This window comes from Spirosoma flavum (assembly GCF_042686045.1).
GTDB lineage: Bacteria > Bacteroidota > Bacteroidia > Cytophagales > Spirosomataceae > Spirosoma > Spirosoma flavum.
The window spans coordinates 576,157-691,499 of sequence record NZ_JBHUOM010000023.1; the positions used below are offsets into that span (position 1 = coordinate 576,157).

Annotated in this window: 95 protein-coding genes (1 of these 95 running past the window's edge); 38 read left to right on the forward strand and 57 right to left on the reverse strand. The window is 45.7% G+C overall.

The annotated features are described in order from the left end of the window. Positions 1-478: the end of an amidohydrolase gene (locus tag ACFS25_RS23110; protein WP_381505721.1), read on the forward strand. Its footprint begins 875 nt before the window's first position; 478 of the gene's 1,353 nt are visible here — the last part of the coding sequence; the start codon falls outside the window, past its left edge; it ends in the stop codon at positions 476-478. A gap of 50 nt (positions 479-528) precedes the next feature. Further along, on the forward strand, positions 529-1,584 hold the full coding sequence (bla, locus tag ACFS25_RS23115) for a class A beta-lactamase (RefSeq protein ID WP_381505723.1): 1,056 nt from the start codon (positions 529-531) through the stop codon (positions 1,582-1,584). A 12-nt stretch (positions 1,585-1,596) separates the two neighbouring features. On the opposite strand, the gene ACFS25_RS23120 is transcribed toward bla, so the two are convergent. The 4 genes from ACFS25_RS23120 to ACFS25_RS23135 all read right to left on the reverse strand — a co-directional run bounded on the left by ACFS25_RS23120 (position 1,597) and on the right by ACFS25_RS23135 (position 5,015). Beyond that, positions 1,597-2,349: a hypothetical protein gene (locus tag ACFS25_RS23120; RefSeq protein WP_381505724.1), complete on the reverse strand. Its 753-nt coding sequence runs from the start codon at positions 2,347-2,349 to the stop codon at positions 1,597-1,599. Positions 2,350-2,480: 131 nt separating this feature from the next. Continuing rightward, on the reverse strand, positions 2,481-2,861 hold the full coding sequence (locus ACFS25_RS23125) for a tautomerase family protein (protein ID WP_381505725.1): 381 nt from the start codon (positions 2,859-2,861) through the stop codon (positions 2,481-2,483). 95 nt (positions 2,862-2,956) lie between these two features. Beyond that, entirely contained in the window at positions 2,957-4,378 is a 1,422-nt protein-coding gene (locus ACFS25_RS23130; RefSeq protein WP_381505727.1) for an MFS transporter, read from the reverse strand. 79 nt (positions 4,379-4,457) lie between these two features. After that, positions 4,458-5,015: a TetR/AcrR family transcriptional regulator gene (locus ACFS25_RS23135; protein WP_381505730.1), complete on the reverse strand. Its 558-nt coding sequence runs from the start codon at positions 5,013-5,015 to the stop codon at positions 4,458-4,460. A gap of 151 nt (positions 5,016-5,166) precedes the next feature. Here ACFS25_RS23135 and ACFS25_RS23140 point away from each other — a divergent pair, with 151 nt between their 5' ends. Beyond that, complete coding sequence (locus tag ACFS25_RS23140; RefSeq protein WP_381505733.1) at positions 5,167-5,931, forward strand: M15 family metallopeptidase; 765 nt, start codon at positions 5,167-5,169, stop codon at positions 5,929-5,931. A gap of 23 nt (positions 5,932-5,954) precedes the next feature. Here the strand turns inward: ACFS25_RS23140 and ACFS25_RS23145 are convergent, their stop codons facing one another. Further along, a complete protein-coding gene (locus tag ACFS25_RS23145) occupies positions 5,955-7,688 on the reverse strand; it encodes a hypothetical protein (RefSeq protein WP_381505735.1) in 1,734 nt (577 codons plus the stop codon). A gap of 264 nt (positions 7,689-7,952) precedes the next feature. Then, the gene (locus tag ACFS25_RS23150; RefSeq protein WP_381505737.1) at positions 7,953-8,816 is read right to left on the reverse strand and encodes a sugar phosphate isomerase/epimerase family protein; all 864 of its coding nucleotides are present in this window, start codon (positions 8,814-8,816) and stop codon (positions 7,953-7,955) included. A 221-nt stretch (positions 8,817-9,037) separates the two neighbouring features. On the opposite strand from ACFS25_RS23150, the gene ACFS25_RS23155 reads away from it, so the two are divergent. The 7 genes from ACFS25_RS23155 (at position 9,038) to ACFS25_RS23185 (ending at position 16,072) form a co-directional block, all read left to right on the forward strand. Continuing rightward, positions 9,038-10,186: a glycoside hydrolase family 5 protein gene (locus ACFS25_RS23155; RefSeq protein ID WP_381505739.1), complete on the forward strand. Its 1,149-nt coding sequence runs from the start codon at positions 9,038-9,040 to the stop codon at positions 10,184-10,186. A gap of 266 nt (positions 10,187-10,452) precedes the next feature. Continuing rightward, on the forward strand, positions 10,453-10,971 hold the full coding sequence (locus tag ACFS25_RS23160; RefSeq protein ID WP_381505741.1) for an RNA polymerase sigma factor: 519 nt from the start codon (positions 10,453-10,455) through the stop codon (positions 10,969-10,971). Further along, a complete protein-coding gene (locus ACFS25_RS23165; protein WP_381505743.1) occupies positions 10,955-11,746 on the forward strand; it encodes a HEAT repeat domain-containing protein in 792 nt (263 codons plus the stop codon). Before ACFS25_RS23160 ends, ACFS25_RS23165 begins: the two co-directional genes overlap by 17 nt. Before the next feature lie 30 nt (positions 11,747-11,776). Then, positions 11,777-12,556 carry a DUF4097 family beta strand repeat-containing protein gene (locus tag ACFS25_RS23170; protein ID WP_381505746.1) on the forward strand — a complete coding sequence of 260 codons (780 nt, stop codon included), beginning with the start codon at positions 11,777-11,779 and terminating at the stop codon, positions 12,554-12,556. Between the two features lie 24 nt (positions 12,557-12,580). Beyond that, entirely contained in the window at positions 12,581-13,279 is a 699-nt protein-coding gene (locus ACFS25_RS23175; RefSeq protein ID WP_381505748.1) for a DUF4097 family beta strand repeat-containing protein, read from the forward strand. A gap of 186 nt (positions 13,280-13,465) precedes the next feature. Further along, entirely contained in the window at positions 13,466-15,208 is a 1,743-nt protein-coding gene (gene ggt, locus ACFS25_RS23180; RefSeq protein ID WP_381505750.1) for a gamma-glutamyltransferase, read from the forward strand. Between the two features lie 231 nt (positions 15,209-15,439). Next, positions 15,440-16,072: a YciE/YciF ferroxidase family protein gene (locus ACFS25_RS23185; protein WP_381505752.1), complete on the forward strand. Its 633-nt coding sequence runs from the start codon at positions 15,440-15,442 to the stop codon at positions 16,070-16,072. Positions 16,073-16,195: 123 nt separating this feature from the next. On the opposite strand, the gene ACFS25_RS23190 is transcribed toward ACFS25_RS23185, so the two are convergent. Next, positions 16,196-17,779 (reverse strand): amidase, encoded by a 1,584-nt coding sequence (locus ACFS25_RS23190; RefSeq protein WP_381505755.1) that lies wholly within the window; start codon positions 17,777-17,779, stop codon positions 16,196-16,198. A gap of 144 nt (positions 17,780-17,923) precedes the next feature. On the opposite strand from ACFS25_RS23190, the gene ACFS25_RS23195 reads away from it, so the two are divergent. Next, positions 17,924-19,285 carry a M20/M25/M40 family metallo-hydrolase gene (locus ACFS25_RS23195; RefSeq protein WP_381505757.1) on the forward strand — a complete coding sequence of 454 codons (1,362 nt, stop codon included), beginning with the start codon at positions 17,924-17,926 and terminating at the stop codon, positions 19,283-19,285. 90 nt (positions 19,286-19,375) lie between these two features. Here ACFS25_RS23195 and ACFS25_RS23200 read toward each other — a convergent pair whose 3' ends face one another. The 8 genes from ACFS25_RS23200 to ACFS25_RS23235 all read right to left on the reverse strand — a co-directional run bounded on the left by ACFS25_RS23200 (position 19,376) and on the right by ACFS25_RS23235 (position 33,473). Beyond that, entirely contained in the window at positions 19,376-20,740 is a 1,365-nt protein-coding gene (locus ACFS25_RS23200; protein ID WP_381505759.1) for an enolase C-terminal domain-like protein, read from the reverse strand. Positions 20,741-20,789: 49 nt separating this feature from the next. After that, a complete protein-coding gene (locus tag ACFS25_RS23205) occupies positions 20,790-21,779 on the reverse strand; it encodes a hypothetical protein (protein WP_381505761.1) in 990 nt (329 codons plus the stop codon). A 2-nt stretch (positions 21,780-21,781) separates the two neighbouring features. Then, positions 21,782-23,974 carry an outer membrane protein assembly factor BamB family protein gene (locus ACFS25_RS23210; RefSeq protein WP_408020220.1) on the reverse strand — a complete coding sequence of 731 codons (2,193 nt, stop codon included), beginning with the start codon at positions 23,972-23,974 and terminating at the stop codon, positions 21,782-21,784. Positions 23,975-24,056: 82 nt separating this feature from the next. Further along, on the reverse strand, positions 24,057-25,961 hold the full coding sequence (locus ACFS25_RS23215; protein WP_381505763.1) for a hypothetical protein: 1,905 nt from the start codon (positions 25,959-25,961) through the stop codon (positions 24,057-24,059). Between the two features lie 270 nt (positions 25,962-26,231). Continuing rightward, complete coding sequence (locus ACFS25_RS23220) at positions 26,232-27,764, reverse strand: RagB/SusD family nutrient uptake outer membrane protein (RefSeq protein ID WP_381505766.1); 1,533 nt, start codon at positions 27,762-27,764, stop codon at positions 26,232-26,234. Positions 27,765-27,811: 47 nt separating this feature from the next. Beyond that, positions 27,812-31,309, reverse strand: coding sequence for a TonB-dependent receptor (locus tag ACFS25_RS23225; RefSeq protein ID WP_381505767.1), 3,498 nt, complete (start codon positions 31,307-31,309; stop codon positions 27,812-27,814). Positions 31,310-31,486: 177 nt separating this feature from the next. Next, on the reverse strand, positions 31,487-32,749 hold the full coding sequence (locus tag ACFS25_RS23230; RefSeq protein ID WP_381505769.1) for a FecR family protein: 1,263 nt from the start codon (positions 32,747-32,749) through the stop codon (positions 31,487-31,489). A gap of 133 nt (positions 32,750-32,882) precedes the next feature. After that, positions 32,883-33,473: an RNA polymerase sigma-70 factor gene (locus ACFS25_RS23235; RefSeq protein WP_381505772.1), complete on the reverse strand. Its 591-nt coding sequence runs from the start codon at positions 33,471-33,473 to the stop codon at positions 32,883-32,885. Positions 33,474-34,093: 620 nt separating this feature from the next. Here ACFS25_RS23235 and ACFS25_RS23240 point away from each other — a divergent pair. The 11 genes from ACFS25_RS23240 (at position 34,094) to ACFS25_RS23290 (ending at position 50,364) form a co-directional block, all read left to right on the forward strand. Next, positions 34,094-36,667, forward strand: a complete 2,574-nt coding sequence (locus tag ACFS25_RS23240; protein ID WP_381505774.1) for a PVC-type heme-binding CxxCH protein — start codon at positions 34,094-34,096, stop codon at positions 36,665-36,667. Positions 36,668-36,738: 71 nt separating this feature from the next. Next, positions 36,739-37,797 (forward strand): sugar phosphate isomerase/epimerase family protein, encoded by a 1,059-nt coding sequence (locus ACFS25_RS23245; protein WP_381505775.1) that lies wholly within the window; start codon positions 36,739-36,741, stop codon positions 37,795-37,797. Positions 37,798-37,886: 89 nt separating this feature from the next. Beyond that, a complete protein-coding gene (locus tag ACFS25_RS23250; RefSeq protein WP_381505777.1) occupies positions 37,887-38,672 on the forward strand; it encodes an SDR family NAD(P)-dependent oxidoreductase in 786 nt (261 codons plus the stop codon). A gap of 101 nt (positions 38,673-38,773) precedes the next feature. Next, the gene (locus ACFS25_RS23255) at positions 38,774-40,105 is read left to right on the forward strand and encodes an MFS transporter (protein WP_381505779.1); all 1,332 of its coding nucleotides are present in this window, start codon (positions 38,774-38,776) and stop codon (positions 40,103-40,105) included. A 129-nt stretch (positions 40,106-40,234) separates the two neighbouring features. Then, positions 40,235-41,803, forward strand: coding sequence for a glycoside hydrolase family 43 protein (locus ACFS25_RS23260; protein ID WP_381505781.1), 1,569 nt, complete (start codon positions 40,235-40,237; stop codon positions 41,801-41,803). A 219-nt stretch (positions 41,804-42,022) separates the two neighbouring features. After that, positions 42,023-43,288: an MFS transporter gene (locus ACFS25_RS23265; RefSeq protein ID WP_381505783.1), complete on the forward strand. Its 1,266-nt coding sequence runs from the start codon at positions 42,023-42,025 to the stop codon at positions 43,286-43,288. A 310-nt stretch (positions 43,289-43,598) separates the two neighbouring features. Beyond that, positions 43,599-44,510, forward strand: a complete 912-nt coding sequence (locus tag ACFS25_RS23270; RefSeq protein ID WP_381505784.1) for a ThuA domain-containing protein — start codon at positions 43,599-43,601, stop codon at positions 44,508-44,510. A 16-nt stretch (positions 44,511-44,526) separates the two neighbouring features. Further along, positions 44,527-47,709 carry a PVC-type heme-binding CxxCH protein gene (locus tag ACFS25_RS23275; protein ID WP_381505786.1) on the forward strand — a complete coding sequence of 1,061 codons (3,183 nt, stop codon included), beginning with the start codon at positions 44,527-44,529 and terminating at the stop codon, positions 47,707-47,709. A gap of 33 nt (positions 47,710-47,742) precedes the next feature. Next, the gene (locus tag ACFS25_RS23280) at positions 47,743-48,570 is read left to right on the forward strand and encodes a sugar phosphate isomerase/epimerase family protein (RefSeq protein WP_381505789.1); all 828 of its coding nucleotides are present in this window, start codon (positions 47,743-47,745) and stop codon (positions 48,568-48,570) included. A gap of 21 nt (positions 48,571-48,591) precedes the next feature. Then, positions 48,592-49,395 (forward strand): alpha/beta fold hydrolase, encoded by an 804-nt coding sequence (locus ACFS25_RS23285; protein WP_381505790.1) that lies wholly within the window; start codon positions 48,592-48,594, stop codon positions 49,393-49,395. 87 nt (positions 49,396-49,482) lie between these two features. After that, the gene (locus ACFS25_RS23290) at positions 49,483-50,364 is read left to right on the forward strand and encodes a sugar phosphate isomerase/epimerase family protein (RefSeq protein WP_381505792.1); all 882 of its coding nucleotides are present in this window, start codon (positions 49,483-49,485) and stop codon (positions 50,362-50,364) included. Between the two features lie 99 nt (positions 50,365-50,463). Here ACFS25_RS23290 and ACFS25_RS23295 read toward each other — a convergent pair whose 3' ends face one another. Next, the gene (locus ACFS25_RS23295; protein ID WP_381505794.1) at positions 50,464-52,014 is read right to left on the reverse strand and encodes a DHA2 family efflux MFS transporter permease subunit; all 1,551 of its coding nucleotides are present in this window, start codon (positions 52,012-52,014) and stop codon (positions 50,464-50,466) included. 146 nt (positions 52,015-52,160) lie between these two features. Beyond that, positions 52,161-52,763 carry a TetR/AcrR family transcriptional regulator gene (locus ACFS25_RS23300; protein WP_381505796.1) on the reverse strand — a complete coding sequence of 201 codons (603 nt, stop codon included), beginning with the start codon at positions 52,761-52,763 and terminating at the stop codon, positions 52,161-52,163. Between the two features lie 119 nt (positions 52,764-52,882). Here ACFS25_RS23300 and fabF point away from each other — a divergent pair, with 119 nt between their 5' ends. Both fabF and ACFS25_RS23310 read left to right on the forward strand, forming a co-directional pair. Further along, positions 52,883-54,127 carry a beta-ketoacyl-ACP synthase II gene (fabF, locus tag ACFS25_RS23305; protein WP_381505798.1) on the forward strand — a complete coding sequence of 415 codons (1,245 nt, stop codon included), beginning with the start codon at positions 52,883-52,885 and terminating at the stop codon, positions 54,125-54,127. Positions 54,128-54,581: 454 nt separating this feature from the next. Next, positions 54,582-55,352 carry a tyrosine-protein phosphatase gene (locus tag ACFS25_RS23310; RefSeq protein WP_381505800.1) on the forward strand — a complete coding sequence of 257 codons (771 nt, stop codon included), beginning with the start codon at positions 54,582-54,584 and terminating at the stop codon, positions 55,350-55,352. Positions 55,353-55,406: 54 nt separating this feature from the next. Here ACFS25_RS23310 and ACFS25_RS23315 read toward each other — a convergent pair whose 3' ends face one another. The 5 genes from ACFS25_RS23315 to ACFS25_RS23335 form a co-directional block, all read right to left on the reverse strand. Beyond that, the gene (locus ACFS25_RS23315; protein ID WP_381505802.1) at positions 55,407-56,399 is read right to left on the reverse strand and encodes a glycosyltransferase family 2 protein; all 993 of its coding nucleotides are present in this window, start codon (positions 56,397-56,399) and stop codon (positions 55,407-55,409) included. Next, positions 56,374-57,342, reverse strand: coding sequence for an SDR family NAD(P)-dependent oxidoreductase (locus ACFS25_RS23320; protein WP_381505804.1), 969 nt, complete (start codon positions 57,340-57,342; stop codon positions 56,374-56,376). The genes ACFS25_RS23315 and ACFS25_RS23320 overlap by 26 nt, the downstream gene beginning before the upstream one ends. Before the next feature lie 59 nt (positions 57,343-57,401). Further along, positions 57,402-59,012, reverse strand: coding sequence for an ArnT family glycosyltransferase (locus ACFS25_RS23325; RefSeq protein ID WP_381505806.1), 1,611 nt, complete (start codon positions 59,010-59,012; stop codon positions 57,402-57,404). Between the two features lie 13 nt (positions 59,013-59,025). Beyond that, complete coding sequence (locus tag ACFS25_RS23330) at positions 59,026-60,543, reverse strand: capsule assembly Wzi family protein (protein WP_381505808.1); 1,518 nt, start codon at positions 60,541-60,543, stop codon at positions 59,026-59,028. Between the two features lie 387 nt (positions 60,544-60,930). Continuing rightward, a complete protein-coding gene (locus tag ACFS25_RS23335) occupies positions 60,931-62,019 on the reverse strand; it encodes an acyloxyacyl hydrolase (protein WP_381505811.1) in 1,089 nt (362 codons plus the stop codon). 306 nt (positions 62,020-62,325) lie between these two features. Between ACFS25_RS23335 and ACFS25_RS23340 the strand changes: the two genes are divergently transcribed. The 3 genes from ACFS25_RS23340 (at position 62,326) to ACFS25_RS23350 (ending at position 65,689) form a co-directional block, all read left to right on the forward strand. Beyond that, positions 62,326-63,021: a hypothetical protein gene (locus ACFS25_RS23340; protein WP_381505813.1), complete on the forward strand. Its 696-nt coding sequence runs from the start codon at positions 62,326-62,328 to the stop codon at positions 63,019-63,021. Between the two features lie 62 nt (positions 63,022-63,083). Then, positions 63,084-64,703, forward strand: coding sequence for a hypothetical protein (locus ACFS25_RS23345; RefSeq protein ID WP_381505814.1), 1,620 nt, complete (start codon positions 63,084-63,086; stop codon positions 64,701-64,703). Then, the gene (locus ACFS25_RS23350) at positions 64,700-65,689 is read left to right on the forward strand and encodes a glycosyltransferase family 9 protein (protein WP_381505817.1); all 990 of its coding nucleotides are present in this window, start codon (positions 64,700-64,702) and stop codon (positions 65,687-65,689) included. Before ACFS25_RS23345 ends, ACFS25_RS23350 begins: the two co-directional genes overlap by 4 nt. 14 nt (positions 65,690-65,703) lie before the next feature. Here ACFS25_RS23350 and ACFS25_RS23355 read toward each other — a convergent pair whose 3' ends face one another. From ACFS25_RS23355 to ACFS25_RS23440, 18 genes are all read right to left on the reverse strand, one after another. Further along, complete coding sequence (locus tag ACFS25_RS23355; RefSeq protein ID WP_381505819.1) at positions 65,704-66,603, reverse strand: DUF4249 domain-containing protein; 900 nt, start codon at positions 66,601-66,603, stop codon at positions 65,704-65,706. A gap of 48 nt (positions 66,604-66,651) precedes the next feature. Further along, positions 66,652-69,075, reverse strand: a complete 2,424-nt coding sequence (locus ACFS25_RS23360; protein ID WP_381505821.1) for a TonB-dependent receptor — start codon at positions 69,073-69,075, stop codon at positions 66,652-66,654. A 387-nt stretch (positions 69,076-69,462) separates the two neighbouring features. Then, on the reverse strand, positions 69,463-70,593 hold the full coding sequence (locus ACFS25_RS23365) for a glycoside hydrolase family 99-like domain-containing protein (RefSeq protein WP_381505823.1): 1,131 nt from the start codon (positions 70,591-70,593) through the stop codon (positions 69,463-69,465). A 250-nt stretch (positions 70,594-70,843) separates the two neighbouring features. Next, a complete protein-coding gene (locus ACFS25_RS23370; protein WP_381505824.1) occupies positions 70,844-71,989 on the reverse strand; it encodes a DUF1972 domain-containing protein in 1,146 nt (381 codons plus the stop codon). Positions 71,990-72,054: 65 nt separating this feature from the next. After that, positions 72,055-73,038 (reverse strand): GDP-mannose 4,6-dehydratase, encoded by a 984-nt coding sequence (locus ACFS25_RS23375; protein WP_381505826.1) that lies wholly within the window; start codon positions 73,036-73,038, stop codon positions 72,055-72,057. Positions 73,039-73,078: 40 nt separating this feature from the next. After that, positions 73,079-74,215, reverse strand: a complete 1,137-nt coding sequence (locus ACFS25_RS23380) for a glycosyltransferase family 4 protein (protein ID WP_381505827.1) — start codon at positions 74,213-74,215, stop codon at positions 73,079-73,081. A 29-nt stretch (positions 74,216-74,244) separates the two neighbouring features. After that, positions 74,245-75,015, reverse strand: coding sequence for a glycosyltransferase family 2 protein (locus ACFS25_RS23385; protein WP_381505828.1), 771 nt, complete (start codon positions 75,013-75,015; stop codon positions 74,245-74,247). A 14-nt stretch (positions 75,016-75,029) separates the two neighbouring features. Further along, on the reverse strand, positions 75,030-76,433 hold the full coding sequence (locus ACFS25_RS23390; RefSeq protein WP_381505830.1) for an O-antigen ligase family protein: 1,404 nt from the start codon (positions 76,431-76,433) through the stop codon (positions 75,030-75,032). A 26-nt stretch (positions 76,434-76,459) separates the two neighbouring features. Continuing rightward, positions 76,460-77,290, reverse strand: a complete 831-nt coding sequence (locus tag ACFS25_RS23395) for a 6-hydroxymethylpterin diphosphokinase MptE-like protein (RefSeq protein ID WP_381505832.1) — start codon at positions 77,288-77,290, stop codon at positions 76,460-76,462. A gap of 6 nt (positions 77,291-77,296) precedes the next feature. Next, positions 77,297-78,760 carry a hypothetical protein gene (locus tag ACFS25_RS23400; protein ID WP_381505834.1) on the reverse strand — a complete coding sequence of 488 codons (1,464 nt, stop codon included), beginning with the start codon at positions 78,758-78,760 and terminating at the stop codon, positions 77,297-77,299. A gap of 32 nt (positions 78,761-78,792) precedes the next feature. Then, positions 78,793-79,983 (reverse strand): acyltransferase family protein, encoded by a 1,191-nt coding sequence (locus tag ACFS25_RS23405; RefSeq protein ID WP_381505835.1) that lies wholly within the window; start codon positions 79,981-79,983, stop codon positions 78,793-78,795. Between the two features lie 41 nt (positions 79,984-80,024). Beyond that, positions 80,025-80,753: an SDR family NAD(P)-dependent oxidoreductase gene (locus tag ACFS25_RS23410; protein ID WP_381505837.1), complete on the reverse strand. Its 729-nt coding sequence runs from the start codon at positions 80,751-80,753 to the stop codon at positions 80,025-80,027. Positions 80,754-80,757: 4 nt separating this feature from the next. Next, complete coding sequence (locus tag ACFS25_RS23415; RefSeq protein ID WP_381505839.1) at positions 80,758-81,702, reverse strand: phosphoglycerate dehydrogenase; 945 nt, start codon at positions 81,700-81,702, stop codon at positions 80,758-80,760. Further along, positions 81,699-82,382, reverse strand: a complete 684-nt coding sequence (locus ACFS25_RS23420; protein WP_381505841.1) for an acylneuraminate cytidylyltransferase family protein — start codon at positions 82,380-82,382, stop codon at positions 81,699-81,701. Before ACFS25_RS23420 ends, ACFS25_RS23415 begins: the two co-directional genes overlap by 4 nt. Before the next feature lie 82 nt (positions 82,383-82,464). Further along, on the reverse strand, positions 82,465-83,409 hold the full coding sequence (locus tag ACFS25_RS23425; RefSeq protein WP_381505842.1) for a glycosyltransferase: 945 nt from the start codon (positions 83,407-83,409) through the stop codon (positions 82,465-82,467). A gap of 182 nt (positions 83,410-83,591) precedes the next feature. Continuing rightward, positions 83,592-84,263: a sugar transferase gene (locus ACFS25_RS23430; protein WP_381505845.1), complete on the reverse strand. Its 672-nt coding sequence runs from the start codon at positions 84,261-84,263 to the stop codon at positions 83,592-83,594. Between the two features lie 41 nt (positions 84,264-84,304). After that, on the reverse strand, positions 84,305-86,635 hold the full coding sequence (locus ACFS25_RS23435) for a GumC family protein (RefSeq protein WP_381505846.1): 2,331 nt from the start codon (positions 86,633-86,635) through the stop codon (positions 84,305-84,307). Between the two features lie 12 nt (positions 86,636-86,647). Next, positions 86,648-87,445, reverse strand: coding sequence for a polysaccharide biosynthesis/export family protein (locus ACFS25_RS23440; RefSeq protein WP_408020219.1), 798 nt, complete (start codon positions 87,443-87,445; stop codon positions 86,648-86,650). Positions 87,446-87,975: 530 nt separating this feature from the next. Here ACFS25_RS23440 and ACFS25_RS23445 point away from each other — a divergent pair. Then, positions 87,976-88,599, forward strand: coding sequence for a hypothetical protein (locus ACFS25_RS23445; RefSeq protein ID WP_381505849.1), 624 nt, complete (start codon positions 87,976-87,978; stop codon positions 88,597-88,599). Positions 88,600-88,682: 83 nt separating this feature from the next. On the opposite strand, the gene ACFS25_RS23450 is transcribed toward ACFS25_RS23445, so the two are convergent. Further along, positions 88,683-89,351, reverse strand: a complete 669-nt coding sequence (locus ACFS25_RS23450) for a TetR/AcrR family transcriptional regulator (protein WP_381505852.1) — start codon at positions 89,349-89,351, stop codon at positions 88,683-88,685. Positions 89,352-89,717: 366 nt separating this feature from the next. On the opposite strand from ACFS25_RS23450, the gene tsaB reads away from it, so the two are divergent. After that, positions 89,718-90,425 (forward strand): tRNA (adenosine(37)-N6)-threonylcarbamoyltransferase complex dimerization subunit type 1 TsaB, encoded by a 708-nt coding sequence (gene tsaB / locus ACFS25_RS23455; protein WP_381505854.1) that lies wholly within the window; start codon positions 89,718-89,720, stop codon positions 90,423-90,425. Between the two features lie 105 nt (positions 90,426-90,530). Further along, complete coding sequence (locus ACFS25_RS23460) at positions 90,531-91,322, forward strand: type III pantothenate kinase (RefSeq protein ID WP_381505855.1); 792 nt, start codon at positions 90,531-90,533, stop codon at positions 91,320-91,322. Positions 91,323-91,343: 21 nt separating this feature from the next. Here ACFS25_RS23460 and ACFS25_RS23465 read toward each other — a convergent pair whose 3' ends face one another. The 3 genes from ACFS25_RS23465 to ACFS25_RS23475 form a co-directional block, all read right to left on the reverse strand. Further along, positions 91,344-91,538 (reverse strand): ribbon-helix-helix domain-containing protein, encoded by a 195-nt coding sequence (locus tag ACFS25_RS23465; protein ID WP_381505858.1) that lies wholly within the window; start codon positions 91,536-91,538, stop codon positions 91,344-91,346. Positions 91,539-91,627: 89 nt separating this feature from the next. After that, positions 91,628-92,491 (reverse strand): SPFH domain-containing protein, encoded by an 864-nt coding sequence (locus tag ACFS25_RS23470; protein WP_381505860.1) that lies wholly within the window; start codon positions 92,489-92,491, stop codon positions 91,628-91,630. A 65-nt stretch (positions 92,492-92,556) separates the two neighbouring features. After that, a complete protein-coding gene (locus ACFS25_RS23475; RefSeq protein WP_381505861.1) occupies positions 92,557-92,703 on the reverse strand; it encodes a hypothetical protein in 147 nt (48 codons plus the stop codon). Here ACFS25_RS23475 and lysS point away from each other — a divergent pair. Continuing rightward, a complete protein-coding gene (gene lysS / locus ACFS25_RS23480) occupies positions 92,702-94,474 on the forward strand; it encodes a lysine--tRNA ligase (protein WP_381505863.1) in 1,773 nt (590 codons plus the stop codon). The two genes, ACFS25_RS23475 and lysS, sit on opposite strands and share 2 nt — an antisense overlap. A 104-nt stretch (positions 94,475-94,578) precedes the next feature. On the opposite strand, the gene ACFS25_RS23485 is transcribed toward lysS, so the two are convergent. Continuing rightward, positions 94,579-94,785 carry a cold-shock protein gene (locus ACFS25_RS23485; RefSeq protein WP_381505866.1) on the reverse strand — a complete coding sequence of 69 codons (207 nt, stop codon included), beginning with the start codon at positions 94,783-94,785 and terminating at the stop codon, positions 94,579-94,581. Positions 94,786-95,125: 340 nt separating this feature from the next. On the opposite strand from ACFS25_RS23485, the gene ACFS25_RS23490 reads away from it, so the two are divergent. Further along, positions 95,126-95,347: a PspC domain-containing protein gene (locus ACFS25_RS23490; protein ID WP_381505868.1), complete on the forward strand. Its 222-nt coding sequence runs from the start codon at positions 95,126-95,128 to the stop codon at positions 95,345-95,347. Positions 95,348-95,398: 51 nt separating this feature from the next. Here ACFS25_RS23490 and ACFS25_RS23495 read toward each other — a convergent pair whose 3' ends face one another. The 3 genes from ACFS25_RS23495 to ACFS25_RS23505 form a co-directional block, all read right to left on the reverse strand. Continuing rightward, positions 95,399-96,430 (reverse strand): glycosyltransferase family 2 protein, encoded by a 1,032-nt coding sequence (locus ACFS25_RS23495; protein WP_381505870.1) that lies wholly within the window; start codon positions 96,428-96,430, stop codon positions 95,399-95,401. Between the two features lie 82 nt (positions 96,431-96,512). Further along, on the reverse strand, positions 96,513-96,845 hold the full coding sequence (locus ACFS25_RS23500) for a YbaB/EbfC family nucleoid-associated protein (RefSeq protein ID WP_381505873.1): 333 nt from the start codon (positions 96,843-96,845) through the stop codon (positions 96,513-96,515). A gap of 83 nt (positions 96,846-96,928) precedes the next feature. Further along, positions 96,929-98,809: a gliding motility-associated C-terminal domain-containing protein gene (locus ACFS25_RS23505; RefSeq protein WP_381505876.1), complete on the reverse strand. Its 1,881-nt coding sequence runs from the start codon at positions 98,807-98,809 to the stop codon at positions 96,929-96,931. Positions 98,810-99,111: 302 nt separating this feature from the next. Here ACFS25_RS23505 and ACFS25_RS23510 point away from each other — a divergent pair, with 302 nt between their 5' ends. Together ACFS25_RS23510 and trxA are read left to right on the forward strand one after the other, a co-directional pair. Beyond that, complete coding sequence (locus ACFS25_RS23510) at positions 99,112-100,404, forward strand: bifunctional 3,4-dihydroxy-2-butanone-4-phosphate synthase/GTP cyclohydrolase II (protein ID WP_381505879.1); 1,293 nt, start codon at positions 99,112-99,114, stop codon at positions 100,402-100,404. A gap of 22 nt (positions 100,405-100,426) precedes the next feature. Further along, positions 100,427-100,732 (forward strand): thioredoxin, encoded by a 306-nt coding sequence (trxA, locus tag ACFS25_RS23515; RefSeq protein WP_381505881.1) that lies wholly within the window; start codon positions 100,427-100,429, stop codon positions 100,730-100,732. 71 nt (positions 100,733-100,803) lie between these two features. On the opposite strand, the gene ACFS25_RS23520 is transcribed toward trxA, so the two are convergent. The 3 genes from ACFS25_RS23520 to ACFS25_RS23530 form a co-directional block, all read right to left on the reverse strand. Next, on the reverse strand, positions 100,804-101,286 hold the full coding sequence (locus ACFS25_RS23520) for a Cif family virulence factor (RefSeq protein ID WP_381505883.1): 483 nt from the start codon (positions 101,284-101,286) through the stop codon (positions 100,804-100,806). 141 nt (positions 101,287-101,427) lie between these two features. Further along, positions 101,428-102,699: an AGE family epimerase/isomerase gene (locus tag ACFS25_RS23525; protein WP_381505885.1), complete on the reverse strand. Its 1,272-nt coding sequence runs from the start codon at positions 102,697-102,699 to the stop codon at positions 101,428-101,430. Next, positions 102,692-103,705 carry a bifunctional heptose 7-phosphate kinase/heptose 1-phosphate adenyltransferase gene (locus ACFS25_RS23530; protein WP_381505887.1) on the reverse strand — a complete coding sequence of 338 codons (1,014 nt, stop codon included), beginning with the start codon at positions 103,703-103,705 and terminating at the stop codon, positions 102,692-102,694. The genes ACFS25_RS23525 and ACFS25_RS23530 overlap by 8 nt, the downstream gene beginning before the upstream one ends. A gap of 165 nt (positions 103,706-103,870) precedes the next feature. On the opposite strand from ACFS25_RS23530, the gene ACFS25_RS23535 reads away from it, so the two are divergent. The 3 genes from ACFS25_RS23535 to ACFS25_RS23545 all read left to right on the forward strand — a co-directional run bounded on the left by ACFS25_RS23535 (position 103,871) and on the right by ACFS25_RS23545 (position 107,474). Beyond that, complete coding sequence (locus ACFS25_RS23535) at positions 103,871-105,217, forward strand: D-arabinono-1,4-lactone oxidase (RefSeq protein ID WP_381505889.1); 1,347 nt, start codon at positions 103,871-103,873, stop codon at positions 105,215-105,217. A gap of 404 nt (positions 105,218-105,621) precedes the next feature. Next, positions 105,622-106,305, forward strand: a complete 684-nt coding sequence (locus ACFS25_RS23540; RefSeq protein WP_381505891.1) for a hypothetical protein — start codon at positions 105,622-105,624, stop codon at positions 106,303-106,305. A gap of 113 nt (positions 106,306-106,418) precedes the next feature. After that, positions 106,419-107,474 (forward strand): methyltransferase, encoded by a 1,056-nt coding sequence (locus ACFS25_RS23545; protein WP_381505893.1) that lies wholly within the window; start codon positions 106,419-106,421, stop codon positions 107,472-107,474. A 60-nt stretch (positions 107,475-107,534) separates the two neighbouring features. Here ACFS25_RS23545 and ACFS25_RS23550 read toward each other — a convergent pair whose 3' ends face one another. The 5 genes from ACFS25_RS23550 to ACFS25_RS23570 all read right to left on the reverse strand — a co-directional run bounded on the left by ACFS25_RS23550 (position 107,535) and on the right by ACFS25_RS23570 (position 111,870). After that, on the reverse strand, positions 107,535-108,140 hold the full coding sequence (locus tag ACFS25_RS23550) for a DUF1684 domain-containing protein (protein WP_381505894.1): 606 nt from the start codon (positions 108,138-108,140) through the stop codon (positions 107,535-107,537). Positions 108,141-108,265: 125 nt separating this feature from the next. After that, positions 108,266-108,934 carry a 3-keto-disaccharide hydrolase gene (locus tag ACFS25_RS23555; protein WP_381505897.1) on the reverse strand — a complete coding sequence of 223 codons (669 nt, stop codon included), beginning with the start codon at positions 108,932-108,934 and terminating at the stop codon, positions 108,266-108,268. 14 nt (positions 108,935-108,948) lie between these two features. Continuing rightward, entirely contained in the window at positions 108,949-109,746 is a 798-nt protein-coding gene (locus tag ACFS25_RS23560) for a M90 family metallopeptidase (protein ID WP_381505900.1), read from the reverse strand. Between the two features lie 34 nt (positions 109,747-109,780). Beyond that, positions 109,781-111,169, reverse strand: a complete 1,389-nt coding sequence (locus ACFS25_RS23565; RefSeq protein ID WP_381505901.1) for a DUF4403 family protein — start codon at positions 111,167-111,169, stop codon at positions 109,781-109,783. Between the two features lie 152 nt (positions 111,170-111,321). Next, entirely contained in the window at positions 111,322-111,870 is a 549-nt protein-coding gene (locus ACFS25_RS23570; protein WP_381505903.1) for a DinB family protein, read from the reverse strand. Positions 111,871-112,206: 336 nt separating this feature from the next. Here ACFS25_RS23570 and ACFS25_RS23575 point away from each other — a divergent pair, with 336 nt between their 5' ends. Further along, positions 112,207-112,443: a DUF3820 family protein gene (locus ACFS25_RS23575; RefSeq protein WP_381505905.1), complete on the forward strand. Its 237-nt coding sequence runs from the start codon at positions 112,207-112,209 to the stop codon at positions 112,441-112,443. Between the two features lie 8 nt (positions 112,444-112,451). Here the strand turns inward: ACFS25_RS23575 and ACFS25_RS23580 are convergent, their stop codons facing one another. After that, positions 112,452-115,202 (reverse strand): M14 family metallopeptidase, encoded by a 2,751-nt coding sequence (locus ACFS25_RS23580; protein WP_381505907.1) that lies wholly within the window; start codon positions 115,200-115,202, stop codon positions 112,452-112,454. Positions 115,203-115,343: the final 141 nt, after the last annotated feature.

The following is a 115,343-nucleotide window of genomic DNA, read 5'->3' on the forward strand; positions in this document are numbered from 1 at the left end:
TGCCTTTCATGCCGGTAATCGGGAAAACATTATTCCGGAAGAGGCAACGATGATCGGTACCATCCGAACACTCGATACGACCATGCGGAACACCATATACCGGCGCATAAAGGAGGTGGTGACGAGTATTGCAAAGAGCGCTGGTGCTACTGCCGAAGTCGCCATTAGTATGGAAGATGCGATGCTTGTCAATAACCGGGAGTTAACGGCAAAAATGGTTCCCACGCTACAGGCATTAGCCGGTATGCCAAACGTTCTGCTGGTTCCGTCGGGTATGGGCTCTGAAGATTTTGCGTACTTTGCGCAGAAGGTTCCTGGCTTCTTTTTCAGCACGGGTGCCCGACCGAAAGACAAAAAGCCGGGTCAGATACCGCATCACACCCCCGACTTCCAGATTGACGAAAGTAGCTTTGGCCTGGGTGTAAAAGCACTATGCCATCTGACGGTGAATTATATGGAGCAAAAAGCAGGGCAATAAGGCGACCACGCGAATTTGTACCCACGATACAATAAACACCTCTACAACCAATGAATCTAACTCTTACGAAACTCACCTCGCTACTACTTGGCGTTATGCTTCTGGGCAGTGTGCCGGGCATAGCACAAACTAGCTTATCCACGAAAAAAGCGCCGGACGTTGCCACGCAGCGGCTGGATCAGGAATTAGAGCGCATCGCGAAATTAGCCAAAGGCAAAGTTGGCATTTGTGCGATTCACCTCGAATCCGGCAAACAGGTGAGTCTAAATCTACAGGAGCGATTTCCGATGGCCAGTACGATTAAAGTAGCCATTGCTGTTCAGCTATTTACCCTAATTGAAAAAGGCGAATTATCCCTGATGACGATGGTCGATCTGCAACCCTCCGATCTGCATCCGGGCAGTGGCACGTTAGACGTTCTCTTTGCTAAACCCGGCGTTCAATTGTCCGTTCAAAATCTGCTGGAACTGATGATGGTCATTAGTGATAACTCGGCGACGGATATTCTGCTTCGCCTGGTAGGTGGCACAAAAGCCGTTCAGGATCGCCTGAAAACGCTGGGTGTTCAAGGTATGTCTGTCGATAGAAGCATCATTCAACTACTGGCTGACCTTGACGGTATCACGCTTCCCTCCTCCGATCAGTGGACGCTGGGCTTCTACGCCAAGCTAGACAGTGCGACTACACCAGAGATGAAACGGGCTGCGGCTATCAAACTAAAAACAGACCCCCGCGATACATCGACTCCCGAAGCAATGGTTAATTTACTGGCCCAAATCTACCGGGGTACGGCATTAAAACCTGAAAGCCGGGCACTCCTGCTGGGTGTGATGGAACGCTGCCGGGGCGGAGCCGCGCGACTCAAAGGCTATTTACCTCCATCGACTGTTATTGCCCACAAAACCGGCTCACTGGATGGCAGCGCCACCGACGATGTAGGCATTATCACCTTGCCGGGCGATGCAGGCCATATTGCCATTGCCGTTTTTGTTGGTGACTCGCCCATGCCGCTGGCTGAGCGCGAGCAAACAATTGCCCATTCTGCCCGATCAATTTACGATTACTTTTTATACCAGCCACCCGCTATGCCTACTTCTGCCCGTTGATTGGCTTGTGAATTACCATACCCTACTGGCGGTTAGATTAATGAGCGCGTTGACGATAAAGGCAAGACCGAACGAGAGGGCAACCGAAAACGAAGGCAGTAGAAAAGCTTGCAGAAAGAGAAAAGTGGTGAAACCCAGTAATCCCATAACAAGTCCCCGGAGTGTTGTGATGGCGGCATTACTACCCTGAAGGGTGTGCGAAAAAATAGCCAGAACAGATGTCATGATAGGAAATGGCGTTAGGATGCCACTCCAGTTGGGCCCCAAGACACTGGCTAATCCGGTAATGGCCAGCACAAACAGGGTAGCCACAGCCATGCGAATGAGAATATCGAAAGGCAAGCGCCGGGTTGTGGTTACCTGCTTAGTTGGGGCCGGGAAAAACCGTAGTGCTATTAAGGTAGAGGTTATTACAAGCGAATAACTTAGCCATAAATTCAGCTGCAAATAATTGAAAAATAGAGCGGTAGCGGTATAAACCCCATACGCCAGCAGAAGAGTGGGAAACCAGCTTAGTTTTCGGGAAAAGGTCGAGTAGCTAAAGCAAAAGCTGATTAAGGCCAGAATCCCCGTCATTGCTCCCTGAATCGACTGAATGCCAAATGTCTTTCCCTGTTCAAGAATAAAAAACAGTAAAGTTGGCCCGGCAGTCCACGGCATACTACCAATCAAGCCTCCTATTTTATTGCCCCACTTCCGAATCGCCAGTGTGACCAACGCAATGACGCCGGGAATGATTGTTAACTTAATGAGGAGAAGGTTCATCTGTATTCCTGACTATAACTGACGCCTAAATTAGCCTAAAAAGCATAATTATACACGTTGCTCGCGGAGACTGACAGGCGCGAGAAACGTACTGATACTACTTTTTGGACTAATTCACGACCTAACAAGAGTCAGGCATGAAGAATGACGCCATTAGCAAAAGCCCAATTCTCCCACGCGGTTTCCTGAAAGCTCACCATCACATCATTAAGATTTATATCGATGGCGTCGAGATCAAGCATCAAATCAGCGAGTATCTGACGCTTGACCTTTACACTTCGTCCGACCGAGAATAAGATTTCAATGATAATAAAATCGGCGCTTCTGGGATTGGTCAGGTCGGGATAGGTTGGATTATAAATGAAATTTTCTTCGTCTAATTCAATAATGCGCTGAAATCGGTCTTCTGATGAAACGCCACTTTTCACTAGAGATTGGTGAATGGCGTCGCCGATACTTCGTTTATGCGCAGCTGATTTTCCCTTTAGAAGTGTTACTGTGATTAGTGGCATGATTGAGTTTATTACAAGATTTCAGATATGTTCGCTTAGTTATAAATTCACTATTATAAGTAGTAGGCGAGTTGGGCTATTAGAGCAATTTGTTATTATTCGGCTGGTAAGATTATGGCGTTAGTCCGTTTTTCATCCGGCAGTCGGTAGAGCAGATAACTGACCAGGAAAAGACAGACAATTTCAGCCCAAAGACTTGACTGAAAAGCATATAAGTAGTGACAGTTGCCAGGACTTGCTTTTAGCGTCGAGAAAAACAAACCGCCAATCAGACTCACACCGAGTGCCGAAGCCGTTTGCTGAGAAGTGGAATACATGCCTGATGCTGCCCCGGCAAATTGGATAGGAATACTTTTGAGGGCCATGTTTAATAAAGATGGTAACACAAATCCACTCCCAAATCCGTAGGGAACCAACAGAAGAATAATGGTCCAACGGGGTGATTGCAAGGTGAATAAATTCAGTTGTAGCAAGAGCATAACTACCATTATGACCACCCCTATTTGTAAGACTATTTTTCCGTGACGCACCACCAGTCTGATCGAAAGCAGGGATGAAATCATAAAGCCCAATCCCCAAAGTACGAAGTTAAGCCCGGCTTGATAAGGCGGAATGCCCATTCCGTTTTGGAAGTACAACGTGCAGATTAATAGGTAAGACGTATGCACCATAAAAAAGAATAAGGTGGCTAAAAGGGCTATATTAAAATCGCGAAAGAGAAATAGATTCATGTTGACGAGTGGCGCATGTCCTCTTTTCAACTTGCCCTGTTGATGCCGGATGAAGTAATAAAAAACGCCGAAAGAAGTCATCAGCATACAGATTGTCCACCAGGGCCAACCCGTTTCTCGCCCCTGAATGAGGGGGTAAATCAAACACACTAATCCGATGGTTAAAATAACGGTGCCTGCGTAGTCGAAGGACTGTTTGCGATTACTGACGGTTTCGGGTAGATAGACGACCGCAGCCAGCAAAGCGAGTATACCAATGGGTAAGTTGATAAAAAAGATCAGTCGCCAACCGGCAATAGCAAAGTGACTTTCTGAGAAGTACCCTCCTAAAAATTGACCCGTAACTGACGCAATACCCAGTGTAATGCCGAAAAGACCAACGGCCTTTGTTCGTTCTGTTGGCTGAACAAACAGCACTTGGATGTAGGAAATCGTTTGTGGCACCATAAAGGCCGCACTGATACCCTGGAAAAAACGAGCCATGTTGAGCTGAAGGGGTGATTGGGCTAACCCGCACAAACAGGATGTTAGTGTAAATAGAGCCATACCCCATATAAATACCTTTTTACGGCCAAATACATCTCCCGCTCTACCACCCGTAATCAGGAAAGACGCATAGCCCAGGAGATAGCCAGCAATGACTAATTGCAGTTGCCCGTCGGTAGCGTGAACGCCGTTTTTGATAGCAGGAATGGCGACATTGATGATAAACACGTCTATTACGGAAAGCAGGGGAGCTAATAAAACCACCGCGAGCGCAACCCATTTTGAGTTATTTTCTTTCATATTGAATAGATCAGTCTGTCTATATTAGGAAAAAAATTAGACTATTATCATTGCAATTCTGTCTATACGGTAGAAAGAATTAAAGAAATTTTTCCACGATTGTTTTTCCGCTGTCCAAGGCTACCGAATTTTTAGCAATGGCTCCATTTATGGCCCCTCCTTCGAGCAGCAAAAAAATCATATCGGTAAGCTGTTCGTCAGAAAGTAGCGGAGAATGATCTACCTGCACCACAAGTTGACCAACTAAATTTTTCACCCGCTCTTTCTGAGCTTTTACTAAGTCCGCTACCCTGGTTTCCTCCCGGCTTACTTCGGCACTGATTTTAAGAAACTGACAGCCCCCATAGCTTGTCTTTTGCTGCCGCCAAACACGGTGATCGAATAAGCTCAACAGTTTCTCTCTTGGATCAGAAATAGGCGCCAAAAACGCGTCAAGCTGGACAAACCAATTGTTCTCTGCTTTCTCAAGATACGCCATCAGTAAATCCGTTTTGGAATCGAAATGATTATAGAGCGAGGCTCTGGCAATCTGTGCTTCGTCTATAATTTGATTAATCCCGGTTAGATTATAGCCTTGCTGGTAGAATAGTCTTGAGGCTACGTCAACAATCCGATCTTTTACAACTGACTCTTTCATGGTGGACAAACGTACAGCTATTTTCCATAGTAGACAAGTCTATCTACTTACATATATCTAACTTATGCCGTTCTCAATAAAGCTTCCTTCTCGGCAAGTGTTCCAGTTAGGTCTAAAATGCTTACTTTGAGGCACACAACCTGCTATTTATATGAAAATGCGCTTAAACAATCGTTTGTGTTTACATGGTCTATTGGTACTTTTCTGGTCACTCGGCCTGCTGGAATCGGCTTTAGGACAGCCAACTCCAACTACGTACGATCTTCCTAAAAGCAAGTATGGCCTTCCGGTAGTGGGTGATGTAACGATATACCAAAAAATTGTAGCGGCTGATTCTGATAATGAATTGGTGGACATGCGTCAACTCATTCCCGATGCTCACTTCGACGTTACGTACGCCACCAACAACAACATTGTGAAGCGGAAGCTCTACCCAACCGCCGATGTATTTATGCGTAAACCAGCCGCACTGGCGCTTCGTCAGGCTAGTGAAAATCTCAAAAAGCAGGGGTTCGGTTTAGTGCTCTTCGATGGGTATCGCCCGTATGCCGTAACCGTACTTTTCTACGAAGAAATTAAGGATACCACCTTTGTAGCCAACCCGCACAAAGGCTCACGGCACAACCGGGGCATGGCCATTGACTTGTCATTGTACGACCAAAAAACGGGTAAACGCTTATCCATGCCATCCGATTACGATGAGACAACTCCCCGTGCTTTTCATAATTACATGAAATCTGATAGTGCTTCATTGGCTCACCGCGCCGTTTTACGGTCGGCGATGGAGCAGGTTGGTTTTGCCATCTTTCCGTGGGAATGGTGGCATTATGATTTTCAGGGATGGGAAAGTTGCTTTACCTACGATTTGTCTCACAAAGCGATTCGGAAGGCCAATAAAACCTTGCACAAAAAATAAGGGGCAAAGTAATAGTATCGAATTCATTGGCCTAACTGAAGCCGGGCATTCTGACCGTACTGCAACGTGACACCCGCCGTAAAGATCATCCGAAATCCGTAGGCAACGCTGTTAGCTGGAATTATCACCAGGTGTTTCACTTGCAACACGTCGCTACTAGTGGGCACCCGATTGCCCGACCATACCGAAGGATCTGTCCAGTTGCCCGTTTTAAGCGTGTACATCAGTTGGGAACTGGTTTCTATGGTCACGACCACAGCCGTCATTGGGGCTACGGTAACACTGAAACTGGTCGGATTTGACAGCGAAAGGGCTGTGGGTGAACCTTTTGTAAAGCTACCGCTGGTGGCTACCTGGGCGTTGGCATAGTAAGTGTTGGCTACGTAGTCATAGCGACTGGTTTGTGGCCTGAGCGTTTGATAACTGGCTGTATTAATTACCACGCCGGGAATAGTCACGCTGGCGTTGATTGTGTTGGTAAAGTCTTTGTTGATAAGGGTAACTTTTATGATCTTACCATCATCCGAACTGGTAGCAAAATAACTGGTTCGCGGATTGGTGGTTGATGCAGATGGCGTAACCGTCAACAGTCGCTGATTTTTCGCTCCGTCCACAAAGGCCAGTAAACCGTAATAGATGGGTGCGATTCTATAGGAGGAAGTTGAAACATTTGGTCCCCAGTCGATGGCAGAATAAACACTGGAACCCGACGAATGGAAATTAACGCCACTCACGCCATTGGCGGCAAGGGTATACAGATATTGCAACGCCCACAGAGCCGATACATACGTGTGCGATACATTTGTGGTATCGGAGGTGCCAGTGGCGGCACTACTCGTTTCAGAAAATCGCAGAGGAACATTTTTTGCCTGAGCCAGTTGGACTACGTACGGAAACTGCGTAGCCATAAAGGTTTTCGGAGCGTTATTAAAGTTCATAAGCGTATCTGCCGCAGCATCACGCGATAACGTGTTAGAATTGTTGCCCAACCCATAATTGTGTACGTTCAGGGCAGCTAATGGCCGACTGCTGCCCGAGTTATTGACGTAGTCTGTAAAGACCTTATTCCATGTCTGATTTTGGGCACCATAGTATTTTTGAGCACCATTATCAAGTCCGCTGATGGGTATAGCCGGGTTAGCCGCTTTGATCGCATCATACATGGGCAGGTAATCTTTTATCATGCAACTGTCTGGCGTATAGGCAGTCGTTCTAAATACCCCCGCGTATAAATAAGACTCGTTTCCCAGACTCAGGCTGTGAAGTTGAGCACTATACTTGTTCATGATATAGGTTGCTTCAGATACCGCATTGGCGGGCGTATTAATCGGCAGATTGATGGTATAAATGCCTTTCCAACCTATCTCCGACAGAAACGTAAAGAATTTGTCGGTATCATCCGAATACGTTGCCCGAACGTTGGTGCTGCTTCCCCTTGTTGTGTTTTGCCAGACCATCCGATCGTCGGCGGTAAACCCACCAAGCCGGATAACAGAATGATTACTGATGTTGGCTAACAGGTTTTTAAAGCGGGCATTACCATTTGTCCCGCCTTTCCAAAAACTACCCAGCTTGCTCCAATAGCCGGTTGACAAAGTATACTGCTCCATGCTGAAACCGACAAAATCTTCGTTGACCCGATAGCCAGCAGTTGCCGCATCAACGCTTAAACTCACAGCTATTGTCTGGGCTGACACATCCAGACACGAAAGAAAAACAGCCATCCAGAAGCCACTAACAAGCCATTTAAATTTCATAGCGGACATAGATTGTCGTGAGCAAAACGAAAAAGCGCAGAGGCCCGTCTGAGTCGGCAAACGGTATAAAAAGGAAGCAAACGAAAGTAGAAAACAACTAACCAATATATGAACTACCCAATCAAGTTTCGCGGATAAATGCAGAATGGCAACCAGTCACTACAAAAAACGGCGGCTAATCAGATGAGATCAGCCGCCGTTTTCTACTTTATAAAGGTACTCTGTTTGGTAAAAAGTACCGAATTATCACGCTTGCAATTCGTACTATTCCTTCAAACTTTTCAAATACGCAATGCTTTTTGGCATTTGTTCGTATTCGTGATTGCTTTCGTCTTCAATGAAATAATGCTTGACACCAGCTTTTTTCGCTAAACGTAAAATTTCCGGAATATTCACTTGGCCGTCGCCGAGAGTTACGTCGTTTTCGGCAGGCGTACCACCCGTCAAATCGCCTTTGATACCTTTTTTGAGGTCTTTCAGGTGCATTAGTTTGTACCGGCTGCCATATTTTTTCAATAATCCAACGGGATCGGCACCGCCGTGCTGCGCCCACAAAATATCCATCTCGAACGATACGTATTCGGGATTGGTATTTTTGACGATATAGTCATACAAGGTTCCGTTCTCGTAAGGCTGAAATTCGTAGCCGTGGTTATGATAGCAGAATGTTATGCCTTTTTCCTTCAGGGCCTTTCCCACCCGATTGAAATCTTCAACAGCTTTCTTCGCATTGTCGAGCGTGAAATTACCTTTTTGATGAGGAATCCAGGCCACCATCACAAAGGTGGCTCCCAGTTCTTTCGCATTTTTGACAGCCTCTTCCGGGTCTTTCACAATCTGTTCGTAACCCGATCCTGTCGCCGGAATTTTAATCCCGCGCTCGTCGCATAATTTTTTAAATTCTTCACCGGTCATTCCCTTTGGCGCGCCCCCTTCCATTTCGGTAATGCCCAGCGCCTTGATGGTATCTAAAGTAGCAATGACGCTCTTGGGAAAGCTTGCTCGATACGTGTACGACTCAACGCCAAGTGGGAAGGTATAGAGCGGTTTGCCTTTTTGGGCAAAGCTGTTTGCTCCACCAAGTACTAATGTCGTTGCCAGACACAACGAGAAAAAGGTTTTTTTCATAGTTATAGGTTTTTCTTTTTTAATCGCTTACAGCATCATTAGCCGTTCCAGCGGTGAGTACCATGTAGGTCAACGACGGATTTTTCGTAGCCGTCGAGGTCATGCAGACGCCATCGGTGAAAAGGTAAAACTTCTCCTATAAGACAATAGACCCATTATTTTTACTGTAAGTTAACTTCTGACCAATAAGTAGATTGGCAATTTGCCCTGCTCTATCATTCATGCAACGAAGGACGTTTATTCAAAACACCGGCCTGCTTACAGCCGCCCTGAGCGCAACCGGACCGGGACTTTTAGCCACATCGCAACCAGAAACCGTGGCAAAAAATAAGCTGCCAAGATGGAAAGGCTTTAACCTACTGGATTTCTTCTCGCCCGATCCATCGAAAAGTCGACGGGCTACCGAAGAGGACCACCTCAAATGGATGCAGGACTGGGGCTTCGACTTTGTGCGGCTCCCCATGGCCTATCCGTATTACCTCAGCTTCGACCGGAGTCGCAACATTACGCCTGACGAGGTGTATAAAATTGATCAGCAGGCCGTTGACCGGATAGATCGGCTGGTTTCTCTGGCGCATAAACACAACCTGCACGTTAGTTTAAACTTGCATCGGGCACCGGGCTACTGCATCAACGCGGGATTTAACGAGCCTTATAATCTATGGACCGACCAGGCCGCACTTGATGCCTTTTGTTTTCACTGGGCTATGTGGGCCAAACGCTACAAGAATGTATCGTCGCAGAAAATAAGCTTCGACCTATTGAATGAACCCAGTATGCGGGCCGACATGAACGACCAGCTTTCGCACCGTAGTTCCGTACCGGGCGCAACCTACCGCAGGGTGGCGCAGGCGGCTTCTAACGCCATTCGAAAGGAAAACCCGAAGCATCTGATCATTGCCGATGGAAACGATACAGGCTCTTCAGTTATTCCCGAAATCACCGATCTAGATATTGCACAAAGTTGCCGGGGTTATACTCCGGGTATCATTTCGCATTACAAAGCTCCCTGGGCCAACAAAGACCCCGATCATCTACCCGAACCAAAATGGCCGGGGCAGGTCGGCGACAAATACTTGAGCAAGGCTATGCTTGAGACCTTCTACCAACCTTGGATTGAGTTAGTCAATAAAGGTGTTGGCGTTCACTGTGGCGAGTGCGGTTGCTGGAACAAAACTCCGCACGATGTATTTCTGGCCTGGTTTGGCGACGTGCTCGACATTTTGTCATCACACCAAATTGGCTTTGCTCTTTGGGAATTCATCGGCGATTTCGGCATTCTGGATTCTGGCCGCACTGATGTAGCCTACGAAGATTGGCACGGCCACAAACTGGACCGCAAACTGCTGGATTTGATCAGGAAGGCTTGACAGGTATCCTTAAGACTATTTGGATACGATAAATTACTTAAAAAGTAATTTTCAGTCAGTGTGATACGACCCCTTCGGGGTCAACTGTTTATAGCCAAAAGATCACATTAGAAAACCATGCGACCCTATCGGGCGCTCATCTAACATTTACGTCTTACTTTTCTACACGTATTATATCCCTTCGGGATGGATTGAATCTGCCCACTCACAAAATAAATCGCTCTAATCTGTAATGTTTCTCTGGCTCAGTCGTCTTTGTCATTGAAATGGATCTACAAGCCTTCAAACAACGGATACTACCTGTACAGGGACGCCTTTTTCGGCTGGCGCAGTTATTTCTGCGCAACCGCGAAGAAGCCGAAGATACCTTGCAGGATGTATTGCTACGGCTTTGGACCAACCGGCAACAGTTAGATGCCTACCACAGTGTAGAAGCACTGGCGGTACAGATGACCAAGAATATATGCCTGGATAAGCTCAAAGCACACAATAAGCAAAGAACAACCGACGGAGCCGACGTGCTTAGTGTGCAGGCCGAGGGGGTTTCTCCCTATCAGCAGGCCGAGTTAGTCGACAGTGCCAGTCTTATGTATCGGCTGATTGACGACTTGCCAGATCAGCAGAAACTCATTCTCCATCTTCGTGATGTTGAGGAATACTCCTTCGAGGAAATCGAACAGGTAACGGGTCTTAGTATCAACAACATTCGGGTGATTTTATCACGGGCACGTCAGCGTCTGCGGGACAATTACGCAAAAACCAACGATTATGAAGCAGGACATTGAAAAGCTGCTGGAACGCTATTACGAGGGAGAAACATCGCTGGCTGAAGAAAAGCAGTTACGACAGTTTTTCCAGCAAGAAACGATTCCAGCGCACTTACAGAAACATGCCGGGCAGTTCCGTTACTTCACCGACGCCCGAAATCAGCAGCCCTCACTGGCGTTCAGCAACCAGCTAGCCGCCAAACTGAATAGTCCAAAATCAGGACGAGTTATTAGTCTGACAAGCTGGAGTTTACGACTGGCTGCCAGTGTAGTTTTGCTGATTGTTGGATTCGCGGGAGGAATAGTTTATGATGATTGGCGATCAGGTAAACCCAGCGCGCTACTAACTAACTCGTCGGATGAGGGGACGCCAGTTAGGGAGATGAAGAAAGTGCTGGCATTCGAACAATCACCCAAAACGTCGGCAAGTGAACGTATTCAGGCGGTCAATCAAAGTTATGAACTCGCCCAGGCAGATCGGGACATTACGCAACTGCTCATTAATACGCTGAACTTCGACGCCAATGTGAATGTGCGGCTGGCGGCCTGTCAGGCGTTGGCGCGCTTCGAAAACGAGCCGGATGTGCGCGACGCGCTGGTTCAATCGCTCCAAATTCAAACAGATCCCAACATTCAGATAACGCTCATCGACATACTGGTGAGCATTAAAGAAAAGCGAGCCGTCCATGAAATGCAGCGGCTGGCCCAGAACCAGCAGATCCTCAACGTGGTACGGCTCAAAGCCGAAGAAGGCATCAGCCGCCTAAACCGAGTCACAAATTCACCCTCATAGATCAGTCCTACCAATTATATAAAACAACTCATGAACAAGATTCTTTTGATAAGTGCCAGCTTTTTGTGGAGCATAACCACGATCCAGGCCCAGGAATACAGAACCAAATTGGCGAATGCCAAAGACCGAAAAGTAACGATTGAGATGGATGCTGTCCATCTAAAAATTGAAGGTCATAACAGCGATGAGGTTATCATTCAGGCTTCCTCTGGGTATGAGGCTCCCCCCGAACGGGCCAAAGGGCTAAAACCTATTTACAATTCGGCAATCGATAATTCCGGCATTGGCTTGGCGGTGACATCAGAGAATGGGGGATTAAAAATTGAGAAAGCTACCCGCAAACAAATTAAGTACACCATTAAACTCCCCCGAAAAGTGGCCATCCTATATCAGGAACCCAGCTGGCAGGGTTCGAGCATCACCATCAGCAATATGGATGGTGATCTGGAAATCCGCACCAACAATGCGTCCATTGACCTCAACAACATAACGGGGCCTGTCGTGGCAAACACCATTAATGGAGAAGTTAAAGTCGTTTACTCAGCTCTGAGTCAGGACAAACCAACGGCTATTTCGACCATCAATGGCCCAGTCGATATTACGTTACCTGCCAGTACCAAGGCGAATATGAAGCTACGGTCAATTAATGGAGAAATGTATACCGACTTTGATCTGGGTGTAAAAACGACGAAAGAAGGCATGTCGAGAGTGGGTGGCGGTCATGAGATCGACGGTACGACAAATGGCGGTGGCGTTGATATGCAGCTTAAGACCATTACCAGCAATATCTACATCCGGAAACAAAAGTGATTTAAATCTACCCCCTTCAATCTCATGAAAAAATTTGTCTGTTTTTTACTGCTCGGCCTGCTCATCCGCCCAGCGTTTGCTCAGAAAATCATCGAAAAGACGCTGCCCGTAACTGCTAACCAGCTTGTAAATCTCAACCTGAAATTTGCTGACAGTATTCGGGTTCGTTACTGGGATAAACCAGATGCGTTGGTCCGAATGGCTGTTACTATCAATGGAGGAAAACTTAATGACGCCTTCCTGGTGACAACCGGCTCTACAACGCAGGAAGTCAGTCTCAAAACCGATTTTGACAAAGAATTGATCAAGCACGGCAACCCGGAGGACTGTCCCAACCAGCGCAGTTCCTGGAATAGTGAACGTGACGGCAAGCATTATTCTGTGTGCAGCGAAATCAATTATCAGGTTTTTCTACCCCGGAATGCTCAGCTGAAACTCGAAACGATTAACGGCAATATTGATATCGAGGGCGCAACAGGACCGGTGTTTGCGAAGACTATTAGCGGTTTTGTTGATATGAACTGGCCTAAATCGAAAGGAGCCAACGTAGCCATGAAAACCGTTACGGGAGAGGTCTACTCCGACTTGACTATCGACTTCAAGAGTAAGAGACCGAAAAACCCGATGGTAGGCTACCTTCTGGAGGGAACACTAAACGGTGGAGGGCCAACGGTTCGTCTGGAATCCATCAGTAACAACATTTACCTCCGGGAAAAAGATTGAGATAGTCTTGGCTTAATTTAACCCTTATAATCTAATTCCGTGACCCGTGGGCAAGTAGGCTCACATGAGCCACGGAATTATTTTTTTGTATCACCTTACTGTATGAGTAGACGTACATGTTAACCACCCTATATATGTAGTACAGTAAACCTACCACACATTGTTGGGACTAAACTACATTTTTGCATGAATACATCTGGCATCACGTATGTTTTAGGACTGCTTTGGTTAATTACATCTCCTCTCTACGGACAATCGACGGGTAAAGGCGACCGGATTACGGGGCCTAATTTCGCAACCCGTAGCCCAATATTGGGTCGACATGGGATGGTCGCTACTAGTCACCCGCTGGCTACACAAATTGGGCTGGACATACTTAAGCAGGGCGGAACGGCGGTCGATGCAGCTATTGCCGCCAACGCAGCACTTGGTGTTATTGAACCCAACAATGGCGGCATCGGTGGCGATTTATTTGCCATCATCTGGTCGGCGAAAGACCACAAATTGTACGGACTGAATGCTAGTGGACGTTCGCCGAAAGGATTGACGTATGATGGCTTGCGGGCAGTTCTGGGAGAACGTCCGCAAATTCCTCTCTACGGACCGCTTTCGGTGTCAGTGCCCGGTGCGGTAGATGGTTGGTTTACGCTATACCGTCGTTTTGGCAAATTGCCCATGCGTAACCTGCTAACACCAAGCATCCGGTATGCGCGCGAAGGCGTTCCGGTTCCGCAGGTAATTGCCTATTCCTGGCAGGTAGCGGCTAGCCGGTTGGCCGCAAATGAAGCCATCATCACCGAGTTCAACAATTTCCGCCAGACGTTTTTGATCGATGACAAAGCTCCCGTTGAAGGGCAGCTATTTCGGAATCCAGACTTGGCAGCTACCTACGAAAAAATAGCCAACGGCGGGCGGGACGTTTTTTATAAAGGTACCGTTGCCGACGCTATTGACCGCTACGCCCGCCGAGCGGGTTTATACCTGCGTAAAGCTGACTTATCCGCTCATCAGAGTACGTGGATTGACCCCGTATCGATTAACTACCGAGGGTATGATGTTCATGAATTGCCGCCGAATGGTCAGGGAGTTGCGGTGTTGCAAATGCTGAATGTTGTGGAAGGCTTCGATCTAAAAAGCCTGGGGCATAACAGCGCTGATTATTTACATCTGCTCGTAGAAGCTAAAAAGTTGGCGTTTGAAGACCGGGCTAGGTATTATTCCGACCCAGACTTTGCGAAAGCGTCTACCAACTGGTTGTTAACCAAAGAATACGCGACTATTCGACGCAAATTAATTGACCCTAAAAAGGCATCTGAACGCCTGGATGCAGGTGACCCGGCTCTCCGCGCTGGCGATACGGTATACCTGACCGTAGCCGATGATCAGGGAAATATAGTGTCGCTGATTCAAAGTAATATGCTGGAATTTGGTAGCGGTATGGTTCCCGACGGACTGGGCTTTGTCTTTCATAATAGAGGCACAAGTTTTAATATGCAGCCCAATCATGCCAATGTGTATGCGCCAGCTAAACGGCCATTTTCGACCCTTATTCCCGGTTTCGTCACCAAAAATGGAGAGCCTTTTCTAAGTTTCGGAGTTATGGGCGGGGCGATGCAACCTCAGGGTCATTTGCAGGTGCTGTGTAACATTATCGATTTTGGCATGAACGTTCAGGAAGCGGGCGATGCAGCTAGATTTAGTCATTCAGGGAGTAGTGAACCAATTGGAACGGTCATGACCGACGGTGGTAAACTAGCTTTAGAAAGTGGGATTTCTGCCGAAGTCCGAATTGATTTGGAAAAACGTGGGCATCATTTAGCACCAACCGATTTCTTCGGCGGATATCAGGCCATTCAGTGGGATGCCATCAACCGAATCTACTGGGGAGCTACCGAAATGCGAAAAGACGGGCAAGCGGCAGGCTATTAATCTCAAAAACCAAGATCTATTTTAGTGTGGGAACAACACTCCATATTGAGAATTGCCAATTAAGTATAACTACCCTACGGGATAATGGGGTTGATAATCTGCTACAAATTGTGTAGAAAAATATAACCATATTGTCGTAAATAAATTTACAAGTGCCAGACAGTCAATAACTGGCACAGAATTAGTAGCTAGTTCAGCAATAAACGATTTACATTAAATTACTCAACCGTTATGACAGCTTTGGCAGATAGAATAGCAAGTTTTTTTAGTGGTAATGATTCCACTACTGACGAAGGATTACGCGACTTGTTTATAAGTGAATTAAAAAGCGTTTACTACACGGAGAAGCGAGCCGTTGATGCACTGGGCGAGCAAGCTGAAGCCAGCACGACAAACGAGGTGGGTACGGCTTTTTTGACCCATCAAAACGAAAGTCACAATCAGGTGGAACGGTTGGAGGAGATTTTCAAGATTATTGGCATAAAAACCGAAGTGCTTACATCGGATGCCATTGATGGGTTGATTAGCGATGCCAGACGAGTAATTTCGGGTACAGAGCCGGGTTCGCTAACACGTGATGCAGGGCTGATTATTGCCGCCCAAAAGATTGAGCATTACGAAATTGCGGCTTACGGTTCACTGCTAACTTTAGCCAATATTCTGGATTTCAGCCAGTCGGCAGAATTGCTCGCGAAGACGCTGGAAGAAGAAAAAGAAACGGATCGGAAATTAACAGTTCTGGCAGAGTCGTTCGTTAACAATCGCTCCAAAGAAGAGGAAGACAAACACCCCGGCAGTCATCATACCAGCCGTCATATACCAACTAGCTCTGACGTTACGCTGGGTGGCCCACTAGGTATTTAGTTTACGATGATTAATCTCGTTCTTATTTGCTGATCTGGTTTGACCCCGATGGGGTCAAACCAGATCAGCAAATGGTAATAACCGGGGCTGTTTGCTCAGCACGACAAAACCGAACTCCAGTTATTATTGAGCAAGTACCGCTTTATGTTTCCTTTTCGACAGGGATGGTGTGCTTTCTGGCGGTCGGCGGTGGTGCGTAGCTTGCTCATAAGCATAGCATAACCGAATGAGCGTTGGCTCACTGTATGGTCGGCCAAAGAACTGTAATCCAGCAGGCAATTGATCGTATGTGAAGCCCATCGGCACCGAAAAAGCGGGGAACCCCGTTGGTGGCGATAACGCATTGTTGTTGGTTCCCGAAGGTGTGTTTAAATCACCAATGAGCCGGGGTGGGTAGCTAAACGATGGATAAACCAACACATCTACCTGCGTCGAATCCATAGCTCGTAACAGTAATTGGCGAAGTCGTTCGCGTAACGCCAGATTTTTCGCCCACCCTTTATGGGCTTCGGGAGCCAGCGTATCAGCCTGAGCATCAAGCAAAGACTTTTCGAGATAAGGGTGAAATTGCTTCGATTTTATAATTGACGCCAGCGTTTTGTGCGGAGCATTAGGTCCTAAATTGGCTAAATACAGATTGAAATCGCGCCTTAATTGAGGGATAGTATCAAACGATTTATTGATTGTATCCAGTTCTGGCACCCGGACCGAGTCAATTACAATAGCACCGGCGGCACGAAGTTCATCCAATGCCTTATTAAACAGCGCATATACTTGAGGATCAGAATTTTTCGACGTACACAACTGACGAAAAACACCAATACGAGCACCCTTCAGTCCATTTTTATCCAGAAACTGGCGGTAAGTTTGAGGAATTTTTCCCTGGTTCTGCCTTGTCACGGTATCAGCTTTGTCATACCCCACAATAACGTCCAATACGCGCACGGCATCTTCTACCGTCCGGCAAATTGGCCCACCCGTATCATTGGTCATGGACAAGGGCGCAATACCGCTGCGGCTAACGAGGCCCAACGTCGGGCGAAACCCAACCAGACTTTGGTGAGCAGCAGGCCCGCGAATGGAACTTCCCGTATCGGTACCCAACCCGATTGTGCCAAAATTAGCCGTCACGGCAGCCGCCGTGCCCCCACTCGACCCGGCTGTTGTCCGCTTGGTATCATACGGATTTCGTGAGTACCCCGGCAGAATAGAACTTACCGAAAACTGCCCCGACATGGCAAACTCAGCCAGGTTCGACTTCGCAATGATAATAGCTCCTGCATCCCGAATTTTCTGTATTACATAGGCATCGTAGGGTGGAATTGACTTCTTCATCGCCAGCGTACCATTTGTCGTCGGCATGTCGAAGGTATTATAATTGTCTTTCACGATGATTGGAATACCGTGTAGCGGACCCACTAGTTGACCCGTCGCTTTGTAGAGCGAATCGAGCCGACGCGCTTCGCTCAACGCTTTTGGATTCACCATAATGATGGCGTTTAAATAAGGGCCCTTTTTGTCGTAAGCATCAATCCGGTCCAGATAAAGCTGAACCAGTTGAACTGCTGTCAGTTTGCCAGCCTGCATAGCTTCGTGCAGGCTGGTTATGGTCGCTTCAGGCAGGTTTTTGGCCTTGATAGATTGACCACTGACCGACGTAATCAGAGTCACATAAACAAGTAAAAGAGGAAGTATGTATTTCTTCATTTAGCAGAATAAACTATAACTTTACACGCCTTATAGCATGTTTTTGGCATAATAATAGTCTTTTATGCAAAACAAAAACTCAGTAGCACCGAATAGTATAATTTCATATTCTTTTTAGCACGTTTTATTGCTTAATCTATTTTTATGAAGCGAATTCCCGCTCTACTTTCACTGGTTTTAGTATCGATTTGTTTCACGACTCAACGGCTCCAGGCTCAACAAACTACGCCAAAAACGCCCCAAACTTCAGCGGTTGACAAGCGGTATATTGACGAGGTGAAAGCACTTACAGATCAGCCCGCCGTAAAAAAAGCGTTTCAAGTTTTCATAGACCTAGAACCCCAAACCAAACAAGACCACATTACCCTGACCGAGATTCCTTCACCGCCGTTCAAAGAGGGTGCAAGAGCGAAAAAATACGCGGCTATGATGAAAGAGGCTGGTGCAGATTCGGTCTGGATCGATGAAGTAAACAATGTGATTGCCAAACGTAAAGGCCGCACTGGCAAGAAAACGGTAGTGGTCGAATCGCATTTGGATACCGTTTTTCCGGAAGGGACCGATGTGAAAGTGAAACAAAAGGGCGACACGCTCTACGCACCCGGCATTGGCGACGACACGCGTGGCTTGACGGCTATTCTGGCCGTTCTGAAAGGCATGGAAAAAGCGTCTATCGAGACTGATGCCGATGTATTATTTGTCGGAGCGGTTGGTGAGGAAGGGTTAGGAGACCTTCGCGGAGTGAAGCATCTCCTTCGGAAAGGCGGCCCCAAAGTCGATTCGTATATCGCCGTTGACGGCGATGGTATCAGTAGCATTGTTCACCGCGGCCTGGGTTCGCACCGTTATCGGGTTATGTTCAAAGGGCCGGGCGGCCATTCGTACGGTTCGTTCGGTATCGTCAATCCGCACAGTGCGTTGGGAAAAGCCATTTATTACTTCACAACTGAAGCGGATAAAGTAACTCGGCAGGGTGTAAAAACGACTTATAGCGTAAGCGTTATTGGTGGAGGAACATCAGTTAATGCCATCCCCTACGAATCGTGGATGGAAATAGATATGCGATCTGAGAGTCCGGAAAAACTCAACGAAGTAGACAAGTTGCTGCAAGCAGCTGTTCAACGAGCATTAACGGAAGAAAATGGACTCAAACGACAAGGTCCCGATCTGACAGTAGACGTTAAGAAAATAGGCGATCGACCGTCGGGTAAAACGGATATCTCTGCCGCACTGGTACAGCGGGCAATTGCTGTGACCAAATACCTAAATGTAGAACCTCAACTGGATGTGGCCTCCACAAACGCGAATACCCCTATTGCGTTAGGAATTCCAGCCGTCACTATCGGCAGCGGAGGCATTGGTGGAGGGGAACACGCCTTGAACGAGTGGTGGCTAAATGACAAAGGCTACCTCGGTATGCAACGTATTCTTCTAGTGTTGCTAACCGAAGCAGGTTTAGACAAAGGAACCAACCCGTCGGCGGTGAAATCCAGTTCAAAGCGATAAACAACTGAATAGACCAATGCGAGGTAGTGGAGTCACATCAAACCCGACTCCACTACCTCGCATTGGTCTTAGATCAGTAATCCGAAGCAATTACGGCTTCAAAAGTGTGCCATCACTTTTACGAACTGTCCATCTGGATTTGGTACCAATCGGGTATTTTGCCGCTTCCTTTTCGTTGATGTCGATGCCCAGACCGGGCGACTCACTCACATAATAATAGCCATTCTTAATAGTCGGACATCCCGGAAAGACTTCTTTTACTTTGTCGCTAAAGATCTGTGACTCCTGAATACCGAAGTTCCAGACGGCAATATCAATGCTGTTGTTGGCGGCATGGCCCACCGGAGACGTATCGCCCGGACCATGCCAGGCCGTTCGGACATTGAACCACTCGCCCAGCCGCGCAACTTTCATGGCGGGGGTAATTCCACCGATCTGTGAGATATGGATGCGGATGAAATCGAACAAGTGATTCGCCATCGGCTCTTTGAACTCATTGATATTGTTGAACAATTCACCCATCGCAATCGGGACGGACGTGGTTTGGCGCAGTTGCTTGAACCAGTTCATATTTTCGGGCGAGAACGGATCTTCAATAAAATAAGGCCGGTATTCCTCCAGCCCTTTAATCATATTGATGGCATCGATAGGCTCCACCAATTCGTGCATATCGTGCAGAAGCTGAATATCTTCACCGCAGCGTTTGCGCACGATCTCAAACATTTTGGGCACTCGTTTCAGATACGTCCGCTGATCTGAAAAATCGTCTGTTTCCCGGCCAAAGCCAGCCGTTTTAAAATCCGGTTTAATCTCCGCCATCGCGCCCACTCCGCCATAGCCGCCCTGCTGAATGCGAATGTGGCGGAAACCCATCTCCATGAATTGCTGCACCTTATCGGCAACGGCTTCGGGTGTTGGCCCGCTAGCATGAGTATAGGTGTCAACAGCAATGCGAGCCTTTCCACCCAGAAGCTGATACACCGGCATATTGGCCCGTTTGCCTTTAATGTCCCACAACGCCTGATCTAAACCAGAAAGGGCATTGTTCAGGACCGGCCCGTTGCGCCAGTAGGAACTAACGTAGGCCGATTGCCACATGTCTTCAATATTATCGACATCCTTACCCACGCAAAAATCATTCAGGTAGCTATTGATAGCTGTCACGACGACTAATGCCCGCTGGGTAAAGGTGGCACAACCCAAGCCGTATAACCCTGGTTCAGAGGTTTCTACTTTAACGATTACCAGATTAGACCCTCCGGGAGCCGTTGTAATTGCTCGCACACTCTTTATAGTTACGGGGGCCAGCCCTTTAGCATAAGATGGGGTGGCATACGTTTCTGCCCGCGCTTTCTGGCTACCAAAGAGGCTAAATAGTCCGGTAGTGGAGCCTAATCCTAGCATTTTCAACGCGTTCCGGCGACTGCTTTCCGATTGTGTTTCTGGATTTTCCATACGAGGTTTATCAGGTTACTAGTTGTACAAGCCAAGTCATTTAGTCTGGCTACTTGATACTGTCTTTCAGGTAATATTGATAGGCTATCTGCCAGCTAAATGTCTTTCCGGGTGCTACGTTGATGTTAATATACGGCTCGGGGCACACCGTCGTTGACGAAGACCAGAAGACCAATTTAGCAATCTCCCGATCACCGATAACGTGCACACCGGCTCCAGTTTTCGTGTTTTCGACGGTCAGGTTATAGGCCACAGGTTTTCCAGCCGCCAAATCGGGAAAATAAGCCTGTTCCCGTTTTTCTAAATCGCGCAGAAAGACAATCTGGTTGTCCTGAAGTTTCACTATCTCGCCCACGCCTTTCCCGCCTTCTGGTGACAGGTTACCAATCGGGAGAGTGACAGAATAACCGGGACACGTTGGCTGCTGATCGATCATAAAAAAGTTGTGGTCATAAACAGTCGTTTCAATCGTGCGATTACCAGTATTTTTCAGGGTGTGCGTGATTATCAATTCAGGTTTCCCTTTGGTCAGTTTCAGCGTTTTCTGGTAGTCGTACCCATATTGAGTGTTAGTCAGGGTGTGGCTAAACTGAACCTGATCTTTCTTCTTTTTTACCGTCCAACTTCCCGGATTGGCAATTGCGTAGGGTTTAAATGAGCTATAGGGTTTGTCATCAGGTTTGGTGATGCTCCCAATACCGATTTTGACAAACGTGTCGCCACCCTTAGCGTCGGCATAGCCCAACGGCCCAAACTCTTCAACGGGCCCCATAATCGCATCGTGGGTAGTCGGATTATATGCATCAAACCACTTGCCATGGTAGCTGTGTCCTTTGTAGTTCAGGCTGGCAATGACACCCGACCAGTCGAACCGGGTACCTCGATAATAGCCTTTCTCGGCGTCCGGCAAATAAACTTGAGCACTGACCAGCCCGTTGGTAATTTCCATTTCTGGAACCTCCAAAACGGGTTTCATACTGGCAGTCAGCCCAATCAGTCCACACAAGAGAAGACAAGTAATTGCTACGGATTTAGTCATGGTCATTTTAAAGTAAATGCGACGTAATTTCCACCAATCTTCTGACCTCGCCCCCCGCCTGCGGCTATAACCACGTACTGTTTGCCATCAACTTCGTAGCTGATGGGTGTAGCAAAACCACCTGCCGGAAGTTGATATTCCCACACAACCTTACCCGTTTTTTTATCGAACGCCCGGATTTTTTCATCTTTGGTACCGGCTATAAAGACCAGTCCACCTGCCGTTGCCAATGGCCCACCGTAGCTGTCGGTTCCAGTGATTGGTATACCTTTTTTGGTTAGTTCGGGGTATTCGCCCAGTGGAACGCGCCACAGATAATTTCCGGTGTTTAGATCGATTGCATTCAGCGTGCCCCACGGCGGTTTAATGCCGGGATAGCCATCCTGATCCGTAAATCGTTGCCAAACTTTGCTCACATAGCCTGGTACGTAAGGAAAGCTATTTTTCTTAATTGCATCAGGGCCGCTAGTCTGGGTGCTGACTATCTTCGTCGAGCCGGTTTCTGTGTTCAGCAAAAAATTAATCAGCGCATCGCGTTCTTTCTCCGACAATTGCTGGAACGACGGCATCCGACCGCTACCCGTTTTCAGAATGGATTTGATCTCATCTACCGACCGTTTTTTGCCAATATTCACTAACGACGGCAATTCTGGCCCACTTCCTTTCCGGTCCTGCCCGTGACAAGCCGCGCAATTGGTGATGTAAAGAGCATTGCCCGCCGTGAGTGGATTGTTCTGACTGCTGAGGCCCGCCCGGTCCGCCATAATCAGTTCCCAGGGCTCTTCATTGGCGTTTTGGTAAAGAATACCGCTAGGATCAATAGCATTGCCACCCCATTCAGCTCCACCACTGTAGCCAAAAAGCAAGGTGCCTTTCGTGCTTGGTGGCGCAAATTTATTGTCAGTACGAATTTTAAGGAAGCGCTCTTTTACATATGCATGAGCCTCGGGTGAGAGGTTGGTAATGTCGGCTTCGGTGTATACCTGACGGGAAAGCGGCAGGGGTTTGAGCGGATATTTTTGAGTCAGCCAGGGGTGCTCACCGGGTACGCCATTGACTGGCACCTTGCGCTCTTCGACCGGAAACAGCGATGTACCTTTATCTCGATCCAGCACGTAAACCAAGCCATCTTTCGTAGTCTGAACCACCGCATCGACTAGTTTTCCTTTATGTTTCAGCGTGATAAGGTTAGGCTGGCAAGGATGGTCGCGATCCCATAAATCATGGTGAATGGTCTGGTAATACCATTTCATTTTGCCCGTTTCGACATCCAGCGCCATAATGCAATTGGCAAAGAGATTGGCCCCTTTGCGGTCTCCCCCGTAGAAATCAGAGGCCGGTGAGCCAGTGCCGAAATAGACAACGCCCCGTTTTTCATCGAGCGATAAGCCACTCCAATTATTGGTCGCCCCAATTGTCTTGTAGGCATCTTTTGGCCAGGTGTCGTAGCCAAACTCGCCTGGCTGGGGAATGGTATGAAACACCCATTTTAGCTTGCCCGTAACCACATCGAAGGCCCGCACATGACCGGGAGCGGCATCACCCCCTTCGGATACTGCAGATCCAATAACCAGCGTATTTCGGTAAACAATACCGGGAGACGTCGCATTTACGGACAATTTACTAACATCATGGTCCATATTGGTTTGAAGTCCCTCATGCAAATCTGCTTTTCCATTGGTGCCAAAGCCGGGAATTCCCTGACCGGTTTGAGCGTTGACAGCGTAGAGACTAGATCCAACGGTGCACAATATACGTTTGTCGTTCCCGTCCGCCCAATACACGACGCCCCGGTTGGAATTAAGCCGGTCATTCTTTGACGGTTCAAATTTCCAGAGTTGCTCACCGGTACCCGCTTTAAGGGCAAATAGATTGAGTTCGGGCGTAGTCCCATATAGAATGCCGTCCACAACAATAGGCTGGCATTGAATCGCCCGGTCTCGTCTATGACCGGGATTGTTGGGGTCGGGCTTTTCGGATGCGTCGTATAGCCATGCGACGTGTAAATCCTTTACATTATCAATGTTGATCTGGGTTAATGGAGAATACCGGTTGCCTGCTTTGTTTCCCCCATACGTTGGCCAATCGCGGCCTGTTTCCGTATCGGTATCTCGCTCCTGCATGCCATAAATAAGGCAACTTCCCAGAAGCAACCCGATTGCAATGACTTTACGGGTCTTCTTGTTAGAAAACATACTAATCCCGGCCACTGTAAGTTTCAATTCTGTGAATTTAGTCGCCTTATCAATCAAGTTTTTAATTGTGCTCGTCATCAGGCTAATTTTTTAATTTAATGTGTGACATTAGGGCTAAAGCATCCCTATTATCAGCATCTATTTTCAATATTTTTTGCAAGTATTTTGACGCTCCCTGTTTATTATCCATCTTATAATAGGCCCCGGCGATTTGACTTAAAATGGGTATATTTGTCGAGTCTCGGCTACATGCCTGTTGCAGTTCTACAACTTTCTCTACATAAGCTTTAACCGGGCTTAGACTGAATTGAGAGGTATTATTTTGGATGGCATAATTCAGATAAGGCATAGCTTGAATTGGCCGGTCAAGGGTAAGATAAATAACAAAAAGATACCTTGCTTTATCAAAAGACGGCACTAATGCAAAAGATTTTTCGAAATAGACTATAGCTTTCTCCTGATCGTTCAACTCTCCACTCAACATAGCTGCTTTCTCATAGTACTGCGCGTCAGTTGGGTATTCAAGCACTAATGCTTCGACTACTGTTCGTGCTTTACCTAATTCACGGTTTGTACTGTAATAAGTATATAATTTACTTAATGCATCAAGCCACGAGGTTTGTTGAAACGTCAACCCATACGCTATTTTTTCTTCTACAGAATTAACGACAAAAGGATGCGCTGACATCACCTCACGAAAAGGCCAGTTTCGTTTAAGATTGTTCACTTTATATGTTCCGGCTAACGAATCTACTTTAGTGATGGGCATGTCTTGAAGTAGTTGCTTAAAACTCATCTCCTGTTCGTTACTTATGGTGATAAGTTTTTCTTTTTTCATTGCTTCATAGAAACCATCTGATAGTAAAGCGTAACCCCTTAGGTTGGGATGAACATGTTCTAAAATCAACTCATCACCAATAATTTTATTAGCCGAGTTAGTGTCAAATATTGCTTTTGTATCAACTAAATGAGCATTTTTGTATTTTCGGCATAACTGATTGATTATATCGTTAAATGATTCCGGCGCTCTGAATCGCAGGCCATCCAAGTCTTTAGCTTGGGCAAAATAGGTTTTTGCCTGAATGAAATCTCCTTGTATGTAAGCTATTTTTCCTAAATAATAAGCACAAAGAGCATGGCCTTTGTATAGCTGATTAGCGGCTTTAAAATAGCCATTTGCCGCAGCTATATTGCCTTTCTTAAACTGCTCAATACCAAGTGTATAGTTCTTTTGAAATCCCAGATGTCTAGTCCTGCCGGCAGCGAAACTGACAAACGGTTTTAAGTCCTTTTCATTACTGACCAGATTGCTGACAAAAACAGGAATATTCCGGGTAGCAAGCAGGGATAATGTTTCGTCCATGTTAGACCTGAATTGCTCAACTCCCCGTTCATAAAGTTCTGACTGATACGGGATTTGTTGATCAGCAACCATCAACTTCATGCGGGTTGCACCTGAACTTGCTTTTGTTGAACCAACAGTATGTTGAATTTTCTCATACACGTTGGTCATTAGTTGGACAAGCCGCAGTTTACGTAGATTGAGAATCAGGTTTACGAGTTGTGGATTGCCTCCTATCTTTTCAGTAGAACCGACTCCTAACGCGCCGTAGTATTCGTTATGTCCGGTATAAATTAATATAGCGTCCGGTTCGTAATCAACCACCTCTTTAGCAAACCCTAATACCGTATAGGAATTAACAGCAGTCAGCGAAATATTGATGATCTCGAAATTCCGACCAGGAAAAGTGTGCGTTAATCGATACTGAAGCCAGCGATGAAATGATCCGTTATGAAAGTAGGGATAGCCAATTGTCGTTGACTCGCCAAGTACGAAAATTCGTAATGTGTTGCTATCTTTTTTCTTTTTAAATAATTCACTATTACCTGTAGTCGCAATTTTCTGGTTAGTGAAATATTTTTTCGACGCGTTAGGATTTAGTACAAGAAAATTCTTGTTTTCAGAGGAGTCAATAAATAAACTCAAATCGTATCCATAATTGAAAACACGTAACGAAACTTCAACGAGACACAAGAGTACTATAGACAATAGAACACTAATTACTTTAAAGAATATAATCCTAGTCCTTGACGGCTTAACGAGTGGATTATATTCTTTTAGCTTACTCATTCTTATATAGGAAATACTATTTGGATCAGGTTCAGCTTGACCCTTGAGATCAGATAGATACAGAAACAATAATTGCTCTACACATCTGATCCCAAGGGTCAACTTGTTTACCCATTGACTTACGAATTAATACCCCTCATTTTGTGTCCATGCCGGATTTCTGGCCATTTCATTCACGGGAATAGGCGCCAAATACTTTTGGGCTAAATTGGTATTAGCCGGGATTGGGTTTTCTAAAGGACTTCGTGCTGCAATAACCTTCGGAAGCAATTGCAATCGTACAATGTCAAACCATCGTACGCCAAATTCACCCGCAAATTCATAGGCTCGTTCATACACCACTGCGTCCCGGAAAGCGGTGGCCGAAAGCCCTGGTGTTAAATCGGGTAGACCAGCCCGTTTTCTTACCAGATTGATAGCACTATAACTGGCAGCGGTAGGCCCACCGGCTGCCATAGCTGATGCTTCGGCGTAGGCTAGCAGAACCAGCGGATAGCGAATAACGTCATACACTTTATTCGTACTTGGATTGATCGAGTTAATTGTTGTCTCGGTTTCGGAGACGCCATCCCCACTCAGGCCCGCCCGAAATTTCCTGTAATACGGATGACCAGCGTGGGTCTCTGGCGAATCCCAGGAAACCAGCTTAAACGTTTTACCATCGGGTTGGCGCAACTTGATCGTCGTATAAAAAGTAGCGTCCGTTCGGCTACATACCGGCGCATTTTTATAGAAATTGATTTCGGGATAGTAATCATCCCAACCGCTCGACCCGTTTGTAGCGACTTCATCGAGCGGCACAGACGATGATCCGGCACTACGCAAAGGCAGTCCTCCACTCACATTGTACTGGAGACCAAAAATAGATTCGGAGCTGTTATTGGTTGAAAAGACCGTTGCGTAGGGCGTACTTACGTTATACTGGCTCGACTGTATAACCGAATTTGCCTCGTCGGCTGCCAGCTTGTAATTGGTTTCCTGATTTATTGGCCAGCCCGTCATCGTTAAATACACATCTGCCAGCAGCGATCTTGCCGCCATTTGATTCGCTCTGCCCGGTTGACCGGGAAACGTCGTTGGCAGCAATTCTTTGGCTTTCTGCAAATCACTTATAATAGCCGCATACACTTTATCAACCGCATCTCTGGGAGGTCGGTCATTCACGTCAATCTGCGTCAGAATAATCGGTACCGGCCCAAATGTTCTCACCAGATAAAAGTATCCCAGTGCGCGTAGAAAGTACGCCTGACCCGCAGCCTGATTTTTCAACGCATCCGTTGAACTAACTTTAGCATAATTGGCAATTACATTATTGGCCTGATAAATACCTTGCCAAGGACCTTGCCACTGTGCCACCAGACTAAGATTACCACTGCCGCCACTTAGCCGATCAAATAAACGAAAGTCTTCCTTGTTTAATCCCGGATCGGTTGTGAAATCATCTGACCCAAAATACGAAGTACTTCTGTTGGTAAAACCCCAGGCACCATCTCGGGCAAACTGAATGTAAATAGCTGAGACAGAGGCATCCAAATCAGCCTGTGTTTTGAAATAGGTTCCCGGCGTTAAGCTGCCTTTGGGGTCCTCGATAAGACTCTGACAGCCGCCAGTCAAAATCAAAACAATGAATACGAGTAGTAAAGAAAAGTTGGTGTTCATGATTATGTCTCTTGATAGAATTCTAAAACTGACAAACATGTCTCTGTTTACAAACCGAGCCGGAAGCCCAGTGTATAGGTTCTTGGATTGGGAATAACTCCCATTTCCAGCCCTTGCGTAATGGCGTTGGTACCATTAGATACTTCTGGATCATAGCCGGGGTATTTGGTGATGGTAAACAGGTTTTGCCCACTCACATACACCTCCAGATTACGAATCTTCACCTTGTTCAACAGTTTATCGGGTATATGATAGGAGACCGACAGGTTTTTAAGTTTGGTGTAACTTCCATCGTACACATACCGGCTGCTGTTGTTGAAATTCTTGCTCGTATTGCTGAAAGCCGGATTATCAGTCTGATTGCTGGGCGTCCAAATGTTTAAGGCTTCTGTCGTCGTCGCGTTTCGCTGATCGCCTAAACCACCCCACAAATAAGCCAGCGTCTGCGAGTAAATCTGGTTGCCATGCGTGCCCTGAAACATGAAACTCAGCGTAAAATTGCCGTAGCTCACATCATTGATAAAGCCGTATGAATATTTGGGAGTGCCGTTGCCGATGGGCATTCTATCGGCTGCTGTGTAGGCATGGTCATTGTTTACATCCGCAAATTTGGCATCACCCGGTTTCATCCCAAATAAAGCTGCCTGATCAGATTCGCTGGTTTTCCACGTACCCAGAAACTGGTATCCGTAAAACTCACCCAATGGCCGACCAACTCGCAGAATAGACGCGCTATTAAAGGCTGACCCTACACCATTTACAATTACATTGTCCAGGCCCCCCAGGTCAGTAACTTTATTCCGGTTAAAGGATATGTTAAAATTACTGGTCCACCTTAGTTTGCCGACGGCAACCGGCGTTCCGCTCAGTGATAATTCGAGCCCTTTATTTTCGACACTGCCAATATTGCGCAGGTAATCACCACCGCCTAAGTAGAAGGGTGCCTGGTAATTATATAAAAGGTTCGATATACTTTTCTGATACACATCGGCAGTGAACCGCAACCGCCCATTTAAAAACGAAGCATCGATACCCGCATCATAGGCCGTTGTCGTTTCCCATTTCAGGCTGTTCGATACGGGTGCGCCTAGTGGCGTGGCAACGCTAGGTGTAGAGCCATCAAAATAATAAGCCGGTTGACCGCCACCGGTGGTAACCTGCGCAATGGTAGCGTAGGCACCTACCGCCTGGTTGCCTGTTTGACCATAACTGGCGCGGATCTTTAAATCAGAAAACAAACTGGAGTTCTGCATAAAGGATTCTTTTGACAAGTTCCAGCCGACGGCAAGCGAAGGAAAAGTGCTGTATTTCTGGGTTAGGTGAGAAGACCCATCCGTACGAACGCTGGCCGTGAAAAGATATTTATCCTTATACGCATAGTTGACCCGGCCCATGTACGATTGCAAAGCATCTGCCGAATACCCGGAGGACGTTTGCTGGGTGGTTCCTAAACTTAAGTTATAATAGCCCAGCGCATAAGTCGATAAACTATTGGCTCGTGCATTAACCGACATACCCTGCCCTTGTTGCTGTTCATACAACGCGGTGACGGTGAGGGCATGATCGCCAAAATTGCCTTTGTAGGTCAGGAAGTTACTGTTCTGGAAATTCCAGTTTCTGGACGCACTTACCTGTGCATACAATACACCGTTCCCCGTTCCCGGACCAAAAAGACTTTGGTTAAATGGCGACGATATTTGATACGTATTGTTGGTGGTAAACGTAAGGCCATTGATAATACGGTAAGTCAATATGCCGGTTCCGGCAACGTTTGTATTACGGCTATCGTCGAGTTGGCTGGTTGCACGCGCTACCGGGTTATATTGAATAGAGGCATAGGGAGCCGTAAGTATAAACGCACCCGTAGTTGGGTCGCGGACGGGTGACGTTGGGTCCCATTCCGTTGCCTGAGTAAACGGGTCCCCTAAATCGCCCGAATAATTGTTGTTACGGCTTTGTGGCAATACAGCCGCCAGATTAAACTTTATGGACAGTCGGTCATTAATCTTAGCATCAATATTCGCCCGTAAAGTTGCCCGTTTGTAATATTGATTAAGAATTAGGCCGGGTTGGTCGAGGAAGTTAGCCGATAACAGGTATTTAACATTTGCCGATCCGCCGGATATATCGAGTTGATAATTCTTGATTAGTGGCTCCTGATGTAGTTCATTTTGCCAATCCGTACCACCACTTGCCTTCAACGCCTGGAGTCGATCATCCGAAAAAGCCGCTGCATTTCCTGTCGCTGCAAACTGCGTATTAACCGTACGGGCAAAATCATACGCGTTCATTAACGGCAGTTTCTTGGCTATACTGGCTTTACTAAACCACGTGCTGAAGTTTACTCTCGCTTTTCCCTCCTGACCCGATTTTGTCGTAATAAGCACAACACCGTTAGAGCCTCTGGAACCATAAATAGCTGTGGCAGAGGCATCTTTCAGGATTTCCATCGACTCAATATCATTAGGATTGATGGATTCAATATTACCCCCAATGAACCCATCTATTACATACAGCGGATCGTTGGAACCCGTAATGGAATTGGCCCCTCTAATTCGGACGCTGAGACCACGACCCGGTTGCCCACTGCTGCTAGCCACAACAACGCCAGACGTTGTACCCTGCAGTGCCTGTTCTACCCGCACAAGTGGTCGCTTGGCAATCTCTTTGGCACTTACCGTACTGGTAGCACCCGTAACGTCGCTTTTGCGCTGTTCCCCATAACCAACCACAACGACTTCCTGCAATCCCTTTTCACTTACTTTTAAGGCTACATTTAGGGCTGTCTGGGTTCCCACAGGCACTTCCTGACTTTCGTAGCCGACGAAACTAAACACAAGAATTACTCCTCGCTCGGCTACATCAAGCTGAAACTGCCCTCGTGCATCACTGGTCGTTCCCTTTTGAGTCCCTTTCACAACAATGCTCACGCCCGGAAGGCTCTCCCCTTTTTCGTCGGTCACTTTTCCCGTTACAGGCATTAGAGCGCTTTTGAAACTCTGAACTTTGTCGGTCATGATCTCCGACATTTTTTTCTCAAAATCAGATCGTGAATCCGCTTTTAATACTGTTCTTAACTCTGCCGTCGGTGGAGATAGATAACTTGTTGTTTTATTAGATACCGCTTCTTCTTTCCTTTTTATGACAATGGTTTTGCTAACGATGGAATAAGTTAGAGGCTGCTTTTTAAACACTTCGTCCAGAACAGTCTCTAAGGTTTCATTAGTTAGGTGTAAGGACACCTTGTTGCTTTTAGCCAGCAAATCCGTTTGAAGAAAAAATGAGTAGCCACTCTGTTTCTCAATCTTATTCAGAACTTTTTCGAGCGGGACGTTTCGCTCATTAATAGAAATGCGTTGACTATATCCCGATGCGTAGATGTGCAAACAGGTCGCCAGTAATAGTATGCTGGTAAAGTTGAGTCGCATAATCCATTTTCGGTTCACCTCCGGACTACTATGAGTCAATCGGAGATTTACAATTTCACTAAGTCGGCCCCACCGCTTTGCCATGCACAGCCGTAGGTAAAAAGTAGAATAGTTCATACTTTTGTAAGGGTTTGGGATTTGGTAAAAGCTTCTATGTCAGTTGTTTTTCTTGCTACCTGTTTTCAGGTAGATTATCCCGATCTTCAGGCCGGAGGTGCTCGCAACACATTCCGGCTTTTTTTGTCAGGATAACCTAAAGCTATTCAGGGCCTTGCCCACCGTAGCCATTGTCGATTAGGATTTAATTGTAATTTTCCGTCCTTGTAGTTTAAAGTTTACTCCGCTCAACTGTAGAATTTGAAAAAATTGGGAAAGGGGCACGTCTCTAGAAATTTTACCTCTGAATTTTGTATCAGGTACTTTGCCCTGGAAGTCAACCTTAACATCATACCAGCGTGATATCTGACGCATTATGGTGGGCAAGTCGGTATCTTTAAACTGGAATTGTCCATTCTTCCAAGCCACCGCTTCTTCTATATCAGCCTGAGCAATCAGGTTGAGTTTTTGCCTGATGCCTGGCGCTAGTTGTGCCTGCTCGCCCGGCCTGAGAATCAGCGCCGAAGCCCCCCCCACTTTTGTACTTTTACTTGACGAGATAGTTTGTGTTTTTACAACTTTTACCTTACCCTCCAGAAGCGTGGTTTTTATACTGCTCTCATCAGAATAGCTATTGATATTAAAGTGAGTACCCAAAACCTCCACGATCTGACCTACCGAACGTACCTGAAAAGGTATGGCTTCTTTACGGCTATTTTTGAGGTGAGCAATTTCAAAGTAAGCTTCGCCATTTAGCTCAACATTACGCTCGCTTTCCCGAAACTTCGTAGGGTATTTCAACGACGAAGCAGCATTTAACCAAACCTTGCTACCGTCAGGAAGAACTACCCGAAATTTACCTCCGCGTGGTGTAGTAATGGTATTATAAACAGACGTATACGTTGGTTCGACACTAGAAGAAACCGCTGATTTCGCCATCTCGTAAACTAATTGTCCGTCAGCGGTCTTGCTGATAATCATATCAGCCTGTTTCGCAATTTCGCCATTCGTTGCATCATCCAGGTTTATTTGTGAAGCATCAGCCAACGTCAATACAGCCTTATTACTTCCAGGAGCCAAGTCATTCTGTTGTTGAACAATCTGCTTTACGGGAGTATTCTTATAAATAAATTGATAAGCTAATAGCCCTGACACAAGGAAAAACAAGGCAGCAGCAGCGTAGTTAATTGAACGTCTACCTATATACGAATGGCGTTGAGGTTTATTAAATCCCGTTTTAGTTACTATTGTTTCCCACGCATCGTCTTTCCCAGAAGACGCAAAACGACTAAGTTCGTTATTGAGAATTCCTTCATCCGTTAATTTTTCAAACAGTTCTTTATTGTGATCGCTCTGAGCAACCCAAGCATCCAATTCTTCTTTTTCATGACTACTTAATTCCCCTGTAAGGTATTTCGCAATCAGATTACCTTGTCTAAAATAGCCGCTATAATTCTCCATAATGCTGCTTTACACTATAGAGACACTTAACTTTACGAATAGGATAATGGAATTATAAATTTTAATTAAATATTTCCTCAGTTTAAGGATAAGGCGTTATAATCCTGTAACAAAGAGCTGATTTTCAGTTTTTTCATAAATTATCTATAGTATTCAATACTAGCAGTATCCCGAGCAATTCTGGAGAAAGTCTTGCTTTCAACAACTCAAGTGCCTTATGCTTTTGCTTCTTGACGGTATTAATCGACATGCCTAACTCATCAGCTATCTCCTGATTCTTTTTCCCTTCCAGGTAACTCATTACAGAAATCTGGCGGTAACTAGCAGGGAGCGCTTCAATAGCCGAATGGATTTCAGCTATGACTTCCGAAGAGATGATTGCCTCCATAATCGTTGACTCTTCCGGCTCTTTAGTTCCTTTCTGCTGTAGATACTCATCTACCACTTTGTCGTGACGTATCACATTAAGGCTGGCATTGCGAACCGTACTATACAAATAGTTTTTTATGGCAACCTTATTCTGTAAGACAAACTCTCGTTCCTGCCAGTATTTTATAAATGCATCTTGCCCAATATCCTGAGCCTGAGCTTGATCTCGAACAATTTGTAGGGAAAAGTACACAAGACGGTTGTAGAATTCGTTGAACAGTGAATCCAGTTCAAGGACATTTGGTCCTTCTACCGGATTGCTTTTAGTCGAATACATCTTCCTTATAACACTCATCTTATGAAGCATTAATGTAAAAGAATCGCTTGGGTTACAAAGGTATCTAGCTTGAGTCACCCATACACAAGCTATCGATGCCTCACTAAACGACAAAAGTACTAGTATCCTATATACCAAATTCAGCCGCTTTCCTCTGCGAATTAAATCCGCTCAGAACGGGCTAAAAATTAGTTTACAACCAGCTTATGAACGTTATACTTATTAGGCGGCTAAGGAATTACACAAAAACACTATTTTTTATAAACTAATCGAGCACAAAATAAATCAAAAGGCCCTAATAAAACCTTAACAAATGATTAATATGTGTGAAAATCTGGAATTTTGGTAAAACCAGAGAAATCGTATGGTACTCAAATAGAGAGATCCTATTCAGGAAAAGATCACTCACGTTGATGAAATAAATAGACAAATAGAGAGGGATAAGTGCAGGTGTAGCCTATCACCGAAAGTCGTTATCCCACACGCGCTAAGCTTATGCTGGTGCGTTGATTAATAAATCTGTTGTGAAATTTATAGAAATAGTTGAAGTATTTGTAAAGCCTAATTCGCTTTTCACAAACAGTGGTTAGTAAAGAAAGACATGGTTATTCAGAAACTAGTAAAGCCGTTTGTATTTCATGGTTAAGCCCACTTATTATCTATACATCCTCGGCGCTGGCCTTTTTTGCCTATTGAGCTTTAAAGCCAAATTCGGCAGTTTGCTCGACGAGGGCCCCTCTCCGGCACGAACACCCGTCGAAGAAGCAGCTACGTTTCAGCTTGAACCTGGCTTAAAAATCCAGCTTGTAGCCGCCGAACCAATGGTTCAGGATCCGGTTGTGATCTCGTTTGACGAAAATGGCCGACTCTGGGTTGTCGAGATGCGTGGCTTCATGCCCACAATTGACGGTGAAGGTGAGGATAAACCCGTTGGCCGTGTGTCGGTGCTGGAAGATACGAATGGCGATGGGCAAATGGACGTCAGTAAAGTTTACATCGATAGTCTGGTTATGCCACGAGCAATGGCGCTGGTTCCGGGTGGCGCGCTGATCGCTGAAAACGGTTCCTTATGGCTAACGCAGGACCTAAATGGTGATTTGAAGGCGGATACAAAAACCCTGATTGACAAGGATTACGCAGGCAGTGGCCTTCCCGAACATTCCGGTAATGGACTCTGGCGCAGCATGGACAACTGGTACTATAACGCCAAGTCGCGCTTTCGCTATCGCCTGATGGATGGCAAACCGAACGCGGCCCGATGGCAGCGCGACAGTACAGAGTCCCGTGGGCAATGGGGCATTAGCCACGATGACCAAGGCCGATTGTATTACAATTACAACTGGTCGCAATTGCACGCCGATCTTGTTCCACCCAATTATCTTTCCCGGAATAAACACCATACACCCACAACGGGAATTGATCACGGTCTCACAATCGACCGGAGAGTTTATCCTATCCGGCCCACACCAGCCGTCAATCGCGGATATATACCGGGCACTCTGGACAAAGAAGGACGTTTACTGGAATTCACAGCGGCCTGCTCCCCGCTTTTCTATAGAGGAACAGCCTTACCACCAGCCTTTTATGGCAATGTTTTCGTGTGCGAACCCGCCGGAAATTTGATCAAACGAAATCTGGTTGAGAATAAAGGACTTTTGATTGCCGCACATGACCCACATCCCGGAAAAGAATTTCTGGCCTCGACGGACGAACGGTTCAGGCCGGTTGATATGGCGACGGGTCCCGATGGAGCCCTTTATGTGGCCGATATGTACAGGGGTCTTATTCAGCACAGTGCCTATGTAACACCCTATCTGAAGGAGCAAACGATTGCCCGCGATTTAGTCAAACCGGTTAATCGTGGCCGGATTTGGCGAATTGTGCCAGAGAATTGGCAGGCATCAAAACCAAAGAAACTATCCGACGCATCGTCTGCCGATCTGATTGGTGAACTATCCAGTCCAGATGGGTGGCATCGGGACATGGCCCAGCGGCTACTAGTTGAGCGAAATGACAAAAGTGTCCGTCAGGCATTAACTGATTTAGCCGTGAAAGGCGCTAGTGACTTAGGCCGATTTCATGCTCTATGGACGCTGGACGGTTTAAAAATGAGCAGCCCAGCTGTTCTCTTCGGTCTGTTGACGGATAAAAATACCCTCGTCAGAACCACTGCTTTGCGGCTGCTTGAGCCGTTTGCAAAGGCGGATAAAACTGTTCGGGCAAAACTGGGTGAGCAGCTTCTTACCGAATGGGAGAAAGCCCCCATTGAACAAATTCTTCAGATTACATTCGCGGCTGGAGTTCTTGATCAGCCCATAGCGCACCAACTGTTGGCGGGCATTGTGAATCGCTACGGAGAATCGGCGCTGATTCGGGATGCCGCACTAAGTAGTCTTCAGGACCAGGAATTTGCCTTTTTACAAAGTCTGTTAAAATCACAACAGTGGCAAGCCGCAGAACCAGCCAAGGAGATTTTTCTGGAGATGTTGACAACATCAATTATTCGCAAGCGGAATCCCAGCGAACTGGCTTCATTATTGACCCTGCTGAACGCGAATAAAGAAGCCTTGAGCTGGCAACAAAAAGCGGTACTTACCAGCCTAACGATTCAAGGTAGTAACAGTAAACTAAAGCCAGTCAAGCTTATCGCAGCACCGACAATTCTGACGCAGCCTGCCGGTAAAATTGATGCAGCACGCCTTGCCGTACTTTCTGCCATGTTTGAATGGCCGGGACACGTCGCCAGCCGAACCAGCTTGCCCCAAAAGAGCCTGCTAAACGACGATGAACAAAAACTATTTGCATCGGGTCGGCAACATTACCTCAGTACTTGTTCGGGCTGTCATGGCACCGACGGGGCTGGATTGAAGCGATTTGCCCCACCACTCATTGGCTCAGATTGGGTCTTGGGTGATGAGAAGCGATTAGCCCTCATCCTCTTACACGGCATGGAAGGACCGGTAGACGTAGCCAAGAAAATATATGATGTGCCTGATATTCTTCCAGTTATGCCTGCTCACTCGACAATGGATGATGGTTCAATTACGGCCATTTTGATGTATATCCGCAATGAGTGGGGCAACAATGCAGGCCCAATTGGAAAACGGGTCGTTGGCATGACAAGGGTTACGTCGCAGGGCAGAGTTATCCCCTGGACAGCCAAAGAACTGAACAGTTATATCCTTGAAGCAAAGGCTACCAGTGGAAAATAGCGGACTACAGTAAGCTGAAATTAATGAATAATAAACGGGTTCAATCGCCGGTAAGCCCAACTGGTAATCTGATGGAAAGACGAGATTTTTTACAGAAAACTACACTCGGTGCAATGGCGCTGTCTTTCCCCCAAGTGCCCGATTTTTTTACCGATAAACGAATGGGCATTGTTGTGCATTCGTATTGGAGTCGTTGGAATTCGAAAGTAGACAGCAAGAAGTATCCGGCCTTCACCAATGCCATTGAACTGCTCGATCATTGCCACCAACTTGGCGCTGGTGGTGTGCAGGTAATCGTAAATGGCTGGTCAGGCGACTTTGCGAAGAAGGTACGCGATGAGCGGGAGAAGCTGGGACTCTATCTGGAAGGGTCAATTGGCTTACCAAAAAAAGCAGAAGATGTTCCAAAATTTGAACAGGATGTTGCCAATGCACGGGAAGCCGGTGCACAGGTATTACGAACGGTCTGTTCGAGCGGACGACGGTATGAAACCTATCACTCTCCCGAAGCTTTTGACGAATTAAAGAAAAGCGCACTGATTTCGTTACAATTGGCTGAGCCGGTTCTCCGCAAGCACAAAGTCAAACTGGGCGTCGAAAATCATAAAGACTGGCTTGCCCCCGACTTGGTAAATCTGTTGAAACAAGTCAATAGCGAATGGATCGGCGTAACCCTCGATTTTGGCAATAGCATGGCGTTGCTGGAAGATCCAATGGAGGTTGTCCAAACGCTGGCGCCGTATGTGTTCAGTACGCATGTGAAAGACATGGCGGTTGAGGAATATCCTGATGGGTTTCTGTTGTCGGAAGTGCCCATGGGAAAAGGAATGCTGGACCTGCCAAAGATGGTCGATCTCTGTAGAAAGCATAATCCAGCCGGTACATTTAGTTTGGAAATGATCACACGAGATCCGCTGGAAATTCCATGTTTAACGAATGCTTACTGGGAAACCTTCAGCGCCTTGCCGGGCTCTGAATTAGCCCGAATGCTCCGGACAGTCAGGAAGAATAAATATGCAGGTGGTCTTCCGCGGGTTGCCCAGTTGACTCCCGAAGCTAAACTTGCCCTTGAAGAAGAAAACATTATAGCCTGTCTGAATTACAGTAGAGATAAGCTGGGAATGAAATAAGTGAATAAAGTAATGTGTTTCTGTCATCCCGACCGGTCCGCCGGTCGGGATGACAGAAATGTAATTTCAACAGAAAATAGCGTATAAGAATGAGTAAAGAATTACTACCGGGCATAAAGCAATTTGACCTCACCGGAAAATCGGCCATCATTACCGGTGGCTCCAAAGGCCTTGGGTTAGCGATGGCGGCCGGGTTAGCGTCGGCAGGTGCCAATGTGATGCTGGTAAACCGCAACGCCGATGAAGGTGCACAAGCTGCTCAGGAACTACGGACTGATTTTGGCGTAAACGCAATCTCCTTCCCTGCCGACATTACCAAAGTAGACCAGACAGAAGCTATGGCTAAAGCGGCCATATACGCATTTGGCCAAATCGATATTCTGATCAATAGTGCCGGAATAAATATTCGGGGAGCCATTGACGAAATCACACCTGAGGATTTCAACAAAGTGATGGAGGTTAATGTAACGGGAACATGGCTTTGTTGCCGGGCCGTTACGCCCTACATGAAAAAGGCAGGCAGTGGTAGCATCATCAATTTAGCCAGCACGTTGGGTTTAGTCGGGTTGGCCAACCGGACGCCCTACACGTCGAGCAAAGGGGCAGTTGTGCAAATGACGCGAGCTCTTGCGCTGGAGTTGGCTCTATTCAATATCAATGTCAATGCAATTTGTCCGGGCCCTTTCCTGACCGAAATGAATCTGCCCATTGCCGACACCGAAGAAGGGAAAAAATTTGTGGTGGGTGCTACGGCGCTTGGCCGTTGGGGACATCTCCGGGAAATTCAGGGAGCGGCTATTTTTCTAGCCAGCAGTGCCGCCACGTTTATGGTGGGTTCCATGCTCACCGTAGACGGCGGCTGGACGGCTAGGTAGGTTATGGTGGTGTCGGGTGGCCGGTGCCATCTCAAACCCGACATTTCGCGTCAGCCACTTAGACAACCCTTTACATTTACCCATTCCCTAACTCTCTCATAATGGAACAGATAAGTAGCAAGAAGCCAACCCGAGCGCGTTACGGGATGTTAGCACTCGTATTCGTCAATGTAGCCATTAGCTATCTTGACCGGACTAATATTGGGGTTGCCGCTTCAGCGCTTGGCAAAGATCTGCACTTATCGAAAATTGAATTAGGCTATATTTTGTCGGCTTTCGGGTGGGCGTATGCTGCGTTGCAGATTCCCGGCGGGTTAATCGCCGACCGTTTTGGCCCTCGTATTTTATACGCGTTCTGTTTAATTACCTGGTCAATAGTTACCCTGGCGCATGTGCTTGTCAGGGGGATTGCCAGTCTATTTTTTCTTCGATTGGCCACGGGCACGTTGGAAGCACCTTCTTATCCAATCAATAACCGGGTTGTAACCAGTTGGTTTCCAGACAATGAGCGAGCATCGGCCATTGCTATGTACGTGTCAGGACAGTTTATCGGGCTGGCTTTCCTGAGCCCGATTCTGGCAATAGTTCAAGTGTATGCGGGCTGGCAAGGGCTGTTTATCGGTACTGGTCTGGTTGGTTTGATATGGGGTATTGTCTGGTATCTTTTCTACCGCGATCCGCTGGATAGTCCGAATGTGAATCAAGCTGAACTGGATTATATTGAAGAAGGCGGAGGGTTATTTAGAGTGAAAGACCGGACTAAGGCACAGGCCAATTTATGGCGATGGTCGAATGTGAAACATATCTTTTCGAGCCGAACATTGTGGGGCGTTTACATCGGGCAGTTTGCGGTCAATGCCACCCTTTGGTTTTTCCTAACCTGGTTTCCAACCTATTTAGTGGAATACCGGCACTTAGGCTTTATCAAATCGGGTTATCTGGCTTCGGTGCCTTTTCTAGCTGCCTGTGCGGGTTTACTACTATCCGGTTTTCTGTCCGATCGGTTAGTCAAGCAGGGGAAATCGGTAAGTATGGCCCGAAAAGCACCCATTATTGTTGGGCTTCTTTTGTCGGTAAGCATCGTCGGGGCTAATTACACAAACGATACCGCCCTGGTCATCTTCTTCCTGTCATTAGCCTTTTTTGGGTCAGGTATGGCGTTGATTTCCTGGGTGTTTGTATCCATACTGTCGCCTAAAGAACTGATTGGATTAACGGGTGGCGTATTTAATTTTATGGGCAATCTTGCCTCCATTGTGGTGCCAATTGTGATCGGCTATCTGGTACAGGGTGGGGATTTCAAACCAGCTTTGGTATTTATTGGTGCATTAGGCTTGATTGGCGCCTGTTCGTACATATTCCTGGTCGGGAAAATAGAACGGGTTGTCATCCCCGACACCACAAATTTATTGTTTGTTTCCAACCAGAAATAATGACAGGCTGGCTTGGTGAGTCCTAAAAATTAATCCTGATAAAGCCACACTCGAGCATAATCGGTGTGGCTTTACCGTTCGTTTCAGAACTGATTTCGTTGCAGAAAACCGTCCAGCCTTAACCAGTCTATGATGAGATTTATTCTAACCAGCCTTACCACTATTTTGATAATTACAGGCTGTTGGGCGCAGTCGACTCCTACACCTCGTGCTGTTGCCACGTACCGAAATCCGGTCATAGCGGGCGATTTTGCCGATCCGTCGATCATCCGCGTTGGCAATACCTATTATGCTGCGGGCACTTCGTCGGAGTGGGGACCGCCCTACCCGATCTATACTTCAAGTGATTTGGTCAATTGGGAATACGTCGGTCCTGTTTTCAAAACCGCGCCCGACTGGACAATGGGCAGCTACTGGGCTCCGGAATTGTTTTACCGAAATGGCACTTATTACGTCTATTATACCGCCCGCCGAAAATCAAACAAACGGTCGTATATCGGCGTTGCCACTACCCGCGACCTTGGCAAAGGCTTCACTGACAAAGGATTGCTGCTCGAATGGACTACAGAAGCCATTGATGCTTTTGTGCTCGAAGATGCAGGTAAGTTATATATTACCTGGAAAGCGTATGGGCTGGACAAGGGAAAGGACATCGAGATTTTAGGGGCTGAACTTGCCCCCGACGGACTCAAGGTTACGGGCAAAGCCTTTACATTATTAAAAGCCGACCGTAACAACTGGGAATCTGGCGGTGCCGAAGGGCAGGCAATTTTCAAGCGAGGGCGTTATTATTATATGACTTATTCGGGCAATACCTGTTGTGGTGCACACTGTAACTATCAGGTTGGCTTAGCCCGTGCCGAAAAACTGCAAGGTCCGTGGGAAAAATACGCGGGGAACCCAGTATTGGTCAGCGACGACGCCTGGAAATGCCCCGGTCATGGAACCATCGTCACCACCCCCGACAATCGCTATTTCTATCTGCACCACGCTTACAACGGAACTGATTTTACATTCACCGGACGGCAGGGTGTCTTGAGTGAGTTAGTCTGGGATGATAAAACCCAGTGGCCCGCTTTTCGGTATGGCACCGCAACGCCCGTCCAAGCCGAATCACCGCTTGGTGCGATTCAGAAAAAAGAAGCTGATCTAGCCATTGATTTCGGAAAGGCAGTGCCAGAAATTTCCTGGGTCTGGGACGTAAGTCTTCCCAAACCTGATTTTTCCGTTCAGGACGGCCAGTTGCACTTGGTCAACAATGCGACTAATTCTACGGGTAGTTTTCTGGGGTTAGTTATCAAAAAAGGCACGTATACCTTCTCGACAGAAATCAGTCCGCAAAACGACGTACTACAAAGTATATGTCTGTACGGTGATGCGATGAATGCGCTGGGATTTGGTATCAGAAAAGGTTCTCTAGAGCTTTGGCAAGTTAAAGACGGCATTCGGACAGTACTCAAAAAGCAATCTATTCCCGACAATATACCCTCAGTCAACTTACAGTTACACAGTCGTTTGGGTCAGTTTTACACATTTAACTGGGAAACAAAAGATTCGGCATCTCAACCCATACTAGACACTCCGTTAGATGGCTCGTTTCTGCCGCGCTGGGATCGGGCACCACGTATAGGAATTAGCCTGTCGGGGGAAAAGAAAGGCAGCAGTATTGTTCGCTCAATCCAGATGAAATATGAGTAATGAGGGAGCAAATTAGTAATTCCCAGCTTAGTTCTTTGCCTGAAGGGTCAGAGAATTACCAATTTTCATAGGGTAGTTTTGGCGGGATTGGCAGTTTTCCAATGAACCGGCTATCAGCCAATACTGGTCATACATTGCCTGGCTGCCAATCGATCAGGCACAAGCAGACGATTGGCTCGGAGTAATTGTACAGGCAAATTCCCAATAAAGTAAGTCAAAATGGAAAAAGTAATTGCAAAATCCCGTTGGTATCGTCTGATACCGATAGCGTTTATTACATACAGTCTTGCTTACCTAGATAGGGCAAATTTTGGGTTTGGAGCAGCCAGTGGGATGGCCACTGATTTACATATTACCCCGGCAATGTCTTCCTTGCTTGGGTCCTTATTTTTTCTGGGTTATTTCTTTTTTCAGGTTCCCGGTGCCATCTACGCTGAAAACAGAAGTGCGAAGAAGTTGATCTTTTGGTCCTTGATTATGTGGGGTGGGCTGGCGATGGCAACCGGCATAATCAGCAATGTAAATGTGCTGATTGTTGTTCGGTTTATGCTTGGTGTCGTAGAGAGCGCGGTTATGCCATCTATGCTACTTTTTTTAAGCAGGTGGTTTACCAAAGCAGAGCGTTCCCGCGCCAATACCTTTTTGATTCTCGGCAACCCAGCTACTATTCTTTGGATGTCTGTTCTATCGGGTTATTTAATAAAAGCGGTAGGCTGGCGATGGATGTTTATTCTGGAAGGACTTCCGGCAATAATTTGGGCATTCTTTTGGTGGAGACTAGTTGTTGATAAACCGAAGGATGCGACCTGGTTAACCGAAACAGAAAAGCTTGATTTAGAGGAACAGTTGCAGAAGGAGCAACAAGGTATTAAACCCGTTAAAAATTATGCTGAAGCCTTTAAATCCAGAATCGTTATTCTGCTAAGTCTGCAATACGCTTTATGGAGTATTGGTGTTTACGGTTTTGTCATGTGGCTGCCGTCTATTCTCAATGCTGCCCCCAATATGAACATCGTAAAAACCGGCTGGCTGTCTGCCGTTCCTTACATTCTGGCTGTTGTAGGCATGTTAAGTGCTTCTTATTTTTCTGACAAAACATTAAACAGAAAAATATTTGTTTGGCCATTTTTATTGGTTGGTGCTATTGCCTTTTACGGCTCGTACTTAATTGGTGTAAATCACTTTTGGTTATCCTTTGTACTGCTAATTATTGCAGGTGGTGCCATGTATGCCCCTTATGGACCATTCTTTGCCATTATTCCAGAAATTTTACCCAAAAATGTAGCAGGTGGTGCTATGGCCCTTATCAATAGTTTAGGTGCTTTAGGGTCATTTGCCGGCTCTTATGTTGTAGGCTACTTAAATGGAACAACGGGCGGTTTCGGTGCTTCTTATATTTTTATGGCTGGCTCCCTATTCCTTTCAGCTATTATTACCATAGTTGCAGTAAAACCGTCTGGTGCGCAACCTAAAATAAGTGCCTGATAATGGAAACTCAATCCGCTAATTCTACTAACTACTGAAGCTAGATTTCAGTCTTCGATTGGAACGACAACAGCGGCCAGACTACTCACCTCACTGAAGGATAGCCTAAAGATTAAGGTTGACAAAGAAATGTTTACGTATTATTTTCAACCGTAAACAGGAAAAACGTATACCTTAATGCTTTAGCAAGTATACATGAATAATCGAAGTCAAACGCGTTAAGCCTTGTCGGTTAGTCATATCAACAGTATAGCTGACCAATAAAACCAGCTATTAATTCGTCAACCTGCCCTATAGCTGTTCACTTTTTATGACTACAAAACGCAGAGCTTTTCTACAACAGGCTACCGGCTTATTGGGCTTAACCAGTTTGTTGAGTCTCGTTGAAGCTCAAACTTTCGCCAATAGCTTGACCGGCGTTTCGTCAAAGGCTTCCAAACCTTACATCGTATTTGTCACAGGTGACCATGAGTATAGTGGCGAACTTACCTTACCGCTAATTGCCGCCGAACTGGAAAAGAACTATGGGATGCGTACAAAAGTACTGAAGGCCTATCCAGACTATAATGGCGAAAAAGACATTCCCGGACTGGAGGCTCTTCGTGAGGCCGATCTAGCCGTTTTTTACTTACGCTGGCGGCAACTGCCGCAGGAGCAGCTCCAATATATTGATGATTACCTGAAATCCGGCAAACCTGTAATGGGTTTTAGGACGACTAGCCATGCGTTTAATTATCCGGACGGCGATAGCCGCAAAAACTGGAATGCGTTCGGTGAATTCGCGCTGGGCAGCCCGCCGGGTTGGGGTGGTAAGGCCGCTCATACGCATTACGGCCACAAGAGTACGACCGATGTTACGATCATTCCCGAAGCGGCAAAAAATCCGATTCTGACGGGCGTCGAACCGGCTTTCCATGCGTCGTCTTGGCTCTATCGGGTATTGCCCGACTACCCGGCCAAAGGGGCAGTCCCGTTGCTCATGGGCAAATCGGTCAATCCGGATAAAGAGGCCATTGACAATCCGGTGGCCTGGACGTGGCAGAATCAATGGGGCGGCAAAGCCTTTATGACAACCCTGGGTCACCCGGAAGACTTTCAGGTGGAATCGTTTCAACGGCTGGTTATCAATGCCATCCATTGGGAATTAGGAAAGCCTATTCCTAAAAAGTGGAAGGGCAAAATAGCTATTGATGTCCCTTACGGCCACCCAAAAAAATCCTGATCCTATGAAATCGTTTATGACTAGGGCAACTAGCCTCTATGGATTGTTCTTCCTAATTGGGTTGGTACTCATCGTATTCAGTGGCTTTCAATCGGGCAATAATTCTGAACCGATACCTATCAAAAAAGGGTCTCATATTAGTTTACTTGGCGGTAATCTGGGGTCAAGGATGATGAATTACGGCCAATTTGAGACCGAAATGCAGGTACGATATCCAGATGATATGCTTTACATCCGCAACATGTGCGATGGTGGAGATACGCCCGGTTTCAGACCTCATGCTAGCCGAAACTCCCCCTGGGCGTTTCCAGGAGCAGAGAAGTTTCAGACCGAATACGCCAACCCGTCAGCTAGCGAGGGTCATTTCGAAACACCCGATCAATGGCTAACCCGGCTCAAAACAGATGTGATCATCGCTTTTTTCGGCTATAGCGAATCCTTTCAGGGAAAAGAAGGACTGGCAAATTATAAAGCTGAATTGGATGCGTTTATCAAATATACGTTGAGCCAGAAATACAATGGAACAACTCCCCCGCAGCTGGCCATTGTATCGCCCATAGCCTTTGAGGATTTATCTAAAAGCTATGATCTCCCGAATGGAAAGACTGAAAATGAGAATCTTTCCATGTACACGAAAGCGATGAAGGAAGTAGTCGAGCAAAACAGTCGGACCGACGCTCGGGTGCTCTTTGTCGATGCGTTTACGCCTTCCCAAACCTGGTACGAATCCAGTAAAGAACCGCTGACCATTGATGGGTCTCAACTCAACGAAGCTGGCTACAAAAAGCTGGGCGTTTTACTGGCTGACCAAGTTTTCGGCCAGACTTCTCCCAAAGCTGAAGCCAACAGAACGTTGATTCATAATGCGGTACTGGAGAAGAACTGGATGTGGCACAATGACTACAAAATTCCCAACGGAGTTCACGTATACGGGCGTCGTTATAATCCGTTTGGTCAGGACAATTACCCAGCTGAAATTGAGAAAATCAGGGAGATGACGGATATTCGTGACAAGGCCATTTGGCTGGCAGCATCCAAGGGTGAAAAAATGGACGTTGCTGCTGCGGATAAAAATACGAAGCCATTGCCCGCCGTAAAGACCAATTTCAACCCGGAGAAAAACGGCAGCCTGCAATATCTCTACGGAGCAGACGCGCTTAAAAAGTTAAAAGTACCCCAGGGCTACAAAATCGAGCTTTTTGCCTCTGAAGAAGAATTTCCAGATTTGGCCAAACCGATGCAGATGTCCTTTGACAATAAAGGTCGGCTGTGGATTGCAACAATGCCCAGTTATCCCCATTACAAACCGGGTGATACAAAGCCAAATGACAAAATTATTATTCTTGAAGATACCAATGGCGATGGGAAAGCCGACAAACAGACGATTTTCGCCGATGGTTTACATCTTCCTCTTGGCTTCGAGATCGCTAAAGAAGGCGTTTATGTCTCTCAGGGTACCAACCTGAAACTCTACTCCGACACGGATGGCGACGACAAGGCCGACAAAAAGGAAATTCTCCTGAGCGGCTATGACGATCATGACACGCACCACAATAGTCATGCCTTCACAACTGATCCATCCGGCGCTATTTATTCGGGAGAAGGGGTCTTTTTACATACCAATGTAGAAACCTCTTACGGGACAATTCGTGCGACCAACGGTGGTTTTTATCGGTATACTCCCCAACGGCATAAACTGGAACGTACCGCGCAACTGTCTATTCCGAATCCGTGGGGTATCGCTTTCGATGAGTGGGGACAGCCATTTTTTGCTGAGACATCCAGCCCGGATGTTCGCTGGATGATGCCGGGTTCGGTCTTGCCACGGTATGGTGAAGCCACCCACAAATCGGTCCAGTTAATTGAAGAAGCGCATCGGGTACGGCCAACGTCCGGGCTGGAATTTGTGTCCAGTCGCCACTTTCCCGACGAACTTCAGGGTGATTTCCTGATAAATAATACCATTGGCTTTTTAGGTATGAAAGAGCATACGTTAGTAGATGATGGCACAGGCTACAAAAGCAAGCATCGGATGGATCTGGTCGTTAGTGAAGACCGAAACTTCCGGCCCGTAGATATGGAGTTTGCGCCGGATGGCTCTCTTTACCTGATTGACTGGCACAACATCCTGATTGGCCATATGCAACATAACGCCAGAGACCCGCTGCGGGACCATTCGCATGGCCGTGTTTACCGCATTACCTATCCATCGCGCCCACTAGTAAAACCGGCCAACATAGATGGAGCCAGCGTAGAGGAACTATTGAATAACCTCAAACTTCCTGAATACCGCACCCGCTACAGAACCCGGCGGGAGCTCAGGGGCCGGGACGTTTCTGAGGTACTGGCCAAACTGACTACCTGGGTGGCGGGATTAGATAAAAATGACCCCAAATACGAACACCATCTATTGGAAGGTTTATGGGTGAGCTGGGGAATGAATAAAGTGGATCAAAAGCTACTGCGACAAGTACTCAAGGCGAAAGATTACCACGCCAGAGCCGCTGCCGTTCAGGTTGTCCGGTATACGGGCCATCAGGTTATCGATCAGGTAGATTTGCTACTGCAAGCCGTTCGGGATGATAATAGCCGGGTCCGGTTGGCCGCAATTGTGGCGGCTTCCTGGATTGGAAAAGACAAAGGGCTGCCCATTCTGGCCGAAGCGACCAAAAAGCCATTGGATGACTGGATGGTTCATGCGCATGAAGCAGCCGTTGCCCACCTGAAAGGGGTAAATGTTGAAAAGGAAAAAGAAGTGATAGCAAAATCAACGCTGAAAGGTCAAGAGCTCGCGTTGTTCAATTTAGGTAAACAAATTTACGCCAAAGAAGGCTATTGTACTACCTGTCATCAACCCGATGGTAAAGGACTTACGGCCTCCGGATTTCCACCGCTTACCGGTACAAACTGGGTATCCGGTAACGAGGATCGGTTGATCAAAATAGCCCTAAAAGGAATTATGGGACCAATAGACGTGGTTGGCAAAACCTATCCCGGTCAGGTTCCCATGACACCCTTCGGGGGGTTGCTCAAAGACAATGAGATAGCCGCCGTATTGACATATGTACGGAATTCATTTGGCAACAGCGCTCCGGCTGTCCTTCCCGATAAGGTTGCAAAAGTTAGGGCCGCGACCAAAAGCAAAATCGATTTCTATTCTCCAACTCAGTTGCTCAAAGATCATCCAATGGAAAAATGATGACCTTACCTGACATACACTAGCTACTTACCTATGCCATCTCCTTTTCCTTTTCGCTTTGGAGCCGAAGCGTACACGTGGTTTATGAATAACAATGGTCAAACCCACGCCAACCAACTGGGGCACATGATCGACATTACGGCTCAGGCGGGTTTTGCGGGTATCGAACCGATTCATAACTGGATGGGCGACCTCCCCGACCCCGAAAGCCTGGCCCGAAAACTAAATGAGCAAGGCGTTGAACTAGCTGCTATTGCTCTGGCTCTGGACTGGAACGGGGCTGAAGAAACGGAACAGGAACAGTACGAAGCCGACCGGTGTATTACGTTGCTAAAACACTTTCCGGGTGCCCTGCTCTGCACCGTGCAAAAACCAACGGGGCGGCATGACCTCGAAACTCGCCGACGAAATCTCGTCAATATAGTTAATCGGGTTTCGCGCCGGGCGGTCGATCAAGGAGTTCCCTGTAGTTTTCATCCAAATTCCCCCCACTCGTCCATAACCCGTACCGAAGAAGATTACCGCATAATTATTGAATCGCTCGACGCGTCGGTAACGGGCTGGACACCCGACGTGGGCCACCTCATCAATGGCGGCATGGATCCATTGACAAAAATGAAAGAGTATGCATCGCTCATCAATCTTGTTCACTACAAAGACTGGAGTGGTGAGCCTGAATTTGCTTTGTTGGGAAAAGGAAAAGTTGATTTTATAAGTATCACCCAGTGGTTGATTGAGCAGCAATACAGTGGCTGGATCATCTGCGAAGATGAAGGACCGGAAGCGATGGACGATCCCGACGGGGTTACGTTGCACGACGGACACTGGGTTAGGGAAACGCTGCTCCCGGCATTGTTGTAGTCATTTTTTAACTTAATACTCATGCCTTTCGTAGAAACCAACGGCATCAATTTATATTATGAGGAGCAGGGAACGGGTGAGCCTCTGCTGCTGATTATGGGCATAACGGCTCCGGGTTCTACATGGAAAAAACACGTTGACGACTGGCAGCAGCACTTTCGCTGTATTTTGGGCGATAACCGGGGAGTTGGCCAGTCCGACAAGCCGGCGGGTCTGTACAGTAGCGCGCAAATGGCAGACGATTATGCAGGATTGATCGACAAACTTGGGGTAAAAATGGTGCGGGTGGTTGGCGTGTCTATGGGCAGTACGATTGCTCAACAATTGGCCCTGCGACACCCCGATAAAGTACATTCACTAGTGCTGATGTGTCCCTGGGCCCGATGCGATCGCACTGCTGTTGCCATCTTCCGACATATGGCAACGATCAAAGCCCGGCTCCGACCCGAGGAATTTGCCAATTATATTCAATTACTAATTTACGCAAAGCGAAGCTGGGACGACGACACTACGTTTGCGGATCTTCTGGCGGGTCGGCAGCAGGCGACAATTGATGAACATCCGCAACCTCTGCATGGCCTCGAAGGGCAGGCCGAAGCATGTATTACGCATAATACGCTGGCCGAACTAGGTAAGATCGAGAAACCGTGTTTAGTTATTGGCGGTCGGAAGGATATTTTTACACCTGTCTGGATGAGTGAAGAAGTAGCCGGAGCGATTCGAAACAGCGAACTGCACCTGTATGATGATGCCGGACACGCGTTCCATTGGGAATGCATCGAAGACTTTAACCCTCGCGTGAGAAACTGGTTAGTAGCCCATTAACCCTCCGTATTGAAAAAAATATATTTCGCAAACGAAACGATCAAACCTCGTTTAAGCAGTCACGAATAAAGTCTCAACTACGCTTCTATGTCAACTTTACCCCTAACTCAACCGTCACTATCTCCCGTTGGATTTAATGTATTGGCCTGGTCAGCCGTCATGTCGGAAAAATTGAATCCAATAGCCGATCGTCTCAAAAAAATTGGCTATGATGGGGTTGAATGCTTCATTGATAATCAGGGCGTTGATACTTACCGGCAATTCGGCGCTCATTTGCGGCAGGTGGGTTTGCAAAGTACCTGCGTTATGGTCGTTGGTCCCGATGAAAACCCGGTTAGTGAGTCGGCCAAAATCCGCGAACAGGCATTAATCTATTTGAAGGGAGCCATTGATCGCGCCCATGCCATGGATGCTTCGGTTATTTGCGGCCCCTTTCACTCAGCTTTTGCCACCTTCAGCCGACGTGAGCCGCAACAGGATGAATATGCCCGTAGTGCCGAGGTGCTTCATGCTGCCGGAGAGTACGCCAAACAGGCCAATATCGTGCTGGCACCGGAAGCCCTGAACCGCTTCGAATGTTACCTCTGTAACACCATGGACCAGCTATTGGATTTAGTACGTCGGGCTGATCACCCAAATGTTCGGGCCATGTTTGATACGCATCACGCGAACATAGAAGAAAAACGCTTTCCAGAAGCCATTCATACCATTTTCCCCGTATTGTCGCACGTTCACATTAGTGAAAATGACCGGGGAACACCCGGCGATGGACATATTCCCTGGGATGATACCTTTCGGACGCTGGCCGAATTGAAGTATAACGGTTGGATGACTATTGAAGCATTTACGCGGAATGATGTTGATTTTGCCAACTCCATCAACGTTTGGCGGGAATATAATGACCCCTGGGATGTGGCCGAAAACGGGTTTACATTCATCAAAAAGATGCAGGCTCAATATGCCAGCTAATTGATTTTACAACAGTCCAAATGATTGTAGAGGAAGAAAGGATTATGTAACGGCTATTCAACCACGTACACATGGGCTGTATATGTGGTTGCATGGCCGTTAGTGATCTGACAGAGAAACGACGATATTTTTCGCGGGTGCCTTGTTGAGCACCAGTAAAATCAGTGGCATAGCCAGCGCAAATAGCAGCCCCACGGCCAAATAGGCATCCAGGTAACTCAACACAGACGCCTGACGGGTAACGGATTGATCCAATAATTGATAACTCTGCCGAACAGCGTCTAACTCAGTAGCTCCCTTGGCAACGAAACGGTGTCCAACCGACGTCAGCCATTGCGTCGTTTCGGCATCGTTTGACGTCAGATTTGTCACTAAGTCAGTGCGGTGCTGAGCAATTCGATTGGCCAGATAGGTGTTTACGCCGGAGATCCCAAACGAACCACCCAATTGCCGCATCATATTATTGAAAGCCGCTCCCTGCGGAATTTCGGTCGCACTAAGGCCCGATACGGCCAGAGCCGTTAGTGGAACGGTCAACAGGGCTAAACCAACTCCCCGGAAGATAAGTGGAATATAGAAATCCCCTTTGCCAACATCTGGCCCCAAATGGCCCATTTTCCAGCTGAATGTCATGAATAAGAGAAAACCCATGACAATAATGAACGGAATGGGTACACCAGCCTGCAAAAGCCTGGCTGTCATTATGAGAGCTACAATAGCGATCAGGGCACCGGGCAACAGGAGCAAACCCGTGTCTAATGCGGGGAAACCTAACAACCGTTGGGCGAATACAGGGGTCAGAAAAACACTGGTGAATAAGCCTACGCCCGTCACAAACGTCAATATGGAGGCTACGGCTAAAGTTGGACTGCGGAGAACCCGCAGGTTGACGATTGGCTGCGAAATACGAAGCTCCCACCAGACAAACCCGATTATACCCATTATAGCAACGCCGGTCAGGTAAATGATATAATTCGTGTCAAACCAGTCCTCCTGTTCGCCCCGCTCCAGTACAATTTGCAAGGCTCCGATACCGAGAATAAGCAGCAGTAGGCCCAGGTAATCTACTTTCTTAATTGCCTGCCTTTGCTTGGGTTCTTCCACCAAAAGAAATGAACCTAACAGCACGATCAGGCCAATAGGGACATTTACCAAAAAAATCCAGTTCCAGTCTGTTATCTCCAGAATATACCCACCCAGGGTTGGACCGATGGTTGGCCCTGTGAAGACGCCAATTCCGAAAATCGCGCTAGCCACCGAACGTTTATTAACGGGAAACGACTCAAAGACAATGACTTGAGATGTGGACAGTAAAGCCCCTCCCCCAATACCCTGAATAAATCGAAAGGCCACCAGCATCCAGATATTAGTGGATAAACCACACATCAGCGAGGCTAGTGTAAAGAGCGCTATCGAGCCGATAAAATAGTTTCGTCGGCCTATAAGGGCGGCAAGAAAACCCGTTAGCGGAATAACAATAACATTGGCAATTGCGTATGAGGTGATTACCCAGGAGGTATCTTCAAGCGTTGCGCCGAGATTACCACTCATCTGCGACAAAGCCACATTGACAATGGAGATATCGATTAACTCCATTACAGCGGCAGCAATTACGGTGGTCGTCAATAAAATTAAACGAGTTGTATTCATAAAAATACCGATTGGTATATTTTTAGGTAAATTACTACAGCCTGACACCTACAACGGTCACCGTAGACAAGCCTTTTCTGGAAACGATTTGGTTATCGAGTTACTTGTATTCTGGCGATACTGGTACTAGCCACGTTTCAGCTACATCATGCCTTAAGTTGCCTAATAAGCATCTCTACAGTCTTTAAAACTTTATCCAGACTAGCGGGATTGTTGGTTACCCTGGCAATCATGAGACCGCCTTCAATCAGGGCGATGATCGATAAAGCGGTTTGTTCAGCCGCTACATCTTTCTTAAATTCACCCGCTTCTACACCAGCCCGGATAAGCTCAATAATGTTTTTCTTCCAGTTCAGAACGGCTTTTGAAGCTTTATCTTTGAGAAGATTATTTGTATCATCGGCTTCAATAGCTGTATTTAGGATGGGACACCCCCCTTTTGGAAAAGCAGCCTGGGTGAAACTGTGGTAGAATTGAGCATAAACGGACAGTTTATCATGGAATGAGCTAACTTGCTGCATTCGCTGTTGAACCACCCGATTAATTTTGGCGAGGTTGTAATCAAAACAGGCTAAAGCTACTTCTTCCTTACTGTCGAAATTCCCATAGATACTACCTTTAGTCAAACCGGTAGCCTGCGTCAGGTCCGACAAAGCCGTTCCGGCATAGCCCTTTGTGTTGAAAATCCCGGCGGTCGTTTCGATAATGAACTGACGGGTTCTCTCTGCTTTCGACAATTCTTTGTTCATGCAACAAATATACCGTTTGGTATTTTAATTAGTATCTTTGTCTAACAAATATTTATCACAACGGTAAAACAAATTAATCTGGCGACTACTTTTGACCAGTCATTTTTGAATCGATTACTATGCTACATCGAGTTGTTATCACGGGTATAGGCGCCTTGACCCCCATCGGTCACGATGTGCCCACGTTCTGGCAGAATATATTGGCGGGGCAAAGTGGTGCTGCAACCATTACCCGTTTTGATGCGTCCCTGTTTCGGACACATTTTGCCTGCGAACTCAAGAATTATGTTGCTTCTCAGTATCTAAGCCATGCTGACATTAAGCGAACAGACCGATTTACGCAGTACGCGCTGATTGCCTCCGATCAGGCCATCCTGGACTCAGGATTTGATTTTCAGAAGATGGATCCCTTCGATGTTGGCGTCATCTGGGGCTCTGGTCAGGGCGGCATGGAAACGTTTGAAGAACAAGTAACCGAATATGTATTGGGCAATGGTCAACCCCGGTTTAGTCCATTCTTTGTGCCCAAGCTGATTGCTAACATGGCGTCTGGTATGATTTCCCTCCGTAACGGCTACATGGGGATTAACTACACCACCGTTTCGGCCTGTGCCACCTCCAATACAGCCCTGATGGATGCCTTCACTTACATTCGGCTAGGAAAGGCTAAAATTATTGTGAGCGGAGGCTCCGAAGCGCCCATTACACCAGCTTCTTTTGGCGGGTTCAGTGCCATGAAAGCGATGTCGACCCGCAATGATGACCCAACCACGGCTTCACGGCCCTTTGATGTCCACCGAGATGGATTTGTGATGGGTGAAGGTGCTGGCGCACTCATATTAGAAGAGTACGAACACGCCGTAAAGCGGGGCGCTCATATCTACGGCGAAGTAACAGGAGCCTCCATGACCGCTGATGCGTATCACATGACAGCCACCCATCCGGAGGGATTGGGTGCCCTGAAAGCAATGCAACTGGCGCTGGATGAAGCTGGCATTACCATCGCCGATGTGGATTACCTGAACACACACGCAACGTCTACGCCAGTGGGTGACCTCTCGGAAATCAAAGCGGTAACAAAACTCACAGGCAATCAGAAAACAAAACTTCATATCAGCGCCACCAAATCCATGACGGGTCATTTACTGGGAGCCGCCGGAGCCATTGAAGCCATAATCTGTCTGCTTTCCATGCGGGATAGTGTCATTCCGCCAACGATCAACACAACCGAATTAGACCCATCCATACCTCCCCAGTTAAACATTGTCCTGGGCGAACCACTAGCCACACCCGTGCGTGTTGCCATGAGTAATACCTTTGGCTTTGGCGGTCATAATGGGATTGTTGTTTTTCAAGCGGTATAATATCTGCCTTTCAAGGCAATACTAAATCGTGATCCGTACTCCGTACGTATGTATAGTATATTGGATTACCTCATCCCACCAGCGACTAGTTTATCTGCTGGCGAATAGATCCATGTAATGTATGTGAGACGGGAAGAATTATTTCAGGGGCCAAACGGGCACAAAAACAACTTGGCAACAAGGTTTATCCATCTGGATATGTCCGTTTAGTAGGTAATAGTTGGTGAGGAATGGTAATATGGAGTACTAGACACCAAAAACATAGCTTGTTTTGTTAAGCTTTCCCTACCTTCGAATTACTCTGATACAAGTTTTGTACTATACATCAGCGTATTGTCAACGCCAGTATTCTCCCTCTAAACCACACAAATAGCCGGACTACTTAAAGATAGTGACAACCGTTCCATTTTTTGTTAGCTAGCTGATTTTGTAGATTTGGCAAGATTATTCAACTATGGACGCCTGGGAACGATTTAAAAAACGATTTATCCCGAATTCGGGCAATGACTTTAAAGCAATTGATGAAGCTTGTTTTTGGAGAGTAGACATGCATTCGCATTTACTCCCCGGTATTGACGATGGAGTTAAAGATCCTGAGCAAACACTGGTCTGCCTGCAACAAATGGTGGCCTGGGGAATTCAACGGATCATTACCACGCCCCACGTAAGCCGGGATTGGTATCCTAATTCGTCAGCCATGTTGCGCGAGGGGCAGGTTCAATTACAGGCACTGGCCGATGCTCACGACCTGCCTGTTCAGATTGACGTAGCCGCTGAGTATATGCTTGATGAATTCTTTCCGGATTTATTGAATACCGATGATCTACTGTCATTCGGAACCGAGCGCTATCTGCTTATCGAAACAGGCTGGTCATCTGCCCCGCAGCACTTGGATGATATTATATTTCGCATTCAAACGCGTGGTTACACTCCCGTATTAGCTCACCCTGAACGCTACACGTATTACCACAACGACGAAGAGAGCCTTCTTCGATTACGTAATATCGGGTGTTTATTTCAGCTTAACTGGCTCTCGCTAACCGGGCGCTATGGAAATAAAGTTCGTGCACAGGCACAACGATTACTTAAAAACAACTGGGTTGATTTTGTGGGGAGCGATCTCCATCGTCCAGAAGATTTGCCTGCCCTCGGCTCTCTGTTTAGCTTGCCTGAGTATGAACTGCTCCGTTCTCAGCCACTACGGAATGCGTCGCTACTACCATAAATAGTGACAAGCTATCAGGCACCTTAGTGAGTATACCAGGAACAATATGTAGGTTTAAGCAATTGCCTGAACAAGCGACGGGGTACGGTATGTACGCCGAATAATATAGTTCTTTTTGTTCTGCGATTCGTAGTAGGTTCGCATCTGAATTTCAAGAACAATCCCAAAAGCCAGGAATTGCAGCCCGGCCAACAGCCAGACAATTCCCACGGCGAAGCGGTCAAGTCCGTTGACGCCTGGGTCAGTCACCCATAGAAAGCGCATCGCTAAAAAAAAGCCACCCAACATAAGGGAAAGCCCCAGACCACCGAACAAGTGCATGGGTCTGTGCATGTATCGTTTGATAAATACCAGGAAAAGCAGATCGCTCAATACCCGCCCTGTTCGCCCTAGACCGTATTTAGACTGGCCAATCCGGCGCGCATGATGACGGACGGGAAGCTGAACAATCCGGGCACCATCAAAGTGGGCCAGTATAGTTATGAACCGGTGTAATTCGCCATATAGGCCAATTCTTTTGGCAACATCAGCCCGGAAGACTTTAAGGGCGCAGCCGTTGTCATCAATGCGAAGGCCAACCGTTTTCCGAATAAGTTTATTGGCCAGCTGACTCGGAAATCGACGTAGCCAGGCGTTATCCTGACGATTCTGCCGGTGACCAACAACCAAATCGACATCCTGTTCTTCGGCCACCCGAAGCATCGGTAGGATGTCGAGCGGGTCGTTCTGCTGGTCGCCATCCATCGTTGCAATGAATGTGCCTCTGGCCGCGTCAATACCAGCAGCCAGGGCTGCGCTTTGACCATAGTTTTTCTGTAAATCGAGTATGGTCAGGCGTTCATGTCGGATCGACAGTAACTCCGCCAATGTTGGGTCGGTTGAGCCGTCGTTGACATAAATAATTTCGTAATCGAGTGTCTGCAATGCCGAATCGATCTGCAAAAGTAAAGGCTGACTATTTCCCGCTTCGTTGTAAACACAAACAACGACTGATATATACGGGCGTTTTATAGACTTGTGGTTACTCAAAGGTCTGGGTGTTAGCATAGGTTTGCTGATAACTGCTCACCATTCTGCGCAGTCCTTCTTTTAAGTCGGTAGCCGGTCGATAATTAAGCAACTGGCGAGCTTTGTCAATAGCCGCGTGGGTGTAGGGAACATCGCCAGGCTGCGTGTTTAGCCATTCGATCGGAACACGCCGTTTGGTGAGTTGTTCGAGCAGGGCTATCAATTCCAGCAGTATAACCGGGTTCGCACTGCCCAAATTAATGATCTCATACCCGTTCACCCGTTCAATTGCCTGACTGATACCGGCTACAATATCGTCCACATACGTATAATCACGCCGACTCTGCCCGTCACCAAAGAGGGTAATCGGCTGGCCGGTATGGAGTTGATGGATAAAGCGGGATATGGCCATATCGGGCCGTTGCTGCGGACCATAGACGGTAAATAAACGCAGACAGAACACTTGTAGGCCGTACAGATGGTGGTACTGCTGACACAAGCGCTCGGCAGCCCGCTTGGAAAGCGCATAGGGAGAAACCGAATCCTCAGCGGAATCAGTTTCCTGAAACGTCCCCCCAGATCGAACACCATATACAGACGAGGATGACGCGAACACCAACCGCTTAACATTAGCCGCACGCATAGCCTCTAATAGAACGGTGGTGCCGTTTACGTTATGGTCGAAGTAAGTAGCCGGATTTTGCAACGATGCCCGTACCCCGGCTAATCCCGCCAGGTGAATAACGCCATCGATCGAATGAATACGAAAAATCTGCTGTAAGAATCTCTTATCGCGGATATCTCCCTGGCAAAGAGACCAGTTAGCCAAATGCTCAAGGGCTTGTATATGCTGCCATTTTACGTCTGGATCGTAACTGTTGTTGAAATTATCAACCAACAGCACTTTATGTCCTAGCGCTAGCAAGTGTCTAGTTAACGTATGGCCAATGAAACCCGCCCCGCCGGTGATCAGAATTGTCATTTTTCGTAAACATTTAAGCTAATATAGATATAATTTGTTAACGAAATACGATTTAACTCTTACTTAAATTGTATAATAGATGCCGGATGCCGGTCGAATAGTATCATACGGCCAACAGTCTTATATTGTTCATTAGCTAAACTGATCGAATCGGCGATATAAAAAGCGCCGGGTATCTTTTTTGCGGTTTTACGCAGGATTTGACCCCGAGCAGCCGTAATGTGAAACGAGCTAACGTCGGTAGCCAGGTCCGCTCCTACCGTCGATTTATACCCATACAAAGGATGACCCAGTGTCAGTTGAGCGGACTGGGTAGCACTCTCTTTGTAAAACTGGCGTTTCGTTGCCCGGCCCGGCAGTACTAACCAGTTAAATCCCATCCGAATCACAATAAATACGGCAATTGTCAACCCGAGTCGGTTTGAGGAGGGCCGAATCATGAGCCAGGCCAAACTCAAAAGCATCCCAGACACGAACGCAGTTTTCCAAAACACACCGGGCAAAACACGGGTAGTGGGATAGAACACGGCTGTCCAGGAACCAACGGCGACAACAACTGTTGTGATTAACCAGATTCGCTCCACCCACCAACGCCAGCGATTCGCAGGGTCGGTATGTTCATAATACAGGTAAGCTAACACCGTAAATAGCAAAGGAACTAACCCAATCAGGTAGCGAGCGTACACCTGCGGAGAAAACCAATAGATGAGTACTGTCAGACAAAATGTTAACGCATTAAAGGCAACGAAGGCATTTTTCTTCAGGATATTTCCAATACCACTTCGAATCAACAGCACCAGCAACAGGGTGTAGGGAGCAAAGTGGTAAACCAGTTCAAACGGAAACGTAACGAGGTGAAGGAGCGTTGCGCCCAAGCCAAAGTGGAGCCCTGTTCGCTTGGTACTCTCGCTTAGCAAAACGCCCGCCACGTCTTCGTAAGGAATTGCATTTCGGCTGAAGTAAATTCCGTAATAACTACCCGTGATAAGGACGAATAGGCCAATACCGACGAGATGGGCAGGGTGAAAAAGTAATCGTGGACGGCGGGTATAGATAAACCAACCCAGCAACGTCAGCCCCTGGAACGCCAGCGGGGGTAAGCCTTTCAGCAAAAAACCCACAGCCGTAAGCGCGTAAGTTGTGAGATAGAGCAACCAATAAGAACGCTTCTGATCGTAATAATAGACCAACATCATGGCCGTATAAGTCACCAGCGAGAACGTAATCTCAATCAGCCCCAGCATGGAATCGTAGAGCAGTACCCGTCCATTAGTCAGCGTCATCAAGGCTGCGGCCCAGGCAATCATCGGATTGGTGTATTTCCTGATGAAAACAAACAGCGTCACCCCCAGCAACAGCAGCGAGATGAACATAGGAAATCGTAACGCGAACGACGAATAGTTGCCAAACAGCCGGTAGGAAGCAATAATCAGCCAATTAAATAGGGGTGGTTTATTAAAGTAGCGTTCACCATGCAGCGTGGGCGTTATATAATCGCCGGATAGCATCATCTCCAGGGATACCAGCGCCCTCCGGGCTTCATCGCCTGTATCGAGTGGCATAAACCCCAGATGAGACACCAGTACAATTACTAAGCCTGCGCTTGTAAGTAGCATCCACTGGGTTTTATACTGGACAGCCAGCCGGTCGATTGTCGTGCGAAAATCCATGAGTTATAAGTACCTATCGTTTCTGGATTACTTTCCGCATACCTAACCGCCCACCCACATTGTTCGTCAGCCATTGGCCCTGATCAAGAGCTACTGCCAGATTGAGTTGAGATCCACCCAGCCAGGGTACTGGAAGTATTAGTTCGGCCATACCCGAAAATTGGGATAAAGGCGCTCTTGGATCACTTGTAATGGGCCGTCCGAAGTTTTGGCTGTAGGAAAGTAGCGCCCGTAATTGCGTACCCGAAGGCCAATGACCCAGCAAACCGAGATGACTAACCTGTACTCGATTATTGCTGATCATCATGGGCCCATTCCCTTTAAAACCTCCTTTCAGATCATGCAAATCTTCGCGAGAATCTAACCAGCGCGTTAAAAAGGGCGTTCCGATAACACGCTGCTTGTGCGTCCAGCCATCGACATATTGATAGTTGTTGAAGTAATCATCAGCCCCGTTGTATAAGCGGCTACCAATATCGAAATTGAAGTTAGTCTGATTTAAGGTGGTTAAAAATTCGGCGGTTATTTGCGTAAGACGAAAGCCATTATAGGCGTCTGTGTGCTTATTTTTCCAGCGAATGCCATATAAACCATCGGGCATATTTTGAAAGGCCACCCCTGATTTATCTTCGAAAGGATGCTGGTAGTACAGAAACCAGTTGGCCTGATCGTTGTCCACTTCCAGAGCCATATCAATAGAACCCAGGTGATTACCGGCCTGATTTGATAAATCAAAACTGCTGTACTGCGTAGGGTCATTGGGCGGTTGCCTGACCAGTATTATATCTTTGTACGTCTGTAGTGAACTCGGAATTTTGCCATGTACCGTATAGAGTCCGTTCCTAATTACATTGGAATACCCCCCCCACTGAGCACTGTGGGTCAGCCCCCCATACAGCCGCACCCGATTTCGGAAAAGGCTGATTCGGACGAACAAGGCCTTTTGGTGCAGAAACGAGTTCTGAATAGAGTCTGTATTGCTAAACCAGCCGTGGGCATACATACCATTTAAGGCCACAACACCCTTCGTGAAACCTAAGGGTACAAAGCCACGGGTACCGAATTGAATTTTATAGACTGGCAAGGCATTCCCCGACCAGGAGTAGGAGCCCGACGTCAACAGCGTATCGCCCAAGCCGAACACCTCTCGCCGACGACCCACGTAGAGTTCAAAATGCTTTGAAAGCAGACTGGCATAGGCTACCGGTAAAATAAGCTGCGAACTGGTGCCCACATTCGCTACTCCCTCAACGGCCACTTTAACGTGTATTTTCCGGGAGTTCGGGAAATCACCAAACTGTTTCGTCATGCCCACGCGTACAAGGCCAGCCGGTCCTTTTAGTGGCACAATCCCATACTGGCGTGAGCGAAGCCAAAACGGGGTTTGTGTAGCCGACGAACCAAACCCACCTACTTCAGCCATAATACTCTGCTGAGCAGTTGTGGTATCGGGTATCGCCTGAGCAATCAACTCACAAGTGGATGTGAGACAGACTAAAGAAAGGAAAGTAGAGCGTAGTCGATTGACCATAGAGACAAGGTCCTTGCTAGCTCCCGAAGTGCATTGTTACGGTATGAACAAGCCTGATCGGGTGCTGGCGTGGCTATAGCTATTTATGTTTAGTAATCTTAATTAAAAACAACTAGTTTCTTACAATATCAATGGCAAGTTGATAAACAATGCTTACATATTATTATATATATACCAATAGTAACAAAAATAGTTACCTATTGACTAAAAGTATTGGATCAAATTATCCGAAATAAGGACCTAGTTCAATTGGATAGTATCCATTCTCAGTTGATTCCTGACCCTCTGAAGGAGGCCATAAGTAAAGAATCCCCTTATAATTGAGCTTGGTAAATCTTACGTGGTGTTGCTTACTTCTACCTGACACCACACAAAGGCCAGACCTCCTCAAAAAGTCATACCCAGAGCGGCCTGAAAATTTTTGGTATTGTCGCCATACGCTTTCACCACAACTCCACCCGTAAACCCATTCCCCAACCGATAGAGTAAGCCATACTTTTGGTAAGTAGCGGGCTTGTACCAGAGTGGACGCACTACATTCCACCCCATATGGGCGGTAAACGAAAAATGCCCTTGCCAGAATTCATACCCAGCCAACAGCGTACCTTGCTGGTAGGGTTGATTTTGCCCCCTCCATTGCCGGACTTGCTCCTTAAAATACCGATCATCGACCAGTTCGATACCACCTGAAAGCACATGCGTTCGGGTTAGGTGGTATCCCCCAATCAGATTCAGGCCGTAGATGGGATAGGCTTTTTCAGGGGTCTTATCGGTAGCTTCCAGCACCTTTACCGAACTGAAGGCCAGCACACGAAACATCCATCGCTTACCCACATTTGGTGTTTTCCAATCATGAGTATCGGGCAAGGCTGACGAGGTTGTATAGCGCTGAATACCAATGGCTAAAGTCGGTATATTTAATCCCTGATTCGGCAGTCGAACCCCGGCATTCGAGATATGTTTAAAATCGAATCCAACCAGTAAACGCCAATTGGGTAAAATGTTATAGCGAACATACATACCTACTCCCGTTAGCCCGTTTATAGGTGTTCCGAAGGCCACATTGCCTGGGTTCGTGATAGCATCGTAGCTACGGGACACGTAGGTCAGGCCCGCCAATGCGCGAAGTGAAAGATCCCAACGGGGCCGGTGCACCAGAATCGGCTCGAAAAATAGCCCTCCTCCTATTGACTGGCCGAGGGCTACGGGATTACGAAACGAATAGGCATTGACAAAAAAGCCCGATCGAAAAAAACACTGGCACTGCTCCCACGATTGCCGACGCATGTGCAGACGGCTATAACGCAGCTCAATACCTACTGGCGTTTGAGTTGACATGGGCCTGATATAATTAGGTTTATTTAAACCCGACAGGGCAATTATGCCTATTTCCCGCTCTTCTGGCGGCTCATTGGCCTGACCAAACACAAAGGCAGAGCTGTAAAGGACTAACCAGACAACTAAACTATATCTCATTCGAACATAAATAGTTGAGCCACAACCTATACCCAATATGGATTACTTAATCAGTATGATAACGGGATTTATTCAGAGCTACTCGTTTCATTAATTCAGGGAAATAGCGTATCTCTCACAAGAAATTTTCGCAATTCAGTAAGTACTACTTGCTAAATCTCCGATTATCGTTCATCAAAATTTATGCTATATTCGCTTTATTAGTTAACTAAAAAAACAAAAAGAATAAAATAAAGATATAGATTTACAATAACGTAGATCATAAATCTACTTATTATAGTAGAAAAGCAGAAACCGGTCGATACTATGATTCGCATTTACCTATGCATTTTAGTTAGCTGGTTAAGCCAGGGGAATGTCTTTTCGGCGAAGGTAATCCCACCAGATTCACTTATTAACCAGCAGTCGTTAAGTCTTCAACTTGGCACAACAGGACCGGGTTTATTCTATAATCGACTGTTGAGTCGTTCGAATCGTCTGACGTTACGGGTGGGTGGACAGTACTTTGCCTATAATAAATCAATACGGGTAAAAGCTGCTTCTGATTCATACATACACATTAAGCCTGATCTAACCATTGGCATTGCTCAGGCAAATCTGAAATGGCATCCGTTCCAGCGTGGATCATTTTTCGTTACCGGGGGTATAGGCTATACCTGGCACCCGGACATGCGTTTTGTGATAACAGCCGAGAACAAGTTGGATTTAGGTGGTCTGGAGTTAACACCCGAGTCGGTTGGGACCATTGATCTTGGTTTCCGCTGGCATCCAATAGTCGGTTATTTGGGCTGGGGTTTTGGTCGGAGTATACCTAAAAAAAGGTTGGGTATTGGCTTCGAGATGGGTGTTTTTTATTTGGGTAAGCCACGGGTACAGCTTGCCTACGAAGGTTTTCTGGAAACGACAACCATTGATGAGCAGGTACCCACCGTTGAACGCAATCTATCAAATTACCGCTATTTACCTACCGTTAACCTAACGCTTTCTTATAGACTTAATTAAAAACGTAACTCTGGAAGAGGACTACAGAACGTTGCCACTTTTCACACGTTCCCGTTTTCACTATGCATCTCCGTTATCTTATTTATAGCCTGCTGGTTTTTATTGTCGCCGTAGCGGCCTGCCATAACCCGCTCGACGGCGTAACGATTGGGTTGAAAGATCCCATCCAGGATGGCGTGGTTGAGTGCCACTTTTATGATCCGGCCAATAACCCTTTACCACAAGATAATCTGATAAAAATTACCGGGGCCGATGCTGCTCAGGTAGTTACAACAGTTAATACCACACATTATAAAATCAACAGCGATGGAAATTTGCTGGTGGCGGCTTCACCGATTGCTATTCTTTCTCCTCAAAAACCCTTCCGATTCAACCTCGTTGTCGAAGCCGAGGATTATTTAACCATCGTTCAACCGTTTGTGCTCACTGGTGTTAACCGGCAAACCCGCACCATCCGTCGGATTAATATACTCAAACCACCCCGGACACTCAATGCAGCCCAGACAACAGGAAACGCCAGTTCCGATGGAACCGTGGGCGCAACCTTTGGCCTGACAACGGCTGCCCAAAACAGCGATGCCGATCATGCAACGGTTACGCTTCAGGCAGGTACTAAACTTACGGATCGGGATGGCACTGTCATTGGGGGTGACCTAACGCTGGCAGTCATTCATACCAACGCCCGTAACGACGAAGCTACCAGCTATATTCCGGGTGGCGGGATTTTGTCTTCTGTGGCAGGTCGGAATGGTGGTCCCTCCTTGGGAAACCTGCGACTTCTATCGGTAGCGGGTTCTGTAACCATGCAGGTTTATAATGGGAGTTATGGATTAGCGACAAACCTGTCTCCGTCTATTCATTGGACTATGGATTTAAATCCAACTGCCTATAACGCGAGAGCAGGTCGGGTTATACAAGAGGGCGACTCTATTCCCTTGTTTAGTTATGATGATTTTACCTACCGCTGGCAGGAAGAAAAACCCGGTGTGGTAAAGAGAAATAAACAGACGAGTCGGTTGGAATATCAGGCCGATGCCGCTTATACAGCCGCGTATGTCGTTGGCTGGACAGAGTCGATATGCACGGTTGGACCGATATTCAAGGTCAGCAGCAAGCTAGCCAATGTTGACGTAAACTACCTCTGCAAATTGATTGATGTGACCACCGGCAAGCAGGTTTCCGCCTTTTATACCAACGTCAACAATGGTTCACTCATTCGTATTTACAATCAGTCAAAGAACCGTAAACTAAAGTTGCAGGTCTACGATGAAACGGACGCGTGGGGCAAAGGCGCTAAAGGAGGGTTGATCGCTGAATCTGGACCGGGTGTTACCTGCGACCTGACTCCTGTGGCCATCAATCTGGTGACCTTACCTGTGCCCCCCGTTATGAAGTTGGAGTTTTACTTTTCCTGTCCTGGTGGCAAAACGCTGGACGAATCCTCTCTGCCAGCATTGATTAAAACCCAGTACAGCGAAGTTGGCAAGGAAAACTGGCATGACCTGATAACGACTACGCGAACACAGCGAACAACGACATCATACAAGTTAAAGGTTGGTCACTCTTACGATTTTCGAGCCAGTACAGACGGGGGTGCCACCTGGCCCTTACGTCAGGATAATTATTCAGTTGATAAGCCCGAATGGACACTAAAAATCCGGGCTGAAATGTATTGTAAATGAAAATCTTGATCCTGCGTTTTTCATCAATTGGCGACATCGTCCTGACGACACCGGTAATCCGGTGCCTGAAGCAACAACTTGAGGGGGTTGAAATCCATTATTGTACCAAGCGCCGGTACCGGGAGCTTATCGTCCACAATCCGTACATTGATAAATGCCATTATTTAGACGATAGTCTACCTCAATTAGTCAGTCAGTTACGGAGCGAGCAGTACGACGTCATTATTGATCTGCACAACAACCTTCGTACAAACCTGATTAAACACTTACTGGGAAAGCGCGCCTTTACAGTCAACAAGATCAATATTCAGAAGTGGCTGTATGTACGGTTCAAAGTCGATGCGATGCCCCCCGTTCACGTAGTAGACCGCTATATGGACACCATAAAGGGGCTGGGTGTGACCAACGATGGCAAAGGTCTGGACCATTTTATTGCCGCTGATGAACACATACCCATGAGCCAGTTACCCTATACGCATCAGTCGTCATATGTGGCCTACGCAATGGGGGGACAACATGAAACAAAGCACCTACCCGTAGACCGGATGATTGAGCTTTGCCGAAAAATAGGAAGACCAATTGTTCTATTGGGTGACCAGCATGACCACGAAACGGGCGAACTCATTCGGCATGAACTGGGTGATACGCTAATCTACAATGCTTGTGGGTTGTTTACCATTAACCAGTCAGCCTCTCTGGTCAAGCAGGCGCAGGTAGTATTTAGCCACGATACCGGACTCATGCACATTGCGGCAGCATTCAAGAAGTCGATTGTTTCGATTTGGGGAAGCACAACACCCCAGCTAGGCATGTACCCGTATAAAACCCGCCATTTAATTGTCGAGAACAGGAACCTCAGTTGCCGTCCCTGCTCAAAAATAGGACACGAACGATGTCCGCTTGGACACTTTAAATGTATGAATGAATTACAGTTTACGTTTGATTCTGCTTTTATTTGGGATAGCCAGAAGCAGGACCAATACTAGGTCTACTGGCTGTTCTACATCTTTGCCACACTTGATGAACGATTATATGACCCGAAGCAACCTAACCCTCCCACAATGTTGCTCGGAATCAATACGGGTTCGGCAAAGGGATTACTACTGGCCTGCAACTGTCGGTCTACAGCTTCATGATACCGATAATATGCTTCGTTTACATGCAGCAGGCTGACGGTTACAGCGGTAGAGCGATAACGTTTATTGATAGCTGTAATACCAGCTTTATCCCATAAATAAGCTGACACCGATAACAAAGCATTGACCCCTTTATTATTCACTAAACCTAAACTATTATCTGTCATTATGAACGGAATAACCCCCAGATTGACGGCAGAAGCGGTGGCTGGCAACTCACGCTGGACGCCTTTGATGTTACCCTGAACCTGATAAAAGTTAGTCGTCGTGCCTGCATCTTGCCAAGTACAAACTACAGAAAATTGCTTCTGAACTGATTTATCCGCTTCTGTAACCAGTGCGGAGTCCAGTCTGACCGTTTTGAGGGGAATAGCTTGAGGCACGTTGGTAACAGCCGTTACCTGATTACCATCGGGTGTATGAACGATCAGTGTATACGTAGTATTCGCGCGAATGGGCATTTTGGTCGCACTTGCCCGATAATACTGCAATTGAGAATTATAGACTAAGGTAACCGACTGAGTGCCATTAGTCAGTTGAACAAGTGCATTGGTAATTTCCACACTTTTCAAGGGGTCATTGTCCAGAACTGGCCGAGATCGGGTAACCTTGGCTGTCAGCATTGTGTCTTGTGGAGAAATAAAGCAGTTGACAACCAGTTGCCCTGCTTGTGCCGTGAGTTCGGCTGGCTGCACTTCTTCCCGGTTGTTCTCACAGGCGATAAATAGAAGTGACGATACGACAAGCGTAAGTAGTAGTTTCATGATGAATGATAACCTAGATTTTTTAGAGTAGTAGTTCTGCGGTATTACTTAAAACCGAACTATGTAGCTAGCCGAGGGCACAATGGGGAACAGCGAGTATTTATACAGAACCGTTTTTGATGGCAGATCTTTGCCCTGATCTTTTCCCTCCAGAGAGTACAAAAACGCGTTATGACGATTGTAAACGTTGTAAACACTCAGTTCCCAGGTCCGTTCGTAATTACCTTTCTTTTTGTTGAACTGGATACTAACATCAAGTCGATGGTAAGGAGCCGCTCTAAAGCTATTCCGATCGCCATATTCTTTAACGTTAGGACCATCTCCGTACAACAGAGCCGAGGAAGGACGAGCAGACGTTTGCGTAGTATTAGTGAATCCTGAATACCGCGCCAAAGGCATTGTCAATGCATTACCCGTGCCGTAAACCCATGTCCCGGCGAGGGTAATCGAAGGGGTCAGTTCATAAATAAGTACGGCTGAAGCATCATGCCGACGATCATAACGTGGATTAAATCGCTTGCCACCGTTGAGTTCGGCAAACTGCCATTGAGTCCAGGAGAGCGTATAACCCAGCCAGCCCGAAAGCCGCCCCGCCCGTTTCTGTAGCAGTAATTCAGTGCCATAAGACCAACCCTGTCCACTCGTCACGTTGTTAGTCCAATTCGAAGCATTGGCGGAACCCTGAGAGTCAGTCGACAGGAAACTAGCCCCCTCCTTATAGCTGAGCAAATTCTGCATCTGTTTGTAATACCCTTCAACCGTGAATGTGAGACCTGATTCGGGCAAGTCTTTAGCAAGACCAAGGGCTACCTGCTGCGACTGTTGAGGCTTGATATTGTCGACCGTTGGCATCCACAGATCAGTCGAAAGGCCAATGCCTGTACTGGATAGCAAGTGAACATATTGATTCATCAGCGCATAGGAACCCTTGAGAGCCAGCGTCGATGACAGTTTATAGGCCACTGACAGGCGCGGTTCGGGTCGGATAAAAGCCCCCGATCCCGGATTTGTAGCCGTTGCTTGCGGAGTAGCTGCGGCCAGTACCGAATAGTAACTCAGGCGCATTCCACTGTTGATCCGTAGCCGATCCGTTGGCTGCCAGTAATGCTCAATATAAACTCCCGCTTCCAGCGCATTGATTGTCTGGTTGCTGGCCTTTTGAGGCAACGTGTCCTGAGCCGCCACAATCGTCGCTTCTGGCGTAAACTGATGATGGGTGACCTGAATACCGTACTGAAACTGGTGTTTACCCGAGACGTACTGGTTGATATCATATTTTAGGCCCAAATCACGAATACCTGATTGGTACCGGAGCGTATAGAGTTGATTTTGTACCGTAGGCGATAGAGATTGCTGATCTGAAACGCCCATTTTGTACTGGCTGTAGATAAGTGACAAATTAGCCGTTGTGCCGCCTGCAAAGCGATGGTTCCATCGGGCGCTACCTGCCAGGTTAGACCAGGTAAGGGCCGATTGCATCTTGGTTGCTCCTACATCACGAACACTTAAAAATTGGTCCTGACTGGTGTAGGCACTCAACGATATCTTATCAGCTGCACCAGCATCGATGGATACTTTAGCATTCAAATCGTAGAAATAGGACTTGGTAGTAGGCTGGGCCGAATTGCTATTGGGCATAAGCCCAGTTAACAAATCCAGATAAGTACGCCGGCCAGCCACCAGGAACGAAACTTTCGGAGATACCAAAGGACCTTGAAGCGTTAATCGGGATGCCACTAACCCCAAACTTCCTTCTCCATGCAACTTATCTGTAGTGCCGTCTTTAGTGGTTAATTCGACTACCGAAGACAAACGTCCGCCGAATCGTGCCGGAAACCCGCCCTTCGTCAAATCGACTTGTTTTAGTACATCCCCGTTGAAAGCGGAGAAAAAGCCAAGTAAGTGATTTGGGTTGTAGATGGGCGCGTCATCCAGCAGAATCAAATTTCCATCCGGACTACCTCCCCGTACATACAGACCTGCGTTACCCTCAGAACCCTTCTGCACACCCGGCATCAGTTGCAGCATTTTCAGCGGATCTTTCTCGCCAAGCAAGGCTGGTACTTTTCGCAGTTGAGCCCCCGTAATACTGATGGTACTCATGGTCGCATCGTTACTAACGTTGCCTGCACGGGCTGCCCGTACAATTTGTTCGGTCAAAAATTGACCTGGTGTTAAGTATATAGCGAGCTTAATATCTTGAGAGAAAGAAACATTTTTTACAAGCGTTGAAAACCCAACGAAGGAGAAACTAACCTTCAGGCTGGCAGTAACGGGTACCGTTATGGCGAAGTAGCCCTGATCATTTGTTACCGTACCTAACTGATTATCAATTACATAAACAGTTGCATTGACAATGGGTTTGTGGCCCCCTTCTTCATATACGTAACCGCTTACAGTACATTTCTTTGGTGCTCCGAAACTAATAGAACTTATTAATAATAGGAGAGGAAACAGTACAGATAGTCGCATCTTGAGTATTCTTTTTTGCCTTGTGATTAACTTCAAGGCAAAATTCTCTCATTTGACTGCGCGCTTTTTTTCTATTCTACAAACTGCATCTTCTGACTGCTTTTCGGTAGGAATGATCCAATTTTTGGAATTTTTATCAGGCACTTTAGCCTACATAACAGGCAATTATGATGATACCAAAAGTTACTTTTGATCGAATAATTGGCTTTTTTATAGGTAATAAATTAACTCTCTTCCCTCTAAAAGCAATCAGGCTCCGAAGTGGGAGACCATCGCTGACGCAATAATCTCTCACTTCAGAGCCTAAAGGAGGCTATAAAAGTTACTATACTTACCTACGTCCGTACGGCTACTTAGCAAGTACCACTGGACTACAAAGTGTATAAGTTAAGGTTTTACAGCACGACGAACTCCATTGAGCAGATTATCACCCTGATTAGCAGAAGGCGTAAGCCAGGCTCCTTCCCCATTTTCATTCCAGGCATAGGCCAAAACCAGCCTCTCTCTTGTCGTTTTATCAGGGTGTAAGTCAACCCAGTCACGCGCATCCCTAATGGCTTGGTAAACTGATTGGGGGGAATACCCCGTATACCGGGAAGACTGGGCGTAGGAGCGGCTTGTAGACGCCCAAGGACGGGGGTCCCAGTTTAGGGTAGCTACGGGAATGTAAGGCAGAGGAGAAGCCTCGAAACGATTCCAGACCCGGCGACTTCCAGCCAGTAAGCTGTCAATGGGAACCACCTGATCATTCTGTTTAAAACCAGCGCCATGGTAATTATAGCCAGTCAATACATCAAAACCGCACTCCTGAGCCTGTGCCAGTTCGGGCTTACTACTCGATAGACAGGCGGCAATAGTTACACCTGGCAGACCCTGGGCTTGAGCGGCTGTACGTAAGCTATCAAACGCCTGATGAACGGCCTGAGAAGTGCCAAATTTTTGTATAAGTGTACTTATACTAAAAAAAATCAGCAGCGGACGACCATTGACTTTAACGTACTGGGGCTGCTTAAACAAATCAATCCAGGCCTGAGAAACTCGTGGCCACTCTGATGGTCCAATGAAAAATCCTGAGTGGTTAGCCACCATCAGACAGAACTTGAGACGCTTCTGATTAGGAGCCTTCAGGTAGAATTTTAAAGCGCGGTTGAGTGGGTCATTTTGAAAAGTAGTTGTAGTACTATTCGGCGAATACCAGCAAAAACTAAAAAAGGAAAGACCTGCATCTGCAGCTGCATCGATTTGTTTCTGCATGATGTTGGGTGTGCTCGTAATCCATCCCCAGGTAGGTTTTCGTTCGGGGAAACTGTCCATCAGAGCTTCCGTTAAATGCCCATGCGTTAAGCCTGACCAACCGTCGAAGTAATAAGCGCCTAACTGAATCGCTGGCTTAGTTTGACGCGCGACATCAAGGCCAGGATAAACGTAGAGACTAAGGAAAATCCCTGCCGTAGCAACAATAGACGAGAGCAGAATATACCGCCGAACTGTTGTAGAGAGAAAATGAATATTTTTCATACCGTTCAGATGGTAACGTCACGTTGAGACCAATTTATTTTTCTACTCCCGGTTAATTACAGATTCTTCTTACTGCTCAACTACTTAAGTAACGTCGTAGAGGGTAAAGTGATTGTCTGTCTACTAATTCCAACTTATATTGGATATGGATACCAATCAATGGGTTTATATGTGAAAGGCAAATCTAAAGCCTATTCTGCAAGCATTGGTGTCAATGGTAGAGTACTACCTAAATGGTTTATTATCGTATTTAACCCACTTTAGTCGGAGACAATGACAAAGCCTCTTCTAGCTGCGCTACCTTGCTGTTTTCCAGCGATGAAATGAACAAACTTTCGTATTGATCAACAATTAATGGCCAGTGATAAATGTCCCGAACCTTATCCCGGTTTGTATCTACGTAACCGCCATATTGTTTTTTGCTAAGTGTTTCTAACTCTTTAGCTACATCTAACGGTTCGTTGAAATAAAACGCATCGCTCCCCAAAATGGCTTTATTAAACGCATTGTTATGAGCACAGATCAGGCAGTCAGAACCCATGGCTTCCAACAGTGATGGGTTAGTACCGCCAACCGTATGCCCATGAAAATACAGGTTCGAGAAATAGCGAACGTTGTTTAACTTTTTCAGATTGTAAATGCCGCCCATAAAGCGAATGTTCGACTGCGCTTTGTATTTTTCTGCCAGATATTGACCGTACTTTGTGTGGTTTTTGCCGACAACTAAAAACTGCGTATTGTCCTTAGACGCTACTACTCCATCCAGAATTAGTTCAATACTATTCTCCGGTTCCAGACGTGCTACGAGCATATTGTACGTGTATGGAACCAGACCGTATTCCTGCAATATATCGGTATCCGGCTCATCAAAAACGTACGAACCGTAGGGTATATACGTCGAGTCTTTATTATACTTCTCTTTTAAATACTGTTGAATTCCTCGCGAATCGGATACCAAGTAATCGCTGGTGTGAGCCGCCCAGGATTCAGCCTGTTGCAGGAAGCGTTGTACTCTCGGTGAGAATTTGGTACGTTTCCATTCGAGACCATCCATATTGGTAATAATAACCGAGTTGTGAGGCAGCAGCTTGTTCCATATAGAATTGCTATTGTAACCCAACTGAAGGATAATATCAAAATTTCTTTTTCGCGAGTCCAGGATACAATTTAAGTCGTAGATGAACTGACCAAATGTACCTATGCGGTACTCGGGATCGTAACAGTGGATAATGTCCACCCCTTTAAACGTCTTTTCCTGATGCAGATGATTATGTGAATTATAAACCGTTACCTGATGGCCTTTCTCTACCAATGCTACAGATAAAAACTCAGCACACTGCTCAAAACCACTATAATGGTTAGGTATGCCACGGGTACCAATGATGCCAATACGCATTTTTATAGTATTAAGGTTGATATTCGTTAAGGTACAAGGCTGGTCAACGTCTTGAATAGACCTATTTACTGTTCAATTAAGCTTGTCTTTTGCAATTTACTTAGCTGGTGCTCTACCATAAATTTCGCAACATCTTCCATTTTATATTGAGCTTCCCAGCCTAATATCCGTTTCGCTTTTTCTGGATTGGCATGACCTTCGGCAATATCAGTTGGGCGGTAAAAAGTAAGATCTGACTCCACATAATCTTCCCAATTGAGCCCCAGGCAGTCAAAAACTACCCGAATAAAATCTTTTAACTTACATGTGTGTCCTGTGGCAATGACGAAATCATCTGGCTTATCCTGCTGCAACATTAACCACATAGCCTCCACATAATTTGGAGCCCATCCCCAATCACGGGCTATTTCAATATTACCTAAAATCAATTTTTCCGAAGAGCCCTGAGAAATCCGGCAGGCAGTAGCAACAATTTTTCGGGTTACAAACCGCTCGGGCCGAAGAGGTGATTCATGATTGAACAAAATGCCAGTACAAGCATATAACTGGTATGCCTCACGGTAGTTGGCTACTTGCCAAAATGCAGCTGCTTTCGCTACGGCATAAGGGCTACGTGGCCGAAAGGGTGTGTTTTCATCAGCAGGAGCCTGTCCAGTGTCACCGAAACTTTCACTTGATCCAGCATTATACAATTTTATTGGAAGATTGGTAAATCGTATGGCCTCAAGCAAATTTAACGTTCCCACGCTAATGCTTTCGAGCGTTTCAACCGGTTGTTCGAAAGACAAACCCACTGAACTTTGACCAGCCAAATTATACACTTCATCAGGCTTAATTTTCAACAGCGTTTGTAACACACTTCGAAAATCATTGATGTTAACCGAAACCAGTGTGATTTCTGATCGGATACCCAGTTCTGCCAGATTTTTAAATGAAGACATTTGAGCATCTCTTGACCCTCCATATACTTCATAGCCATGGCTGAGTAATAATTTGGATAAGTATGCTCCATCTTGCCCAGAAACTCCGCAGATTAATGCCTTTTTCATAGTAAGAAGTGTAATGTGATTAAAACAATTCCCAAAAGGCCTAATTTGAAAAGACAGACGCTTGCAAACCTGCCATTATTTCAATTTGTACTATAATTTTATCCACAGCTTTATCCCAAGTAAATCCAGCACTTTGTAAAAGAGATAAACGGCTTTTTTCCTGATAATAAGCATCGTCGTATAGCAGCAAATCAATTTTATTAGCTATATCTTCTGGCTCATCCGGATTTATATAAGTAGCCGCATTTCCACAGATCTCCGGCAAAGACGTACGATCCGAAACAACCGCCGGAACACCACAACTCATAGCTTCCAGAGGAGGAAAACCAAATCCTTCTGCATAAGACGGAAAACAGAATAAAGTGCTGCGAGCATAAATAATATAAAGGTCTTCGTCAGGTACAAATCCTGTAAATTGAATTCGGTCCTGTAATTGATATTGCTCTACATATGGGGCAATAGCAACATTTTTATGATCGGCTTTCCCAACAATTACAAGTGGAATACTCTTATCTTTAATAAAAGGTAATGCCTTTATTAAATTAACAAGATTTTTACGAATATTGATTCGGCCTACAGACAGAATATACCGTTTAGGTAGATTATACTTAGCTTCTATTTCAGCTACTTGTTCAATAGAGTATTCGGATAGTGGTTTAAATTTCTCATTTATGCCTAGATAAAGAACATCAATATTAGAATCTGAACCAAGCTGATGCTTAATAAAGCGATTCTTTTCACTTTTTGAAATAGTGAACAAATAATCAGCCCGTTGAGCTAGAAATCGCATCGGACTGAAATACATCATTTCTTTCTTAGTAAAAAACTCAGGATAATCTAAGAAGAGTACATCAAGCACGCAAACGACCTTCTTTACGGATAAGGGCCATAAGCAAGCAAAATTCTGAAAGAACACTATATCTAATTTTAGTTTCTGAATCCAATAAGGAATAATAAATACATTTGACAATAAATTTGGTCTTGCCCGTATTGGAATAATTTTCACATTTTCCCTTTCCAGAGTACGTGCTTGCTCAACGTATTGATCATCTACAAATAGATATAGGGTAAACGGCAATTGGCGATCGATAAGCAAATCAACCAGATTTTTAACTACAACTTGGCCGCTAGGTGGACCCTGAAAATACCATTTGGCATCAAAACCTACATTTACCATCTTTAGATTTTTATATAAATAGGTGGTAGTTATTTTTTTAAATATGCATTAATACCCAGAGTCCTAAGATATTTCTTAGTGTAAAATTTTGATCCTATATAATACATATTAGCCGCAGCATGCAGTAGCGAGTAGTTACCAGTTTGAGTACTAGCGAGATATTGTTCACGGATGGCAGCCCAACTGTCACTTGCACCTCCTTCTCTCATAATTACAGTAATTTCATCATAATAAGCAGTTCTAAGCTTATTTCTAGGTCTTAGTAAAAATTCATAATCTCCTACAATTTTATAAGCTATATTAAATTTTCCATATTTCTCGAATAATGCTCGAGAGTGTAAAGAACCGGGATGAGCAACTGTCATATCTCTTAAAAAGCGAGGCCATTCCCAACGCCATCCCTTAGTACGAATAAAGTTCATATTTTCATCAAACATTTTCATTTTAGATGATATATAATCTACTTCATGAGAAAGGCCATTTATATAATCACCATACTTATGCAGAGCTTCAGGCATTAGAATATCATCACAGCCAAGAAACATGATCCAATCACCAGTAGCTTTATCTATCCCTTTATTCCATGCATCATAAATTCCCTGATCAGGTTCACTGATCCAATAAAAAACATGTTGATTAAATTGCTCAATTATTTCAATAGAGTTATCAGTTGACCCACCATCAATTAAGATTAGCTCAAGATTACTATAATTCTGATCAACAATACTTTTCATCAAACCTTCTATATATTTTCCGCCATTATATACGGCAGTAATAATAGATATTTTAGGGAGTTTCATCTACATTTATAGTTTTATGCATTTACTTCACTATGATAATCATAGATTTCATCAGGCAATAAATTAACATTCTTATTATTATTGACGAAAATGGGGTGGGCATTACTTTTATTAAGAGTTTTGAATGCCAAGCCGATAAAAATCCAGAAGTAGTAAATGTATGTTGTTCCCACAACATTGATAGAAATAAATCCGGCAATTATTGTCGCAACCATTAATGCAATTGCATATGAATCAAAAGAAAATAGCACTTTATACCTTCTCGAATACCATCGGAAATGGATTATTCTTAATAATATTTGCAAGTTAATGTATAGGAATAAAATTAATCCCATAAGACCTAACTCATACCCAATATTCCACCAAGCACTTTCTACAAAAAAACCCAAACTTTCTGCATAACGAATATCACTTGTACCAACACCATGCCCTAAAGGTTCTGTAATTGTTTTTTCAACACCTTTCCAAAATTGATTTCCTCTATCCGCAGCACTTGCCTCCTTCATACTAATTGATCCTGTTAATACTTCGCTAGCTTTTATAACAGTCTCTGGAATAAAGGCTAATGCTAGTGCTAGTGTTACAAGTATAGTAACGAGTACAATAAATGTAGTTTTTATTTTACTTTTTATCTGAATCAAGAAGATAACTAATAATGAAGCAAGTAGAATAAACCAACCGGCGCGAGAAAAACTCAAAATTAAACATGCGAGGCTTCCAATCAAATTAAGGATTGTTATTACATTAAAGAGCCTCGAACCTAAATTTCTTTGGGTAGAAGATAGCAGAACTACAGAAAAAACTACTATCAATGAAAAATAGACACCAAAATCGTTAGGGCCCGCAAATCCACCAGACATTCTTTCTATTCCCATAATTCTAAATGAATTAGTTGTATATTTTATATAACCACTATCATCGATAAAGTCAATAGTACCTTTATAAGTAGCGATAGGGATGTTAAGTAAATATTGTTGAACAAATCCTAAACATATAGCAATTAAAGATGAATAAATAATAGACCTAATTATATATTTAGATCCTACATCAAATTTATATGTTGCAATTATAACAAAGGCAAGGATTGGAAATGTATAATTTCTCAAATTTGCCAGACTAGTTATATGATTATCTGTAATTACATAAAACAAAACTGCTAAAATAACAAAAGCCACTATTAGTGATTGAATCTTTACGATGGACAATTCCTTTTCTTTATATGTCTTTATTAATAATATTATTATAAGAGTTTCTTTCCAGATTGAAAACAGATCTCCACTATTAAATTGATTATCAAATACTTTTTTTAATATAAATTGATGAGGCAATAAAAACAATATTAAACATATAGTCACATATGGCTTTTTGAACCATGACACAGCAGATATAGACAAAAGGAAAATTGATGCAATAATCATTATAATAGCTTTATAGTTTATTATTACTATAGTTTTAAAAAATCCAGCAAATTTAACCTTTCAAATAGTTCTAACTTTCCCCCATCTGTACAATTATAAATAGTTCTTCCTGAGTTTACATATTCATCTCGTGCTAATTGATAGTGAAATTCTGATCCTAGTAAATCTGGCAATTGCCATTTGTCTTTTTGAGAAAAATAGTTTGGATCAAAATGGTTAGGGTCATGTCCATTCAACTTAATTTCTTTGTTTACCATCCCTTTGGTTTCAAAGTTATGATCACAACCTACAAGGGCTACTTTGGTAAATCCTAAATGATAGGCTAATTGAGTGGCAACATAAGTCACAGTGTATCCTTGACATACACCCAAGGATACATCTTTAGCAAATTCGCCAAGGACGTGAACAGAATTCAAAAAATGCAAATTTTGCCTACTCTTCAATACAGACATATCTACACCAGATGTCTTAGTTGTTATATAATCTAAGAAAATTGGTATATCTGTTTTGCTAAAAAAGTCAAAATTTTGCTCAATTACATGTTGATTAACTGATACTATCAGTTTAGGCCGGTGATTGACTCGATTGAACAATAGATTAATTTTATTTAGGCCGATTGTAAATATTCCTGATTCGTCAAGCGCATCAAAATCTACATTGTTCAGAGATGGTCCATTACAAAGAATTACACATTTCTGGCCTAAATATTTATCTCTCAAATTTTTCAATTTATAAAAGTTCCTCAATGAGTATGGACTCAAATCATATTTCAAACGATTAAATATTACACTCGCCCCAATTCGATAAGGATTAATTGTGCTTTTAGCACTGTTATGCAATTCAGCTGTAATTGACATATTATTTCATATAAAAGATCTGACAACAATTAGCAAAACCAACAGAAAAGGTATAAAAACCAGTTTCAATTCAAAGGTTTTGAAATTTAGATTAAATGCAGAATAAGACTTAGCACTAGAATAAAAAGAATAAAAACCTAAATAGGCGACCAACATACTAATTGGAAAGGCATATACACTTAATGTTGAATACAGGGCAAATGCTAACACAATATAAATAGCTCCTGTTACTCCATTTGCGATGTGCCATACAATATGATTAGTGATACTATATAGTTGTAAATGCATCGCTCCGTATCGTTCCACAAAGAATGCTACTCCCATAATTGCCCAAAGCCTCAGGTCAATGAAAGGTATTTGACTTCCAATAAGCTGCATTATCGGTTCAGCAAACAGGGCGACAGCGGCAAAACCTGCAACAAACGTCCAGTGTGACAATTGCATTCCTTTTTGTGCTACTTTAACAATTTCTTGACGCTCATTCTGTGCATATAAACGAGCCATTAATGGGAGTTTACTATAGAATGGGGCCTGAGCGAAAGTTATAATAATTTGCATAACACGCATGGCAAACAAGTAAGTAGAGACCTGCTCAACTTGATTACTTTGCGCATAAATCAAACTACTACTTTGTATAAGGCCATATGACATTAAAACACCTATTCCACTACGCCAAGCCGCAGGCCAAATTTCTTTTAGAATTTCTTTATCAAATTGAAATTGGCGTCCAGAGATAAACACACCTTCATTAAAACGGAAGCATAGCCAGCGATTTCGCAAAACTGATAGAATATTCCACAACTGATTGACAGCTACTAATCCGATCAATCCTGCATTGAAATACAACATCAAAATACTCGTCAGGATTGATGCCAACGAAAAAAGAGCTTCGTATCGTCGAAATTCAGTAATTCGGTTAATGCCTTGAAGATAAGTAGTATAAGCATTCCCACGAAAACTAATTGTTGTGGCAATAATTACGATAATCCAAGCTATCCAACCCTGATTCGGATTTGTAAGAAAATGAATGGGCTTATACAAAAACACAGTACCACATGTGGCTAATAGTATAAAAACTACTCCTGATAACCATCCAAAAAGAATTTGCTGGGTACCTACCACTCTTAGCAAATACGATTGGTTAGAAACGGTTAACGTAGATTGCTCCACGGTTTTCGTTACTTCATTCATTCTATGCGACCCACCCATGGCATAAGAAACGATGCGGGAGAAGGTAACGCCTAAACCTAGATCAATCATTAGATTTAGGCTTATGATTGTACTAAAAAGATACCATAATGAAATTTCTGCTGGAGAAAACTGACGGAGAATAAACGGGATTAATATAATCAAATTCATTGAGCGCGTAGCTAAACTTGCCCACGTATTGAATGTGGCAGAAGACCATACCTTTGACAGTATCGATTTATTATATAAGCTAAAAGCTTGCATTTTCAAGTACATTTCCATAACGCTCGTGAACGAAAATTTGATCTAAAAAATTAACGTGGCAAAGCAGGTTCTTTTCTAATAGCAATAATTTTATATTTATCATTCCAAATCTTATCTCTTAGTTTTAAAAAGGTTTGTTCAATATACTTATAGGTTAGGGAAGAAAGCAAAAAAGAAAATACTATAAATAACACGACGTTACAGTATAAATATATACTACTTTGAGTACTGATAAAAAACTTCAATAATTTATTTACAAAAAGCAATACCAGCATATGATTTAAATATAGAGAGTACGATATTTTACTAACATAGGAAATACATAATGAAAATAAATTACTTGTGGTGGTCGTATAATAGAAGAAGGGCAACATAAATAGTATTCCAAAATTTACAAGAGAAAATAATAAAGTTTTTGAAAAAATTGAAACTCCACCAGTGTTATAAAAATAGTCTTTAGCTACTTCTTGTATAAATATTAGTGAACAAAAAATTAAAATAGTAGAGCCAAAAACAAAAAAAACTAGTTTATTATGATAAATCTTATCCTTCGCATATACAAATAGAAATGAACCTAAAACTCCAAAGGCAATCGAATCTTCCCTACAAACAACTGCTTTTCGAAAGACAGATTTCCAAGAGATATCATCACTTAAATAGGCGAGATATAATCGCTCACAAAGAGGTAACGCTAAATAAAGGATAATCGTAATAAATATTATCTTACGACTACTCATTGATTTATTTAGCAATAGGTGAGTAATGTAAAGAATAAGAGGAAATGACAAATAAAACCATTCTTCAATTGCCAAACTCCAAGATACACCGTAAAAGTCATTATTGTGAGTATTATATTCGAAAAAATTTTGCACAAATAAAACATATTTCCATACACCTGATATATGGATATGTTTTACTTGTGCGTATAAAAGGTATACCAATAAAATAGAATAATATAATGGCAATGTTCTTAGCCACCGTTTAATCCAAAAATGCCATATTGTTGTTAAAGTGAATTTCTCATTAACATATAATTTGATGAGAATTCCTCCAATTAAAAATCCACTTAAAACAAAAAAGAATTCTACGCCTAAATAACCTAATATAGAAGAATAATAAACTATATCTGAATACTCAACTCCGTTAAGGTTTATTGCAAGCCAATGAAAGACCAGTACAAAAATAATAGCGGTTGCTCTCATTAAATCAAGGCCCCAAATTCGGCTTTTCGTATCTGACATAATCGTGCTTTGATTAATTTTATTGATATGTGATATTGCTTTTACAAATCCTTCAGCACTGAACTAATACCTCCATCGAGTGTCAGGTTGGCTCCATGAATAAAGCCTGAATTTTCTGAGGCTAGAAATAAGGCCATTTTGGCCACATCCTTCGGAGCGCCAATGCGTTGAACCGGGTGAATTTTCCGTAGCTCGTCCAGAGCGCCCTGATTACCGTCAAATCCTGCCAGCAACATGTCTGTTTCGATGGCGGCTGGGCTGATTGCATTGACCCGTACGCGTCCTTCAAGGTCAACAGCCAATGCCCGGGTCAGCCCAATAAGCGCACTTTTTGATGTAGCGTAGCTAATAAACCGGCGTTTGGTGAGTTGCTGGTGAATACTGCCAATGTTTATGATACAGCCATTTACTTCTTCCAACGTCTCCAGAAAATGCTGGCTCAATAATAAAGGCCCCGTCAAATTGACCGTCATGGTATGATTCCAATCATCTAGTTTCAAACCAGCTAAGCTATCCAGTAATTGCACCGCGGCATTATTGATCAATACATGAAGTTCCGGTATCAGCACATTGAAATTATGTTTCCATTCATGTCGGTACTCATCATTGGTACTGAACTGGTGCAGATCGAACTGAATCAGACGGTCAGCCTGGTGGTGCTCCGAATCCTGAATATCCAGCCCATATACATAAAAGCCGGCTTCCCGAAAGGCTAGAGCAAGCGCACTACCTATACCGCCTAAAACACCTGTAATCAGTACTTTTTTCATAATTCTACGCAGTTACACCAATTTCCAAAAACTCGAACATGGTACGGATGGCCTGATGGCTGGCGCGCCGAACGCCCTGTATGGTGTTAGAACCATTGTGCGTTCCGAAGATGCAACGGTCAAAGGTTCGCAGTTCTGAGTCTATTGGCAGTGGTTCCTCTTCAAATACATCCAGCCCGGCTGAATGCACCTTACCGCTCTTGAGGGCTGCAACCAAGGCCGCTTCATCAATGATAGGTCCTCTCGATACATTTACAATCCTGACACCGTCTTTCATCCGTTGAATGGTTTCGGCATTTATCATGTGTTTGGTGCCAGGCGTTAACGCACAAGTAGTAACCACAAAATCAGCCGTTTCCAGTTCTTCCGGAAAGTTCAGGAATTGATAAGCCTTTTCGTCTGCTTCAGTATGCTTCGCAAACGGATCATATACATTAATATGCATATCGAAGGCTTTCAGAAAGCGGGCTGTAGCTTTACCGATATCTCCAAAACCAACCAAAGCAACCGTATGGCCAGCCAGCGACATGCCAGCCGGTTTTACCCAATTACCTGCCCGAACTTCTCGATCAATATAATATGTTTGCCGGGCCAGACCCAATACGTAGGATACAGCGATGGTGGCCACTTCGGCACCAAACATCATGGGAGTATTAATAATAGGGATACCCAGGGCTTTACAAGCCTTAAAATCAACGTTATCGACACCAATACCCCATTTAACGGCCGCTTTTAGTTTCCCGGCTTTCCCAGCTTTAAATACTCTTTCTGTGGCCGGGTCATCGCCGATAATCCAGCCATCCACCGTGGGAACGAGGTCAATTAGTTCTTCTTCCGATAAAACCTGAATAACATTCGGGGCAATTACGTCAATGCCCGCTTCTTCGAAAATGGGCAGAAACTCCGCTAGTTGCCCCAGCATAGGTGGACACGTAATTAAAACTTTCATAGAGCCAGTTCAGGATAAAGTTCGGTAAACAGAAATTCAGCTACTTTAAAATTCAATTCGACGTCAATGTCCTGAGCTTCGATATCTGGAATTTCATACATAAAAGGTCGATCACCAACCCGGTTATGCTTCTGGATAAGCGTTTCTTTCTTGAAGAGATACATGCAGGAGTTCTCCATATAAATTGGCGGGAGATCCTGGGTCCGAAGTAAAATAGCCGGGTTGTGGTTTACGGCGAGAGCCAATTGGTTCCACAGGCGCGTCTGTAGCCTGGTTACGCCAAACAGTGTGTCGTAGATTGGGTAATTCTTAAGAAATTGCTGAATTCCTTTCTCGACAGTTTCGGCAGATAATAATGGGTTCGTGCTGTGAGTCTGTAAGTAAAAGTCGGCGGGAATCTGTTCACACGTATTCAGCAGAACGTTATTCATTGGAATGGTTCCGTCGCGCAGGTGTTTAGGGCGTTCCAATACCGTAACGGTCGGATAAAATTCCTGAACTTGCTCAATAACAATAGGGCTGTCGGTATCAATAACTACCTGGGTAATGGATGGACACTCCAGCAGAGTGTCAATTATACGATGGAATAAGGGTTTACCGGCAAAATCACGGTAGTTTTTTCCAGGAACGCGTTCGCTGGAATGGCGCATAGGTACAATAGCAGCAACGGAGTAAGACATAAGCTATTATTGATTTTAGGATTACTAATTTTGATATAATACAGCCCAATAAAGAACGCCCTCAATGACCTGACTTTTCTCGCTAGTCGTAGGCAATTTGTTTCATAAGTGGTTGCACAGAACGTTCAGCTTTCTCGCGCCGGAAAAATTCATTTGGGTAATAAAAGCGCTCGCGTAATGTGCGGTCAAGTGTCCCTATAAAGCGATAGCCTTGGTAAGTACCCCAAAACTGTAATACCCGGAAAATGGGTATGTCAAGAAAATTAGCCAGAAAATTACCCTCTTGGATGGCTGCGATATAGTCGCTTAGGATGTTGGTAATGGACAGATAGACAAAGTTCCAGGCATTAAATTGAGCATGTGGCTTAAGTCGTTTGAAGGCAATGGCCTCCCGATAATAGCGGTTATAGATTTTGCGGGGTGTTTCTTCATGCACATGCACAATTACGGCATCGGCTTCGTACGCAATTTTATATCCTTGCTGTTGAATAGCTCCGGCCCATTGCAGATCTTCGAGACCTGTTAGTGATTCATCATAGGACATTTGCTCCCAGAGTGAGCGTCGGATAGCTGTGTTCGCATTATTACAAAATGGAATGGGCTGATTATAGTTAGAAACCGTTGGAAACCATTTTGCAAATAATTGCTGTTCAGAGAACTTGCTGAGATGATTCCCAATCTGCCGCCCGTAAGTCAATCCCACTTTAGCATCTTCGAAGGGTGCCAGCATCCGGTCAATCCAATTGGTATAAACCGGATAAACGTGAGCACTGGCAAAAAGTAAGATGTCGCCAGATGCGCGTTGACATCCCAGGTTAAGTGCCCGCCCGAATGAGAACTCGTCTGGACGGATTCTAACTATCTGAGCGCCCTTCCGTTCCGCAATTTGTACCGTATTATCTGTCGAACCAGAATCAACTAAAATAATTTCTACCACATGCTTACTTTCCCGACAAGCAATGCCATCAAGTAGCTTTCCAATATGTTTTTCTTCATTAAAGGCACGTATGATGACACTACACTTCATAATTACCAAGCCTTACAGCTCCCTTAACACTATTTCTGATATCTGTCAGCAAATTGTTTTATCTATCCCGAATGCTTATTTTCGGTTGTAGAACCAATTATGAAGTTCCTAGTCCTCCGGCTGCTTTATTTACTAATTTGGTTTGTAAGGTCGTCAGCATAATTTATCTTTTTTGACCACCCTTACCAGGCTTTTTTATCTCCCTGTACCATCTTAGTTACTGTCCACAGACAAATTCTCGCATCCAGCATTAGCGACCGCTTAGCGATGTACCAGCGATCCAGGCGCACCCGATGTTGCATTTTTTGAAGGGTATCCGTTTCACCACGGTGGCCGCGTACCTGAGCTAGTCCTGTAATACCGGGTTTTACAGCATACCGTTCGGCATAGTTTGGGAGCGTATGCCAGTGCTGTGCATCTAACGGAATTGGGTGTGGACGTGGCCCTACCACACTCATATCGCCCAATAGCACGTTCAGAAATTGGGGTAATTCATCTAAGTTAGTTTTACGTAATAACTGCCCCAGTTTTGTGATTCGTGGGTCGTTTTGAGCAGCTTGACGGAATTCCGTTTCGGGCTTACTAACCATAGTTCGGAGTTTAAAGCACCGAAACTGCCGTCCTTTACGCCCTGTGCGTAATTGCACATACAGTATTGGCCCCGGCGAATTGAGTCTTATGGCAATACCTAAGAGTGGAATTAGCCAGGACAGGACGAAAAGGCTGATCAGCAGCGAAAAACTGATGTCAAATAAGCGTTTACGCAGTACACCCTTGTCTACAGACGACGTATAAGCGTCGGCCTGGGTGTCGATGTAGGGTCTGGTATCGGACAGAGAGGCATTACTAAGCATACTATTTTCTCGATTTGCTTTTCATGATATACACTAATGAATTAAGATAAGGCTTTCCGGGACTTCCCGGCTGGCTTATCGGCCTCATAATAGCCACCGTAGCTATAGCTATAGTAATAGGACTCACCATCGCCAACGGCATTCAAAATGACGTTTAGGTTCTGGAATCGGTGCTCTTTATAGAGCGAATCGACCATTTTAAGGTAGGTTTTCGGTGTTAGGTCATGCCGAACCATATAAAGCGTTGCGTCGGCATAAGGAGCGATGATTTGTGCGTCTGTCACCAGTCCAATTGGCGGAGAATCGACAATGACATAATCAAATCGGGCGCGTAATTCCTCAAACAACTGAGCCAGATAAGGACCATTAAGTAATTCGGAGGGGTTTGGCGGCAGTGGCCCGCTACTTATCAGGAAGTAATTCGGGAATCCCTCAATAGGTTGCAACACATCATCCAGTGTAGCTTCACCAATTAGATAATTACTGATACCGACGGCATTGCGCATCCCCAAAGATGTATGAAGCTTCGGTTTTCGCAGGTCCATTTCCAAAATCACGGTTGGACGGTCAACCAAGGCTAAACTGGCGCCCAAATTCATTGACATGAACGACTTACCTTCGCCACTAATACTTGAAGTGAAGAGTAACACCTGACTTCCTGTCTGATTGCTACGCAAGAATTGCAGGTTTGTGCGCAAAGCCCGTATCTGTTCGGCAATAACCGAACGACTTTTAGACACCACAACTAACGCTTTTAATCCATCAGACTGAACAACTTCACCCAGAATAGGAACCTTCGAAGCATCCTCTACATCAGATCGACGCCGAACCCGGTTGTTTAACGCATCTTGCGTAGCCAATGCTCCAATAGGTAGCAGCAGCCCGATGATACCAAACAACATGAACGTAGTTGCCCGGACCGGTTTTATTGGGTCTTTCTCATGGCGGGGTAAATCAACGACGCGACTGTCAGGTAAGGTTGATGCATATGACAGGGCTGTTTCTTCACGTTTTTGCAGCAGATAGGTATATAAGTTATTTTTAATGGCCTGTTGCCGGGTAATGTTCAGCAAAGCCCGCTCTTTGTGGGGCACTTTGCGAACCATACCTTCAAGCTTCCGATTGGTTGACGTCAATTGACTTTTTGTACCTGTCAATTGTTCTTTTATGGTCTGAATATTCTCAGATATACTTTCTTTAGTTGACTTAATTTGACTATCAAGTGATTGCAATAGAGGATTACGTTCTGATGTTGTGCGAGCTAGCATATCGCGCTGAAGTTCCAGTTCAGAAACTTTCGTCACTAAACCCACAAGTACGGGATCGCTTAAACTAAGCGTAGCAGGTGTTGTGCCCAGGCTATTAACCTTGCTATTCACATATCGTTGGATGTCGTTCAACGAGCTCAGTTGGATATTTACCTGATTGAGCTGGGCATCATTGGCCTGCACAGTTTCCAGAAATGTTTGTGCCTGTACACTCAGATCCGTAATTCCCTCAGTTGTTTTATACGATTCAACATCTTTCTCTACGTTGGTTAGTTCGCCGGAAATCAGTCGGAGCCGTTCTTCAATAAAATCGAGTGTACTGGCGGCTACCAAGTTTTTATCGACAACAGCATCTTTGTTATATTCTTCAATCAACTGTTTCAGCAAGGCTTCTCCTTTGGCGGGGACGGCTTCCTCGAGCGATATCTGTAATACTGTTGACGCTTTACTGGTTGTCTCTACCGTTAGGCGCTTCAAATAATCGTTTACTGTTTCAGTACGGGGCGACACTAGAATTTTGATTGGCTCCAGCGACGCGGTCAGGGGCTGACGGGCAAAAATCCGCAGCCGTCCGTAAGGCGTTTTAATGGATTTATTAACCGGGTAAATTTGGTTATTAATGCGTACATGCTGTCGGTCAATAAAGCTAACCAGCAGTTTATCATCATATAAGGCTGATGCTGGACGCTCCACTACCAAGCGAATGGGCAACTCACCATACACTTCTTTATCAATAGTATTCGTTGGACTAAAATACTGAACATCCAGATTAAGATTGCTTACCACCTTGTCCATTAACGTGTAGGACTTGATGATTTCAATCTCGTTCTCAACTGTCTTTTTAGGCTTCAAAATATCCATCTCTTTCAGGATATTTTCTCCATCAAGCCCTTTTTTATCATCCTTGATAAGCAGACTAGCCTGAACCTTATAGATTGGTGTCTGGTACAATAAATAAGCATAAGCAGCAGCTCCTGCTAGCAGCAACGATAAGACAAACCATTTCCAGTGCTTCAGATAGCGAAGCAGCATTACACGCAAGTTGGGCTGATTATCGGTCCCATAAACCTGATAAGGCGTATATGAGTAAGCATTTTCAGACATATTTATAAATAGTTAGAAGCGACTAAATATGATAGCTATAAAAGAAAGCGCACTTAAAGCAATAGGTAGTATTTGATAGGTTCGATCGGCGCTGGCCACGCGAGCCCTACCTGGCTCAACGTAGATAACATCGTTGGGATGTAAGTAGTAATAAGGCGAACGAAACAAATCGCGGCTGGTCATATCAATACGCGTGAAGGTTCGTTGACCATTTACTTCCCGAATGAGCAGCACATTATCGCGCCGACCGTAAATGGTAATATCACCGGCTAAGCTCAGGGCTTCCAACATCGTGATCTTCTCATTGGGAATGGTAAAGAGCGATGGCCGGGCTACCTCCCCCATAACCGAAACCCGAAAATTCTGATTACGAATGTTTACGGTCGGCTCCTTGAGATACGTTTTAAGTTCTTCCCGAATTCGATCGGCAACCTGGGCGGTGGTTAGTCCACCAACTTTGACTTTTCCTACTAGTGGTAATTCAAGTGTACCATCCGGGTTGACCAGGTAACCCGTTATTTCCGGGAGTGCTGTCATGGTTGGCGTCATCATCCGATCAATTGGCATGGTTGCGGATGGTGGGTTGAAAAACGTAGTAGCTTCAGGGCTTAAGCTGCTTACCCGAACCGATAGAATATCACCCGGCTGTACTGTCGGAATGAATCGATCCATTAGTTTTATTGAATCAGATGCCGTTACCTGATCCTGAAAATAAACTAATTGACGAGAGGAGATGCATCCCGACACTAGGGTAATCAAAGCTAATCCGACTAGTATATGCAGTTTTTTTGCGTAAGAACATAGAATCATAAAATGGTAAGCTTAGATATATTAAAAAAGAATTAAGATATAATAAATAAGTAGGTTCGCCATTGGCGGAACGACCAATATATGGCTGATCGTCTAGTATATAAATGGATAAGATCAGACTGTGAACAGACAGCTTTTAGCTCAACCATCTTGTTACCATATACCAAATATATTACATCTAATTTATAGTAACAAGCAGTTATAGTAAATATGATATTAACAATTTTAAAAAACAGGTAAATAAAGTATCATAAAAGCAATGATGGTAGTACTTTTATTAATATTAATATTCTCATTAACAGATCATTATGAAATAATCACTAGCTTATATAACTATTATAAAAAATAAAGAGCACTTAAATAAGATAAATACAAATTCCTATATAAACTTAAATTAGTACAAATACTATTCTTTGTCTACGATATTGTACTATTTTTATCAATACTATTAAATAATATCTTTAAGGTTGTCTGGTATATACATCAATTTCGAAAATTTGCATATTTGCAAAATACATGAATTATATACTATGAATTTACAAATCTCAATAAATACCATACAAAGCCGAGGCTATGCCTTAGTCTATAAAGGCAGTACATGTTACATATATAGTTTTGCGGATCAACACCTTGTATTGCCACTGAAAAGCATGGGGCAGGTGCCGTCAGGAACGTTAGATACTATATTTCGTTCTGGCTACACACCAAAAGCCACCTCTTATGATACCGCTTGCCAGAAATCCAGGGAAGTATCTCCACTAACAGTCGTGTTAGAGAAACAAGGTGGTCAGTTATGGGGGCGTATCGAGCAAAAAGGGCTGTTAGCAGTTGTCTCTGGAAGCACCCGTGAAGCAATTGCCAAAAAGCTGAGTTTACAATTGAAGGAGTTCACGACCTACCTCCATACGCAAGACCGCACGCAAAAGGTCATTCCAGATGATTTCGTATTTGATTATCGATATGACCTAACTCTTCTGAGAGAGCTTTTTCAACAATTCAGAATTACCTACTTGGCTGAACAAACTAATATCTCGCAAGAGCTATTAAGCCAATTTATGACAAATAAACAATATCCTTCTACTCAGCAGGCCCAACAAATAGAAGCATTAATTCAGCAATTTGGTCGTGATATGCTCAATTTTTCATTGCTTTAAAATAGCAAACGGCACATAAAAAAAGCTCCCGTTAGATATAGAAGCTTTTCTTATGTGCCGTTTGTATTCCTATCAATGGAGGTTTACCATTGGCTCGCTGGTTGGGCTTTTGCCTGACCACTGAGCTTTACAGCCTGTGTGTTAACAGCCATTTTATTTAATGACAAATAAATGACTTTAACGGCTCCTTCAATACGTTGCCATCCTTGTTCGCTCCGCAAATCTATACCAACCATTGTATGGTTGTTCTGGGCCTGAATAGTCAAATATGATAGGGCCCCAAGCATAACCGCTGAAATTGCCTGCGTGTCTGGACCCTCTATAAATGAAAGTTGGTTAACCAAACGAGTCAATTCATCATCCTGTGCTTTACTAATTACGTCAGCAGTGGGATCATTTTCAATGACGTTTGCCTTCAATACCTCACGAGCAGCTTTCGAGGTTCGCATGTAGCGAAACATCTGAATTGCCTGCCGATACCAGACCTTCGCCAGATCGTCCTGATGCATTGGACGAATTTGATCCAGCATTGCTGGAGTGAAACGGGGGAACATTCGTCCCGCTCGGACATAATATTCCATTAACCCATCTAATCCACCAAAATAGCGATAGATAAGCACTTTGCTGATACCTGCCTTTTCGGCGATTTGATTGATTCTGGCTCCCTCGAGACCTTGCTCAGCCAGTACATCCTCAAGAGCGTTAACGATGCGCTGTGTGGTCTCTGCGCGATTTCTTCTAATTTTTTCCATCTATAATCTGAGCCAACTTAGATATATACTGCTAATGTAGAAGTTATAGTTAACAAAAAGTCACCTTAAAATAACTTTTTATTTTAAGTATTCTATTATAACTAACTAGCTTCAGCAAAATTATAATTGATAACAGTCTGACAATTAAATAGTTAACATTCATTATTAAGCCAACTTGTATCCTTGTAGAGTTTACGTATCATTGTGGTGATAATGGCTATTTCTATTAGAAAAAAAGATAACAATAAGGCTATTTATACCACATTATATGTACTGTTGCTTTATCTTATCAGTTTATTTACTTGAGGGAAATTGTAAATCTTACTAGTAGGAATTACTCTAAAGCTCTATTTATTGTTCAGAATCATGTCGCTCATTCTTTCCCTCGATACATCCACTACAGCCTGTTCCGTTGCTCTGCACCGAAGTAACAGCCCGACTAGTGGCGCATTACTTGGCTGCTACGAACTATTTACAGAGCGGACTTCCTCAGCGATGCTCACTACACTTATTAGCGACGTTATATCTCAGGCTGGCTACAAATTAGCTCAGTTAGATGCTATCGCCGTAGCCAAAGGACCAGGATCATACACGGGGTTGCGCATTGGTGTCTCAACGGCAAAAGGACTTTGTTTTGCCTTAGATAAACCGCTGTTGGCCATTAACACCTTAACCGCAATGGCTGAACAGATCCGTTCATATTTCTCAACTGAACACTTGCTCTGTCCAATGATTGATGCCAGACGAATGGAAGTCTATTGCGCGCTTTATGACACCGCCGGCCGGGAAGTCCAAAAAACATCTGCCAAAATCATTGATGAACAATCGTTTGGTAACTGGCTGGAGCAAAAGCCGGTTGTCTTTTTCGGCGATGGGGCGGCAAAATGCCGCGCAATTATAGGTACTCACCCTAATGCCATTTTCCCGGATGTGAACATATTGCCTTCAGCCCGGACGGTTGGGCAATTAGCACTATCAGCCTTTACTCAGAGCCAGTTCGAGAATATAGCCACTTTTGAGCCATTTTATCTGAAAGATTTCATGGCTATACCATCTAAAAAGACATTATTTTAGTCAGCAAGAAAGCCGTTAGAATTGGATGACTGCGTTGATAACGTGATAATGTGGCGTTTTTCTCCTTATTTCGCCCCGGCAACTATCTAACTATCTCCTCCACTCGTGCAGATTATCGTTGATATTGGTAATACCGACGCCGTTTTCGGACTTTACAACTTAACAACCTGGCAATACATCTGGCGGACACCCGCCCGGCTTGATGAGCCAACCCAATCGTACGAGCGTCGCCTAAGACTCTGGTTACTAGAGGTAGGCATTTCACTAAGTTCTATAGAAACGACTGTTTTGAGCAGCGTCGTGCCCGATTTGACGCCCACTATGCGGACTATGCTGGCTGAATTATTCGGATTTGAACCCGTGGTAGTAGGACCCGATATTTACCCGCTCTTACCTATCCAGATTATACGTCCGCACGAAATTGGGGCTGACCTAGTCGCTAATGCACTGGCAGCTTATACTCGCTACCGACGTACTTGTACTGTAGTGGATTTTGGTACGGCCCTAACGTTCACAACCGTGTCAGGTACGGGTAAACTACTTGGCGTGGCTATTGCACCAGGTCTTAAAACAGCCATTCGGTCGTTGTTTGCCAACACAGCACAACTGCCCGAAGTGCCAATTGAAGTGCCCTCATCTGCACTCGGCACCAGCACCACCCACGCTATTCAGGCGGGCGTAGTGTTAGGCTACGAAGGATTGGTACGCTCACTGGTTGGTCGGATTCAGGCTGAACTAAACGGCGACTGTATAGCCGTAGCCACTGGTGGTTTGTCGGGTCGTATTCCTTCTTTGCACGACGTGTTTACCGACGTAGTGCCATCTCTGACACTGGATGGAATCCGATTAATTGGCGAACTAGTAACAGCTTCGCAGAAAACAGTTTCGCAAAAATAAACGTATGTCAGAGCAGCCCGGTTACCCCTCCGTTTGGTTTGCTAATTCATCATCAGCCGAATCTGGACTTCGCTTCTTTCGTTTACGTAACGCATCACTAAGCAAATATTCAATTTGGCCATTCACACTTCGAAATTCTTCCTGTGCCCACCGTTCTAGTTCCTTCAGCGTTTCGGGTTGAATCCGTAAGACAAATGCTTTTTTTTCAGCAGCCATAAAAAAGGAGGATACAGAAAAAACTAAAGAAAAGAACGAGGGATTGCCTAAAGCATCCCTGCCCCTCTTCCCTTTAGTTTTTTTCTGCTTTAGTTGTATAATGTTCCTGCATTGATAACTGGGCTAACTGACTTTTCGCCACACAGTACGACAAGCAGGTTGCTTACCATAGACGCTTTTCGCTCCTCATCCAGCGCAATTACGCCATTTTTTTCAAGGCGTTCCAAAGCCATTTCAACCATTCCAACGGCCCCCTCAACAATTAGCCGACGGGCGGCTATCATAGCCGATGCCTGTTGACGTTGTAACATTGCCCCGGCAATTTCGGATGAATACGCTAAGTGACTAACGCGGGCTTCAATAATATCGACTCCTGCCCGTTCGAGCCGCTCATTTAATTCCTGTTCCAGAAACATATTAATCTGGCCGGTACTATCGCGCAGTGTTACCGACGAGGTTTCGTCTTCCATATGGTCATACGCGTAGGAATTGGCCAATTTCCGTACGGCTGCTTCGGACTGAATCTGCACGAAATTCACGTAGTTGTCAACCTCAAATAACGCTTTAGCTGTGTCTTTCACCTGCCAAACCACTACAGCCGCAATTTCAACGGGATTACCCATTTTGTCATTGACCTTCAGGGTTTGCCCGTTCAGGTTACGGGCGCGCAGGCTGATCTTTGTTTTATTATAGAGCGGATTCACCCACTGTAGGCCCGTTTCTTTAATAGATCCGACGTAGTCGCCAAAAAAGGTAGCGGTCATTCCTTCCTTCGGATAAATAATGACGATGCCTTTTAGAATGAAAAAACCGATAAATATTAGTAAAAGACCTGGAATAGGACCGTACTCTGCGAATAGCGTAAAAAAAGCAACACCAGCTAAACCAAAACACAACAAGGCAACTAATAAAAACAGGTAACCGGAAACGGACGTAAGCTTTTTCTCCTGCATGACCGTAAAAGTTAGTTCAGATAAGTAATATCATTTTGATATCACAATGATAGATAGTAATTCTGTCACTTCGTAATAAATTGGTAGAACGGTCTGGCAACTCCACCAACGGCTTCTTTACCTGTATCACTATAAAGGCCAATCCTTTTCACTATTTTTGCCCCCTCAAAATACTGGTCGGCTTGCTGGCTGACCGACTCATTGACTATCATGCAGCTGAGTGAACAGGAAATAAATCGCCGACAAAAGCGCGAAGAATTAATGCGGATGGGTATTGACCCCTACCCTGCCGAGCTATTTGACGTAAACACGACCATCGCCGATATTCGGGCGGCTTTTCAGCCGGATGGCCCTGGCTCAGATATTGAACCGGAACAGGATCTCTCCGGCGACGAACGCTGGGGTAATGTTCAACTGGCCGGGCGGCTCATGGGCTTTCGCATCATGGGTAGTGCTTCCTTTGCCGAAATGCAGGACTCAACGGGACGGCTACAACTTTATTTCCGACGCGATGACCTTTGCCCCGGCGAGGACAAAACGCTCTATAACACGGTCTTCAAAAAACTACTGGACATTGGTGACATCGTTGGTATCCGGGGTAATGTTTTCTCCACCAAAACCGGCGAATTGTCGGTCTACGTTCGGGAGTTCAAAATCCTGAATAAGTCATTGCGCCCCCTACCGGTAGTGAAGGAAGTCGTGAACGAGAAAGGCGAAAAGGAAACCTATGATGCCTTTACGGACCCCGAACAACGATATCGTCAACGCTATGTTGACCTGATCGTGAACCCGCAGGTACGCGATGTCTTTGTGAAACGGTCTAAGCTGGTCAATTCGATTCGGCAGTTTCTGAGCGAGAAAGGTTATCTGGAGGTTGAAACGCCTATTTTGCAACCCATTCATGGCGGAGCAGCCGCGCGGCCTTTCCGTACGCACCACAACTCCCTCGACATGACGCTGTACATGCGTATTGCCAACGAGTTGTACCTGAAACGATTAATTGTTGGGGGGTATGACGGGGTATTTGAGTTCGCTAAAGATTTCAGGAACGAGGGCATGGACCGTACCCACAACCCCGAATTTACGCAGGTTGAGTTTTACGTTGCCTACAAGGATTATCTCTGGATGATGGACACCATTGAGGAGATGGTGGAGAAAGTAGCCTTGGATGTAGCGGGCACCACAAAGGTTACCGTTGGTGAAAATATTATTGATTTTAAGCGCCCCTGGAAACGGCTTACCATGTTCGAAGCCATTCAGGAATATACGGGTGTAGATGTTTCGGCAATGGACGAAGCCGACTTGCGGCAGGTAGCTGAACAACGAGGTATTCGAGTAGATAGCACAATGGGCAAATCGAAGTTGATCGATGAGTTATTCGGTGATGCCTGCGAGCCTAACCTGATACAGCCGACGTTTATTACCGACTACCCCGTTGAGATGTCGCCATTAACCAAGAAGCACCGTACTAAACCCGGTTTGGTAGAACGATTCGAGGCTATTTGTAATGGGAAGGAAATTGCCAATGCTTACTCCGAGCTAAACGACCCTATCGACCAGCGCGAGCGTTTTGAGGAACAATTGCGCCTGGCCGAACGGGGCGACGAAGAAGCGATGGCCTTGGACGAAGATTTCCTGCGGGCACTCGAATACGGTATGCCACCAACGGCGGGTGTAGGTTTGGGTATCGACCGTCTGGCTATGATCATGACCAATCAGGCTTCTATTCAGGATGTCCTGTTTTTCCCACAGATGCGCCCTGAGAAGAAGCAGGAGCAATCGGACGAGAGCGATTTCGTTGCGGCTGGTGTTGCGGTGGAATGGATTCCGGCCGTGCAGAAACTGGGCTTTCTAACCGTAGACCAACTCCGGGCGGCTAATCCCAACAAACTGTTTAACGACTTAGGTGGTGTACGCAAGAAGTTGAAGCTGGAAGCCAAAATGCCAACACTCGATGAGGTCAAAAGCTGGCTAGAGCTTTAGTATAATGGCGTCCGGTTCTTGAACCTGCGAAGCCTCCACTAACTAATAACCCGCACCTGAATATCAGGTGCGGGTTATTCTTTTCTGTTCAGACGTTCCGGGGCTCAATAGCCCGATTCTATTTTTTTCACCTTTACGGCGTTTAGTCCTTTTTTGCCGTCAACCACTTCAAACTGAACCCGGTCTTTCTCTCGAAGGGTAATACCGTTCAGACCGGTAATATGGACGAAGATGTCCCGGTTGGTATCGTCTTCAACAATGAATCCGTAACCTTTACTTTCGTTAAAGAATTTTACTACACCTGTTTGCATAAAACTTAAACAATTTAACAATTAAACACTTAAGGGAGCAGTTGATAACAAAAATCGTGAATTTGACAGTAGAGTGTCCTAGCGAGTAAGATACTTAGCTGGAAATCAGCGACATTTGTTAACTATAAAGGCGAGAACAGCATTTGTAAGCTATCAACGGCGTCACGACACAAAGAAAAGAAAAATGTTGTGACTTCAAGTAGATTACCCCCACTTTTTCGATATTTTCGTTAAGTTTATATTGACTTTTTGTGCAAACGGCAAACAATCTATTAAATGAAGCCGTTAGTATCCCTTGATTGCAGTAAACATTTACAAATACGCTTCGCAAGCTAAAGACATGAATAAAATCAGGTATTTCGTTGAAAGTCAGGCATTTGGTGTCTGTTCCCGGCTGGGCGAGAAAATGAGTATTTCAGCCAGTAGCATTCGACTCTATTTCATTTACACCTCATTTCTAACGCTCGGCTCACCCGTTATTCTGTATCTTATCCTGGCATTCTGGATGGAGATGAGCAAACATCTGCGCCGACACGCCCACCCGACTATCTGGGAATTATAGGAAGAGTAAACTATAGGATGTCGTAAACTGGCGAAAATAACACAGGCTATATCATACATTACAAATCTCTTTGAACGTCTTTTTACCCTCCGCAAAGTATTGCCAGACGATACTACGCGGATACAAATGCACCTTGGTCGTTTGTTGGGTTTGCAGCAGTCTCCGCTGGCGGTAGAGTCGCGGTAGTTGACCGTAAAAGGCAAAGTGAGCCCGCAGAATTGCCCAAACATCACGCCATTGCCCGACTTTCAGAAATAATAAAGACGACAGTCCGTCGAGTACCAAACGCAGTAAAATCTTAGGCCATAACCAGTTATCGGCAGGCCAGTTCTTATAAAGCATGAACAGGCTATTGCGGTAGTTCAGGTAGGTTTTGTGCGGATTGGATTTATGGAGTGTGCCCCCACCGACATGATACACCGTCGATTGCCCACAGGCCCAGACTTCATAACCAAGCCGCTGTATACGCCAGCACCAGTCAATCTCTTCCATGTGTGCAAAAAACGACGCGTCGAAGCCTCCGGTCTGATGAAACACCTCGGCCCGAACGAATAGACAAGCTCCCGTAGCCCAGAATACGCGTCGGTTATCGTCATACTGCCCATTGTCCGTCTCGAACGTAGCGAAAACCCGCCCTCGACAGAAAACGTAGCCTAACCAATCGACAAAGCCACCGGCGGCTCCCGCATGTTCAAATAAGTCGCGCTGGCTATAGGATCGAATTTTGGGCTGGCAGGCAGCAATTTGCGGATTAGCGTTTAAAAGGGCCAGCACGGGTGATAACCAGCCGGGCGTTACTTCAATATCCGAGTTAGGCAGGGCATAGTAGGTAGCACCTCCATAATGTGTTCGAATATAGTCGAGGGCCAGATTATAGCCGCCAGCGTAGCCATCGTTGCGGGGAAGCTCAATAACGCGAACGGTGGGGAAAGTAGCCTTGAGAAACGATACCGATGAATCCACAGAGGCACTATCGGCTACGTAAACCGGGTGACCATCGGCGTTGGCAAGTACCGCAGGAAGGAATTTGGCTAAAAACGGTTGCCCGTTGTAATTAAGAATAACAATGGCAAGGGTATCCACTAATTAAGTCTACAGGTTGTAAAGTTGCACCGGAGACATGAACCGACTGGCGGCACAATCCCGGTACAAACTTACGAACTCTTTATTGCATCAGCCCATCCAGATTCAGGCCGGGGATGTTTGGCAATAACCCTTCGGTAGCCTGACGCAGCTGCTCACGGGCTTTCGTCTCTACATTGCTCAGTGCTTTATTCGTAGCGGCCACAATGAGATCCTGCAACATCTCCCGGTCATCAGGCTTTATTAGATCGGGGTCGATGTCAATTTTCAGGACATTTTTCAGCCCGTTAACGGTCACTTTAACTAAACCCGCCCCCGCTTCACCCGTTTCGGTAATGGCGCTGAGGTTTTCCTGGGCATCTTTCATTCGGGACTGAACTTCCTTCATCTTCCCGAACATATCCATCATGTTCATATTTGACTAGGTAATTGGTAACGGGACCGCCCGCGCGGTTGATACGATTAGCAAGTAGTACTTGCCTCAGCAACTTACTGACTTTATCGTATTAATAACAACGCGCCGGTACGAACAGTTTTCAAACCGGTCAAGTCTACGACCTCAATGCGGTACATATACTGCCCGGCGGGTGCCAGTTGCCCATTACTGGTACCATCCCAGCCTTTAGTTTTATTCGTTGCACTAAATACAACTTCTCCCCAGCGATTGTAAATATTCATCAAGAACTGGTCAACGTAAATTCCTTTGGCCAGAAATTCTTCATTCACACCATCGCCATTGGGCGTAAACGCATCCGGTACCAGAATTTTGGCTTCGCGCCGGAAAGTAAAAAAATTGGAGTAGCTAATCGTACCACCACTTGAGACAGCGATTACCCGGTATTTCTGCGATTGCAGGTTGGGGTCGTCTGGATCGGGTTCGTAATGAGTGTTGCTGCCAACCTGAATCTCACGCTTCGTACCATTCAGCGAGTCGATTACTTCCAGCGTGTAGTTATCTACTGACTCCGGCGCGAATGGAGGCTCAGCATTCCAGTCGATGCCAGTGGGCGATTTCGAGTCCAGAAATACAGTGCAAACTACCTTCGATGGTGACGATGTTAGACCACAACTGGTCTGATAAGTGACTTGATAGCAGTACGAACCAGCCGATGCATTAGCATTATCGTCGGTAAATGTACTTTTCCGGTCGAGGGCAGCAACAGCCTGGAAACTTCCCGACGGACCGGATGCTCGGCTCACGATCATGGTATAACTATCCGTTGGGCCAATGGTGGTTGGTGGCGTTGTAATTAATCGCGGACGGCCATTTTCGATAGAGACGATAACACTCCCCACATCGCCCGGCTTATCGCCGTTAATACCAACTGCACAAGCTTGATTTGATTTAATTGTAGTTGGCCCGACAGTAGCTTCGATGTTATAGCAATATTGCGTGCCGCAAACAATCGTGTTAGCGTCGGGATAAGTGCCCGTGCTTTGGTTTGTTATAGTGCCGCCAATGGGTGAGTTGCTACGGGTAAGCCGGTAGTATCGAAACTGAGCTGTTGCCGATATTGTACCGGCATAAGGTTGCCAGCTCAGGTCATTCTGTTTGTTGGTGGCTTTAGCATCCAGAACCAGACTGCATACTTCATCAGATTTTGCCGTTGAGCTATTGCAGGCATCCTGAGCTACTACTTGAAAACACTGCACTTGTTTGGCATTTGTCTGAACGGTAAATGTACCTGCTCCCGTACCGTTTTGACCTGTTGCCGTAAACGTCCCATTTACTTTCTGGTAAAGTTGGACCGAAACTCCTGTACTGGCCTGATACTTGAGTTCAATAGAGTTGTCGCTGGTGGTAGTTAATGTCGTAATAATCGGTGGGGTGGCAGCAGCTAACAGAGTAATTGTTTGAGGGGTTTCATCGCTTCCACATGTAGAAGAATTAACAGTATTATATACCCCCTGAACAGTTACGGTGACATTATTATAACTTGGATTGTACGTATGGGCAGGACCAGCCAGCATATCTGCCCGGCTTTTATACTCAGGGGGGCTATCGCCCCACCGAATAACATATGTATCATACTGGCCTAACGTTGAGGCATCGACCGTTATAGTTGCCCTGCGGCCCAAACAAGCTTGCGCAGTAAACTTAATGGGATCGACAGGAAGAACGGTAACGGTCTGGCAGGCTAGTGCCCTCAATCCATTTATAGTGCCTACTTGTAATATAGTATAAGTACCAGCTTTAGTGTACTGAAAACTCGGCCCTGATTCATTATTGGTTGGAATTCCTTTGCCGTCATATTCCTTTATATACCCAATATTCGCCAAACCAGCGGGAACACCACCTGTAACCGTTACAGCTGATCCAACACACACTCTTACTTTGTCCAGAGTAAACCCACCCTTGGCCGCTCCCTGAGGGTTCACACAATAATTGTTATTTGGATCTTGAGCGAATGAATGATTGAGTAAAGAAGAAAGAACAAGTATCAATCCAGTCAACCATCCGGTCTTCACCCTAGCTTCAGGAGGCCACAATCGTAAAATTCGCACGAAGAGTAAATTTTTATCGTTCGTATACACAAGTCGTTTCTATTCTTTGGAAACGGCTTCAGCGGACATTTTCGCGTCCAGCGAAACGTATCTTTCTTAAAATCAGTTTTCAGTTTAAATCGAACTGGGTAACTGCCTACCAAAGATACTTGGACTGACACGCATCAACCAAAAAGATGAGCAATAATAGTACCAATTCTGAAACTACTCCCGAAGATATGGGAAGTACCATTGAGCCCTCCCCCATTCGGCTAGACCGCATCGAAGACGCCATTGCCGACATTAAGGCGGGCAAAATTGTGCTGGTAGTGGATGATGAAGACCGCGAAAATGAAGGTGATATGATCTGCGCAGCCGAGATGATTACGCCCGAAATGGTTAATTTCATGGTTCGCGAAGCACGTGGTCTTATGTGCGCTCCGCTCACCCAGGAACGCTGCGATGAGTTGGGATTGGCTATGATGGTGAGTAGCAACACGTCTGTTCATACAACACCATTTACAGTATCGGTCGATTTACTGGGGAATGGTTGCACAACCGGTATTTCAGCTTCCGACCGTTCCAAAACAATTCAGGCACTGGTTGACCCTAGCACTATGCCCGACGATTTGGGCAGACCTGGGCACATTTTTCCGCTACGAGCCGTTGAAGGCGGAGTTATCCGTCGGGCGGGCCATACCGAAGCCGCCGTTGATTTGGCCCGGTTAGCGGGTTTGTCACCGGCAGGTGTACTCATTGAGGTGCTGAACGAAGATGGCACAATGGCCCGGCTTCCGCAACTGCGCATACTGGCCGACCGCTTTGGCATGAAGCTCGTTAGTATTCAGGATTTGATAGAATACAGACTCCGCACGGAATCACTGATTCGGCGCGAAATCGGTGTTGATATGCCGACCAAGTGGGGCCATTTCGACCTGATTGCCTATAAACAAAGCAACACCGGCGATACACACCTTGCGCTCATAAAAGGCACATGGACACCGAATGAGCCCGTGTTGGTACGTGTTCACTCGTCCTGCGTTACGGGCGATATTTTCGGTTCGTGCCGTTGCGATTGCGGAGAGCAGCTTCATACCGCCATGAAATTAATTGAAACTGAAGGCAAAGGTGTGGTAGTCTACATGTTTCAGGAGGGACGTGGCATTGGATTGATCAACAAACTGAAGGCGTATAAACTTCAGGAAATGGGCCGCGATACGGTTGAGGCTAACCTCGACCTGGGCCTGCCAATGGATGCCCGCGACTATGGTGTAGGGGCGCAAATTCTGCGTGACCTCGGCATACGTAAACTTCGGCTTATTTCGAATAATCCCAAAAAACGGGCAGGTTTAATGGGCTACGGGCTGGAGATTGTGGATACAGTACCCGTTGAGATCCCATCGAATCCGCACAATGAACGCTATTTGCGAACAAAGCGCGACAAAATGGGTCATACCATTATGAACGAGCCGGTTAATGAGGAACAATAACCACCCATAAAACTCAACAGCGATGAACAAGCAGTCGTTTAAAGACTTAATTAACGGCGATAAACCGGTCCTGGTGGACTTCTACGCCGATTGGTGCGGGCCTTGCAAACAGCAGGCCCCTATTCTGAAACAACTTACGGAGCGCGCAGGCGACAAAGTACGCGTCGTTAAAATCGACGTAGACAAAGCTCAAGCGGCTGCCCAGCAATATCAGGTTCGGAGCATTCCAACGATGATAATGTTTAAAGATGGCAAGATTGTCTGGCGGCAGTCAGGCGTTCAGCCGCTGAATACACTAGAGGGTTTGGTGAAGCAGTTTGGTGGGTGAAACCAATAATAATTTAACACAGAAACGGGGCACGCTCAAAATAAGCGTGCCCCGTTTCTGTGTTAAATTATTCATTTTGATGTTTGCGCTAACCCAAAACTTTTCAGGTTTGTAAGCGCCGTCACATTAATAATTTTCCACTGACCATCAAGTTTCTCAAGTGTTCTTGATTCCTTCGATGTCGTTTTGCCATGACTGTCGATGAGTGTCTGATCGTAGGCAACAAAAGCCATATTACCGTTCTGATGAATCGTATAGTTTGAATTTCGCACGGCGACCTTATCCGATATTTTTGAGCTTTTAAACTGGCTGGCAAACTGTTTCTCCAGCTTATTCCAGCCTTTCACCAGCATAAAATCTCCTCCATACAGGTTGGCCGCAAAATGAATGTAAGGTGTATGTGCCCATGCATTCGACCATTCTGCTTTGTCACGCTTAAAAAAGCCTTCAGTTTCGCTACGCAACACACGCTTGATAGCCTCGTTGTCGGCTTGGGCCCAACCAAAAATGACGGTACTCAACACTAAAGCGGTTACTAAAAGTGACGTTTTCATGACCGTAAGAAAGTTGATTCAACGGTCAAGGTAAAAAAGTAGGTTATAATAAACAAATATTATTTTGTACTTTTAGATTACTATCAATAGACCTGAAATATGTTACCATTTTTTCTCATCGATATATACAATATAAGCTAACTAAGATATAATCAGCAGGTTATCAATCCGACGAATGGACTGGACCATAGACCGAACGGTGTGGTAATTGATTTTCCAGGAATGACTCATGTGCGTCCATATTGGAACACCCTGCCGGGTCATTAAAGGCCACCATTCCCCCAACGAATGATTGACCATTTTATCCATTACAAATCGGTGCACTGTTTCATACGCCCGCCAATATTTTTCATCGCCGAAAATTCGGTAGGCATCTAAAAACCCGATGAGCACTTCGGCGTGTTGCCAGAATTCTTTCTCCCGATCATACACGTTACCACTGTGAGACCCTTCAACGAAAACGCCCCCAAATTCCCAGTCCACGCCGTAATCAACCGCATGAGAAAATGCATTCAGCAGTTGCGTTTGGTAGGTCTTGTGGGGAATCTCCAGCACGTCGAGCGCATAAAGTAGCAACCAGGCAAACTCGGCGTTGTGACCGTAACTGGTATTATCTTCGGCTTCTCGTTTAACACCATCTTCGGTAAAACGATCCCAGCCCCAGATAACATCAAATTTAATTTGGGGAGCCACGCGCCAGTCAGCCCAGAACTGCGGCACACCCGTGCCATAGATTGGGTGCATAATTTTGCCAGTCAGCAGGTCGATTACTTCCAGCAGTTTCCGGCGATGAATCGTCTGGCGGGTACATTCGTACAAACTCGTGAAGGCTTCCATCAGGTGCATGTGGGCATCGAGTGTTTTACGATCTCCCCCCGCTGCGCCCGGTCCTTTCAATGTCCAGTCTCGGTGAAACATCTCAAAATAACCACCGTGGCTCGTATCTGAAGCATATTTCTGTAAGAGATCAAACACTTTTTGGGCATACTCAACCCCACGCGGATCGCCTGTAGACAAGGTGTATTCACTCAGACAATAGACAGCAAAACTTTGTCCGTACACAATTTTCTGATCATTCAGCACCTCTCCTTTTCGGTTCGTCATCCAGTAAAAACCACCGTGTTCAGAGTCCCACATGTGAGCCAGCAGATACTCTACACCATGACGCGCCAACTCAGCCAGAGCTCCCTCGCCATACCCCGCGCGATGCGCCGAGGCATACGTATAAATGGAACGGGTTTGGGCAATGAGTGATTTTTCGTCTTCGCCAGAATCATGTCCGTATTGGTCAAAATGAGTGATAAAGCCACCATTTTCGCGGTCGGCAGTGCGCGCCGTCCAGAAAGGCAGTAACTCGTCGGTCAGGTGTGTGTGTAGTTCCCGGCGATGCTGTAGTAGAGTTTCGTTAGTCATGGAGATGGTAAGTATCACGCAAAGCAAGAATTTCTGACAGGCTGGCCGTACCCGTCTGGTTCAGTTTCTGGACGGTTACGGCAGCCGCCAGATTAGCTATCTGTAGGGCCTCCGCTGGCGTGGCCCTGGCGCCCAAGCAAGCTGCCCAGGTCGCCACAACGGTATCGCCTGCGCCAACCGTATCGAGTTCGTCCCGGAGTGGCAACCCCTCTACCGACTGCATTTCATGGTCATCCAGATACAGAATACCCGCCTGACCGCGTGTAATCAATAGTGGACCGCCACTCGTTTCTCTCAACCTGTTACCATGCCTGATACACCAATACAGGTCTGGTACATCAGGCACGGTAACAGCCAGAAAGTTGGCCAGTTCAGTTGTGTTCACTTTCAGGGTAGCGCCCCGAACCAGCGTTCCGACGTCGCGCATATCAGCCAAAAATCGAACGTTCGGAAAACGGATTATTAGCTCATTGAGCACAGCCACCCGTTTTTTGGTAAATAATGGATTAGCAAACTGTTGATTGACAACCAACACATCAAGTTTCACAAGCGCCTGTTCCAGAGCGGCTATTAGATCTAAAAAAAAGGTGTCGGGAAGTTCATTCGCAATCCCAAAATCAATCCGGTTGGCTTCCCGACCGTCCAGATTAGGCTTGGTATATAGGCAGGTATCCCACCTAGTATCGAGTGTGTGCAGGTGCTGCGTATTCACCCCCAGGGAATTAAACAGGTGCTGCATCTCCCGACCAAACAGGTCATTCCCAACGCAACCCATTACCTGACAATTCAATAGGCCCAGTGCCGTCAGATTCTGAACAACATTGCCTGCTGCTCCAAGGGAGGCTTTGGGATGGCTCCCCCAAAATACGTCCCGATTGGTTTCCAGAGAGCGTTCGCCGGTTTGTGTTTGCAGGGTAAAATATAAATCGAGGGCAAAGTCGCCGATGACGCCTACATTTATGGTTGAAAATCGGTGAAAAAGGGCGTTGATTTCGGAGGTTGTCATGTAGGTCAGGCTCGAATTTAGCTTGAAGCTATAAAACAAGTTCCTGTACGCTGGCTACTCACCAAACTGGCTTTTCCGACTCTTTTCTTGATTTTGCTTTGTATGCAATTACTTTGTCAGGTTATCCAATTAGTTTAGCTTACGTTTAGCAAAAACCCTGTAACCATGAAAAAAAGAACATTCATCCAATTGTCTTCTACGCTACTGGCCACGCCTATATTGTCGCCACTGGTGAGCTGGATAGCCGATGATAAATTAAAAAATTGGGCTGGAAACTACCAGTACAGTACAGACCGGCTGTACCCCGCCAAATCGCTTGAACAGGTGCAGGAGTTCGTCAAAAAAACTAGTAAACTTAAGGTGCTGGGCAGTCGTCACTGCTTCAATGGAATTGCCGATAGCAAAGACAATCTGCTTTCGCTCAAGGCAATGGACGAAGTGATTTCGCTGGATCCAAAGGCACGCACTGTTACGGTTGACGCCAGTATGAAATATGGTCAATTGGCCCCCTATCTTGATAAAAAAGGGTTTGCCTTACATAATCTGGCTTCATTACCTCACATCTCTATCGCTGGAGCCTGTGCTACGGCAACGCATGGCTCGGGCGTGAAAAATGGAAACTTATCAACGGCGGTGGCGGCAATGGAAATCATTACAGCCGCAGGTGAAGTACGAACCTTATCCCGCGCTAAAGACGGCGATACGTTTCGGGCTGCTGTTGTTCATCTGGGAGCGCTTGGCGTTGTTACGAAGGTTACACTCGATATTGAGCCAACCTTTATGATGCGGCAAGATGTGTACGAAAACCTGCCAATGGCGCAACTCAAAGATCACTTTGAGGCTATTGTATCGGGTGGCTACAGCGTTAGCTTGTTCACGGACTGGCAAAAAAATCGCGTCAACGAAGTGTGGATAAAACGACGCATCGATAAAGGTATAAAGCTAGAGGCTAAACCGGAGTATTTTGGTGCGACGTTAGCTAAAAAGAATCTGCACCCTATTGCCGAACTCTCAGCCATAAACTGTACCGAACAGATGGGCGTACCTGGTCCCTGGTACGAGCGTATGCCCCACTTCCGTATGGGCTTTACACCAAGCAGCGGTAAGGAGCTGCAATCAGAATATTTTGTCCCGCGCAAAAACGCAGTCGAAGCTATTTTGGCCGTTGAGCGGCTGCGTGAGCATATAAGCCCGCATCTGATGATTTCTGAATTACGCACCATCGATGCAGACAACCTTTGGATGAGTCCGTGTTATAAACAGCCTAGCCTAACTATTCACTTTACCTGGAAGCAAGACTGGGCTTCTGTCAAAAAGGTGCTGCCAATGATCGAAAAAGAATTGGCTCCCTTCAACCCCCGACCGCACTGGGGAAAGTTATTTACGATGGCTCCGGCACAGCTGCAATCACGCTATGAAAAGTTGCCAGCGTTTAAACAACTGGTTAAAGAGTATGATCCAAAAGGTAAGTTCCGCAACGCTTTCTTAGACTCGACCATTTACGGTAGCTGAGAAACAGTCGTTCTCTACCCCTGTTGTGCTGTTGGTCCAATTTTAATCATTTAGCCGGACCACTGATAAAAGAAACGCAGTAAAGACGCTCCATAAAGGGGCGTCTTTTTTTTGCATTATATCTATATCACTCAATCCGGATAAATTAATTACTAACCGTAAAATAGATATAGCATACGCGCTATTTTTAACCTGAAAAGAGAAAATATAATAATTCTGTCCTTTTCTTTTATTAAGTCTACACAATCTATATATAATTAAAAAATCAGCAATAGGATAATTCATTAGCTGTCAACAAAGGATTTACAAGGTGATTATAGTGGTGTAGATACTTCAGTTCGTGCAGCGGTATGCTAAAACCAACTACTGAAGAAATCTACTTATACAACCTACTCAACTTAGTTATGAAAACGATTTGCAAGTTTACTTATACGGCATTAATTGTACTTTTCTCTGTTAGCTCTATTCAGGCAAATCAACCAAAAATCATTTGGCAAAATGGTCACCTCGTTCTATGGAATAAAATGATTCTAGAGGGTGATGTGGCCTATAACTGGTCGGCTGAAATGGTCTTACTTCGTCAATCCGATGGGCGGTTACATACCTATTCAGCCAATCAGGTTTCCCAGTTTGGCTGGTTTGACATGGACCAGCACAAACGCAGAAATTTCGTTTCCCTCGTAAAACCAATTGATAAGGACCGTACAAATCGGGTGTTTTTGGAGATTTGTGTGGACGGGCCGCTGGCCGTCGTTCGCCGACTACGACAACCGCATGGTTTACTGAAGCGTATGTTTAGCCATCCGTCTTACTCTACCGACCAGCCAATAATGGCGCAGAATCATGACCTCTTCGTTTATTTCGTCTACGATGCGGGCAATTTGTTAGAAATGGATCGGTTTTACTCAGACATTTATCAACCCCTGATGACGACATACGATCATGAATTACGCCAGTATGTACGGGATCATAACATTAATGACCGGACGATACTAGGGCGTCTCGTGCTAATAGACCGCTACAATTCGTTGGTGCAGCATGAGTCAAAAACAGCATCGGCCAAAGGATTTCCTGACGTGATGAACTAGATAATGGAGAAGAAACTGGATTTTCCGAGTTACAGGTTTCAAAAAAGATTGGATCAGCCGTTACCTTTGACGTTCGCCCGGATTGCCGGTCAGGTCACAAAAAGACTAACGTAATGCCTAACTCCAGTACCATCCAACTTGATCTTGCGCCCATTACTCGCCACCTGCGGGCTATGTTTGGTTCACGTTTGCTACTTGCCGCCGTTCATCATCTACATGTATTCGACGAATTAAGCGCGGGTCCGCTCTCGTTATCCGAGATAAGCAACCGACTCCAGTTAAGCGAGCGTCCGGCAATGGTACTGTTTCCTGCGCTCTGCGCGATGGAATTGCTACACTATGACGACGCAGGAAAACTTCGTATCACGGAATTAGGCCGCTATCTGACCCAGGACCAAACGCCTAATCTGACTGGATACACAGGTCTGGAAAAAGATGATTTGGGGGTCCTTGAAATGGTCACTCGACTCAGAAACGACGGGCCTTTAGATGCATCGGAAGGAATTTCGTTTGTAAAAGAAGGTGAAGGTCCCTCTCCAATGGACGATACTAAACTGGCTCGAAAATTCACCCTGGGCCTGGCTGGACGCGCCCGACATCTTTCGCCCATCGTAGCGGCAAATATATCGAAGCGCGAAGGTCATCTGCTCGATGTAGCCGGAGGTACAGGTTTTTATACCTACGAATGGCTACTGAATAACCCTACGTCAACAGCTACTGTGCTGGACCGACCGGCAGTGCTCGCCGTAGCCGCCGAATTGCTGGATGAGTTTAGTCGGAGCGGTCGTCCGGGAGCCGACCGGGTGAAAGCGCGGGTGACATTAGCACCGGGTGATATGCTGACCGATGTAATTCCGCAAACAGATATCTTGTTAGCCGCCAGCCTCTTCCACGATTGGCCGACACCAACCTGCCAAACCTTGGCCAATCGCTTTGCTTCAGCTCTGCGTCCCGGTGGGGAGTTATGGGTACATGATGCATTCCTGAACGATACGCTGGATGGTCCACTTCCCGTTACCGACTATTCGGCCCAGCTATTTTGGGGAACCAAAGGTCGGTGTTACAGCCGGTCCGAATACCGAATCTGGTTCACACAAGCAGGTCTGCAACCGACTTCAGAAAATATTCCGACGCAAATGGACTATGGGTTGATTTGGGCGCGGAAGTAATTCCTCAGGTGTGTTTCACCTCAGATTGCAAGATAAAATCTGAGGTGAAACACCAATCCATCAATGTGCTTTACCGTATGCTTTCTCTCCCACATGGACGGGTGCCGATAACACGTTATTTTTGGGCGGAATTGGGCAGGGGTAGCCCTCCTCATAAGCACAATAGGGATTATAGGCTTTATTAAAATCCAGTGTTACATGGCCATTCTGAATCTCGCCCGTGCGCAAGTCCAGATACCGGCCTCCTCCATAGGTTTCCTTTCCTGATGTAGCATCTTTGAACGGTAGAAACAAATAATCACGGTATTCCGGCAGCCGAATCACATTTAGATTCCGGTAAAGCGTCAACTGCTGTGGTTTGCCATTGAGCATAAAGGACAGTAACGCATAGGATACATGCGGTCTTGTTTTCCCGTTGTAGGTTGGCATCTCAAACGGCTCGGCTTTGGGCGTGAGCTGCACCGTAGCCGTTACGCGATAGGTCGAGTCGGGTGCATAAAACTGCACGTATGATAAATCTCCCTCCTCTTTCACAGGGCCTCCGGCTGATGCCAGCAAATCCTTTTTGTATGTTTCACGATGTTTGGCAAGCTGGTCAGCAAAAGGCGTCTGGGCAATCGCGGCCGTAGTTAGGAAGCCCGTAACCAGCAATAACAAAAAGCGCATACGTAGGTAATTAAATGGAGCGAAACGAGCTATCTGACGACTGCTGTTTCCACCAAAGATACGTAAAAGCCGAGCATGCCGAATCCGCTTTTACTCTATTTTCCTACCTTCGTTAGTGATTAGTCTTACTTCAGTTCCTCCAACTCTACTTTTCTAAAATAGGTCTCCGCCCCTTCCGTTTGGAGCAGGATTTTGCCCTCACTAACACTAGGATTAATGCCCGTAGCAACTGTTACACCATTGACAATATGCGTACAGGTACCATCTTTCGAAATCACTTCTACCCGGTTCCATTCACCGAATGGTTTTTCGGCGTCGCGTTTTTTGGCCATCCGTACCCAGGGACCGGGCTGATTGCGTTTCCCATCGACTTCAATCGTGGTTCCGCCTACCAGCCAGAAATCGCCGACATCGCCTTCCTGAATCTGGCACTCAATACCAACAGGCCAAACCCGATCCTCCGTATGAACTGGTATGTGGTACATGATACCATTATCGCGTTTGGCATTCTCGCGGGGTGGGTAGCGGTTAGCTCCCCATTTAAACTCAACCGTCAGATGATAATTGCGATATATCTTTTCAGTGCATATATAGCCGAACTCCTTACCCGATACATGCAGCAGGCCGTCTTCTACCGTGAATACCTGAGCTGGATCTTCATTTTTTTGCCGTTTTTCAAGAAAAACATACCAGCCAGTCAGGTTTTTACCATTAAAGAGCAGTTGTTTCCCTGGTGGAGTAGCCTTAGCTAAAGGAGCAATCAGGGACAAAAAAAGAATAACAATCGGTCTCATACAAGTTAAAGTGGTTATTTTTCTTGCCCTACTGCTTTGTCAGCGGCCATTGGATTCTGACGAAAAATTTCTTCTAACCTGACAAACAGGTCCGGGTGTTTCTCATGAAGCAGGTCAGGACGTTTGAAGAAATACTCCGATACAACGGCAAAGAATTCGGCTTCGTTGGTGATTCCGTACGGGTTAATATCCGAATGATTGGCTTTAATATCGTGGATGTTTTTATGGATGAGTTGTAGCCAGGGCTTAATGTGGTCTTTCCCAAGAAGATAGTCTGGTGAACCATCAGTAGCGCCATCAGCCTTGTCGAGCAGGTGAACAAATTCATGAATACCCGTATTCCCTTTGCTGGTTTCGTTGGCAAATCCTTCGTGAAGTGCGGGTTTTGACAGCACCATTGTGCTCTGTAAAGCACCGCCCTCACCCACCATTCCCAGAATGTTCCGGTCCTCACCAGTGGTTTGGTAATCTGCGTTGAAGCTGCCTTCATAGAGAAGCACACTGGTCAGCGAATAGGACCAATCATCAAAGCCAAAAATGGGAATTATAGCGCTGCTAGCCACCAGAACCTTATCGAGATCATCAACGGTAGTGCCCACGCCTTCAATTTGGACATGGTGCAGAAAATGATTCACCCGATCTTCAAATAACCTCTTTTTCGGGTCGCTCAGCGACTGATAGTAGGAAACGTGTTCTTGCAATAATTGAGGATAATTGGTTGGCAAGGGCACGGCATCTTGCTGTTTCCGTCGCCAATATCGCCAGCAAAACCAGCCTACTATAAGGACAATTATACTAAGTAGAAAAATCATTTTTTTATTATCTTTTTGTAAGATAAATCCTGATTTACAACTGGTTAACGTTTACCTTTACTTTCGATTCTACGTTAATAAGCGCCTGAATACCGTCGGGTCGAATGGCTATTTTCTGGGGTGTAAACCGAAATGCTTTAATCCCCAGATCGGTCTTCTTACCGGCACTCCCTTTCTCAAACGCTTTATCGATTTCACTAGGCAACTTCGCAATATCATCGCCTAAGGAGATCGTTAGTAAGCTTTCGAGCAGTTTGCGCAGTCCCTCATGCCAAACTGAGTTGGAACTTTTCGACAACACTTTCCACGTCTCGGAATCAAAATCCAGCTTAGTAACCCGTAGTGTATTCGTGAGCGTATCAAATGTAGGGCGCCCCCGCAGGTAAATTGTCCCATCCAGCAGCCCACTAACGTCTGTTTTGACAATTACAGATCGCTGCCCACCATAAACCGACACATTCTTGATGGTAAGGGAGCCAAGCGCGAATTTTTTGTTTTTATCAGTAATGGTCAAGGCTATCATTCGATTGATATCCGCGTAAGGAATAAAGCTCCTTAGGTGTAATTCTGACCGTTGTGAGACTTGCTCCCTTTTCTGCAAAATGGGCAATGGTGTTTTGGCATGTTCCGGCGATTTGGGTTTCAGTTCGGTTTGCGTCTCTAGAGCAATCCGAATATGGGTGGTCAATTGGTTCTTATCACCACTAACCGGACCTGCCGCTATGCTAATGGGTTTAGGTACCAGCCACAGCCCATAGTTCTTGTCAATCAGCAGCGGATTCTGCATATCACGCCAAATGGGTTTTACCATCTGGTCAAGCCGCAAATCGTTGTAAACCGCTGAATCAATGGCTGCTTCAATAGCCGTCTTGTGCCTTTCCAGTATATTTTGAGCCATGTTAGTCAATGAAATTTCTTTACCCAATAGGCGAAATTCAGGCTGAACAAGCCAGTTGTAATCAGTGAATGTTGTATGACTTGCCAGTCGCCAGTTTGGTGTTACAGTCAGTGGAGTTTTGAAATTGACCTGTATAACACAAAATGGCTTTTCGGGTGGTGTCGTGTCTTTGCTGAATGGTTTCGTTAGCCACATCTGCAAAGGAGCCGACAGCTTTATCTGCTCATCGACATACTCGACATGTACCCGGCCCAGGCGCTTTACCCGAAGTGAAACTATACCTTTCACCTTGCCGTCTTTTGACTCTTTACCCACCAGTACGGGGTCAAGCTCCTGGTTAATTTTCTCTTCCAATTCCCTAAGTTGAAACGTAATCGGTCCGGCCACATACGAAATGGTGGAAGGAATAGGTGGGTCAAAACCTTCCGCTTTAGGTGGCTGAGGTTTTATCTTCTGGCACTGTGCCATGAGCAAAATGAATACCAGACTAATTGAGTAATAAAGTAAGGGTGGGAATTTCTTCATCAAAACTGAAAGCAAATAAGCCTTGAAAATAAGGCATCTGCTGAAATTTATCTTCTAATAACCTTCGTTCTTTCCATATGTTTCATTTGCCAGACTCTGCGTCCAACCAGAACAACCAAAGAAGGCTCGCTACTGGCGAGCCTTCTTTGGGTCTAAAACAATTTTTCGTTCGGTGGCTTGACACCTTTCATGCGAATGTAAATAGTGCATTGCCCCCGGTGGTGCGTTTGGTGCTCAAAAGCCTTAGCTAACACCAGTTCACGGGTCATTTCACGCGGTCCCATTTTTACCGTTTCGGCCAGTTGCGCATCGCTTAGCCCTTTAACCGCATCAATCATAAAATCGTAGCTATCCATAACGGTTTTGGTCAGAGCAGTCTTCGTTTTTAGATCGGCCATTTCCTCCATTTTTTTTCCCTGAAACGGATTTGTTTTACCACTGGCAGTAGCTCCAAAGTTATAATTCGCATTGGACAGATGAAGCATTTGCTCGGCAAAACTGCGAATTTCGGGCGTTGGTTTGTACCCCATACCGTCTTCGGGCATAGCGTCTAAATACTCTTTCGTGTATTCCTTAGCCCGTTGCCACTCAGCCATAAGCTGAGCAACTGTTATTAGTGGCTTAGCGGCCTGAACAGCCGAAAATGCCCAGAATAAGCTTACAAGGGCTAGTAGGAATCGTACAGGTAGTTTAGTAATCATTGGTTCATTGATTGGTTAGTGACTAATTGATACATTGACAGTTACCCGCATTCGGTCTAAAAACCCGTTTCTGCGACTATAAATTTTCGTTTATTCCTACAAAAGTTTCGGGAGAGACGAAGCTACTGAGTTTGCTTGCCCGCTACTCCATTTTCGGCTATCTTTCTGCATCAATGTAGCCTATTCGGGCACTATAATTGGCCAAATTCGCGATAAATTTACCATACCGCCGGGTATCGCTGCCGGGTATTGACGCAATGCTGGCACAATCCGACTACCGGAATCAGCCGTTGCCTAATTCCAGCCTGCGTTGACGTGGCAAAATGAATAAATCACATGAATGAAAAACAGCCTCACGGCAACCCCGAACTATTAAAAGAATTACTGGTATATCAAATGCCGTTTGGTAAATACAAAGGGCAGTTGATCAAGGCGTTACCAATAGCATATTTAGAATGGTTCGCGCAGAAAGGTTTCCCGACGGGTAAGCTGGGCATGTTATTACAAACTATGTACGAAATCAGGTTGAACGGCTTAGAGCACTTGCTTATTGAGTTGAGAAAGAACGTGTAAAACGCAGGCTATTTTTTCTCGTCCTCTTTCGGCTTTACCGGCAGCGAGGGAGATTTCCAGAATTCCGTCGTACCATATTTACCTTTGGCAAGTTCACCTCCATACAGTACCGAATTGAGTAAAACCCGATACGTGCCCAGCGGTTGGCCACGCCATTGAGGTCGAAATCCATGCAGAATCACGTGGCCTTTTCCGTGTTGAACATCCAACGAAGCAGCATAACCCTGTAGAAACTTTTCGCCCAACAAATAACCCGACCGCAAGGGCGAACCCGTTAACGCAAATTTGGCTAGTGCCTGCCCTTTAAATCTGTCGAGGGTAGCGAATACCGGACTGTCATCAACAAAAACAGCGGCTCTGGCAGGCATACCGGCCATGACAGGATGTGTAGCGTCAGTCTCTATTTCCAACAAAGAGACACCCGTAAAATAGTCTTTCCGATTAATACCGTCCACCACATTTTTCACCGGCAAATGAAGCGCATCAATGGCATAATCACTGCTTTCGTTCAGGCAAACCAGCGTTCCGCCCTGACTCACAAAATTGTCTAAATTTGCCGCACCCTGCACCCCCAAACCACCTTCGTAAGCGGGAGGCACAGCACCCTTGGCGAAACCATCTTTAATGTTTCTCATTCGGTCAGAAGCAATCAGGATTACATCGAAGCGGTCATTCAGGTTACCAGCCAGAACGTCGGCATTACTGATTGTCGCGAACGGAAATTCAAACTGCTCCAGTACCCAGTGCGTCCAACCTTCATCCATGCTAGCCGTCCAGGGTTTGTATAGCCCAATGCGGGGTTTCACGGCGGCTCCGGCGGCATTTGTTGTAAGTTCAGCCGTAACACCCAATTCTTTTATCCATTGTTCCAGCGTCGCCTTCCCTACCCCGCTGATGGCGTAGCGTTGGTTTTCTTTGTTGAATTTGATGGTTCCCCCCGCTTTTAATGACCGGGCAATTACCTTGAATGAATTGTTTTCGACCGGATTAACCAAGACCACCGTGCCCGAACCCGTCAACCGTCCTTCCGGGGCATTAATCCCCGACGATACCGGGTTTGTATCGAAGCCGATGCCCGCAATAAAATCGGCGGGATTGGCCTCTTTATGAGTATCCGTTTTCCAGTCCTTAGCAGTTCCGCTCACCATCTGAATAGCCCCTTTTAGGTCGGCAGTTAGTGGCGTGGTGGCCGGAATTACGTTCAGTTCAAATTGCAACGGCAGTGTCCAACCGGCGGCATCATACGGTTGTTCGGGTGGACCGCCGGGAAATTCACGCAAATCGGGATATGACTGCACATCGAGGAGTTGTTTTGTCAGCTCGCCAAACTCCTGATTCATTGGAATCACCCAAGTACCTTTTAGGTAAGTTCGGCCTTCGAACGCAACATCTTTAGTCAACTGACCGATGCGAATTCCGTGAAAAGCCAGCCGACGCAGGAGTTCCACCGGTCGCACAGGATCGCGTTGTTTTTGCGGAATAAAATAAGCGTAAGGCGGCTCCTGTTCATATTTCTTGATCGTGTTACGCCCCGACTGATAGCGATTGTACAAGAGCACATCACCATATTTGGCGGCATAATCTAGGGTAGCCAGCGAAGCCGTTTGCATATAGGCGATCGCATCACCGATGCGCCACCAGCCACCCAACCACGGACTCGAATACAAGGATTCAATCCGAAATTCATTTTTGTCTTGCGGAAAATCGCGAACCGTATAAAAGTGGGGCGTGGCGTAATTATATAAAGCTGTTTCTGTCCAGAATGCGGGGATATTTTGCAGAACGGGCATGTAATCAATGTAGCCAGGATACCACGCATCGAAGCCCGTACCCATGTGCGTAGCTCCTTTCTGCCCGTTACTTTCCAATGCCTGTGCCATCGCCATGCCGATCATATTCACCTCGCGGGCAATAATGGGTGGCGTTTGAGAAGCAATTGGTTCAGCAAAGGGCGGCAACCAAATTCGTGATGGGAAAGGCGATGTCTGGTGATGGACAAAAATAATGTTCGGCTCCCATTCACGCCATGTACGAGTTACCACACGCGACTCAATCATGTTGAGCATGTAGGCGTCGCGGTTGTTATCATGCCCAACGTACTTCTGATACAAAAATGGCAATGGGGCCACTTCATAAGGCGTACCCACGTTCGACTTATACCAATCACTTACCATTGTCTGCCCATCAGGATTGAGCGAGGGCCACAATAGAAGAACAACGTTATCTAGGATATTCTTAATTTTGGGGTCGTCGGCTTTGCTGAGCATTTCATAGGCCAACGAAATAGTGTGTTGAGCACCAGCCACTTCCGAAGCGTGCAACCCGCCGTCAATATGGACCAGCGGTTTGCCTTCCAGCGAAAGTTTTTTGGCTTCCTCATCCGACAGGCCCGCCGGATGCGCTAGTCGTTGCGCAATGGCCCGGTACTTATCAATATTATCCAGGTTCTTTTTAGAAGAAATCAACGCAAAATACCAGGGTCGTCCTTCCGACGTTTCGCCCACGTAAACCAGTTTCATCAGGTCGCTGGCTTCGTCGAGTTTCTCAAAGTATTTTAGGGATTGTTCATACGTAGCAAGCTTAAAATCAGCACCAACCGGAAAACCGAGTGTCTCTTCCGGTTTAGGAATCGCTTTTTGCTGCGCGACAGCCAGCAAATTCATTAACAGAAAAGCCCCGACCAGAAGCAGTGATTTACCTATCCTAAATAGAAAGGCTGACTTTAAAAAACACAAACGAATAGGTAAAAGAGTCACCATGCAGTTCAGTAGTTTCGACGAGAGAGGAGTTTGCTTATATTAACATAGTGGGCATTTGTTCACTTGGCGGCACACCCATTCTTGCCAAAAATACTACACAAGGAATAATTTAAGCAATTCTATTCGGCGATATAGTTTTAA

Bases quoted from the DNA above. Each gene is read 5' to 3' on its own strand.
- bla (WP_381505723.1), top strand. From the start codon at position 529: ATGAATCTAACTCTTACGAAACTCACCTCGCTACTACTTGGCGTTATG.
- ACFS25_RS23120 (WP_381505724.1), bottom strand. From the start codon at position 2,349: ATGAACCTTCTCCTCATTAAGTTAACAATCATTCCCGGCGTCATTGCG.
- ACFS25_RS23125 (WP_381505725.1), bottom strand. From the start codon at position 2,861: ATGCCACTAATCACAGTAACACTTCTAAAGGGAAAATCAGCTGCGCAT.
- ACFS25_RS23130 (WP_381505727.1), bottom strand. From the start codon at position 4,378: ATGAAAGAAAATAACTCAAAATGGGTTGCGCTCGCGGTGGTTTTATTA.
- ACFS25_RS23135 (WP_381505730.1), bottom strand. From the start codon at position 5,015: ATGAAAGAGTCAGTTGTAAAAGATCGGATTGTTGACGTAGCCTCAAGA.
- ACFS25_RS23140 (WP_381505733.1), top strand. From the start codon at position 5,167: ATGAAAATGCGCTTAAACAATCGTTTGTGTTTACATGGTCTATTGGTA.
- ACFS25_RS23145 (WP_381505735.1), bottom strand. From the start codon at position 7,688: ATGAAATTTAAATGGCTTGTTAGTGGCTTCTGGATGGCTGTTTTTCTT.
- ACFS25_RS23150 (WP_381505737.1), bottom strand. From the start codon at position 8,816: ATGAAAAAAACCTTTTTCTCGTTGTGTCTGGCAACGACATTAGTACTT.
- ACFS25_RS23155 (WP_381505739.1), top strand. From the start codon at position 9,038: ATGCAACGAAGGACGTTTATTCAAAACACCGGCCTGCTTACAGCCGCC.
- ACFS25_RS23160 (WP_381505741.1), top strand. From the start codon at position 10,453: ATGGATCTACAAGCCTTCAAACAACGGATACTACCTGTACAGGGACGC.
- ACFS25_RS23165 (WP_381505743.1), top strand. From the start codon at position 10,955: ATGAAGCAGGACATTGAAAAGCTGCTGGAACGCTATTACGAGGGAGAA.
- ACFS25_RS23170 (WP_381505746.1), top strand. From the start codon at position 11,777: ATGAACAAGATTCTTTTGATAAGTGCCAGCTTTTTGTGGAGCATAACC.
- ACFS25_RS23175 (WP_381505748.1), top strand. From the start codon at position 12,581: ATGAAAAAATTTGTCTGTTTTTTACTGCTCGGCCTGCTCATCCGCCCA.
- ggt (WP_381505750.1), top strand. From the start codon at position 13,466: ATGAATACATCTGGCATCACGTATGTTTTAGGACTGCTTTGGTTAATT.
- ACFS25_RS23185 (WP_381505752.1), top strand. From the start codon at position 15,440: ATGACAGCTTTGGCAGATAGAATAGCAAGTTTTTTTAGTGGTAATGAT.
- ACFS25_RS23190 (WP_381505755.1), bottom strand. From the start codon at position 17,779: ATGAAGAAATACATACTTCCTCTTTTACTTGTTTATGTGACTCTGATT.
- ACFS25_RS23195 (WP_381505757.1), top strand. From the start codon at position 17,924: ATGAAGCGAATTCCCGCTCTACTTTCACTGGTTTTAGTATCGATTTGT.
- ACFS25_RS23200 (WP_381505759.1), bottom strand. From the start codon at position 20,740: ATGGAAAATCCAGAAACACAATCGGAAAGCAGTCGCCGGAACGCGTTG.
- ACFS25_RS23205 (WP_381505761.1), bottom strand. From the start codon at position 21,779: ATGACTAAATCCGTAGCAATTACTTGTCTTCTCTTGTGTGGACTGATT.
- ACFS25_RS23210 (WP_408020220.1), bottom strand. From the start codon at position 23,974: ATGTTTTCTAACAAGAAGACCCGTAAAGTCATTGCAATCGGGTTGCTT.
- ACFS25_RS23220 (WP_381505766.1), bottom strand. From the start codon at position 27,764: ATGAACACCAACTTTTCTTTACTACTCGTATTCATTGTTTTGATTTTG.
- ACFS25_RS23225 (WP_381505767.1), bottom strand. From the start codon at position 31,309: ATGAACTATTCTACTTTTTACCTACGGCTGTGCATGGCAAAGCGGTGG.
- ACFS25_RS23230 (WP_381505769.1), bottom strand. From the start codon at position 32,749: ATGGAGAATTATAGCGGCTATTTTAGACAAGGTAATCTGATTGCGAAA.
- ACFS25_RS23235 (WP_381505772.1), bottom strand. From the start codon at position 33,473: ATGAGTGTTATAAGGAAGATGTATTCGACTAAAAGCAATCCGGTAGAA.
- ACFS25_RS23240 (WP_381505774.1), top strand. From the start codon at position 34,094: ATGGTTAAGCCCACTTATTATCTATACATCCTCGGCGCTGGCCTTTTT.
- ACFS25_RS23245 (WP_381505775.1), top strand. From the start codon at position 36,739: ATGGAAAGACGAGATTTTTTACAGAAAACTACACTCGGTGCAATGGCG.
- ACFS25_RS23250 (WP_381505777.1), top strand. From the start codon at position 37,887: ATGAGTAAAGAATTACTACCGGGCATAAAGCAATTTGACCTCACCGGA.
- ACFS25_RS23255 (WP_381505779.1), top strand. From the start codon at position 38,774: ATGGAACAGATAAGTAGCAAGAAGCCAACCCGAGCGCGTTACGGGATG.
- ACFS25_RS23260 (WP_381505781.1), top strand. From the start codon at position 40,235: ATGATGAGATTTATTCTAACCAGCCTTACCACTATTTTGATAATTACA.
- ACFS25_RS23265 (WP_381505783.1), top strand. From the start codon at position 42,023: ATGGAAAAAGTAATTGCAAAATCCCGTTGGTATCGTCTGATACCGATA.
- ACFS25_RS23270 (WP_381505784.1), top strand. From the start codon at position 43,599: ATGACTACAAAACGCAGAGCTTTTCTACAACAGGCTACCGGCTTATTG.
- ACFS25_RS23275 (WP_381505786.1), top strand. From the start codon at position 44,527: ATGACTAGGGCAACTAGCCTCTATGGATTGTTCTTCCTAATTGGGTTG.
- ACFS25_RS23280 (WP_381505789.1), top strand. From the start codon at position 47,743: ATGCCATCTCCTTTTCCTTTTCGCTTTGGAGCCGAAGCGTACACGTGG.
- ACFS25_RS23285 (WP_381505790.1), top strand. From the start codon at position 48,592: ATGCCTTTCGTAGAAACCAACGGCATCAATTTATATTATGAGGAGCAG.
- ACFS25_RS23290 (WP_381505792.1), top strand. From the start codon at position 49,483: ATGTCAACTTTACCCCTAACTCAACCGTCACTATCTCCCGTTGGATTT.
- ACFS25_RS23295 (WP_381505794.1), bottom strand. From the start codon at position 52,014: ATGAATACAACTCGTTTAATTTTATTGACGACCACCGTAATTGCTGCC.
- ACFS25_RS23300 (WP_381505796.1), bottom strand. From the start codon at position 52,763: ATGAACAAAGAATTGTCGAAAGCAGAGAGAACCCGTCAGTTCATTATC.
- fabF (WP_381505798.1), top strand. From the start codon at position 52,883: ATGCTACATCGAGTTGTTATCACGGGTATAGGCGCCTTGACCCCCATC.
- ACFS25_RS23310 (WP_381505800.1), top strand. From the start codon at position 54,582: ATGGACGCCTGGGAACGATTTAAAAAACGATTTATCCCGAATTCGGGC.
- ACFS25_RS23315 (WP_381505802.1), bottom strand. From the start codon at position 56,399: ATGCTAACACCCAGACCTTTGAGTAACCACAAGTCTATAAAACGCCCG.
- ACFS25_RS23320 (WP_381505804.1), bottom strand. From the start codon at position 57,342: ATGACAATTCTGATCACCGGCGGGGCGGGTTTCATTGGCCATACGTTA.
- ACFS25_RS23325 (WP_381505806.1), bottom strand. From the start codon at position 59,012: ATGGATTTTCGCACGACAATCGACCGGCTGGCTGTCCAGTATAAAACC.
- ACFS25_RS23330 (WP_381505808.1), bottom strand. From the start codon at position 60,543: ATGGTCAATCGACTACGCTCTACTTTCCTTTCTTTAGTCTGTCTCACA.
- ACFS25_RS23335 (WP_381505811.1), bottom strand. From the start codon at position 62,019: ATGAGATATAGTTTAGTTGTCTGGTTAGTCCTTTACAGCTCTGCCTTT.
- ACFS25_RS23340 (WP_381505813.1), top strand. From the start codon at position 62,326: ATGATTCGCATTTACCTATGCATTTTAGTTAGCTGGTTAAGCCAGGGG.
- ACFS25_RS23345 (WP_381505814.1), top strand. From the start codon at position 63,084: ATGCATCTCCGTTATCTTATTTATAGCCTGCTGGTTTTTATTGTCGCC.
- ACFS25_RS23350 (WP_381505817.1), top strand. From the start codon at position 64,700: ATGAAAATCTTGATCCTGCGTTTTTCATCAATTGGCGACATCGTCCTG.
- ACFS25_RS23355 (WP_381505819.1), bottom strand. From the start codon at position 66,603: ATGAAACTACTACTTACGCTTGTCGTATCGTCACTTCTATTTATCGCC.
- ACFS25_RS23360 (WP_381505821.1), bottom strand. From the start codon at position 69,075: ATGCGACTATCTGTACTGTTTCCTCTCCTATTATTAATAAGTTCTATT.
- ACFS25_RS23365 (WP_381505823.1), bottom strand. From the start codon at position 70,593: ATGAAAAATATTCATTTTCTCTCTACAACAGTTCGGCGGTATATTCTG.
- ACFS25_RS23370 (WP_381505824.1), bottom strand. From the start codon at position 71,989: ATGCGTATTGGCATCATTGGTACCCGTGGCATACCTAACCATTATAGT.
- ACFS25_RS23375 (WP_381505826.1), bottom strand. From the start codon at position 73,038: ATGAAAAAGGCATTAATCTGCGGAGTTTCTGGGCAAGATGGAGCATAC.
- ACFS25_RS23380 (WP_381505827.1), bottom strand. From the start codon at position 74,215: ATGGTAAATGTAGGTTTTGATGCCAAATGGTATTTTCAGGGTCCACCT.
- ACFS25_RS23385 (WP_381505828.1), bottom strand. From the start codon at position 75,015: ATGAAACTCCCTAAAATATCTATTATTACTGCCGTATATAATGGCGGA.
- ACFS25_RS23390 (WP_381505830.1), bottom strand. From the start codon at position 76,433: ATGATTATTGCATCAATTTTCCTTTTGTCTATATCTGCTGTGTCATGG.
- ACFS25_RS23395 (WP_381505832.1), bottom strand. From the start codon at position 77,290: ATGTCAATTACAGCTGAATTGCATAACAGTGCTAAAAGCACAATTAAT.
- ACFS25_RS23400 (WP_381505834.1), bottom strand. From the start codon at position 78,760: ATGGAAATGTACTTGAAAATGCAAGCTTTTAGCTTATATAATAAATCG.
- ACFS25_RS23405 (WP_381505835.1), bottom strand. From the start codon at position 79,983: ATGTCAGATACGAAAAGCCGAATTTGGGGCCTTGATTTAATGAGAGCA.
- ACFS25_RS23410 (WP_381505837.1), bottom strand. From the start codon at position 80,753: ATGAAAAAAGTACTGATTACAGGTGTTTTAGGCGGTATAGGTAGTGCG.
- ACFS25_RS23415 (WP_381505839.1), bottom strand. From the start codon at position 81,702: ATGAAAGTTTTAATTACGTGTCCACCTATGCTGGGGCAACTAGCGGAG.
- ACFS25_RS23420 (WP_381505841.1), bottom strand. From the start codon at position 82,382: ATGTCTTACTCCGTTGCTGCTATTGTACCTATGCGCCATTCCAGCGAA.
- ACFS25_RS23425 (WP_381505842.1), bottom strand. From the start codon at position 83,409: ATGAAGTGTAGTGTCATCATACGTGCCTTTAATGAAGAAAAACATATT.
- ACFS25_RS23430 (WP_381505845.1), bottom strand. From the start codon at position 84,263: ATGCTTAGTAATGCCTCTCTGTCCGATACCAGACCCTACATCGACACC.
- ACFS25_RS23435 (WP_381505846.1), bottom strand. From the start codon at position 86,635: ATGTCTGAAAATGCTTACTCATATACGCCTTATCAGGTTTATGGGACC.
- ACFS25_RS23440 (WP_408020219.1), bottom strand. From the start codon at position 87,445: ATGATTCTATGTTCTTACGCAAAAAAACTGCATATACTAGTCGGATTA.
- ACFS25_RS23445 (WP_381505849.1), top strand. From the start codon at position 87,976: ATGAATTTACAAATCTCAATAAATACCATACAAAGCCGAGGCTATGCC.
- ACFS25_RS23450 (WP_381505852.1), bottom strand. From the start codon at position 89,351: ATGGAAAAAATTAGAAGAAATCGCGCAGAGACCACACAGCGCATCGTT.
- tsaB (WP_381505854.1), top strand. From the start codon at position 89,718: ATGTCGCTCATTCTTTCCCTCGATACATCCACTACAGCCTGTTCCGTT.
- ACFS25_RS23465 (WP_381505858.1), bottom strand. From the start codon at position 91,538: ATGGCTGCTGAAAAAAAAGCATTTGTCTTACGGATTCAACCCGAAACG.
- ACFS25_RS23470 (WP_381505860.1), bottom strand. From the start codon at position 92,491: ATGCAGGAGAAAAAGCTTACGTCCGTTTCCGGTTACCTGTTTTTATTA.
- lysS (WP_381505863.1), top strand. From the start codon at position 92,702: ATGCAGCTGAGTGAACAGGAAATAAATCGCCGACAAAAGCGCGAAGAA.
- ACFS25_RS23475 (WP_381505861.1), bottom strand. From the start codon at position 92,703: ATGATAGTCAATGAGTCGGTCAGCCAGCAAGCCGACCAGTATTTTGAG.
- ACFS25_RS23485 (WP_381505866.1), bottom strand. From the start codon at position 94,785: ATGCAAACAGGTGTAGTAAAATTCTTTAACGAAAGTAAAGGTTACGGA.
- ACFS25_RS23490 (WP_381505868.1), top strand. From the start codon at position 95,126: ATGAATAAAATCAGGTATTTCGTTGAAAGTCAGGCATTTGGTGTCTGT.
- ACFS25_RS23500 (WP_381505873.1), bottom strand. From the start codon at position 96,845: ATGAACATGATGGATATGTTCGGGAAGATGAAGGAAGTTCAGTCCCGA.
- ACFS25_RS23510 (WP_381505879.1), top strand. From the start codon at position 99,112: ATGAGCAATAATAGTACCAATTCTGAAACTACTCCCGAAGATATGGGA.
- trxA (WP_381505881.1), top strand. From the start codon at position 100,427: ATGAACAAGCAGTCGTTTAAAGACTTAATTAACGGCGATAAACCGGTC.
- ACFS25_RS23520 (WP_381505883.1), bottom strand. From the start codon at position 101,286: ATGAAAACGTCACTTTTAGTAACCGCTTTAGTGTTGAGTACCGTCATT.
- ACFS25_RS23525 (WP_381505885.1), bottom strand. From the start codon at position 102,699: ATGACTAACGAAACTCTACTACAGCATCGCCGGGAACTACACACACAC.
- ACFS25_RS23530 (WP_381505887.1), bottom strand. From the start codon at position 103,705: ATGACAACCTCCGAAATCAACGCCCTTTTTCACCGATTTTCAACCATA.
- ACFS25_RS23535 (WP_381505889.1), top strand. From the start codon at position 103,871: ATGAAAAAAAGAACATTCATCCAATTGTCTTCTACGCTACTGGCCACG.
- ACFS25_RS23540 (WP_381505891.1), top strand. From the start codon at position 105,622: ATGAAAACGATTTGCAAGTTTACTTATACGGCATTAATTGTACTTTTC.
- ACFS25_RS23545 (WP_381505893.1), top strand. From the start codon at position 106,419: ATGCCTAACTCCAGTACCATCCAACTTGATCTTGCGCCCATTACTCGC.
- ACFS25_RS23550 (WP_381505894.1), bottom strand. From the start codon at position 108,140: ATGCGCTTTTTGTTATTGCTGGTTACGGGCTTCCTAACTACGGCCGCG.
- ACFS25_RS23555 (WP_381505897.1), bottom strand. From the start codon at position 108,934: ATGAGACCGATTGTTATTCTTTTTTTGTCCCTGATTGCTCCTTTAGCT.
- ACFS25_RS23560 (WP_381505900.1), bottom strand. From the start codon at position 109,746: ATGATTTTTCTACTTAGTATAATTGTCCTTATAGTAGGCTGGTTTTGC.
- ACFS25_RS23565 (WP_381505901.1), bottom strand. From the start codon at position 111,169: ATGAAGAAATTCCCACCCTTACTTTATTACTCAATTAGTCTGGTATTC.
- ACFS25_RS23570 (WP_381505903.1), bottom strand. From the start codon at position 111,870: ATGATTACTAAACTACCTGTACGATTCCTACTAGCCCTTGTAAGCTTA.
- ACFS25_RS23575 (WP_381505905.1), top strand. From the start codon at position 112,207: ATGAATGAAAAACAGCCTCACGGCAACCCCGAACTATTAAAAGAATTA.
- ACFS25_RS23580 (WP_381505907.1), bottom strand. From the start codon at position 115,202: ATGGTGACTCTTTTACCTATTCGTTTGTGTTTTTTAAAGTCAGCCTTT.